Source organism: Lentzea pudingi, from assembly GCF_014646255.1.
GTDB classification, from domain to species: Bacteria; Actinomycetota; Actinomycetes; order Mycobacteriales; family Pseudonocardiaceae; genus Lentzea; species Lentzea pudingi.
This window is the reverse complement of record NZ_BMNC01000012.1, coordinates 113870-217799: the sequence shown is the minus strand read 5'-3', so window position 1 is coordinate 217799 and position 103930 is coordinate 113870. Positions and strand designations below refer to the sequence as shown.

The following is a 103930-nucleotide window of genomic DNA, read 5'->3' as shown; positions in this document are numbered from 1 at the left end:
GACACCAATTGATCATCTGTGTTGCGACGACCCCTGGAATCCACCTCTGATCAGGGGGCCCGCGCTGCCTGCGGGTAGATGGCACGCCTGTTGCTTCGAGCGGCTGCCGGTTGCGTAGTTTGGTGGCGTCGGCGGTGGGGTCCCATCACGAGCCGAGCCAAGAGCGGGCCACATGCCTGAAGGGGTGTCAAGCAGGCGAAAAGCGTGCCTGCTTGACACCCCTTCAGGCATGCAGCAAGTGCTGTGGCGCGACTCGTGATGGGACCCCACCGCCCCTCGGGTTTGGAAAGACGGCTCGCCTGCGGCATCGCGAGAGCGAAGGGCGGCTCGCCTTCGGCGTCGCGAGAGCGAAGGGCGGCTCGCCTGCGGCGTCGCGTGGGGAAGGGCGCCTCGCCTCCGGCATCGCGAGACCAAGGGCGGCTCGCCTTCGGCATCGCGTGGGGAAGGACGGCTCGCCTGCGGCGTCGCGGCGAGCTGGCGTGCCTCGTGCCTCGTGCCTCGTGCTCGTGCCCTCGTGCCTCGTGCTCTGGCTGGTCGCCTCTCGGGTCGCGCGGGTGGGGTGGCGCGGCTCGGGAGAGGCGTGGCTGGGGTGGTTCGGGGTGCGAACTAGGGTGTGGGCGTGCGCATTCGTCGTGTTGTCACCACCCGCGCCGGTGGTGTGTCCAAGGCGCCCTTCGACTCGTTCAACCTCGGCGATCACGTTGGGGACGAGCTTGAGGCCGTTGAGGCCAACCGTCGGAGACTGGCTGAAGGGGTTGGGCTTGCGCCCGACCGGTTGGTCTGGATGGAGCAGGTGCACGGGCGCACTGTTGCCACCGTTGACGGGCCGCAGGGTGAGCCGCTTGAGGCCACTGATGCCGTTGTGACGAAACGGGCTGGGCTCGGGCTTGTCGTGTTGACTGCCGACTGTGTGCCGGTGTTGCTCGGTGATCAAGAGGCTGGTGTTGTCGGGGCCGTGCACGCTGGGCGGGTCGGGGCTCGGGTTGGGGTGGTTGTCGAGGCGCTCAAGGCGATGATGGCGCTGGGGGCCGAGCTCGAGCGCATCGAGGTGTTGTTGGGGCCCTCGGTGTGTGGTGAGTGTTATGAGGTGCCTGTCGAGATGCAGAAGGACGTCGAGAAGCATCTGCCTGGTAGCGCCTCCAAGTCGCGGAAGGGTACGCCCGCGTTGGACCTTCGGGCCGGGCTGTGGAACCAGCTCGCCAGTGCCGGGGTGGGGAAGATCGGGGCTGATCCTCGGTGCACGTTCGAGGAGAAGGACCTGTTCAGTCACCGGCGGCAGGCGCCTACGGGGCGGCTTGCGTCGGTGGTCTGGATCGAGCCGTGAACCGTGCCGAGGAGTTGGAGGCGAACCTCGCCGAGGTCGAGGAGCGCATCGCCAAGGCCTGTGGGGTGGCGGGGCGTGAGCGCGGGGAAGTGATGTTGCTCGCGGTGACGAAAACCTGGCCCGCCAGCGATGTGGAGATCCTTTATGAGCTCGGACTCCGGCACTTCGCGGAGAACCGGGATCAGGAGGCGAGCGAGAAGGTCGGCCAATTGAGACATCTCGAAGAAGCGAGATGGCACATGGTCGGGCGGTTGCAGCGCAACAAAGCGAAGTCCGTCGTCGGGTGGGCCGATCAGGTCGACTCCGTGGACAGCGTGCGGCTGGCCGAGGCGTTGGCGAAGGCGGCGCGTTCGCGGGGTACGACTTTGGACGTCTTGTTGCAGGTCAGCATCGACGGGGACACGTCGCGCGGTGGGGTTGCTGTTGCGGATGTGGCGGAACTGGCTGGCGTGATCACTCGTTCGGGTGATCTTATTCTCCGAGGTGCGATGACTGTCGCGCCTCGGACGATGAATCCATCGCAGGCGTTTCAGGCGTTGGTTTCGGTGGTATCTCGCCTACGTGATGATCATCCCACTGCCACGCACGTGTCAGCGGGAATGAGCGGTGACCTGGAAGATGCCATCTCGCACGGATCGACCTGTGTGCGTGTCGGAACGGCGTTGCTCGGCAGCCGGCGACTAACCTCGCCGTAGGTTGTCGGGAACCTCGGGACCGTCCGCACCGTCCCTAAGAGTGGGGAACCGCCGAGGAGGGGCTGGAATGAGCGCTTTGCACAAGCTGAAGGCCTACTTCGGGATGGTCCCCGCCGAGTACGCAGACGACCCCGGCTACGACGACGACCGAGGTCGCTACGGCGACTACCGGTCCGAGTACGCGGCCGAGGCCGACGACTACGACCCGTACCCGCGGCGCAGCCGCGTGTTCACGCCGGGCCGGTCGGAGCTCCAGGGCTCCGGGTACCGGGCCGACATCGACGAGTCGGACGACTACGAGCCGGAGTCGCGGCGCGGGGGCAGCCCCTCGAGCACGCGACGCTGGAGTGCCGATGCCCCCGTGCACGGCGCACTCGCGGTCGAGCCGCAGCGCGAGCCCGTGAGCAGGCTGCGTCCCGTGGCAGAGCCGGCAGGCAACCCGTTGGCGCGCATCACCACGCTTCACCCCCGTACCTACAGCGAGGCGCGCACGATCGGGGAGCACTACCGGGACGGCACCCCGGTGATCTTGAACCTGACCGACATGGACGACGCGGACGCGAAGCGTCTCGTCGACTTCTCGGCCGGTCTCGCGTTCGCTCTGCGCGGGTCCATGGACAAGATCACGAGCAGGGTGTTCCTTCTCTCACCGCCGAACGTTGACGTCACGGCGGAGGACCGCAGGAAGCTGGCGGAGGGTGGCTTCGGGAACCACGGTTAGAGTTGACCCGTGGACCCGATCCGTCTCGTCATCTTCTACGTCCTGTTCGCGTTCTCCCTGTTCCTGACCGCGCGTGTCGTGGTCGAGATGGTGCGGACGTTCGCGAGGGAATGGCGCCCGGCCGGCGGCGTGGCCGTGACGCTGGAGACCGTGTACACGGTCACCGACCCACCGGTCCTACTGCTCCGTCGGGTGATCCCGACAGTGCGGATCGGGGGCGTCGGGCTGGACCTATCGATTATTGTGCTGTGGCTAGTCGTTATCATTCTGATGCGATTCGCAGATCCCAGGTGACGGGGAACCGTGGGATGACCGCAGCCCAGGAGTGCGAGAGGTGATCCGATGCCGTTGACCCCCGCTGATGTGCACAACGTTGCATTCAGCAAGCCGCCGATTGGCAAGCGGGGCTACAACGAGGACGAGGTGGACGCGTTCCTCGACCTGGTTGAGGGCGAGCTCGCCCGCTTGATCGAGGAGAACAACGACCTCCGTCAGCAAGTCGAGCAGCTCGACCAGCAGCTCGAGACTTCGCGCGCCGATCTCGACGACGCGCGAGCGAAGGCTTCTGCCAGCCCCATGACGAGCCGTATGCCGGTGGAGGAGCCGCGCCGCCTGGCGCCGGTCCCGCCGCCCTCGGTGATGGAGCAGACGTCCCCCGGTGGTGGCGGAGACCACCACGTGCAGGCCGCGAAGGTCCTGGGCCTCGCCCAGGAGATGGCGGACCGGCTGACGGGCGAGGCGAAGGCCGAGGCGGACGGCATGCTGTCCGAGGCCCGCACGAAGTCCGAGCAGCTGTTGTCCGAGGCTCGCGCCAAGGCCGACACGATGGTCAACGAGGCGCGCACGCGTGCCGAGACCATGCTCAACGACGCGCGGACGCGTTCCGAGACGCTGGAGCGGCAGGCCCGTGAGAAGGCCACCGCGCTGGACCGTGACGCGCAGCGCAAGCACGCTGAGGTGATGGGCAACATCACCCAGGAGAAGAACACGCTCGAGAAGCAGATCGACAAGCTGCAGACGTTCGAGCGCGAGTACCGCACGCGACTGAAGACCATGCTCGAGTCGTCCCTGCGCGACCTCCAGGACCGCGGCCCCGCCGCACCGTCCGAGGGTCGTTCCCAGGGCTACTCGTTCGGCGCACGCGCCGAAGCGGGCTGAACTACTGTTCGCTAGGTGCTCTTCGTAGTTCTGCTTCTGGTGCTGGCAGCCCTCGGGTTGCTCGTTCCCGCACTGGCCACGTCCAACACGATCTGGGCGTGGTCCTCCGTGGGCGCGAGCGTGCTCGCCGCCCTGGTCCTCGCTGGGGACTGGTGGCGGAGACGGCCGGGGGACCCCGCTGCCGACGCGCAGAGTGTAGATCAACAAGCTGTGGCTGATGATCAACGGGTGGTCGTCTCGGCAGAAGCCGACACGCCGCCCGCTGACGAGGAACCACCGGAAGAGGACACCGACGCGGCGGACATGCTCGTCGTGGCCGATCTGGTGGACGAGGTCCGGGTGCTGGACGAGCGGCCCCGGTACCACCTGAGCTCGTGTTCCTGGCTTGCCGGGAGGCCCACGCTGGGCCTCCCGGTGCAGGAAGCACGGCAACTGCAGTTCACGCCGTGCGCGCTGTGCACCCCTGACGCGGTGCTGGTGCGCAGGAGCCGCTCAGCACAGGTGGACTGAGCGGCCCGCTGGAGCCCTGGACGTGGGCGTGGTGTCAGCGCCGGTAGCTGATCTTCGCGCGGAACGCGTTGTCCGGTTTGTCGCTGCAGCGGTGCTCGACGGAGCCGTCGAGCGCGGTCACGAATCCCCGGTCGTCGAGCTCGAGACGGTCGATGGTGTAGTCGGCCTTGTCGTCGATGCAGCCGAGGCCCTTCTCGATGACGATCGCCCGCTCGTCGGTGTAGGTGCCCGGCGTGATCGGCAGCCCGTCGTGGCGCGAGAGGTCGACGACGTAGTAGGTCCGGGCCTGGCGGCTTTCGACGTCGATGTGCAGGGTGTTGTCGTCCCAGCCCCGCTGTCCCACGATGAACTCCGCGTCCGGCGTGGTCCACTCACCGCTGACGGCGGAGATCGGGAAGGCGCCGGCCTCGGCGTCGAACGTGAACGTCGACGGCTCGGCAGCGGACGCGACTCCCGCGCCCAGCAGTGTGAGAGCGCAGGTCAAAGCCAAGACACGCATCTGATCCCCCAGAGAGATGGTCTGTGGGGGCCAGTCTGGCGCAGGTGCGCAACCCGCGGCATGAGTGCTTCTACTCAGAGCACGACCGGGCGCGCGCCGTGGGCGGTGACGAGACCGGGCAGGCGTTCGCGGCTCGTCACGACGACCCGGCAGCGCGGGGTGCCCGGCAGCAGCGGCACGACCTGTGCGGTGTCCGCGGCGTTGTCGAGCACGATCAGCATTCGCCGATCGGCCAGCAACGTGCGGTAGAGCGCCGTCTGCGCGTGCGGCTCCGGCGGGATGCCGTCCGGGCTGGTGCCCAGCGCCGTGATGAACCCGCGGACGACGTCGGCGGGGTCGGAGTCGTCGAGAGCGACGAACAGCTGGCCGTCGGGGTAGTCGGCGGCGTGCTCGTGCGCCCAGTGCAACGCGAGCCGCGTCTTGCCGGAGCCGGCCGGTCCGGTGATCGTGACGATCGGCCCGGCCAGGTCGAGGGCCGCCAGCTCAGCCGCCATGCCGGCGAAATCCGTCGGCGCGGGCGGAAGCTGGCGCGGACTCCACTGTGGACGTTGGACCAGCGACGCGTGCAGGTCGCGCAACGCGGGACCGGGGTCGAGGCCCAGTTCGTCCGCGAGCCGATCACGCAGCCCCGAGTAGTAGGCGAGCGCATCAGCGCGTTGGCCGGCGCCGATCAACGCACGCATCAGCTGCCCGGCGAGCCGTTCGTCGAGCGGGCGTTCGGACGTGCGCGCAGTCAGTTCGGCAACGAGAGAGAGGTGCTCCCCGGCGGCCAGGCGCGCGTCGATGTGGTCCAACTCGGCAGCGGTGATCTCGCCCGCCAGCGTCTCGCGCAGACCGTCGAACCACGCGCCGTGCAGCCCCTCGAACGGTTCGCCACGCACGAGCGCCATCGCCTCATCAGGCCGTCCGAGCGCCACGAGAGAGCGGAAGTGGTGCAAGTCGATGGACGCGGGATCCGCCTCCAGCACGTACCCGCCGGAACGACGCACGATCGGGATGCCGTCCAACGCCGTCCGCAACCGCGACACGTAGCTGTAGAGCGCGGCCTTGGCCTGCCGCGGCGGCGCGTCACCCCACACCCGGGACAGCAGCTTGTCGACGCCGACGACCTGGTGGACGTCGACCAGCAACACCGCCAGCACGCTCAACTGGCGTGCGTGACCCACGTCGACGAGCTCTCCGTCGCGCCGGACCTCAGGTGTGCCGAGGAGGTGGAACTTCACCGGTCCAGGAACAGCAACGTGATCAGCAGACCCAGCAGCACCAGGTCCAGGACCACGCCCGACGGCTTCGAGTCGTAGCGCAGCCGCGTGATCGTGGCGCCGACCATCAGCAGCCCGAGCCCGACGGTGGCCGCGTGCGCCACCCCCTCCCACGTGACGAGGCCGACGACCAGGCCCGCGGCACCGGCCCACTCCAGCGCGCCGATGGTGCGCCACAGCGCCGGGTTCATCCGGAAGTGGTCGCGTGCCTCCAGTGACGCCTTCGCGCCGAACAGCTTGCCCGCGCCTGTTGCGACGAACAGCAGGGCCAGCACGATCGACAACGCGATGGTCAACGTCATCGGCCGAGCATACGGTTTGCGCCTCCGGTTACCCTGTAACCACAGGCACCGATCCGGCCATCACCGGGGAGCCTCCGGAAGAACAGGCGGCAGTGTTCGACTCTGCGGCCCCAGTAGAACCGGACGGGACCGGCCCGTCACAGCCGAAGAACGAGAGGCTCGTCCCCAGGGGGCGGGCAAGCGGGGTGGTACCGCGGCAGGCCGAGCCACATCGGCGTGTCGTCCTCGCGTGTCCAACGTGACCGCGAGGAGCAGTGGAGATGGCCTACCCCAGGGCCGGACAGAACGAGGTCCCGGCGCAGCCGTCCTTTCCGAACCTCGAGCAGGACGTGCTCGGGTACTGGAAGGACGACGAGACCTTCCAGGCGAGCATCGAGCGCAACGCGGCCGGCGAGAACGGCGACAACGAGTTCGTCTTCTACGACGGCCCGCCGTTCGCGAACGGCCTGCCGCACTACGGGCACCTGCTGACCGGGTACGTCAAGGACGTCGTGCCGCGCTACCAGACGATGCGCGGCAAGCACGTCGAGCGCCGGTTCGGCTGGGACACGCACGGCATGCCCGCCGAGTACGAGGCGGAGAAGCAGCTCGGCATCACGCAGAAGCACGAGATCGACGAGCTCGGCATCGAGAAGTTCAACGAGGCGTGCCGCACGTCCGTGTTGCAGTACACGGACCAGTGGCGCGACTACGTGACGCGGCAGGCTCGCTGGGTCGACTTCGACAACGACTACAAGACGCTCGACCTCGACTACATGGAAAGTGTCATGTGGGCGTTCAAGGCCTTGTGGGACAAGGGCTTGATCTACGAGGGCTTCCGGGTGCTCTGGTACTGCTGGCGTTGCCAGACGCCGCTGTCCAACACCGAGACCAAGATGGACGACGCGTACCGGGACCGGCAGGACCCGGCCGTCACGGTGGCGCTGCGCCTCGAGTCCGGTGAAAAGGCCCTGGTCTGGACGACGACGCCGTGGACGTTGCCGAGCAACCTGGCCGCTGCCGTGCACCCGGACGTCGACTACGTGACGGTCGTGGGTTCGGACGGCGACAAGTACCTGCTGGCGGAGGCCCGGGTCGCGGCGTACGCGCGTGAACTGGGCGAGGAGCCCGAAGTCGTCGCCCGCCACAAGGGCTCGGACCTGGTCGGCAAGAAGTACCTGCCGCCGTTCGACTTCTTCGTGGGGCGCGAGAACGCGCACCAGGTGCTCACGGCCGACTACGTGACCACCGACGACGGCACGGGCATCGTCCACATCGCACCGGCGTTCGGTGAGGACGACAAGGTCGTGACGGACGCGGCGGGCATCGAGGTCGTCGTGCCGGTCGGGCCGGACGGCAAGTTCACCGCGGAAGTGGCGCCGTACCAGGGCGTGCACGTCTTCGAGGCGAACAAGCTGATCATCCGCGACCTCAAGGACGCGGGCCTGCTGCTGCGCCACGAGACCTACGACCACCCGTACCCGCACTGCTGGCGCTGCCAGAACCCGCTGATCCAGCGCGCTCTGTCGGCGTGGTTCGTCGCGGTCACGCAGTTCAAGGACCGGATGGTCGAGCTCAACCAGCAGATCAACTGGGTGCCGGGTCACATCAAGGACGGCCAGTTCGGCAAGTGGCTCGAGAACGCGCGCGACTGGAACATCTCGCGCAACCGGTACTGGGGCTCGCCGCTGCCCGTGTGGACCTCGGACAACCCCGAGTTCCCGCGCACGGACGTGTACGGGTCGCTGGACGAGCTGGAGCGCGACTTCGGCGTGCGCCCGGACAACCTGCACCGGCCGTTCATCGACGAGCTGACGCGGCCGAACCCGGACGACCCGAGCGGCAAGTCGGTCATGCGCCGGATCCCGGACGTGCTCGACTGCTGGTTCGAGTCGGGCTCGATGTCGTTCGCGCAGGTGCACTACCCGTTCGAGAACGCGGAGTGGTTCGAGAACCACTTCCCGGGCGACTTCATCGTCGAGTACAACGGCCAGACGCGCGGGTGGTTCTACACCATGCACGTGCTGGCGACGGCGTTGTTCGACCGGCCCGCGTTCCGCGACTGCATGGCGCACGGCATCGTCCTCGGTGACGACGGCCAGAAGATGTCCAAGTCGCTGAAGAACTACCCGGACGTCACCGAGGTCTTCGACCGCGACGGCTCGGACGCGATGCGCTGGTTCCTGATGGCGTCGCCGATCCTGCGCGGTGGTGACCTGGTGGTGACCGAGCGCGGCATCCGCGACGCGGTGCGCCAGGCGGTGCTGCCGCTGTGGAACTCCTGGTACTTCCTGGCGTTGTACTCCAACGCCGCCGGGAAGGAGGGCACGTGGCGCGTCGACTCGAAGAACGTGCTCGACCGGTACGCGCTGGCGAAGACGCACGACCTGGTGCGCGACGTCCAGGCGGCGATGGACGTCTACGACATCTCCGGTGCGTGCCAGCTGGTGCGCGAGTACCTGGAGGTGCTGACGAACTGGTACGTGCGGCGGTCGCGGCAGCGGTTCTGGGACGGCGAGCAGGACGCGATCGACACCCTGCACACCGTGCTGGAGGTCGTCACGCGCGTGACGGCCCCGTTGCTGCCGTACACGGCCGAGGTCGTGTGGCGCGGGCTGACCGGTGGCCGTTCGGTGCACCTGACGGACTTCCCGTCGGTGTCGGAACTGCCGGCGGACGACGCGCTGGTGGCGGCGATGGACGAGGTGCGCGACGTCTGCTCGACGGCGTTGTCGCTGCGCAAGGCGAACAAGCTGCGCGTGCGGCTCCCGTTGGCGCGCTTGACGGTGGCGTCGCCGGTGGCGGGTTCGCTGGAGGACTTCGCCGGGATCGTGCGCGACGAGGTCAACGTCAAGGAGGTGTCGCTGTCCACGGACGTCGACGCCTTCGGGCAGTTCCAGCTGGTCGTCAACGCGCGTGCGGCCGGCCCGCGGCTCGGGCCGAACGTGCAGAAGGTCATCAAGGCCGTCAAGGCCGGTGACTGGTCCGAGGAGAACGGCAGGATCGTCGCCGCCGGCGTCGAGCTGTTCGAGGGCGAGTACGAACAGCGTTTGGTGGCAACGGATCCCGCCGCCACGGCCGCGCTGCCCGGTGGCGCCGGTGTCGTCGTGCTCGACACGGTGGTGTCGCCGGAGCTGGAGGCCGAGGGTGTCGCGCGTGACCTGGTGCGCGTGGTGCAGCAGGCGCGCAAGGACGCCCAGCTCGACGTGTCGGACCGGATCACGCTGACGCTGGAGCTGCCGGACGCGGTGAAGGCCGCGGTGGAGCCGCACCTGGCGTTCGTGCGGTCGGAGACGCTGACGTCGTCGGTGGTGTTCGGTGAGGGCACCGCCGAGGGCACGGTCGGTGACGGTGCCAAGGTGAAGGTCGCGGTCGCGAAGGCCTGACCTGGCTGGCGAGGAGGGGCCGCTGTCTTCGGACGGCGGCCCCTCGTCGTGTCCGCCAGGGCTTGCGCCACAAGCGCACCAGCAGCACCGAGCAGCCCATCGCGACGTAGCAGGTGATCAGGTACGAGAACGCTGTGAGTGCGATGATCGCGGGCGAGTACAGGTCTGGTGGGAGGAACGGTGCGTCGTCCTTCGCGCCGTGCGGAACAGCTGTTACCGCTCTCCTCGATTGGCCAGAAACTGGTCACGTCACGTGCGTTGCGGCTGACGCTTCCTCGGCGTGAACAACTGCCGCACCAGCTTGACCCAGGGCGACCAGCGGGCCGGGGACTTCGGTTCCCGGCCCGCCGCGCGTTCGCACGCGTCGAACAGGTCCTCGAGGCACGCGTCGTGCAGCCACCGGATCGCCAGCGCCCACCGGACCCGGTCCGCGAGGCCGAAGTTCCCGATCAGCTCGTGCCGCAGGACGTCCCCCGACGCCGAGAGCGTGTGGCTGCCCGACATCGCGGTGAACTCGAAGGTGATCGACTCGCCGGGCACGAACTCCGTGCAGCGGTACCGGATCGGGCCGTGCCCGCCGTCCGCGCCGACACCCAGCGGGCGGTCGACCTCCTGCTTGCCCCACGCGGGTGGCCAGAGCTCCTGAACGCGGTCGACGAACGGGCCGGCGGGCACGCCGAGGTCGCGGGTGTGGACGTTCCTGATCATGAGAACCCCTTCCATACGCTGCCGTATGTTCCTGGAACGTACGGTAGCGTATGGAAGTGTGGTGCGGCGGAATCGTGACGACTGGACTGAGATGGCGCTGAGAGCGCTGGCCGAGGGCGGACTGCCGGCGGTCGCGATCGAGCCGCTGGCGGCGCGGGCCGGAGCCACGAAGGGCAGCGTCTACCACCACTTCCCGAACCGCGACGCGTTGTTGCGGGCGACGGTCGAGCGGTGGGAACGGGAGCACACCGAGAGGGTCATCGAGCTCGTCGAGTCCGAGCGGACTCCGCGGGACAAGCTGCGGACGTTGTTCGCCATGGTGCTCGACACCACCCGCAAGGGGTCGGTGGAGATGGCGTTGCAGGCGGCCGCGCAGAACGAGGTGATCGCGCCGGTGCTCCAGCGCGTCACGGAGAAGCGGATCGGGTACCTGACCGAACTGTTCGTGCGGCTCGGGTTCGGCGAGGCCCAGGCGAGGAAGCGCGCGTTGATCGCGTTCAGCCTCTACCTGGGCCAGGCCCAGATGTGGCTGAGCCTGCCCGGCCTCGTCGAACCGGTGCTCGACGAGGCCGTGCAGGTGCTCACGGCCAGATGATCAGGCCGCGGTCGCCCAGAGCGCGCTGGCGATCACGTCCGCGTTGCGGTCGAGCGCCGTCGCGTTGACGTTGGACGTGGTGTCGCAGGAGCGGTGGTAGCAGCGGTCGTAGGCCTGACCGGCCGTGCCGCCCCACTTCTGCGCCTGTGCCGAGGTCTTGATGCCCTCGGCACCGGTGAAGGTGCCGCCGACCGGGATGCCCGCGCGGGCGAACGCCGCGTGGTCGGAACGGCCGCCGACGCTGGTGAGCTCCGTCTGGACGTTCAGCGCGGTGAAGCCCGCCTGCAGACGCTGCTGCAGCGCCAGCGAACCGCTGGGCTGACCGGACGCGCTGTAGACGAAGTAGCCGGGGTTCGGCGAGCCCGTCATGTCGAAGTTCAGGTACGCCTTGATCCTCGACCTGTCGGTCGTGGACAGGGAGTTCACGTAGAACGTCGAGCCGCGCAGACCGAGTTCCTCGGCGCCCCACCAGCCGAACCGCACGTGCTTGGTCGGCTGGAAGTTCGTCGCCTTCATCTGCAGGGCGACCTCGAGCAGGGACGCGGAGCCCGTGCCGTTGTCGTTGATGCCGGGGCCCGACGTGACGCTGTCGAGGTGCCCGCCCAGCATGACGACGTTGTTCAGGTCGCCACCGGGGTAGTCCGCGATCAGGTTGTAGCCGGTGGCGCCGTTGTAGGTGAACGACTGGACGCGGGTGGTGAAGCCGGCCGCGTCGAGCCTGCCCTTCACCCAGTTGATCGAGGCCAGGTACCCCGGTCGTCCGTGTGCGCGGTTGCCGCCGTTGGCGTTGGCGATGGACTGGAACTGGTTGAGGTGGGCTTGTACGTTCGCGACGTTGATGTTCGGCGCCGCCAATGCAGCCGGTGCGGCTGCTTGCGCTGCTGTGGTTCCGGTCACCATCAAGGCGGCCGCCAGCGCGATCAGGATCCTCATGGTTCAACTCCGTGCAGGGTAGGGATTGAGCCACTGATCAACATGCTCCGTCGTGCATGAGCCCGGTAGGGGCGAACGGCTGGAGTTCCGGCCTCGTCTGATTCGTCGGAATCGGTGGTGATCAACCAGAATGGTCCAGGTGGGTGACGTGACGGCTGTTCTGGGCATCGGCGCGGCCGTGCTGCTGATCTCCGTGATCGCGGTGCGGGTGTCGACCCGACTCGGGCTGCCCTCACTCCTGCTCTACCTCGGGATCGGTGTGCTCCTGGGCGAGTCCGTCGTCGGCATCAGGTTCGACGACGCCGACCTGACGCAGTCGCTCGGCATCGCGGCGCTGGTGCTGATCCTGACCGAGGGTGGCATCACGACCCGCTGGAACGCGGTGAAGTCGTCGCTGTGGCTGGGCGTCGCACTGTCCACAGTGGCCGTTGTGGTGAGCGTCGCGGTGACGGGGACGGCGCTGCACTTCCTGCTCGGCCTCGACTGGCGGATGGCGTTGCTGTGGGGAGCGGTGCTGTCGTCCACCGACGCGGCCGCCGTCTTCAGCGTCCTGCGCTCGTTGGGCGTCGGCGCGCGGCTCACGGGCGCGCTCGAACTGGAGTCCGGTCTCAACGACGCGCCGGTGTACATCGCCGTGGTGCTGCTGGCTTCGTCGGACCATATCTCCTGGACCGCACCGCTGCTGGTGCTCTACGAACTGGGCGCGGGCGCGCTCATCGGCGTGGCACTGGGATTCCTGGGCGGGGCCGGGCTCAGACGCGCGGCGCTGCCCTCCACCGGTCTGTACCCGCTCGCCACGGTGGCGGTGTGCGTGCTGGCCTACACGGCAGGCGATCTCGCGCACGCCTCCGGATTCCTCGCCACGTACGTCGCCGCGCTGGTCCTCGGCAACGCCCGCCTGCCGCACCGCGCCGACACCCTCTCGTTCGCCGAAGGCCTCGGCTGGCTGGCCCAGATCGGGCTCTTCGTGCTGCTCGGTCTCTACGCCTCGCCGTCGAGGTTGCTCGACGTGCTGTTCCCCGCGCTGGTCGCGGGCGTGGTGCTGACGTTCGTGGCCCGGCCGCTGTCGGTGGTCCTGGCGTCCCTGCCGTTCAAGGTGCCGTGGCGGGAGCAGGCGTTCCTCTCGTGGTCGGGGCTGCGGGGCGCGGTGCCGATCGTGTTCGCGCTGATCCCGCTGATCCAGGGCGTCGAGGGTGCGCGTGAACTGGTCGACGTCGTGTTCGTGCTGGTCATCGTGCTGACGGTGGTGCAGGGCACGACGCTGCCGCTCCTTGCGAGGCGGCTCGGGCTGGTGAAGACGGGCGAGGCGGTGGAGGTCCAGGTCGACTCCTCGCCGCTCGACGAGCTCGGTGCCGAGCTGCTGCAGGTCCACATCCAGCGCGGGTCGAAGCTGCACGGCGTCTACATGTCCGAGCTGCGGCTGCCGACCGGCGCCACGGTCTCGCTCGTGGTGCGCTCGGAAAAGAGTTTCACGCCACAACCGGCGACCCGGTTGCAGACCGACGACCAGTTGCTCATCGTCACCACCGAGGAGGCGCGCGACGCCGCTGAGCGGCGCGTTCGTGCCGTCGACAGGGCCGGTCGCTACGCCAGGTGGAAGGGCGAGACCGGCGATTAGTCGGTCTGCGAGCCTTCTCACCATGTGAATCGGGTGTCGACGGGAGGATCACGCTCCGCTAACGTCGTCGGCAGGTCATGAGAGCCAGCGTCAAGCCCAAGCTTGCTGGCCGGCAACCCTCCAACCGCGGTGGGGTGCCCTTGGTGAGGACCTGGTCCGGCGCGTGGGGCGCCGGTCAAGCGCGGGCCTTCGCACAAAGGGGCCCCTGGCCTCGGAGGCACCTCGATGACGCTCGCGATCACCCCTGGAACCACCACCGCCGTTCCGGCCGTCGTCGGCGCCGACCTGCGCGTTCCCCTGGTCACCGGAGAGCGCGTGACCTACGCCAACCTCGACCACGCGGCCTCGGCGCCCTGTCTTCAGGAAGTGCGCGACGCCGTCGACGAGCTGCTGCCCTGGTACGCCAGCGTGCACCGCGGCGCCGGGTTCGCCTCGCAGGTCTCGACCCGCGTCTACGAGCAGGCCCGCGACCGCGTCCGCAGGTTCGTCGGGGCGCACGCCTCCGACGCCGTCGTCTTCACCCGCAACACCACCGACTCGCTGAACCTGCTGGCGCGCAGCGTTCCCAAGAACACCGCCGTCGTCCTGTTCGACAGCGAGCACCACGCCGCGCTGTTGCCGTGGCGTGGTCCGAACGTTCAGCGCGTTCCCGCTCCTTCTTCGTCCGGCGCTGCAATCGTCGCGCTGGACCGGGCCCTCGCCGCCGCCCCGGTCGGCCCTCGGCTCGTGATCGTCACCGGGGCGTCCAACGTCACGGGGGAGCTGTGGCCGGTCGCCGAGCTCGCGAAGGTCGCCCGCCGCCACGGCGCGCGCATCGCGCTCGACGCCGCGCAGCTCGCCCCGCACCGCCCGATCAACGCCCGTGAGCTGGGCGTCGACTACATCGTGTTCTCCGGCCACAAGATCTACGCGCCGTTCGGCGCGGGTGTGCTGGTCGGCCGCGCGGACTGGTTGCAGCAGGCCCAGCCGTACCTCGTCGGCGGCGGTGCGACGTCGAAGGTGACCGACCACGGCGACCGCCTCGGCGTGGCCTGGTCCGCGGTGCCCGAGCGGCACGAGGCCGGCAGCCCGAACGTCGTCGGCGTGCACGCGCTGGCCGCGGCCTGCGAGATCCTGTCGCGGCACTGGGAGCAGACCATCGCGCACGAGCAGGAGCTGCTGGCCCGCCTGCAGGAGGGGCTGCGCACCATCCCCGGCTTCCGCGAGCTCGCGATCCTGACCGACGCGGACAAGGTCGGTGTCGTGAGCTTCACGATCTCCGGCTTCGACGCGGGCTTCCTCGCGGCGGCGCTGTCCGCCGAGTACGGCATCGGCGTGCGCGACGGGGCGTTCTGCGCGCACGTGATCGTGGGACGCCTGGTCAAGCAGGTCGGATCGCACGAGGAACGGGCCGTGCGCGCGTCCATCGGCCTTGGCACGACGGCCGAGCACGTGGACCGTCTGGTCGCGGCCCTGCGCGCTCTGGTCACGGAAGGTCCGAAGTGGACCTACGAGCAGCGCGACGGCCGCTGGGTCCCGCAGGACGACAACCGAACCCTGCCGCCGTTCCTCGCGTAGTCCCTGTAGTGGAGACTGACCTGGTGAGCGACGAGGCCGAGGCCCCGGAGAAGGCCGCTGCGAAGACCTCGAGGGAGGTCGCTGACAAACCTGCGGAAACGCAGGTCAGCGAGCCTGAGACGGTCGCGACCCCGGTGCTGTCGGGTGAGGTTCCCGAGCCGGAGATGGCGACGCCGGAGGAGAAGTCCGCCGACGCGCCGGTCGAGGCCGGGGACGCCGAGGAGGAGTTCTCGATCACCGGCTCGCTGCCGGAGCCGAAGACGACGATCCTCGCGGTGCTGGCCGCCGGCGTGCTGGTCCTCGACGTGCTCACCAAGGTCGTGTCCGTGGCGTTCCTGGAGGGCGCCGACCCGGTCAAGCTATTCGGTGGCGTGCTCTACCTGACGTTCGTCCGCAACCCCGGCGCCGCGTTCGGCCTGGCCGAGAGCATGACGTGGATCCTCGCGCTGATCGCGTTCGGCGTCGCCGGGTTCATCCTCTGGATCTCGCGCAACCTCCGCTCGCAGGGCTGGGCCGTCGGCCTCGGCCTGGTGCTGGGCGGTGCCGTCGGCAACCTGGCCGACCGGCTGTTCCGCGAGCCGGGCCCGATGCGCGGCCACGTGGTCGACTTCCTGTCGCTGTTCGACCCGTACGGCCAGGTGTGGCCGGTGTTCAACGTGGCGGACATGGCGATCGTCGGCGGGGGCGTGACGATCATCGTCCTGGCGCTCCTGCAGCACGACTACGACGGGACCGTCGTGAAGAAGGCCGAGCCCGTCGTGGAGTCCGGCGGTCTGCAGGAGTCGAAGTAGCTGCTCCTGGTAGTTTCAGCAGGTTCTGCAAGAAGAAGAAGGTCGAGGCCCCCGCGTGAGCGGTTACCGAACGCTGCCGATTCCCGACGGTCTGGACGGCATGCGCGTCGACGCCGGCCTCGCGAAGCTGCTCGGCTTGTCCCGCACCGTCGTCGCGTCCATCGCCGACGCCGACGAGGTGCTGGTGAACGGCCGGGTCGTCGGCAAGTCCGACCGGCTCACCGCCGGGTCGATGCTCGAGATCACGCTGCCGGCGCCGCCGCAGCCGATCACCGTCCAGGCGATCCCCGTCGAGGGCCTGGTCATCATCCACGAGGACGACGACATCATCGTCGTCGACAAGCCCGTCGGTGTCGCCGTGCACCCGTCACCGGGCTGGACCGGGCCGACCGTCGTCGGTGGCCTCGCCGCCGCCGGCCACCGCGTCGCCACGTCCGGGGCCGCCGAGCGCCAGGGCGTCGTGCACCGGCTCGACGTCGGCACGACCGGCGTGATGGTGGTCGCGAAGTCCGAGTCCGCGTACTCCGCTTTGAAGCACGCCTTCAAAGAGCGGACCGTCGACAAGGTCTACCACTCGATCGTGCAGGGCCACCCGGACCCGATCAAGGGCACCATCGACGCCCCGATCGACCGCCACCCCAAGCACGACTACAAGTTCGCCGTGATGCAGGACGGCAAGCCGTCCATCACGCACTACGAGGTCATCGAGGCGTTCCGCGCGGCGTCCTTCGTCGAGGTGCACCTGGAGACCGGGCGCACGCACCAGATCCGTGTGCACTTCTCGGCGCTGCACCACCCGTGCGTGGGCGACCTGACGTACGGCGCCGACCCGACGCTGGCCAAGCGGCTCGGCGTCACGCGGCAGTGGCTGCACGCGCGTCAGCTCGGTTTCCACCACCCGGCGGACGGCCAGTGGGTGTCCTACACCTCGGAGTACCCGGCTGACCTGGCCGCTTCGCTGGAGAAGCTGCGCGAAGAAGGCTGATTGCGTTCGGGTAAATCGCCGGTTAGCCAGGTTGCACTTGATGTTAACCGGCGTGCTCAATAGCGTTCTCGGCATGCACCTCACCATTCTCGCGGCCTCGGGTCGCACCGGTCTCGCCCTCACCCGCCAGGCGTTGGAGCGCGGCCACACCGTCACCGCGATCGCCCGCGACCCCCGGCGGATCGCGCTGGAACACCCGCTGCTGAGCAAGGTCGCGGGCGACGTGAGCGGTCCGTTGGAGATCGACGCCGACTCGGTCGTCCTGTCCGGTCTCGGCACCGACCGTCCGGGCGTGCTGCTCGACGGCGCCCAGGCCGTCGTCGCCGCCGGACCGCGCCGGATCATCTGGCTCGGCGCGTACGGGACGGGCGCGTCGGCCGAGGCGGCGGGGGAGGGCGCTCAGGTGCTCTGGAAGTTCTTCGGCGACCGGATCCCGGACAAGGTCGCGGCCGACGACGCCGTCCTCGCCGCCGGGGGCACGGTCTTCCACGCCGGGGTGCTCACCGACGAGCCGTTCGAGCCCGGTCGCACGGTCGGCCTGGACGCCGCGCCGCCGTTCGACCTCGGGGCGAAGGTGAGCCGCGAGACCGTGGCCGCCGCGATGCTCGACGAGGCCGAGAACCCCCGCTTCCCCGGTGCCGTCGCGTTGCCGCTAGCCGCCTAGGACTTGCCGCACGGTCGTCCGCACCTGGTCGCGCAGCCAGGCGTGGGCGAGGTCGGAGTCGTAGCGCTGGTGCCAGTTGCAGTTGATCGGCGCCTCCGGCGACTCGGCCGGCAACGGCAGGGTGACCAGCCCGAACGCCTCGATCAACGGCCGGCACAGCACCGTCGTGGTGGTGACCAGGGCGTCGCTCGCGGCCGCGATCTGCACCGCCGAGTGCACGGTCGCCACGGTCGCGATCACCCTGCGCCGCAAGCCTTCCGCGGCCAGGAGCTCGTCGATCGGGGCACTCAACCGCCCGCGCCGTGAGACCAGCACGTGCGGATAGGTCGCATAGGCCCGCAGGTCGAGTTCGGTGCACGGGTGGCCGGACCGCATGACCACGGCCAGCGGGTCGGTGCCGAGAGTCTCCGAACGGAACTCGGGCAGTTCGGGCGTGCCGCCGCCGAGTTCCAGGTCGACCCGTCCGTGCCGCAGGTCGTCGGTGTCGGCGGAGTGCTCGGCGAGCACCCGCAGGCGCACCCCGGGAGCCTGCTCCGCGATCCGTCCGATCAACGCCGGCACCACCGACGAGGCCAGGGCGTCGTGGCACTGGACCGTGAACGTGCGGTCCAGCTCGGCCAGGTCCAGCTCACGGCTCGGCGCCAGCACGGCGTTCGCCTGGCGCACCAGCCGGTGCACCTCCTCGGCGATCCCGAGCGCGTACGGCGTGGGCGTCATCGTGTGGCCGGTCCGCACGAGGATGTCGTCGCCGGTCACCTTCCTGATGCGCCCGAGCGTCCGGCTGACCGCGGGCGACGACAGGTGCAGCCGTTCCGCGGCCCCCATCACGCTGCCCTCCTCGAGGAGGGCGTCCAGCACGGTCAACAGGTTCAGATCCGCTTGCATGACAGTCAATCTTGGAGGAAGCCGTGCTCGCCCCCACCACCGCCGCCGTCCGCCGCGCCGGAGCCCGCCTGCTGAAGCGCTTCTCGACGGAGTCCCGCACCTCTGACCTAGCCGGACTCGTCGCGGCCATCCAGGCCAACGACGCCGCCGTGGCCGACCTGCTCAGGCCCGAGCTGGAGGCGATCCGCCCGGAGGCGCGGTGGCTCGACGACGAACACGGCTCCGGTCCGCTCGACTCCGGCGAGTGGTGGCTCGTCGACCCGGTCGGCGGCAACATGAACGCGGTCCAGGGCATGACCGACTGGAACATCGGCGTGAGCCTCGTCCGCGACGGCCGCCCGGTGCTCGCGGTCGTGTACTTCCCGCTGTTCGACGAGATGTTCACCGCGGTCGAGGGCGAGGGCGCGTTCCTCAACGGCGTGCGGTTGAGGGTGTCGGACAAGACCTCGCTCGACGGCGCGCTGGCCGGCACGGGCCAGGCCCAGCCGGGCCAGGGACCGGAGATGGCCGACCGGGTCGGCGCCTCCTACAGCGCGATGGCGAAGCACGCCCTCTACGTGCGGATCTCCGTGCCGGTCACGCACCAGCTCGCCCAGGTCGCGGCCGGACGGATGGACGTGCACTGGCAGCACGACAACGTGCGCGCGCACGCGTCAGGTGTGTTGCTCGTGCAGGAGGCAGGAGGTGTCGTCACCGATCTCGACGGCAAGCCGTGGGAGCTGACGAGCCGTGAGTACCTGGCGGCGGCGCCCGGAGTGCACGCGGCGGCGCTGGCGGTGCTCTAGTCCTCGACGGTCCAGACCAGGGTGTTCTGGTCGACCTCGGGACGCACGCTCCAGCGGACCTGGATGACCTGGGTCTCCTCCGGCAGCACGAACACGCTGTGCCCGCCCGCCGTCTCGCCCGGCTGCACGCCGAGCTTGTGCGCGGGCCGCGAGGACAGCGACACGGGCGCCTTCGTCACGGTCTCGCCGGTCTTCGTCACCAGAACCAGGTACATGTCCGGCAGCGAGGTGTACGGCACCTGCGAGGCGTTCGTCACCTCGGTGTGCACGACCACGGCCCGTTCGCCCTCGGCGAGCTTGTAGCCGGCCGCGGTGAACAGGAAGTCCGCCGGGTCGACGACCTCGACGAGCTGGATCGTGAGGCGCGCACCCTCGAGGCTGTCCGCCTCCAGGGCCGTGCCGATCTTGCCGGTGCGCGAGACGACGGCCCTGGGCTGCGGCTGGTCCGCCCGCACCCAGCCCGCGGACTGGGGCGGACCCCAGGTCTGCTGCGGCTGCTGGGCGGGGAACGGCTGGCTGATCGGGGCCTGGGGCGCGTACTGCTGCTGGACCGGGTGGGGGCCGCTCTGGTGCACCGCGTACGGGCCGGACGGCGGGCCGCCCATGTAGTTTCCGTAGGCGGCGGCGTTCGCCAGGGCCCTGCGCAGGCCGTTCGGGTCGCACTCCACCCCGACGAGCAACGGCAGGCCGCTGCCGGAGAGGGTGATCAGGCGCATGGCGGCCTCGCGGGGATCCATGCCCAGGCGTTGCGCGATCTCGTGCACGGCGGCGCGACCCGACTCGGCGAGGACGGCGAGCAGGCGGGCGTCTACGGGATCGGGGGGCACCACGAAACGAACGCTACCCGGCGGTCGTGATCACCGTGTCACCGCGTACCGGATCGAGATCACGGCGACAAACCACCGAGCCTCCGTGAGGTGATCTTCGAGGCGGGATAGGGTTGGCGGATCCGGAATTCGCGTCCTTCCCACGCGTCCGTTCGATCTCCTGGAGGCACCGTGGCGGACTCGTTTGTGCACCTGCACGTGCACACCGAGTACTCGATGCTCGACGGCGCGGCCAAGGTGGCCCCGCTGTTCGAGGAAGCCGAGCGGCTCGGCATGACGGCTGTCGGCATGAGCGACCACGGCAACATGTACGGGTCCGACGAGTTCTACCAAACGGCGATGAAGACCGGCATCAAGCCGATCATCGGCATCGAGGCCTACCTCGCCCCGCACAACCGCCTGCACAAGAAGCCGGTCGCCTGGGGCGACCCGAGCCAGCGCAGCGACGACATCTCCGGTGCCGGCGCCTACACCCACATGACGATGTGGGCGCGCAACGCGGACGGGCTGCGCAACCTCTTCCGGCTGCACACCGAGGCCAGCAAGACGGGCTACTACTACAAGCCCCGCATGGACCGCGAGCTCGTCTCGCAGCACGCCGACGGCATCATCGCGACGACCGGCTGCCCGTCCGGTGAGGTGCAGACCCGGCTGCGCCTCGGCCAGGTGCCCGAGGCGCTCCAGGCCGCAGCCGACTACCAGGACATCTTCGGCAAGGAGAACTTCTTCCTGGAGCTGATGGACCACGGCCTCGACATCGAGCGCCGGGTCCGCGACGGCCTGCTGGAGATCAGCAAGAAGCTCGGCATCCCGCCGCTCGCGACGAACGACAGCCACTACGTCACCAAGGACCAGGCGGACACGCACTCCGCGTTGCTCTGCGTGCAGTCCGGCAAGATGCTGACCGACCCGAACCGGTTCAAGTTCGACGGCGACGGCTACTACCTGAAGTCGTCCGAGGAGATGCGGCAGATCTGGAAGGACCTGCCGGAGGCGTGCGACAACACGCTGCTGGTCGCGTCGATGGTCGAGTCCTACGCGGACATCTGGTCCGTCAAGGACCGCATCCCGAACTTCGAGGTCCCCGAGGGCGAGGACCAGGCGTCCTGGTTCCGCAAGGAGATCCGGCGCGGGCTCGAGTGGCGGTTCCGGGGCCAGGAGGTCCCGGAGGAGTACGTCAAGCGCTGCGACTTCGAGGCCCAGGTCATCATCGACAAGGGCTTCCCGGCGTACTTCCTGATCGTCGCCGACCTGATCAACTACGCGCGCAGCGTGGGCATCCGCGTCGGTCCCGGCCGTGGTTCGGCCGCGGGCGCCGCCGTGTCGTGGGCGATGGGCATCACGAACATCGACCCGATCCCGCACGGCCTGCTGTTCGAGCGGTTCCTGAACCCCGAGCGCACCGCCATGCCCGACATCGACATCGACTTCGACGACCGCCGCCGCGGCGAGATGATCCGCTACGCCAGCGAGAAGTACGGCGCCGACAAGGTCGCCCAGGTGATCACGTTCGGCACGATCAAAACCAAGGCCGCGCTGAAGGACTCGGCGCGCGTCCACCACGGTCAGCCGGGCTTCGCGATCGCCGACAAGATCTCGAAGGCGCTGCCGCCGCCGATCATGGCGAAGGACATCCCGCTCAACGGCATCGTCAACAAGAGCCACCCGCGCTACGGCGAGGCCGCCGAGGTCCGGTCGCTGCTCGAGACCGACTCGCAGGTGAAGGAGATCTTCGACACCGCGCTCGGCCTCGAGGGCCTGATCCGCAACGCCGGTGTGCACGCCTGCGCGGTGATCATGTCGAAGGACCCGCTCACCGAGTCCATCCCGCTCTGGTACCGCGACGACGGCTCGTTCATCACCGGCTGGGACTACCCGTCGTGCGAGAACATCGGCCTGCTGAAGATGGACTTCCTCGGGCTGCGCAACCTCACGGTCATGGGCGACGCCATCGAGAACATCGAGGCGAACCGCGGCAAGGACGCGGTCCCGGACTTCGACACGCTCCCGATGGACGACCCGGAGACCTACGCGCTGCTCGGCCGCGGCGACACGCTCGGCGTGTTCCAGCTGGACGGCGGGCCGATGCGCGACCTGCTGCGCCGCATGCAGCCGACGACGTTCGAGGACATCGTCGCGGTCGGCGCGCTGTACCGCCCCGGTCCGATGGGTGTGAACGCGCACAACGACTACGCGGACCGCAAGAACGGCCGCCAGGAAGTCAAGCCGATCCACCCGCAGCTCGAGGAACCGCTCAAGGTGATCCTCGGCGAGACGCACGGTCTGATCGTCTACCAAGAGCAGATCATGTTCATCGCCCAGGAGGTCGCGGGCTACTCGATGGGCCGCGCGGACGTGCTCCGCAAGGCCATGGGCAAGAAGAAGGCCGAGGTCCTGGCCAAGGAGTTCGAGGGCTTCCAGGAGGGCATGCGCAACGACCCGCGCGGCTTCTCCGACGAGGCGATCAAGGCGCTGTGGGACACGATCCTCCCGTTCGCCGGCTACGCGTTCAACAAGTCGCACGCCGCCGCGTACGGCCTGATCTCGTACTGGACGGCGTACCTCAAGGCGAACTTCCGCGCCGAGTACATGGCCGCCCTGCTCACGTCGGTCGGTGACAACAAGGACAAGTCCGCGGTCTACCTGGCGGAGTGCCGCCGCCTGGGCATCAAGGTCCTCCCGCCGGACGTCAACGAGTCGGCGCTGCGCTTCGGTGCGGTCGGCACGGACATCCGCTTCGGCATGGGCGCGATCCGCAACGTCGGCGCGAACGTCGTCGAGTCGATCATCAAGTCCCGCAAGGAGAAGGGCGCCTACACGTCCTTCACGGACTTCATGGACAAGTCCGAACTCGTGGCCTGCAACAAGCGCGTGATCGAGTCGCTGATCAAGGCCGGCGCGTTCGACTCGTTCGGGCACCCGAGGCTGTCGCTGATCCAGGTGCACGAGGACGCGGTCGACGCCGTCGTCCCGATCAAGCGCAAGGAGGCCGAAGGCCAGTTCGACCTGTTCGGCGGCGACAGCGCAGACGACCAGGACGACAGCACGTCCCCGTTGGCGCACCTCAAGTTCGGCACCGACGAGTACCCGCGCAAGCAGATGCTCAGCCTGGAGAAGGAGATGCTGGGGCTGTACGTCTCCTCGCACCCCCTCGACGGCGCCGAGCGCATCCTGCGCAAGTTCGCACCGAGGCCGATCGCGGTCGTGCTCGACGACCCGCCCAAGGAGGGCGAGCTGATCGTCTCGGGCATGATCTCCTCGATCGAGCGCCGGGTGAACAAGAACGGCCTGCCGTGGGCGATCACGGTGATCGAGGACCTGGACGCGTCCATCGAGGTCCTGTTCTTCCCGAAGTCCTACGAGGTGCTGCGCGACGACCTGGAGCTCGACTCCGCCGTGTGCGTGAAGGGCCGGGTGAACTGGCGCGAGGACAAGATGGCGATCTTCGGTGACGGAGTCGTCCCGCTCGACATCAGCGACGCGGAGGCGAACCCCGGCGCGGACCCGCCCCTCGTCCTCGGGCTGCAGACCAAGACGCTGACCCCCGAGCTGATCGAGGAGCTCAAGATCGTGTTCAAGTCGCACGAGGGTCAGGTCGCCGTGCACCTGGAGGTGCAGAAGCGCGACAAGTCGAAGGAGATGCTGGTGGTGGACAACTTCCGGGTCAGCACGACGCCGTCGCTCTTCGGTGACCTCAAGACCATCCGCGGCATCACGATCCACCGCTAGAGAACGGCCGGATTCGAGTTCGATGTCGGCTATCGGCCCCATGACCAATTCCGCGTTCTCCGGCGATCGAAGATCGCCGGAGAAATAGTGGCGAGGGTTGAGTAAACGGGGTTAACTGGGTGAGGTGACGACACTCACCCGGTTGCCCGCCGACTACGTCCAGAACCCGCACGAGGCGCACGACCTGTTGCGCGCCGAGGGTCCGGTGCGGGAGGTGATCCTGCCGCACGGTCTCAAAGCCTGGCTCGTCACCCGCTACGACGAGGCGAAGATCGCTCTCACCGATCCCAGGATCAGCAAGAACATCCAGAACGGTGGCCACCTGATGGCCAAGCACGCCACCGAGACGCACGTGCGCCGCGAGGTCGAGCCCACGCTCGCCGTCCACATGCTCAACATGGACCCGCCCCACCACACGCGCCTGCGCAAGCTCGTGACCAAGGCGTTCACCGCCCGCCGCATCGAGCTGATGCGCCCGCGCGTGGAGGAGATCTCGGCCGGGCTGATCGCGAAGCTGAACGACGGCGACGAGGTCGACCTGCTGGAGGTGTTCGCGTTCCCACTGCCGATCACGGTGATCTGCGAGCTGCTCGGGATCCCGATCGACAACCGCGACGACTTCCGCGAGTGGTCCAACCAGCTGCTGTCGTTCGGCACGCCCGAGCAGGTCCAGGCCGCCGCGGGCGCGATGGCCGGTTTCCTGTACCAGCACGTCACGGCCATCGCCGAGGCCGAGCCGAACGACACGTTCTTCTCCGCCCTCGTGCACGCCGACGACTCCGGCGACCGGCTGAACACCGAAGAGCTGATCTCGATGGCGTTCCTGCTGCTCGTGGCGGGCCACGAGACGACGGTGAACCTCATCGGCAACGCGGTGCTGGCGTTGCTCAAGAACCCGGAACAGCTGCGGATCCTCAAGGACCGCCCGGAGCTGATCCCGGCGAGCACCGAGGAGTTCCTGCGGCTGGAGGGGCCGGTCAACGTCGCGACCTTCCGCTACACCACGGAACCCGTCGAACTCGGCGGCGTCACCGTGCCCGCGGACGAGATCCTCATGGTGTCGCTGATCGCCGCCAACCGCGACCCGCAGCGCTACGAGAACGCCGACCAGCTCGACGTGACGCGGTCCGCGCAGGGCCACGTGGCGTTCGGCCACGGCATCCACTTCTGCCTCGGCGCGCCGCTGGCCCGCCTGGAGTTCGACGTGGCGCTCACGCAGCTGCTGGCCCGGTTCCCGAACCTGACGCTCGCCGCCGAGCCGGAGACGCTGGGGTGGCGCGACAGCACGCTGATCCGCGGCCTGCACACCCTCCCGGTGCGCCTCGCCTAACCTCAGCCGGGTGGACGACCTGCTGAAGCTCGACCAGGCGCACGTCTGGCACCCGTACGGCCCCATGCCGGGCACCCAGGAACCGTTGCTCGTCTCCGAGGCCTCGGGTGTCCGGCTGAAGCTCGCGGACGGCCGTGAGCTGGTCGACGGCATGTCGTCGTGGTGGGCGGCCATCCACGGCTACCGCCACCCCGTGCTGGACGCGGCCGTCACCGGCCAGCTCGGCCGGATGAGCCACGTGATGTTCGGCGGGCTCACGCACGAGCCCGCCATCCGGCTCGCGACGAAGCTCGTCGAGATCACGCCCGCGGACCTGCAGCACGTGTTCCTGTGCGACTCCGGCTCGGTGTCGGTCGAGGTCGCGGTGAAGATGTGCCTGCAGTACTGGCGTTCGCGGAACCGGCCGGAGAAGCACCGCCTGCTGACGTGGCGCGGCGGCTACCACGGCGACACGTTCAACCCGATGTCCGTGTGCGATCCCGAGGGCGGGATGCACTCGCTGTGGCGTGGAATCCTGCCTCAGCAGGTGTTCGCGGACGCGCCACCGGCCGAGATGGACACCGCGTACGTCCAGCACCTGTCCGACCTGATCGAGGAGCACGCGGACGAGCTGGCCGCGATCATCGTCGAGCCGGTCGTGCAGGGCGCCGGGGGCATGCGCTTCCACGACCCGCGCTACCTGCACGTGCTGCGCGAACTGGCCTATACGCACGACGTGCTGCTGGTGTTCGACGAGATCGCCACGGGCTTCGGGCGCACGGGCGAGCTGTTCGGTGCTGATCACGCGAACGTCAGCCCGGACGTCATGTGCCTCGGCAAGTCGCTGACCGGCGGGTACATGACGATGGCCGCCACCCTGTGCACGTCCCGGGTCGCGGACGGGATCAGCAGGGGCGAGGTGCCGGTGCTCGCGCACGGGCCGACGTTCATGGGCAACCCGCTGGCGGCCGCGGTGTCGCTGGCGTCGATCGACCTGCTGCTGTCGCAGGACTGGAAGCGCGAGGTCGCCCGCATCGAGACGGGCTTGAAGAACGGACTCGCGCCAGCACGCGCGTTGCCCGGAGTGCGGGACGTGCGCGTGCTGGGCGCCATCGGTGTCGTGCAGCTGCATGAGCCCGTGGACATGGCACGAGCTACTCGCGCAGCCGTGGACGCCGGTGTGTGGCTGCGGCCGTTCCGCGACCTGATCTACACGATGCCGCCGTTCGTCAGCACGGACGACGACATCGCGGCGATCTGTCAGGGCGTGATCGCGGCCGCGAGCTGAGTGTCGGTCGGTTCGACCAGGAAGTCGCCGTTCGGGAGCACGACCACGGGGATGTTCTTGCGGCCGGCGATCTCGACCGCCCTGTCCCGCGCCTCGTCGTCGTGCTCGACGTCGACGTAGGTGAACGGCACGTTGTTGCGGGTCAGCCACGACTTCGCCCGGCGGCAGTCGCCACACCACTCGGCGCCGTACATCACGATCGGTTGTTCACCCATGCTGTCACCGTAGGTGACGTCCTAAGGTGAGTTCCCGTGAGCGTGCTGGTGATCACCGGAACCGGGACCGAGGTCGGCAAGACCGCCGTGACCGCGGGCATCGCGGCGTTGGCAAGGGCGGAAGGCAGACGGGTCGCGGTGCTGAAGCCCGCGCAGACCGGCCTGCTGCCCGGCGAGCCCGGCGACGTGGCGGAGGTGGCGCGGCTGGCGGGCGACGTGACGACCCGTGAGCTGGCCAGATACCCCGACCCGCTGGCGCCCGCGACGGCGGCGCGCAGGGCGGGAATGGCCACCGTGCACCCCAAGGACGTCGCCGCCGAGGTCACCGCCCTCGACGAGACCCACGACCTGGTGCTGGTCGAGGGCGCGGGCGGCCTGCTCGTCCGGTTCGACGAGGCCGGTTCCACGCTGGCCGACATCGCCTGGGCGGTGAACGCGCCGGTCCTGATCGTGGCCCAGGCCGGGCTCGGCACGTTGAACACGACCGCACTGACCGCAGAGGCGTTGCAGCGTCGCGGGCTCGAGTCGATCGGTGTCGTCGTCGGCAGCTGGCCGTCGCACCCGGACCTGGCGTCCCTGACCAACCTCGCGGACCTGCCGGAGGCGGCGGGTGCCCCGTTGCTCGGCGCGCTGCCCCAAGGTGTGACGAAGCTCGGTCCGGTGGACTTCCTCGGGGTCGCCAAGAGATCGTTTTCACCCTGGTTCGGGGGTGCGTTCGACCCGGACACGTTCGCGGCTCAGTTCGCGGTCCAGTGACCTACATCGCTCCACGATGAAGGATTCAGTGAGGCACACTGGCTCGCCAGGCCACCGAGGAGGAGAGACCGTGACCGCAGCGCCGGAACAGATCGACGTGCTCGACGAAGCTCGTGAGCAGGTGCTCGAACGAGGCGTCGGGCTCACCGAGGCTCAGGTGCTGAAGGTGCTGGAGCTCCCCGAGGAGCGCATCCCGGACCTGCTGGCGCTCGCGCACGAGGTCCGCGAGCGCTGGTGCGGCCCCGAGGTCGAGGTCGAGGGCATCGTCTCGCTCAAGACCGGCGGCTGCCCCGAGGACTGCCACTTCTGCTCGCAGTCGGGCCAGTTCCCGTCGCCGGTGCGGTCGGCGTGGCTCGACATCCCCGGCCTGGTGCGCGCGGCGCGGCAGACCCGCGACACCGGCGCGACCGAGTTCTGCATCGTCGCGGCCGTGCGCGGCCCGGACAAGCGGCTGCTCTCGCAGGTGCGCGACGGCATCAAGGCCATCCGCGCCGACGGCAACGACATCCAGATCGCCTGCTCGCTCGGCATGCTCACGCAGGAGCAGGTCGACGAGCTCGTGGCGATGGGCGTGCACCGCTACAACCACAACCTCGAAACGGCCCGCTCGCACTTCCCGGAGGTCGTCACCACGCACTCCTGGGAGGAGCGCTGGGACACGCTGCGGATGATCCGCGACGCCGGCATGGAGGTCTGCTGCGGCGGCATCATCGGCATGGGGGAGACGCTGGCGCAGCGCGCGGAGTTCGCCGTGCAGCTCGCGGAGCTGGAGCCCGACGAGGTGCCGTTGAACTTCCTCATCCCGAACCCCGGCACGCCGTACGAGAACTACCCGGTCGTCGAGGGCGCCGAGGCGCTGCGCACGGTCGGTGCGTTCCGGCTCGCGCTGCCGCGCACGATCCTGCGCTTCGCGGGCGGCCGTGAGCTGACGTTCGGCGACCTGGGCGCGAAGCAGGGCATGCTCGGCGGCATCAACGCGATCATCGTCGGCAACTACCTGACGAACCTCGGCCGCCCGGCGCAGCAGGACCTCGACATGCTCGAAGAGCTGTCGATGCCCATCAAGGCGCTGAGCCAGACCCTGTAATGATCACCACCATGTACTGCTCCTTCTGCGGCAAAGAGGAAGCTGGCGGCGACCACGAGTTCTGCCGTCAGCGCCTGTCGATGATCGACCCGCCGCGGTACTGCGCGGAGTGCGCGCGCCGCATGGTCGTCCAGGTGACCCCGGACGGCTGGACGGCGCGCTGCAGCCGCCATGGAGAGACCGCGTCGGCTCGGTAGTAACCTCTCGCGAATGGACGAGGAAGCAGCGCCGGTGCGCGTCGAACCCGTGCCGGAGCCGCCGTACGTCTACCACTACTACCCCCGGCCCCGGCCGAAGGTGGTGGTGAAGCGGGACCTGCTGCCGAGCCTCGTGGTGGCGCTGACGACGTTCGCGTTCGGGCTGCCCGCCGCGTACCTGTGGTCGTGGCTCGCGCCGGCCCAGCTCAAGATCGTCTCGGCGCAGGACAGCAAGTTCTACCCGATCGGTGTCGAGAGCTACCACCGGCTCGACGCGCTGATGGTGTTCGTGCTGATCGGTCTCGGCGCCGGTGTGATCACCGGGATCGCGACGTGGCTGCTGCGGCAGCGGCGCGGGCCGGTCGTGATGCTGGGGATGACCGCGGGCTCGTTCGCGGCGGGGTGGTTCGCGCAGTTCCTCGGCGGAACGCTGGCCGCGGGCGCCTACCCGATGCCGTCGACGATCAAGGCGAACGACACGTTGCTCGTCGCGCCCGCCCTGGAGACGTGGTGGGGAATCATGGCGTGGCCGCTGGGCGCCGCGCTGGCGTACGGCTGCTGCGCGGCGTGGAACGGTCTGGACGACCTGGGACGACGCCTCGGCTGAGTGCTCGGGGCGCCGTCCTCGTGGCTGCCTAGCCGACCCGGTAGGCGAAGTCCGGCATGTCCGTGACGAACATCTGGCCCGGTGCGTGCGTGATCGCGAACGGCGGCTTCGACTGCATCAGCACGGCCTGGGGAGTCACCCCGCACGCCCAGAACACCGGCACGTCACCGGGTTCGTGCTCGACCGCGTCCCCGAAGTCCGGCACGTCGACGTTGTTGATGCCGAGCATCCTCGGGTCGCCCGCACCGACCGGAGCCCCGTGCACCGACGGCATGAGCGCGGTGACCTTGTGCGCCATGTCCACAAGGGACTCCGGGATCCAGCGCATCGACACGACCATCGGGCCGTGCAGCCGTCCCGCGGGCCGGCACTGGATGTCGGTGACGAACATGGACACGTTCTTGCCCTGGTCGACGTGCCTCAGCGGCACACCCGCGTTGGTGAGTGCCGTCTCGAACGTGAAGCTGCAGCCGATCAGGAACGTCACCAGGTCGTCGCGCCAGTGCTCGGTGGCGTTCTCGGGTTCGGCCACGAGCTCACCGTTCTCCCAGATGCGGTACCGCGGCGCGTGGGTGCGCACGTCGGCGTCCTGCTTGAGCGCACTGACCGTCTCGCCCGCGTCCAGCACGTCGAGCACCGGGCACGGCTTGGGGTTGCGGTGGGTGAAGAGCAGGAAGTCGTACGCCCAGTCCTTGGGAATGGCGATCAGGTTGGCCTGCGCCTGCCCCGGCGCTTGTCCCGCGGTCGTCATTCGAGCTCCTTGTTGACCGTCTCCGGCAGCCAGATCAGCGCGAGGACACCGACCCCGTACGCGGCCGCCCCGAACAGCATCGCACCGCCGATGCCCATCCGGTCGGCCATGAACCCGACCAGACCGGGGAACACCGCGCCGAACGCGCGCCCCAGGTTGTAGGTGAAGCCCTGCCCGGTACCGCGCAGCCGCGTCGGGTAGAGCTCGGACAGGTAGCTGCCGAACCCGCTGAAGATGGCGCTCATGCAGAACCCCAGAGGGAAGCCCAGGAACATGACCAACGTGTTGGCGCCGTTGGGGATCTGCGTGTACGCGACGATCAGCAACGCGCTGGCGATCGCGAACAGCGTGAAGGTCTTCTTGCGCCCCAGGTAGTCCGTGAGATAACCGCCGGACACGTAGCCGATCCACGCGCCCGTGATGAGGAACGCGAGGTAGGCGCCCGTGCCGATGATCGTCAGGCCGCGCCCGGTCTGCAGGAACGCCGGGAGCCACAGCGCGAGCGTGTAGTACCCGCCCTGCACGCCGGTCGCGAGCAGGGACGCGAACACCGTCGTCTTGAGGATCGGACCCTGGAAGATCTTGGCGAACGTGCCGCCCTCCCGGGGCTGCGCCTTGGTCTCCGGCGCGTCCTCGACGTTGCGGCGCACGTAGAAGATGAGCAGCGCGGGCAGCGCACCCGTCCAGAACATGATCCGCCAGCTGATGGCCGGATCGGCCAGCGTGGCGACCAGCGTGTTGACGAGGACCGCGAGCCCCCAGCCGACGGCCCAGGCGCTCTGGATGAACGCGACCGTCCGCCCGCGGTACTTCGGCTTGCAGTACTCGGCCACGAGGATCGCGCCGGCCGCCCACTCGCCACCGAAACCCAGGCCCTGCAGCGCGCGGAAGACCAGCAGGGTCTCGTAGTTGGTCGCGAAACCGCACAGCACCGTGAAGAACGCGTACGCCGCCACCGTGATGACGAGCGTTTTCGACCGGCCGAACCGGCCGGCCATGACGCCCGCCACCGCGCCGCCGATGGCGCTCATCAGCAGCGTGCTGGTGCCCAGCAGACCGGCCTCTGCCTTGGTGAGGCCGAAGTAGCCGGTGATCGCGACCAGGCTCAGGGGCAGGACCCAGTAGTCGTACGAGTCCAGTCCGTAGCCGCCGAAGGCGCCGACGAACGCGCGCCTGCCCTTCTGGCCGAGACTGCGGAACCAGGCGAAACGGCCTGTGTCCTCGGTCGTGGACGTGCTCATGGGACACCTCGCAGCGTGGTGGAGGAGTGGTCGAGTGTGATGTGGAACTCAGGGTAAGGATTGTTCAACAATCCCACAAGGCCACAATTCAACGATCCGACGATCGGCGGGTGCGGGGTGGGCTGGGTGGTGCCTGCGGGTGGGGGCTCAACGGGCTGGCGCTTCGGCTCACCGCGGCGGCTCGGCGGGCACGGCGCGATCAGCTCGGGGAGGTTGGCGCTGCGGCTTGAGGAGCTGGGGCGGGGCAGCTCGAGGCGGACGCGGGCGGCTCGACGAGCTGACGCCAGGCGGTTCGACGAGCTGGGGCGCTGTGGCTGGAGGGGATGGGGCGGTGGCTCGCGGGGCTGAGCACGGCGGCTGGAAGGAGACGGCGCGGTGGCTGGAGGGGGACGGCGCGGTGGCTGGAGACGCAGGCGCGTGCGCTGACCCGACCTGCTCCGCGGTGCGCCGCGCTCGTTCCTCACCCGCTCAGCGCTGGCGTCCGGCCGCCCAGGCCTCCGCCCTTCGGCGTGCGCCCCCGAAACCCCGCCGCCGAACCCGAGCACCCTGATGCTCTCGCCCGACCGCTGCTTGATGCTCTCGCCCGACCGCTGCCTGACGCTTCCGCCCGGCCGCCACCCGATGCTCTCGCCCGACCGCAGCCCGATGCACCCGCCCGACCGCCACCCTGAAGCTCTCGCCCGACCGCAGCCCGAAGCTTTCGCCCGACCGCCACCCTGAAGCTCTCGCCCGACCGCAGCCCGAAGCTCTCGCCCGACCGCCACCCCGAAGCTCTCGCCCGACCGCAGCCCGAAGCTCCCGCCCGACCGCAGCCCAAAGCCACACCCGGCCCCCGACCCCGGCAGCTAGTTGGGACTGGGCACGTGCCCGAACTCCGTCAACGGCACCGGAACAGCCTTCAACGCGGACAAGATCCCGGTCTCCCGATGCAACATCCGCCGCACCAACCGCAACCGCCGAGCCGGCGACCTCTCCTCCAGCAACCGCTGCCGATCCTCCACCGGCAACAGGCAGTCAGCGGCCAGCAGGTACGACAGATCCCCCAAGGACACGTCGTCCTCGGGCGCCGACCAGTCCTCCCGATGCCAGGCGGCCCCGCAGTACCGCTCATGAGCAGCCCGCGCCCCGCGCTCCAAAATCGGCACGACCTCCAGAGCCGCCTCCGGCACGGGAGCGTCGTCCACGTAGTCGACGTGGGCCAGCAGGTACGGCGCCGTGGTCGTGTCGACGTCGAGCAGCCGGAACCGGCGCACCCCGCGCGTCACGATGTCGAAGCGGCCCTCCGGCAGGGGGCGGGCGTCCAGCAGGTCCGCCGAGCAGCCGATGTCCTGCAGTGAGCGGACGTTGTCGGCGCCCATTTCCCAGCCCTGCTTGATGCACACGACGCCGAACGTCCTGCCGAACAGCGAGCCGGTCATCAGGTCGACGACGAGCTGGCGGTAGCGGGGTTCGAAGATGTGCAACGGCAGAGAAGCCCCTGGCAGCAGCACTGTGCCCAGGGGGAACAACGGAAGCGTCTCTGCCACGCGTGCAACGTTACGTGGTGCCACCTCCGCCTGCTGGACGGCCGGATCCCGGCGGCCTCAGCACGGCGAACGGATCAGTCACCTTGATTCCCTTGGCGCTGAACCGGAACAGGGCGGCGGGGCGGCCGCCGGACGGGCCGGGGGGGGCGGTGCCCCCCGTGGGCTCCAGCAACAACCGGCGGGAGAGCACGCGCTGCAGGTTCGTCGCGGACACGCGGTAGCCCAGGGCCGCGGAGTAGTGGTCACGCAGCAGGGAGATCGTGAACTCCGGTGGTGCGAGGGCGAAACCGACGTTCGTGTACGACAGCTTCGAGCCCAGCCTGTGCCGCGCTCGCACGACGATCGAGGCGTGGTCGAACGCCATCGCGGGCAGCTTCTCGACGCAGTGCCAGGCCGTGTCCGACGGGACCTCCGGGTCGACGTCCGAAGGGACCAGTCCCAGGAACGCGGTCGCCACGACGCGGGGACCGGGAACGCGGTCCGGTGCGCTGAACACGGCGAGCTGTTCGACGTGTGACAACTGTCGCACGTCGACTTTTTCGGCCAGCTGACGGCGGATGGAGGACTCGACGTCCTCGTCCACCCGCAGCTCGCCACCCGGCAACGACCAGCGGTGAGCGTGCGGTTCCCGAGCGCGCTCCCACAGCATGACCTGGAGTGACGCACCTCTCACCCGCAACACAGCGGCCAGAACTTCGTGCCCCACACCTGCCACCCGGCTGATACTATCGGCCACGTTTTCGACCAGTAGGCGAAAACCCCGGATCGAGGAGGCAGTGATGGTCGCTACCGCAATCGTGGAGCGAACCGCGTCGGGTGTGTACGGCGGAGTCGAGCCGAACGCCGCGTGGCGAGACGAGGTGCTGCGTCTCGCGGAGGAACGCGACGCCGTCATCCTGGCGCACAACTACCAGCTGCCCGAGATCCAGGACATCGCCCACCACACCGGCGACTCCCTCGCGCTGAGCCGGATCGCCGCGCAGTCCGACGCGCAGACCATCATCTTCTGCGGCGTGCACTTCATGGCCGAGACCGCGAAGATCCTGGCCCCGCAGAAGACGGTGCTGATCCCGGACGAGCGCGCGGGCTGCTCGCTCGCCGACTCGATCACCGGCGCGCAGCTGCGCGAGTGGAAGGCACAGCACCCCGGTGCCGTCGTCGTGTCGTACGTGAACACCACGGCCGAGGTGAAGGCGGAGACGGACATCTGCTGCACGTCCTCGAACGCCGTCGACGTGGTGCGCTCGATCCCGGCCGGCCGCGAGGTGCTGTTCTGCCCGGACCAGTTCCTGGGCGCGCACGTCAAGCGCGAGACCGGCCGCGAGAACCTGCACATCTGGGCCGGCGAGTGCCACGTCCACGCCGGCATCAACGGCCCGGAGCTGGCCGAGCGCGCCGCTGCGAACCCGGACGCGGACCTGTTCATCCACCCGGAGTGCGGCTGCGCCACGTCAGCGCTCTACCTGAGCGGCGAGGGCATCGTCCCGGCGGAGAAGGTCAAGATCCTCTCGACCGGCGACATGATCACCGCGGCCCGCAGCACCAACGCGAAGAAGGTGCTCGTCGCGACCGAGGTCGGCATGCTGCACCAGCTGCGCAAGGCCGCCCCGGAGATCGACTTCCGCGCCGTCAACGACCGCGCGTCCTGCACCTACATGAAGATGATCACGCCGGCCGCGCTGCTGCGGTGCGTGCGCGATGGCCTGGACGAGGTGCACGTCGACCTGGAGACCGCCAAGCGCGCCCAGGGTGCCGTGCAGCGCATGATCGAGATCGGCAAGCCCGGCGGCGGTGAGTGATGGCCGCGCGCTGGGAAGCGCGAGCCGACCTGATCGTGGTCGGCACGGGCGTGGCGGGTCTGACCGCCGCGCTGCGGGCTCGTGAGCTGGGACTTCGTGTCCTGGTCGTCACGAAGGCCGCGGGGGACGACGGCAACACCCGCTGGGCGCAGGGCGGCGTCGCCGTCGTCATGGAGGACCAGCACGACCCCGGTGACTCGGTCGCGAAGCACATCGGCGACACGCTGACGGCGGGCGCGGGTCTCTGCGACGACGCGGCCGTCGCGGCGATCATCACCGACGGTCCCGCGGCCGTGGCCCGGCTGCGCGAGCGCGGTGCCGTGTTCGACGCGAAGCCGGACGGCCTGCTCGAACGCACCCGCGAAGGCGGCCACAGCGCGTTCCGCGTCGTGCACGCCGGTGGTGACGCGACGGGTGCCGAGGTCGAGCGCGCGCTACTAAAGGCCACTGTGGACGGACGGGTTCCCCTGCTGGAGAACCACATCGCGGTCGACGCGGTGAAGACGCCGCTCGGCGCCGTCGCCGGACTCCTGGTGCTGGACGGCAACGGCGTGCCCGGTGTGCTCACCGCGCCCGCCGTGCTGCTCGCGACCGGCGGCCTCGGCCAGATGTACCAGGCGACCTCGAACCCTTCCGTGGCAACGGGTGACGGCCTCGCGCTCGCACTGCGGGCCGGCGCGCTGGCCGCGGACGTCGAGTTCATCCAGTTCCACCCGACCGTCCTCTACACGGGTCGCGGCGCGCGTGGCCGCTGCCCGCTCGTCACGGAAGCGGTGCGCGGCGAAGGCGCCGTGCTGATCGACGCGACGGGCGCCCGCGTGATGAAAGGCGTGCACCCGCTCGAAGACCTGGCCCCGCGCGACGTCGTGGCGGCCGCGATCACCCGGCACATGGCGACGGGACCGGGCGGCGTCGACGACCACGTCTTCCTGGACGCGACGGCGTTGCACGACATGGCGACGCGCTTCCCGACCGTGTTCTCGGCCTGCAACTCGGTGGGCATCGACCCGGCCGTGGACCCGATTCCCGTCGCCCCGGCGGCGCACTTCGCCTGCGGCGGAGTGGTCTCGACCGTCGACGGCCGCACCGGCGTGACCGGTCTGTACGCGGTCGGCGAGGTCGCCCGCACGGGCCTGCACGGCGCGAACCGCCTGGCCTCCAACAGCCTGCTCGAAGGCCTGGTCTGCGGCACCCGTGCCGCCGAGACCGTCGCCGCCGACCTCGCGATCGGCCTGATCGCGCCCGCACGTACCGCGGAGGTCTCGCTGCCCACCGCTCCGGTGGCGGACCGCGACCTGCTGCAGCGCGTGATGTCCCGCTACGCCGCCATCGGCCGCGACGCCGAGGGCCTGGCAGTCGTCGGCTCGGTGCTCGACGTGTCCACTGTGGACAAGCAGCTGGAGTCGCGCGAACTGGTCGAGGACGCGGCGCTCACCATGGCCGCCCGCGCCCTGATCGCGGCGGCACAGCAACGCACCGAGTCACGCGGTTGCCACGTCCGCACGGACTTCACCGAGCGTTCCGAGTCGTGGCAACGCAGTCAGCTCGTCCGGCTCACCCCGACCGGTCAGCCCGTGCTGGCCGATCCTGTTCTCGCGGAGGGTGTCGCATGACCTTCGACCCGAACATCGACTGGGATGACGCGAACCGGGTCATCCAGCTCGCGCTGGAGGAGGACCTCCGCTACGGCCTCGACGCCACCACCTTGGCGACGGTGCCGGAGAAGGCCGTCGCCACGGCCGAGATCACCCCTCGCGCGGCGGGCGTGCTGTGCGGTGTTTCCGTTGCCCGCACGGCTTTCCAGCGCTACCTGCCGCAGATCGAGGTGCTCTCCGAAGCGCAGGACGGCGGCAAGGCAGTGCCGGGCGAGCCGGCACTCGTGCTGACCGGCCCGACCCGAGGCCTGCTCACCGTCGAGCGCACGGCGCTGAACCTGATCTGCCACCTGTCCGGCATCGCCACGCAGACCGCCCGCTGGGTCAGCGCGATCGAGGGCACCGGCGCGGCCGTCCGCGACTCGCGCAAGACGTTGCCGGGCCTGCGTTTGCTGCAGAAGTACGCGGTGCGCGCCGGCGGCGGGGTGAACCACCGCATGGGCCTCGGCGACGCGATCCTCATCAAGGACAACCACGTCGCCGCGGCCGGTTCGGTCGGCGCCGCGATCCGCGCGGCTCGCGCCCACGCCCCCGAGTTGCTGATGGAGGTCGAGGTCGACAGCCTCGACCAGCTCGACGAGGCACTGGCCGAGGGCGCGGAACTGGTGTTGCTGGACAACTTCACGCCCGAGCAGTGCGCTCAGGCAGTCCAGCGGCGTCCGGACGGCGTGAAGCTGGAGGCGTCCGGCGGGCTCACGCTGGACGTGGCCCGCGCGTACGCCGAGACCGGCGTGGACTACCTCGCGGTGGGCGGCCTCACGCACTCGTCGCCGGCGTTGGACCTCGGCCTGGACCTGAAGTAGCGCCCGGCCGCCGTCACCCGACCTCGGCGGCGGCCTTCACCCGCGGTGCGCACCGCTCGACGCTGAAGTGCTGGACGCCAGCAAAGCCAGAGCACTCGGGCAGGGACATGCGTCCGCGGAGGCTCAACCTAACTGGAGGTCAAGCGCCGGTTCGCCAGCACCGGCAGAACCTCGCGAGCCCGCGTCACCACGTCGAAGTCCAGGTCCACGATCGTGTCGGAGGGCTGGTCCGACAGCTGCACGACGACGTTCCCGAACGGGTCGGCCACGGTCGAGTAGCCGATCCCGGTGGGCGCCACGACCCCGAGATCGCCGGGATGGGCCTGCCCGCAGGCCACCACAAAGGACGTGCAGTCCAGCGCTCGCGCTCGGACCAGCAACTCCCACTGCTCCTTCTTGCCCGCACCGGCACCCCACGACGCCCCGACCAGCACTGCGGACGCACCCTTGTCGGCCAGCGCGCGGAACAGCTCGGGGAAGCGGATGTCGTAACAGGTGGCGACGCCCAGGGTGACGCCGTCCAGCTCGAAGACGACCGGTGCGGCCCCGTGCTCGACGGTCCGCGACTCCTGGAACCCGAACGCGTCGAACAGGTGGATCTTGTCGTAACCCACGTGCAGATCCGGCCCGGTCACGAGCAGGGTGTTCCTCACCCGGTCACCGGCGGGCGTGAACATGCCCGCCACCACCACGACGTCGTGCTGGACGGCGATCTCGTGCACCGCCGAGGCCCACGGCCCGTCCAGCGGCTCCGCGACGGGCCCGAGCGGCACGCCGAAGCGGCACATCGTCGCCTCGGGCAGCACCACGACCCGGGCTCCCTCCGCCCGGCGCACCGCGTCGCGCACCAGCTCCAGGTTGGAGCGGGGGTCGGTGGTCGAGCTGATCTGACTCACGGCGATCCGCATGGGGATCACTGTAGGGTCCGAACGTGCGTTCCCCACTGCTCCTAGTCGTGTTGCTGGCCGTCGCGGGCTGCACCGAAACCGCCCCGCCCCGCCCGGACGGTGGGTCGAACGGCACGTCGATCGTGCTGGCCGACCGCGACGAGCCGGCGACGCTGAACCCGCTGCTCGGCTACGGCGCGCAGGGCGTCTCGAAGATCTACGACGGGCTGGTCGAGCACCGCCAGGACGGGTCGCTGACCCCGCAGCTCGCGGCCGACCTGCCGCAGCCGTCGGCGGACGGGCTGAGCTGGACGGTCGAGCTGCGCGGCGACGTGAAGTTCACCGACGGCAGCACGTTCGGCGCGGAGGACGTCGTCGCCACCTACACCGCGGCGCTGCGGAACCCGGTCAAGGACCGGTTCAGCACCCTCGCGGGCGTCGAGCAGACCGGCCCGTCGACGGTCCGCTTCACCCTCACGCAGACGCAGGCCGCGTTCCCGCACCTGCTCGTGCTCGGCGTCCTGCCGAGCGAGCAGGCGAACCCGGACGGCAAGCCCGTCGGCACCGGCCCGTACAGGGTCACCGAGTGGAAGAAGGGCGACCGGCTGCTGCTGGAGTCCAACGAGGGCTACTTCGACGGCGTGCCGAAGATCAAGAAGGTGACGGTCGTCTTCGTCACCGACGACAACCAGCGCGCCCGCCGCATGCAGGACGGCGAGTTCGACGGCACGGTGCTGCCGCCCAAGATCGCCACGCAGTTCGCCGGGAAGTCCGGACTGCAGGTGAACCACCACCGCAGCGCCGACTACCGCGCCGTGCGGCTGCCCGCGGCCAACCCGGTCACCGGCAACGCCTCCGTGCGCCTCGCGCTGAACTTCGCCGCGAACCGCCAGGCCATGATCGACAGCCTGCTGGAGGGCAAGGGCACCATCGCGTACACGCCGGTGCCGGACGCGCTCGCCGAGGAGTTCGACCCAACCGCGAGGTTCCGCTTCGACAAGGCCGAGGCGGCGCGGCTGCTCGACGTGGGCGGCTGGGTGCCCGGCGCGGACGGCATCCGGGTCCGCGAGGGTGTCGCGGCCCGCTTCACGCTGATGTACCCGCTGGGCGACGACCTGCGCGCGGACCTGGCCACGGCGTTCGCCGCCGACGCCAAGGCCGTGGGCGTCGACGTGCAGCTCGCGGGCCTGTCGTGGGAGGCGATCCGCCCGCGGATGACCCAGGACGCGCTGCTGTACGGCGAGGGCTCGCCGTTCGACCCGGACCTGATGCTCTACGACCTGCGCGGCCAGGGCAGTCCCGCCGCCGACGCCGCGCTCGAGAACGGCCGCAGGCTGATCGACCCGGCCCAGCGTGCGGTGGCGTACAAGCTCTTCCAGCAGGCGTTCGTCGCGGCGCCGTCGATGGCGGTGCTGGTCTTCCCCGAGCACGCGTACGTGATGCGCGACTCGTGGAACGGCTACCAGCCCGTGGTCGACCCGAACTCCTACGGCGCGCTGACCTGGGGCCCGTGGTGGAACCTGGAGAAGTGGGAGCCTAAGTAGTACGGGCGTTGATCTCGCGGACGGCGCGCTCCGGGTCGTCCGCCCAGAACTCGACGCGCTCGACCTGCCGCGCTCCGGTCTTGCCGAGGTCGACGAGCTGCGGCTCGTGGAACGGCACGGACACGTTCGTCCTGGTCAGCGACTGGATGACGAGCGCGTCACCGATCACCTCGACGCTGCGCTGGCCCTTGTGGGTGCGTTCGGCGACCTGGGCGTGCCCGAGGTCCTCGGTCGGGATGCGCCAGTCGAAGAACCCCAGCTGCCGCAGCCGCAACTCGTCGGCGGACACGGTGTGCGGCTGCTTCGTCAACACGTAGAGAGCGCCCACGCACACGACGGTGTTCAGCACGCCCAGGACGATCAGCGTGATGAGCAGCCACGGGATGTCCAGGCCGAACGCGACCAGCGCGATCCCGACCGCCGTGATGATCAGGAACCGCACGTACCGCGGCTTCATGCGCTTGCCGTAGGGGATCTCCACCATGGCGCTGAGCCTATTTTCGCAGCGCCCGGACCACGCCGCCGGGGTCGTCCGCCCAGAACTCGACCTTCGTCACGTCGTGCGCGCCACGTCGGCCCAGGTCGACCTCCTGCGGTTCGTTCAGGCGCAGCGACACGTTGGTGGAGCCGGAGATCTCCAGGACGAGCGTGCCGTCCACAACGGACCGGGTCCGGTGCAGCGACCGGCTGGTCGTGCCCTGCGTCACGCTTTCGATGGCCGCCAACGGAATCCCGTACTCGAACTCACGCGCGTACCGCAGCCACAGGTGTTCGTCGTCCACGGAGTGCTTGAACTTCTGGAGCATCCAGATCTGCCACCCCAGCAGCACCGCCCCCAGCACACCGAACACGAGCAGCACGGCCCGCAGCCAGAACCACGGCACGATCAGCTCCACGAGCAGGACTTCCAGCGGTGTCAAGACGACGAACACCCACAGGAACGGCCGCACCTGTGCGCTGTAACCGAAAGTTCGATCCCCCATGACCTCGATGGTGGCACAGTGGGGCGGGTGAGCGACCTGATCTTCCTGGACAGCGCCGGTTCCTCGATCCCGCCCACCGAGGTGGTGGACGAGGTGGTCGGGCACCTGCGCCGGGAGACCGAGATCGGCGGGTACCGGGCCGCCGCGGAACGCGGTGACGACGTCGAGGCGGGCTACGGCGTGCTGGCCGGGCTCTTCGGCTGCGAGCCGTCCGAGGTCGCGTTCACCGACAGCGCGACCAGGTCGTGGCTCACGGCCTTCGACGCCGTCCCGCTCGCGAAGGGCGACCGGATCCTCGTCACCGAGGTCGAGTACGGCGGCAACGCGGTGCCGATGCTGCGCCGCGCCGAGGAGACCGGCGCGACGATCGAGGTGATGGCGTCCGACCGGCACGGGCAGGTCGACGTCGGCGCGCTGGAGCTGGACGAACGGGTCAAGCTGATCTCGCTCGTGCACGTCCCCACCAACGGGGGCCTGGTCAACCCGGTCGACGAGGTCACCGCGAAGGCCCACGAGGTCGGCGCCCTGGTGCTGCTGGACGCCTGCCAGTCGACCGGCCAGCTCGACCTGAGCGGCCTCGACTACGACATGCTCGTCTGCACCGGCCGCAAGTGGCTGCGCGGCCCTCGCGGCACGGGCGCGCTGGTCGTGCGGAACGACGTGCGGCGACGGTTGCGGCCCCGTCTGATGGACCACAGCGCGGCGGAGTGGGTCGCGCCCGACCGCTACGAGCCGCGCGACGACGCGCGGGTGTTCGAGCTGTGGGAGTACAGCGTCGCGGACCGGCTGGGGTTGATCGCCGCCGCGAAGTACGCGCTGGCCAAGGGCCTGGACGTGATCGAGGCCGAGGTCGCGGACCGTGCCAGGCGCTTGCGCGAGGGCCTCGCGAACATCGACGGGATCACCGTGCGGGACCTGGGTGAACGGCAGGCGGGCATCGTCACGTTCACGAGCGACCGGGTGCCGGCGACGGAGCTCAAGGACCGGCTCTGGCGGGAGAACGTCGCCGTGACGGTGTCGCAGCGCGCGTCGACGATGTTCGACATGACCAGGAGGGGCCTGGACGAAGTAGTGCGGGCCTCCCCGCACTACTTCGTCACCCACGAAGAGATCGATCAGGCGCTGGAACGGATCAGCAGGTCTGGTTGATGACCCGCTTCACGCAGTCCGAGTAGCTCATGAACAGGTCGACGGCGCGGTCGTTGCGCGACGTCTGCGCCGCGATGACCGTGTCACGCGGGTAGAAGCCGTTGAGGCCGCCGCTGCTCGGGTACATCTCGAAGGTGTAGGCCCAGATCTTGTGCTGGCCCCACATCCAGTCGTCGCTGCTGCCGTCGGTGATGTACAGGTCGCTCGCCTGTTCCGGCGTGTAGCCGTTGGTGGCGGCCATCTGCCGGCCGAGCGTCTGGAACGCGCGCGCCTCGTCCGCGTTGAGACCGGGGTCGGTGTCGTTGCGGGTGTAGCCGTACGGCCACAGCACGAGCTCCGAGAACGAGTGGAAGTCGATGAACGTCTTGATCTGCTGGGTGCCGCCGACCACGCGCGAGTTCACGAAGTCGCGGATGCGGGCGGTCTCCGGCGCGGAGAACGCCGACGGGCCGCGGTAGGTGTCGGACGTCGTGCTACCGCTGGAACCGCCGCAGCAGCCCCACTTGTAGCCCCAGTTGCGGTTGAGGTCGGTGCCGTTGCCCTGGCGGTTCTTGCGCCAGCCGCGGAACGAACCCGTGGCGATGTCGTACTCGGCGCCGTCCGGGTTCATCATCGGGACGATCCAGACCTCGCGGCTGTCGACGAGGTTCTTGATCGCCGAGTTGGCGTAGTTGTCGGTGTAGCGCTTGATGATCTGCAGGCACTGCTCGACGGTCAGGTGCTCGCGGGCGTGCTGGCCGCAGACGAGCAGCACCTCCGGCTCGTTCTCGTCCGAGGCCACGTTGTCGCTGACCTTGAGCGCCCAGATGTCCCGGTTCTGGAAGCTCTTGCCGATGCTGCGCAGGCTCGCCAGGGTCGGGTGGTCGCGGACCGTCTGCTGCAGCTCCGCGGTCGTCTCCGCGAAGTTGTGGTAGCCGGTGTAGCCCGCCGGGAAGTCCAGCGTGCCGATCTGGCCGGGCTGCGGGTCGGCGAACTGGACCTTGCCGAGCTTCTTGAGCTCCTGCTCGAAGTCGCCCAGGTACTTGATCGGAAGTCCCGTCGCCTGCAGGGCGCGGTACTGGGACTTGTCCGCGACGACCGAGACCGTGGTGAGCTTCGTCGCGCCGAGCACGTCGACGCCGATCTGGGCGACCTGGGTGCGTTCGGCGGACGTGTTGGCGGTGACCTCCAGCAGATAGCGGCCGGAGTCGGCCGTGCTGGGCGTCGCCATGCCCGCGACCAGCACGGGCAGGCATATCGCGAGCACTGCGGCGATCTTGCCGCGGCTCTTGGTGAACATGGGTCCTCCATCATCAGCAGGGGTTTGCGACGGAGTGGTGCTCGACCGAGCGTGGCCGGGGCGTCACAGGCTGAGTAGCGCCGATAGCGGGCTGACCGTTGACAGATTTCCGCAGGAACTAGGCTGTGGGACATGCTGAACCGCATCGACCTGCGAGGTCGCACCACGACTCCCGCACAGCTGCGCGCCATCGTGCCGCGCGCCGAGGTGGACGTGGACGCGGTTCTGCATCACGTGCGGCCGATGGTGGACGCGATCGCGGCCCGTGGCGTCGAGGCGGCGCTGGAGTACACCGAGAAGTTCGACGGCGTTCGTCCGGTTTCAGTCCGTGTGCCCGCTTCGGAGATCTCGTCCGCTTTGACCTCGCTGGACCCTGCCGTGCGCGAGGCCCTGGAAGAGGTCATCGCACGCACCCGGCGCGTGCACGCCGACCAGAAGCGCGTCGACACGACGACCCAGGTGGTCCCCGGCGGCACCGTCACGGAGAAGTGGGTGCCGGTCGCGCGCGTCGGCCTCTACGCGCCCGGCGGCCTCGCCGTCTACCCGTCGACGGTCGTCATGAACGTCGTGCCCGCCCAGATCGCCGGCGTCGAGTCGCTGGTCGTGGCCTCGCCGCCGCAGGCGGAGTTCGGTGGCCTGCCGCACCCGACGATCCTGGCCGCCGCCGCGTTGCTCGGCGTCGACGAGGTGTGGGCCGTCGGTGGCGCCCAGGCCATCGCGCTGCTGGCGCACGGCGGCGTGGACACCGACGGTGCCGAACTGGCGCCCGTCGACGTCATCACCGGTCCCGGCAACATCTACGTGACGGCGGCGAAGCGGCTGCTGCGCGGCCTGATCGGCATCGACTCCGAGGCGGGACCGACGGAGATCGCGATCCTCGCCGACTCGTCCGCCGACGCCGTGCACGTGGCCGCGGACCTGATCAGCCAGGCCGAGCACGACCCCCTCGCCGCCTCGGTGCTCGTGACGGACTCGGACGAGCTGGCGGACGCCGTGGACGCCGAGCTGGAGCGCCAGATCGGCGCGACCAAGCACGTCGAGCGGATCCGCACCGCGTTGAGCGGCAAGCAGTCCGGCACCGTCCTGGTGTCCTCTGTGGACGAGGGCGTGCGGGTCGTCGACGCGTACGCCGCCGAGCACCTGGAGATCCAGACGCGCGACGCGCGTGTGGTGGCGAACCGGATCCGGTCCGCCGGCGCGATCTTCGTCGGTGCCTACGCGCCGGTGTCGCTGGGCGACTACTGCGCGGGCTCGAACCACGTGCTGCCGACCGGTGGCTGCGCACGGCACTCGTCCGGACTGTCCGTGCAGACCTTCCTGCGCGGCATCCACGTGATCGACTACTCCGAGGAAGCACTGCGCGAGGTGGCGGACAAGGTCGTCGCGCTGGCGAACGCGGAGGACCTGCCCGCCCACGGGCAGGCCGTCACGGCGAGGTTCCCCCGATGAAGCCGGTGATCGGCGCACGGGTGGAGCTCTCCGACCTGCCCCTGCGCGAGGACCTGCGCGGCCGCACGCCCTACGGCGCGCCGCAGCTCGACGTCCCGTACCGCCTGAACACCAACGAGAACCCGTACGCGCCGACGGACGCGCTGGCCGCCGACGTCGTCGCCGCGGTCGCCGAGATCGCCGGCGAGCTGCACCGCTACCCGGACCGGGACGCGGTGGCGTTGCGCGAGGACCTGGCGGCGTACCTCTCGGAGGCCACGTCGATCCCGCTGACGTCGGAGAACCTCTGGGCCGCCAACGGTTCCAACGAGATCCTCCAGCAGGTCATGCAGGCGTTCGGCGGGCCGGGCCGCGTGGCGCTGGGCTTCGAGCCGTCGTACTCGATGCACCCGATCATCGCGGCCGGCACCCGCACCGAGTGGTCGCCGACGCCGCGCCGTCCCGACTTCTCGCTCGACGTGGAGAAGGCCGTCTCGGTGATCTCCGAGACGCGTCCGGACATCGTCTTCGTGACGTCGCCGAACAACCCGACGGGCCAGTCGATCCCGCTGGACGACCTGAGGCTGCTGATCGCGTCGACCACGGGCATGATCGTGGTCGACGAGGCGTACGCGGAGTTCTCCCCGCAGGAGAGCGCGATCAAGCTGCTCGACGAGTTCGGCTCGCGCCTGATCGTCTCGCGCACGATGTCGAAGGCCTTCGCGTTCGCCGGTGGCCGCCTGGGCTACCTGGCCGCCGCGCCGGCCGTGGTCGACGCCTTGCAGCTGGTGCGCCTGCCGTACCACCTGTCCGCGCTCACGCAGGCCGCCGCGCGAGCTTCGTTGCGGCACGCCTCGGAGACGCTGGGCTCGGTGGCGCTGCTGGCCGCGGAACGTGACCGGGTGGTCTCCGAGCTCGCGGCGCTGGGTTTCCAGGTCGTGCCCTCGGACGCGAACTTCGTGCTGTTCGGCTGGTTCGAGAACGCGCGGGAGATCTGGAAGTCCTATTTGGACCACGGCGTGCTCATCAGGGACGTCGGAATCGCGGGTCACCTGCGGGTGACCATCGGAACGCCCGAGGAGAACGACGCTTTCCTCGCGGCCAGCAAGGAGGTCAGCCGGTGAGTCGTGTCGGCAAGGTGGAGCGCACCACCAGGGAGTCGTCGGTCTACGTGGAGATCGACCTGGACGGCACCGGCCAGGTCGAGATCAGCACGGGTGTGCCGTTCTACGACCACATGCTCACCGCGTTCGGTGTGCACGGCAGCTTCGACCTGATCGTCCGAGCGACCGGCGACGTGGAGATCGACGCCCACCACTCGGTCGAGGACATCGCGATCGTGCTGGGCCAGGCGCTGCGGGAAGCGTTGGGGGACAAGAAGGGCATCCGCCGCTTCGGCGACTGCTGGATCCCCATGGACGAGACGCTCGCGCACGCCGCGGTCGACGTCTCGGGCCGCCCGTACACCGTGCACAAGGGCGAGCCGGAGCAGTTCAACAGCTTCGTGATCGGCGGCAACTACCCGTTCGTGCTCAACAGGCACGTCTTCGAGTCGCTCGCCTTCCACGCCCAGATCGCACTGCACGTGCGCGTCGAGTATGGCCGCGACCCGCACCACATCGCGGAGGCCGAGTACAAGGCCATCGCCCGCGCCCTGCGCGTCGCGACGGAGCCCGACCCGCGCGTCGGCGGCATCCCGTCGACCAAGGGCGTTCTCTGATGCCGAAGGAAGTCGTCGTCATCGGCCTGCTGGCCCTCGCGGGCTTCCTGGCCGGTGGCGTCTACACCACGTGGAAGACCGCCAAGGTCCTGGCGATCATCCTGCTGGTGCTGCTCCTGGTCGCGGTGGGCGGCGCCGTTCTCTGGCTGCTCTAGCCCTTGCGGGCGAGGACCCAGTGGAACGTCGCCGGGTCCGGCTCGTGCATGGTGACGAGGTCGTCGACGACGATCTCCAGGTTTTCGGTGAGCAGCGCGCGGTTCACGTCGGGACTGTTGCTGCCGAAGAACATCTCGACGCCGAGCCAGGTCTCGGTGACGTCGGGCGTGCCGACGCCGAGCGAGGCGAGGAACAGCCCACCGGGCCGGAGCCACCGCGCGATCTTCGCGAGGAGCGCGGGCTGCTCGGCGCGCGGCACGTGCAGGATCGAGTAGAACGCGGCGATGCCGTCGAACTCGCCTTCCGGGAAGTCGAGCGCAGTCATGTCGGCTTTCTCGAACCGCGCACCCGGCACGTTCGCGCGAGCCAGGTCGATCTGCCTCTGCGACAGATCGACGCCAAGCACGTCGTGCCGTTCGGCGAGCTTCCGGCCGCACGGCACGCCGGCACCGCAGCCGAGTTCGAGCACCTTCGCCCCGTCGGGCAGCCGTTCGTCGAAGGTTGCGAGGTAGCGCAGCCGAGGATCGTCGGTGATCTGCGCGGACCAGTCGAGGTACCGCTGCGCGATGATGTCGTAGCCGTCCTCGACGGTGCGCTTCACGTCGTGCTCAGGTAACGCGCCGGCACGTGCTGTGCGAGCCACACCCCGTTGGCGCTCATCCGGAACTCGTGCCCGTCCGCGTGCATCCGCTGGGCGTCGACGACCAAGATCAACGGCCGCCCACGCCGCGCGCCAACCCGCCGCGCGGTCTCGCGGTCGGGCGAGAGGTGCACGTCGTGGCGCGACATGGGCCTGAGCCCGTCACGCATGATGTCGTCGAGGTGCTGCGCGACCGTGCCGTGGAACAACTGGTCCGGCGGAACCGCGGTGGGCAGCCCGAGCTCGACCTCGACGCTGTGCCCCTGGTTCGCCCGGATGCGGTCGCCCACGACCGAGAACCGGTTCTTGTCGTTGCGTGCCACGACCTCGTGCATGTCGGCCTCGGAGATGCCGAGCGCGGTCAGGAGGTCGGCCACCGGCACCCAGCCCGCGGGGTCGAGGGTGAGGCCGACGCGCTCGGGCTTGTGCCGGAGCGCCTTGGACATCCGCTTCGAGAGGCGGATCATTCTTTCGTCTTCCATTTCGTTCCCAGGAAACCACAGCGCGTCCACCGGTTTTCACGGTGACCCCGAGGGCTACGCACGCGCCGTGCGGGAGTTCCTAGAGGGTGCCGCCCTCGAGGACGGGCTTGAGCTGGGGAGCCCCCGGCCCGTGTGAGGCCTGCTCGTCGTCGATGTTCTGCAGCGCGCAGCTGCGCAGCGACAGGCAGCCGCACCCGATGCAGCCGGTGAGCCGGTCGCGCAGGCGGTACAGGGCGTCGATGCGGGCGTCGAGCTCCGTCTTCCACGAGCGGGAGAGGCGTTCCCAGTCGGACTTCGTCGGCGTGCGGTTGTCCGGGAGTTGGGCGAGGGCGTCGCGGACGTCCTCCAGGGTGAGGCCCACGCGTTGCGCGGTGCGGATGAAGGCCAGCCGGCGCAGCACCGAGCGCAGGTAGCGCCGTTGGTTGCCCGTGGTGCGGACCGACGTGATGAGACCCCTGTCCTCGTAGAAGCGCAGCGCGGTGTGGGGAACGCCGCTGCGCTCGGCGACCTGGCCGATGGTCAGCATTTCCGGCAACTTGCTCACCGGATCATGGTAACCGCTTGACCTCCAGCTTGGTCGAGGTTGAACAGTTGGTGAGGTGCAACGGATACCAGAGCTCTTCGCGAGGATGTCCGGGGACGAGAAGCACGAGTGGGCGGCGGCCTCCACCCTCGACGTGCTCTGGGTCCTCTACGACAAGGTCCTCAACGTCACGCCCGCTACGGCCGACGACCCCGACCGCGACCGGTTCCTGCTCTCCAAGGGACACGGGCCGATGGCCTACTACGCCGTGCTGGCGGAGAAGGGCTTCATCGACGAGTCCACTTTGGACGACTGGACGTCGTGGGACAGCCCGCTCGGTCAGCATCCCGACCGAGTGCTCGTCAGAGGCGCGGAGATCAGCAGCGGCTCGCTCGGCCACGGGCTGCCCATCGCGGTCGGCACGGCCATCGGGCAGCGGATCGCCGGAAGCCGCGGCCGCACGTTCGTGCTGGTCGGCGACGGTGAGCTGGACGAGGGCAGCAACCACGAGGCGATCGCGGTGGCGGCCAGGCTCGAGGTCGCGAACCTCACCACGATCGTGATCGACAACCAGTCCGCGATGTACGGCTGGCCCGGTGGCATCGCGCGGCGGTTCGCCGTCGAGGGGTGGCAGACCGCCGAGATCGACGGCCGTGACCACGAAGCCGTCTTCGCCGCACTCACCGCGCCGCACGACCGCCCGTACGCGGTGGTCGCCAAGATCGAGAGGAGCTACTGATGACCACCATGCGCCAAGCCTTCGTCGAGACGGTCAACGACGAGATCGCCGCCGACCCGCGGATCGCCGTCGTGACGGCCGTGATCTCCAGCAACGAGTTCCCGCAGGCGAACGAACGCGTCGTGGACGTCGGGATCCGCGAGCAGACCATGGTGGGCGTGGCGAGCGGCCTGGCGTTGGCGGGCCTGCGGCCGGTCGTGCACAGCTATGCTCCGTTCCTGGTCGAACGGCCGTACGAGCAGATCAAGCTCGACATCGGGCATCAGGACGTGGGCGCGGTGTTCGTGAGCATCGGAGCGTCCTATGACGACCCGGCGTGGGGCCGCACGCACCAGTCGCCGGGTGACGTCGCGTTGTTCGACACGCTTCCGGGCTGGACCGTTCACGTGCCTGGGCACCCGGACGAGGTCACGCCGCTGCTCCGGCAGGCGCTCAAGGAGGACAACCGCGTCTACGTGAGACTTTCGTTGCACGAGAACGCCCAGGCGCATCCGGTGGGCGAGGGGTTCACGACCATCCGGCACGGGAAGCGCGGTGTGGTGCTCGCCGTGGGGCCGATGCTCGACCGCGTGGTCAAGGCCGTCGAGTCGGAGAACGCGGACGTCACGGTGCTGTACGCGGCCACGGTCCGTCCGTTCGACTCGGACGGGCTGCGCAAGGCCGTGCGGGACACGGACCACGCCGACGTGATGCTGGTCGAGCCGTACCTGGAGGGAACTTCCTCCCATCTCGTGTCCGAGACACTGCAACAAATCCCGCACCGCGTTCGTTCTACAGGTGTCAAACGGCACGCAGAGCTCCGCAACTACGGCACGGCCGAAGACCATGACGCGGCTCATGATCTCGACGTGGTGGGGCTGGGGAGTGCTGTGCGGAGTTTCTTCAGGGGGTGAAGGAACATGTTCGCGGTCATGGGGGATGACTGGACCGGCGCGCCTTCTCGCGCGCTCTAGGGGTGAGGGGTGTCTCGTGCCGTCGGATCGGTATGGTGTGGACGGAGCCGACGGCACGGACACGACGTGAACTGCATTGGTGTCCGCTGAATTCTCCGGGCGCTGCGGTGACGTCACTTGGCATGTCTGCACGAGCGTGCGAGACGGACCAGGAATGATGTTGGGCGTGAGAATGCTGATCTGGACCCCGTTGAACGCCGCCGAGCTGCAGAAGTCCATGCACAGCGGCAACGTGGGCCCCGCGGCGCTCGTCCCGGTGCAGTCCGGCACGGTGCTGCTGCCTCCGCCGGGCACCAAGCTCAACGAGGCCGCGTACATGGCGAACCGGGTGCGCAAGATCGGGAACGGCGCCGCGCTGGCCGTCTGGAACGACGAGGCCGCGCTGCTCTACCTGTTCACGTCGACGATCGGGCGGGCCTCGATGTGGGGTTCGCGCGAGGCGGTGCTGCGCTTGTCGGCGCAGGCGAAGCAGTCGGGGCCGGTCGGACTGTCCTTCGACCGCGTGACCGCGGGCATGGTCGACCTGCGGGAGAAGGAGAAGTGGCAGCTCGACGCCATCGACAAGCTCACCGCGCTGTACCCGGCAGCAGGCCGCAAGGGCCCGCTCGAACGCATCCGCGACTTCGCGAACGGCCGTGACGCGATCCCGGACTTCTTCCGCTCGGCGGGACTGCCGGAGGTCGCGCAGGTGGCCGAGCTCGCGGAACAGGGCCGCGGGGACTTCGTGCTGCGGACGCTGGAAGCACCGCACGCGAAGCTGTGGCCGCTCGCGTTGATCTTCCCGTTGCTCGTGCTGACCGCGTTGGTGACGGTGCTGCTCCACATCCCGGCGGTGGTCTACTACCTCGTCGGCGGCGTGCTCCTGGTGCTGATGTGCGCGCTGCTCGTCATGCTCAGGCGCCGGCTCGTGCGCACGAAACCGATCAACACCGTCCTGCCGGTCATCCCTGTCACGCAGGGCGCGGTCCCGACCGACTAACCTGGAGGGCGTGGCACGTGTCGTCGTACTTGACTATGGATCCGGCAACCTCCGCTCGGCCGAACGCGCACTCCAGCGGGTCGGCGCCGATGTCGAGGTGACGTCGGACCATCGGGCCGCCCGGGACGCGGACGGTCTGGTCGTGCCCGGCGTCGGTGCGTACGCGGCGTGCATGGAAGGCCTCAACTCGGTGCGCGGCGCCCGGATCATCGGCGAGCGCCTCGCCGGCGGCCGTCCGGTGCTCGGCATCTGCGTGGGCATGCAGATCCTCTTCGACCGCGGCATCGAGCACGGCGTGCTGACGGAGGGCTGCGGCGAGTGGCCCGGCACCGTCGAGCGGCTCGAAGCGCCGATCGTGCCGCACATGGGCTGGAACACCGTGCGCACGCCCGAGGGTTCGAAGCTCTTCGCGGGCCTCGACAAGGACACGCGGTTCTACTTCGTGCACTCCTACGGCGTGCGCCGCTGGGAGCTGGAGCGGGCCGAGCACCTCAGGCCGCCGCTGGTGACGTGGGCGGACCACGCGGGCGACGAGTTCGTGGCGGCCGTCGAGAACGGGCCGTTGTGGGCGACGCAGTTCCACCCGGAGAAGTCCGGTGACGCCGGTGCGCACCTCCTGCGGAACTGGTTGAACACCTTGTCGTGAGCGGAGTGCGCCTCCCGTTCTGGTTGACTACCTATTCGTGATCACACGACTGCTGGCGGTAGCCGCCCTGGTGGCTGCCGCCGTTGCCGTGCCTGGGGGCGCGCACGCCGCATCGGCACCGTTCCACGACACCTTCGACAACGCCGTGGACGCCGACCCGGCCTACGGCCTCAACGACAACCTCAAGCAGCGCCAGGGGACCGGCGCCGTCACGTACAGCCGGGTGTCGGGCAGGTGGAACACCGGTGACGTGCCGCGCCCGTGGTTCGCGCAGGTCGGTCACCCGAACCACCGAGGCGCGCTGTCGATGCACCTCGGCACGACGGCCGTGCGGCTCGACGCGCCGTCCACGGGGTCGTCGATCTCGGCGAAGCTGACACCGGTGGCGGGCAGTCGCACGTCCGGTGACTGGTCGTCGATCGCTCTGGGACGTTCGGCGAACAGCTGGGGTTATGTGTCCAACCAGGACATCGACCTCGGCTTCCTGTTGCGCGCCAACGGAGGCGTGCAGCTGTTCCAGCCGGGCAAGCCCGTGGTGAACCTGCCGTCGTTCGCCGTGGCCCACGACGACGGCTCGTTCGACGTGACCTTGACGCTCGCTGGATCGCAGCTCGACCTGTCGGTCAACGGCACGCGCAGGACGATCACGCTGGGCACCGCGGTCCCGACCGAGCGGTTGTGGATCTACCTCGGGCGTTACTCGGACGACGACAGGACCGTGAGCCTCGTCGACGACTTGCGCGTCGAGCGGATGAACTCCGACGACCTGCGCAAACGTCCCGGGTCGCAGCTGCGCCACTACGGCTACTTCGGCGCGCGGCTGAACGCCGCCGGCGGCAACCACCTGCCCGAGGTGCGCGGCCGCAGCAACCTCAACTGGGTGCAGATCAGCGACGTCGACGCCTACCGTCCCGAGGTGCTGCGCGACTGCGCTCCTGCGGGCTGCGTCGTCCACACGGGCAACGAGTTCTTCGACTGCGACGCGGCCGGCTGCCCCCTGTACCCGAACGCCGCTGCCCGCTGGCAGGTGCTCGCGGAGAAGGTGCGGCCGTACCTCGACCGGGTGGCCGGGTTCGCGTTGCAGGACGAACCGTTCCACCACGGCGCGCTTCGCGGACGTCGAGTTCTCCGCCCAGCAGATCGAGAACACGTTCCCGGACAAGAAGGTCATGCTGATCGAGGCGGGCATCCGGGTCGACGACTCCTTCCGCGTGCCCGCCGCCGTCGACTGGGTCGGCTTCGACGAGTACTGCGTGGGCTACGAGGCACTGGACGCGCGCATGACGAAGCTGGAGGAGCGTGCGCCGGGCAAGGAACTGTTCCTGCTGTCCGAGGCCGCGCCGCAGTCGTGGTGCGCGGACAGGACCGACGCGGACCTCGCGGGTACCCAGTACCTGCACTTGGCGTTGGCGCAGGAGCACCCCGCGTTCGTCGGCATCATGGTCTTCGGGCCGTGGACGGGCGTCGGACCTGCCGCGACGGGCCCCGGCACGCCGGTCCCGTCGAAGTTCCCGCGCACCACCGAGGCCCAGGAGCGCGTGGCCGCCCTCGTGCTGGGGGACGCTAGGCTGCTCGGGTGACGTTCACACTCCTCCCCGCTGTTGACGTGGCCGACGGTCGTGCCGTCCGGCTCGTGCAGGGCGAAGCCGGTACCGAGACGAACTACGGCGAGCCGCTCGACGCGGCCCTGCAGTGGCAGCGCGACGGGGCGGAGTGGATCCATCTCGTCGACCTCGACGCCGCGTTCGGCCGCGGCTCCAACCGCGAGCTGATCGCCCGTGTCGTCGGCGAGCTCGACGTGAAGGTGGAGCTGTCCGGTGGCATCCGCGACGACGCGTCGCTGGAGGCAGCCCTGGCCACCGGCTGCGCCCGCGTGAACCTCGGCACGGCCGCGCTGGAAGACCCGGAGTGGTGCGCGAAGGCGCTCGCCGCGTACGGCGAGAAGATCGCGGTGGGCCTCGACGTCCGCATCACCGAGCAGGGCCACCGGGTCAAGGGCCGCGGCTGGACGTCCGACGGCGGCGACCTCTGGGAGGTCCTCGACCGGCTCGACCGCGACGGCTGCACCCGTTACGTGGTCACCGACGTGTCGAAGGACGGCACGCTGACGGGCCCGAACCTGGACCTGCTGAGCGAGGTCTGCGCCCGCACCGACGCCCCGGTGATCGCGTCCGGAGGCGTGTCCACTGTGGACGACCTGGTGGCGCTCTCGAAGCTGTCGCGCGACGGCGTCGAGGGCTCGATCATCGGCAAGGCCCTGTACGCCGGCGCCTTCACGCTCCCGGAAGCACTCGCTGCGGTCCGTTGACCACGGCCTCGATGTGAGTGGCCGCGGCCGCGTGCGTCACACCCGTGTTGTGCAGCACGTCGGCCGCGGTCCCTTCGGCTTCCAGCAGCACGCCGAGCAGGATGTGCTCGGTGCCGATGAACATGTGACCCATCCGAAGCGCCTCGCGCACGGCCAGTTCGAGGGCCTTCTTGCAGTGCGTCGTGTACGGCTGCTTCTCCGGCCGTTGCTGGGCCTCTGAGTCGAGCCTGTTGAGGGTCGCGATGCGCGTGCTGCCGTCGCCCGACTCGAGCTTCGCGATGGTCTTGGCCGCGAGCCCCGCGGACTCGTCGAGCAACCCGAGCAGCAGGTGCTCGGTGCCGATCCGCTCGCTGAACCGCGCGTGGTGCCTGGCCAGCGCGATGACCCGCCTCGACCGCTGGGTGTAGCGCTCCATGCTCGGCTTGCCCAGTTCCGGCGACTCCTTGGGCACGAACCGCTTCTGCGCGGCCTGCTTCGTGACGCCGAGGCTCTCGCCGATCTCGGCCCAGCTCGCCCCGCCCCGCCGCGCCTCATCCACGAAGTGACCGATCAGGTGGTCGCCCAGTTCGCTGAGCTGACCGCTCAGTTCGACGGCTTTCGTCAGGCGTATGAGGGCGTCGTCGGCTTCTTGAGCGACCGTGACGATGAGGTCGGCCAACTGGATCATCCGTCAACTTTAGGTTGACGCTGAGGTGCGGGTCAACCTCGGGTTGACGATCGGTGTGGATTCAACGTTGACGCATCCGGTCCACGTGGACTCGACATTGATGCCCGTGGTCAACATGGACGCGGGCCATTGATGTGCCCATGTGACAACGTTGTCATCGCCAGGGGTGGGGTCGACCTTGCATTGATTTGGCGTGCGTCGATGTTGATCCGGGTGGCAATCAATGTCGAGTCAATGTGGGATCAACGTGGACTGATGTCGTCGATATGGACCGGGGATCTCGACGTGGACAGGCGACCTCGACGTGGACGCGGCGGCATCGATGTGGACCGGCAGCATCAACGTCGACTCCATGTCGACGGGTCTCGACAGCGACGGGTCCCGACGTCGGCGAGTCAGTTCGCCGGCGTGATCTCGATGCCGACCGTCCCGGTCCGTCCCCGCCGCAGCCTGCTGCCGGTCATCGTCAGCCAGCCCATGAACCCGTACTTCTTGACGATGCGCGAACGGACGTCGTCGCTGGCGAAGTCGTCCAGCAGCCGTGCCCGTGCCTTGACCGACGGGCCCTGGGGGTTGCCGCGGAGGTCGCACGGCCCGATCTCCACGTCCCCGCTGCGCCGGATCCGCTTGACCTTGCCGGTCTCCTTGGCGCTCCAGGCGTAGATCACGTCGTCGGAGGGGCCGGGTGCGACCCAGACCGGGGTGGGCACCGGGGTGCCGTCCTTGCGGAACGTCGTCAGCAGCAGGTACTGGCCGCGGCCCAGTTCGGTGATCATGGCGCCGCAGCGTAGTCCTCGGGCCTGCCTTGTAGGCTTTCCCGCATGTCAGTCGCGGTCCGTGTCATTCCCTGTCTCGACGTCGACCGCGGCCGGGTGGTGAAAGGCGTCAACTTCACCAACCTCGTCGACGCGGGTGATCCCGTCGAGCTCGCGAGGGCCTACGACGCCGAGGGCGCGGACGAGCTGACCTTCCTCGACGTGACCGCCAGCAGCGGTGACAGGGAGACGACGTTCGACGTCGTGCGGCGCACGGCCGAGCAGGTGTTCATCCCCCTCACGGTCGGCGGCGGCGTGCGCAGCCCCGAGGACGTCAACAAGCTGCTGCGCGCGGGCGCGGACAAGGTCAGCCTCAACACCGCCGCCATCGCGCGTCCCGAGCTGCTCAAGGAGTGCTCCGAGCGGTACGGCGCGCAGTGCATCGTGCTGTCGGTCGACGCACGACGCGTCCCGGGCGGCACTGGCTTCGAGGTCACCACGCACGGTGGCCGCACCGGCACCGGCATCGACGCCATCGCCTGGGCCGCGAAGGGCCAGGAACTGGGCGTCGGCGAGATCCTGCTGAACTCGATGGACGCCGACGGCACCAAGGCCGGCTTCGACATCGAACTGCTCGAACTGGTGCGCCGCGAGGTCGACGTCCCGCTGATCGCGAGCGGTGGTGCCGGCGCGGTCGACCACTTCCCGCCGGCCGTCGCCGCGGGCGCGGACGCCGTGCTCGCCGCGAGCGTCTTCCACTTCGGCCAGCTCCGCATCAGCGAGGTCAAGGACGGCCTGCGCCAGGCGGGCGTCGTGGTGCGGTGAAACCCGTCGAGGTGCGGGTCGCCTCGGCGGTCGCGTTCGGTGGCGCGCTCGTGTTCTTCGTGGTCGGCCTGGTCCTGTGGCGCTCCACCGGCGACCCCGACGTGCTGAAGCTGCCGTCGTTCCTCGCGATCGTCGAACTGCCGATCGCGGCCGCGCTGCTCATCAGACTCCGGTTCATGCACTACCCGGCGATGGTCGTGTTCGTCCTCGTCGCGCTGCTGCACCTGGTCATCGTGCTGGCCGACGGGCCGGCGTGGGCGCGCGTCGCGTCCGGAGTGCTGTCCGCCGTGCACATCTACGGGGTGGTCCTGCTCAACACCGGACCGGCTCGTGAACACCTGGGAGGTCCCCGTTGAGCGCTTCGCTCGATCCCGCTGTGTCCCAGCGCCTCAAGCGCACGCCGGACGGTCTCGTCTGCGCCGTCGCCCAGCAGCGGGGCACCGGCGAGGTGCTCATGGTCGCGTGGATGGACGACGAGGCGCTGCACCGCACCCTCACCACCCGCCGCGCGACGTACTACTCGCGCAGCCGCCAGCAGCTGTGGGTGAAGGGCGAGACCTCGGGGCACACCCAGTACGTGCACGAGGTCAGGCTCGACTGCGACGGTGACACGCTGCTGCTGACCGTCGACCAGGTCGGCGCCGCCTGCCACACGGGCGACCGCACGTGCTTCGACGCCACGGTGCTGCTCGCCGACGTGTGAGGCCCTAGTCGAGGTCGCCGGTGAGGTAGCGCTGCATGTTCGGCGCGATGGCCTTGACCACCGTCTCGACGTCGGTCGACGCCAGCGGTTCGAAGCGCACGACGTAGCGGACGATGCCGAGCCCGACCATCTGCGTCGCGCACAGCGTCGCCCTGAGCTCGTGCTGCTCGGCGCCGATCTCGGCGAGCACGTTCTTGAAGATCGCGTTGACGAGGAACGACTTCAGCGCGCCCGCCACCTCCGGCTGGCTGGTGACGCTGCGGATCAGCGCCGCGAACGTGCCGCCGCCGGTCGCGTCCCAGACCGTCACGAACGTGCGGACGATGCGTTCGCCGGCCTGCTCGACGGGGCCGTCGAGCAGGCGTTTGAGGATCTCGGCCGGGTCGAACGGGAGCTGCAGCACGGACTGGGCGAACAGGCCCTCCTTGCCGCCGAACCAGTGGTTGACCATCGCGGCGTCCACGCCCGCCTTGGCGGCGATCGCGCGTACCGTGGCGCCGTCGTAGCCCTTCTCGACGAACACCTCGCGGGCCGCTGCGACGAGCGCGGCCTTGGTGTCCTCGCCCGCGGCGCGGCGGCCTCGGCGTTTCTGGTTCACTTGCTCCACGTGGGTCATAGTTCAACAGTTGTTGAATTTATGCAACAATGACGCCATGGTGAGCGTCATCGGGGCTGTGGCCGCCGCTGGTCTGGGGGCCGTGAGCCCCACGCGTGAGGAGTTCCGCGAGCTGGCGGTCAACCGCCGGGTCATCCCGGTGGTCCGCAAGCTGCTCGCGGACGCGGAGACCCCGGTCGGCCTGTACCGCAAGCTCGGGGCGAACCAGCCGGGCACGTTCCTCTTCGAGTCGGCGGAGAACGGCCGCTCCTGGTCGCGCTGGTCGTTCATCGGCGTGCGGTCCACGGCGGCGCTCACGGCGACCGGCGGTGAGGCGTTCTGGACGGGCACGCGGCCCGTCGGCCTGCCCGACGGCGGCGACCCGCTGCAGGCCCTGCGCGAGACCATCGAGGTGCTGCGCACCGACCCGCTGCCCGGCATGCCCCCGCTGACCGGCGGCATGGTCGGCTACATCGGCTACGACGCGGTGCGGCGCCTGGAGCGGCTGCCCGTCATCGCCGAGGACGACCTGAAGATCCCCGAGCTGGTCATGCTGCTGGCGACCGACCTCGCCGCGCTGGACCACCACGAGGGCACCGTCACGCTCATCGCGAACGCCATCAACTGGGACGACTCGACCGAACGGGTCGACGCCGCCTACGACGACGCCGTGCGCCGCCTCGACGAGATGACGACGGCGCTGCACACGCCCGCGCCGCCCACGGCCGCCGTGTTCTCGCGGCCCAAGCCCGAGTTCCGGCGCCGGCGCTCGCAGGCCGAGCACTTCGCGGCCGTCGAGAAGGCCAAGGAGGCCATCCGCGCGGGCGAGGCGTTCCAGGTTGTCGTGTCGCAGCGCTTCGAGATCGAGACGGACGCCGACGCGCTCGACATCTACCGGGTGCTGCGCGCGACGAACCCCAGCCCGTACATGTACCTGCTGCGCCTCGACGGGTTCGACATCGTCGGGTCCAGCCCGGAGTCGCTGGTCACGGTGCGCGACGGCAAGGCGACCACCCACCCGATCGCGGGCACCCGCTGGCGCAGCGAGGACCCCGAGGAGGACGCCCTGCTCGAGAAGGACCTCCTCGCGGACCACAAGGAACGCGCCGAGCACCTGATGCTCGTCGACCTCGGCCGCAACGACCTGGGCCGCGTCTGCAAGCCCGGCTCGGTGCACGTCGTCGACTTCTTCAAGGTCGAGCGGTACAGCCACGTCATGCACATCGTGTCGACCGTGACCGGGGAGCTGGCCGAGGGCAAGACGGCCTACGACGCGGTCGCGGCCTGCTTCCCGGCCGGCACGCTGTCCGGTGCGCCCAAGCCGCGCGCGATGGAGCTCATCGAGGAACTGGAGCCCACCCGCCGCGGCCTCTACGGCGGCGTCGTCGGCTACTTCGACTTCGCCGGGGACGCGGACACCGCCATCGCCATCCGCACCGCCCTGGTGCGCGAGGGGGTGGCGTACGTGCAGGCCGGTGGCGGCATCGTGGCCGACTCCGACCCGCTGGCCGAGGACAACGAGTGCCTCAACAAGGCGGGCGCGGTGCTGGCCGCGATCGCGACCGCCCAGACGATGGCGCCGGCAGTTGAGGGCTAGCTCGCCGCTGTGGATCGCCGCGCTCCTGCTCGTGAGCGCGGCGGGTGCCTTCTGGGGTGCCGGCTCGGTGCCGATCGCGTTGCTGTGCCTCGCGGCCGTCGCGGCGGCTGTCGCGCTCAGCGGGGTGGCGCGCCGGGTCCTCGGCGCGCTGCTGGTCGTCGTCGGCGTCGCGGGTGCGTTCTCGGGCCACTGGCTGGCCATCGCGGGCGGCGTGCTCGTGGTGGCCGTCGGTGTGCTCCTGGTGGCTCTCGGGGCCCGGATGCCGAAGATCGGGATGGGCGGGCAGAAGGCCCGCGCGCACGACCCCGAGACCGACATGTGGCGCGCGTTGGAGCGTGGGGACGATCCGACCGACGACAAGAGCCCCGGCGGGACGATCTCGAACGAGTGAAGATCATTATCCGCGTTCCCGCATGTGACACGTGCACGGCCTCGGTTAGCTGCGGGGACACATGAACCCCGGTGGCTGGGGCGTTACTCCGCCGGGGTTAGCATCCCCGTAGCGGGAAGGGGAACAACACTGTGACGGTTCTCGAGTCGATCCTCGAAGGTGTGCGTGAGGATCTCGCCGCTCGCGAGGCCCAGTTGCCCTTCGACGTCGTGAAGGAGCGCGCGGCCAAGTCCGCGCCGCCGCTCGACGTGCTGTCGGTGCTGCGCGGGCCGAACGTGGGCGTCATCGCCGAGGTCAAGCGCCGCAGCCCTTCAAAGGGCGCGCTGGCGGAGATCCCGGAGCCGGCCGAGCTCGCGTCCGCGTACGAGGCGGGCGGCGCGTCGGTGATCAGCGTGCTGACCGAGCAGCGCCGCTTCGGCGGGTCGCTGGCGGACTTCGACGCGGTGCGCAGGGCGGTGAAGATCCCGCTGCTGCGCAAGGACTTCATCGTGTCGCCGTACCAGGTGCACGAGGCCCGGATGCACGGCGCGGACCTGGTGCTGCTGATCGTGGCCGCGCTGGAGCAGAACGCGCTGGTGTCGCTGCTCGACCGGGTCGAGTCGCTCGGCATGACGGCGCTCGTCGAGGTGCACACGGCCGAGGAGGCCGACCGTGCGCTGGAGGCGGGTTCGTCGGTCATCGGGGTGAACGCGCGCAACCTCCACACGCTGGAGGTCGACAAAGACGTTTTCGGCAGGATCGCTCCGGGACTACCCTCGGAGACGATCAAGATCGCCGAGTCGGGCGTGACCGGGCCCGGCGACCTGATGTCGTACGCCGGCGCGGGTGCCGACGCGGTGCTCGTCGGCGAAAGCCTGGTGACCAGCGGAGACCCCAAGGCCGCCGTGAACAAGCTCGTGACCGCGGGCTCACACCCCGCGTGCCCCCGGCCCAGCCGGTAGGGCACGGTTGATCCAAGCGCTAGAGGAGCTACCCGATGGGCCAGTTCACGCCCACCCCGCATGATCCCGACGCACGTGGCCATTTCGGTCCGTGGGGCGGCCGGTTCGTCCCGGAGGCCCTGATCGCCGCGGTGGACGAGCTGGCCACCGAGTACGACAAGGCGCGGCTCGACCCGGAGTTCGTGAACGAGTTCAAGCGCCTCCTGCGCGACTTCGCGGGCCGTCCGTCCCTGCTGACCGAGGCCCCGAAGTTCGCGGAGCACGCCGGCACACGGGTGTGGCTCAAGCGCGAGGACCTCAACCACACGGGTTCACACAAGATCAACAACGTGCTCGGCCAGGCGTTGCTGACCAAGCGCATGGGCAAGCAGCGCGTGATCGCGGAGACCGGCGCCGGCCAGCACGGCGTGGCGACGGCGACCGCGTGCGCGCTCCTCGGCCTCGACTGCGTCGTCTACATGGGCGAGGTCGACACCGAGCGCCAGGCGCTCAACGTCGCCCGCATGCGCCTGCTGGGTGCCGAGGTCATCCCGGTGAAGTCCGGGTCGCGCACCCTGAAGGACGCGATCAACGACGCGTTGCGCGACTGGGTCGCCAACGTCGACGAGACGCACTACCTGCTCGGCACGGCAGCCGGCCCGCACCCGTTCCCGCTGATGGTCCGCGACTTCCACCGGGTCATCGGCATCGAGGCGCGCGAGCAGATCCTCGAGAAGGCGGGCCGCCTGCCCGACGCCGTCGTCGCCTGTGTCGGTGGCGGCTCGAACGCGATCGGCATCTTCCACGGCTTCATCGACGACGCGGACGTCCGCCTGGTCGGTGTCGAGCCCGGCGGTTCCGGCCTCGACAGCGGCAGCCACGGCGCGACGCTGACGGCCGGCACGCCCGGCTCGCTGCACGGCGCGATGTCGTACGTCATGCAGGACGACGACGGCCAGATCACCGAGGCGCACTCGATCTCCGCCGGTCTCGACTACCCCGGCGTGGGTCCGGAGCACTCGCACCTGAAGGACATCGGCCGCGCTGAGTACTTCCCGGTCACCGACGCCGAGGCCATGGAGGCGTTCGCGCTGCTCTCGCGCACCGAGGGCATCATCCCGGCGATCGAGTCCTCGCACGCGCTCGCGGGCGCGCTGAAGCTCGGACCATCGCTCGGACCGGACGGACTCCTGGTCGTGAACCTCTCCGGCCGCGGTGACAAGGACATGGACACGGCCGTGAAGTACTTCGGCCTCGCTGACGGGGGACAGGCCTGATGTCGACGTTGTCCGACGTGTTCGCCGCCGCGAAGGCCGAGTCGCGCGCCGCGCTGATCGGCTACCTGCCCGCGGGTTTCCCCACGATCGAGGGATCGAAGGACCACCTCCGTTCGATGGTCGAGTCCGGGTGTGACCTGGTCGAGGTCGGCCTGCCGTTCTCCGACCCGGTGATGGACGGCCCGACGATCCAGGCCGCCGCCGAGCAGGCGCTGTCCGCGGGCTTCCGCGTGCGCGACCTGTTCGACGTGGTGGCTGCTGTCTCCGACGCCGGTGGGCGTGCGGTCGTCATGACGTACTGGAACCCGGTGCTGCGCTACGGCGTGGACGCGTTCGCGCGTGACCTGGCCGCGGCCGGTGGGCTCGGCATCATCACGCCCGACCTCGTCCCGGACGAGGCCGAGGACTGGATGGCCGCGTCCGAGGCGCACGGCCTCGACCGGACCTTCCTGGTGGCGCCGTCGTCGACCGAGGAGCGCATCGCGATGACCGCGCGTGCCTCGTCCGGCTTCCTCTACGCCACCGCGGTCATGGGCGTCACGGGCGCCCGTGACGTCGTGTCGTCCGCCGCTCCCGCGCTCGTCGCGCGGGTTCGGGAGCACACCACGCTGCCGATCGGCGTCGGGCTGGGTGTGCGCTCCGGTGCGCAGGCCGCCGAGATCGCCGGGTTCGCGGACGGCGTCATCGTCGGGTCGGCGTTCGTGTCGGCCGCGGGCGAGAGCGACGCCGCGGTGCGCGCGCTGGCCGCGGACCTCGCCAAGGGCGTGCGATCGGCTCCTGCGACGGTCTGAACCTCCCTTCGTTCGGTGAAGCCGCTCGGCCTGCTGGCCGGGCGGTTTTGGTTTGTGCTCGACGAAGCCGCCTCTGCAGCGACGGCCCCGACTTTGGTTGTCGGGTGGCGCGGAATTGCTTTCACGAGGTCGAACACCGTGCTCGCCATTGAGTGGTTGTCGGGATGGCGAGTATGAAGTTGTGGTGAGCCTCTGCCTCCGATCGGAGTCGTTGACTTTCCTCCAAGAGCATGACATGGATTCGAACACCTGATCGAGTGAATCCTGGTTCGGTTGGGTCAAAACCCCCTTTGACCGTCGTTCTGACCTGCGATCGTGGACTCATGCACAACCCAGCCATTCGCCTGGCGTGCCACACTGGTGGTGCGCAGGCGGTCAACGGAGGTGATGCCCAGTGGCGGCGCCAGCCGAAGCTCGACCCGACGTCCTGCTGCCCGCTCATGAAGGGCCGTGGACGATCGAGGATGTCCTCGCCTTGCCGGAGGACAACAGCCAACGCATCGAACTCCTCGACGGGATGCTGCACGTGAGCCCGATGGGGAACGCCTTGCACCAGCGCTTGGTGTTCGAGGCGTCCTACTCGTTGCGCGGTGCGTGCCCGAAGGAGCTCGAGACCACGATCGAGCTGAACGTCCAGTTCGACGGCGATCGGCTCTTCATCCCGGACTTCACGGTGCTGAAGAAGCGAGGCGCGAAGGGCCTGACCGTGCCGGCGGCGGACGTGCTCCTCATCGGCGAGGTGCTCTCCCGGAGCACCAAGGTGAACGACCTGGTGCTCAAGCGCCAGGTGTACGCGGAAGCCGGTATCTCCTACTACCTGATCATCGATCCGGCCCAGCAAGTTCCCAAGGCGACGTTGTTCGAGCTCGAAGAAGGGGAGTACGTCGAGCTCGCGCGCAGCGAGGCAGGCGTGCTGACCTTCGAACGGCCGTTCCCGGTCACGCTCGAGCTGGCCTCCTAGCCGTAGAGCCACTCCAGCCGTTCGTGCAGGTCGGCCGCGGTCCACGAGGCGAACATCGCGTCACGGGCCGCAGCGGCCTCCCCGGCAGGGTGGTAGACCTCCCGGCCCATCAACCGTGAGACGTGGTGGACGCGCGCGGTCCGCTCCGAGCGGAGCGCCACATACCGCGCGAAAGAGCCGCCCACGTCCTGGGGGTCGAAGACGGACGAGAGGCACACGGCGTCCTCCAACGCCTGGCAGGCGCCCTGCGCGGCGTACTGCAGCACGGGGTGGGCGGCGTCGCCGAGCAGCACCACGCGGGAGTCCTGCCAGGTCGTGATCGGCGGGCGGTCGCACAGCACCCACGCCCGCCACTCGCGAGCGAGCGACATGATCCGAGCCGCGTCCTCGCACAACGGCGTGAAGTGCCGCAGCACCTCGGCGGTCTCGACGGGCTTGCCGGTCATGGGTTCCGTCGCGCCGTTGTCGGTGGTGGCCACGAGGTTCACGAACCGTCCACCGGCGATCACGTACCAGACGACGTGGTAGCGCGGCCCCGCCCAGAGCGTGACGACGTTGTCCTTCAACGACCGCGGCACGGTGTGAGCCGGGATGACCGCGCGGAAGGTCGTGTGTCCGGACACCGGCGGTTCCCCGTCGCCCACGAGTTGCCGCCGCACCACCGACCGCAACCCGTCCGCACCGACGAGGGCCGTCCCGCGCACGAGGTCACCTGACCGCAGCACCGCCGTGACACCGTCGGCGTCCTGCGCGTACGACTCCACGCCGCTGTCCACCCGGAGGTCGACCCGCTCCTCACCGCGACAGGCGTCGAGCAACGGCGCGAGCACGTCGTTGCGGTGCACCACCGCATAGGTGCCGAACCGGCGCTGGAAGCCCTCGTCGAACGGCAGCGCGGCGATCAGCCGCCCGGAGACCCCGCAGCGCAGGCGTCCCTCGTCCACGTGCACGGCCCGGGCGCGCACAGCGGCACCCACGCCCAGCGCGTCGAGCATGCGGAACCCGTTGGGCCCGACCTGGATTCCGGCGCCGATCTCCTCGAACGCCACCGCGGACTCGAGCACCGTGACGTGCTGCCCGGCTCGGGCGAGCCCGACCGCCGCCGCCAGTCCGCCGATGCCGCCGCCGACCACCAGGACCGTCATGTACGCCCTTTCCCGAGTCCGCCGAGCCGCGTTCGAGTATCTCGGCTCGGGGCCGCCGAGCCGAGGATCGGATAACGATCGAGCGTCCCCACGAGGCGCTCACAGGGCGACCGGTACGGTGGGCGCCGTGTTGGACGCCCTTCTGGCCACGATCCCGAGTCCCGACCAAGGTGTGTGGCACCTCGGTCCGCTCCCCATCAGGGCCTATGCGCTGTGCATCATCGCCGGCATCATCGTCGCCATCTGGTGGGGTGAGCGCCGCTGGGTCGCTCGCGGCGGCATCAAGGGCGAGGTCACCGACATCGCCGTGTGGGCCGTTCCGTTCGGCCTCGTCGGCGGTCGGCTGTACCACGTCATCACCGATAACCAGAAGTACTTCGGGCCGGGCAAGGACCCGCTCGCGGCGCTGGAGATCTGGAACGGCGGCCTCGGCATCTGGGGTGCGATCGCGCTCGGTGCCGTCGGTGCGTGGATCGGGTGCCGGCGCCGGGGCATCCCGCTGCCCGCGATGGCCGACGCGCTCGCGCCCGGCATCGTCGTGGCGCAGGCCATCGGGCGGCTCGGCAACTACTTCAACCAGGAGCTCTACGGTGGCGACACGACGCTGCCGTGGGGGCTCGAGATCTACCGCCGGGTCACGCCCGAGGGTCGTGAGGACGCGCTGGCCGGTGTCGCCATCGACCACACGCCGATCCAGGTCGTGCACCCGACGTTCCTCTACGAACTGCTGTGGAACGTCGGTGTCGCTCTGCTGATCGTGTGGGCGGACCGGAAGTTCCGGCTCGGCCACGGGCGCGTGTTCGCGCTGTACGTCGCGGGTTACACGGCCGGCCGGTTCTGGATCGAGCTCATGCGCACCGACGAGGCGACGCTGGTCTTCGGCACGCGCGTCAACGTGTTCGTGTCGGCGATCGTGTTCTTCGGGGCGGTCGCGTACTTCGTCATCGCCAGGTCGCGAGGTGACCGTGAGGACGTCGCCGCGTTGCGACGCACCGACGCGACCTCGGAATCGCCGTTGCCCGAGTCATCGACATCGTCGCTCAGGCCGCTGACCGACGAGACCACCACCGACGACACCACCACCGACGAGACCACCGAGGCCGCGGAAGAAGTGCCTGCCGCGGACGTCGCCGAGAAGGACAAGAAGGGCTCCCCGGAGTCCGTCAAACCGGAGTGAACCTTGCGCGTGCTCGTCGTCGAGGATGACGACCGGGTGGCCCGAGGCCTGCTGACCGCGCTGCGGCACGCGGGCTACGAGGTGCATCGGGTGGCCACGGCCGCCGACGCGCTGCGTGCCGCACCCGCCGACGTGGTGTTGCTCGACCTCGGTCTGCCCGACGGTGACGGCCTGGACGTGCTGCGCGAGTTGCGGCACCGTCCGGGCACCGCCGTCATCACGGTGACCGCACGCGGCGAGGAACGTGAACGCGTGCTGGGCCTGCGCGCGGGGGCCGACGACTACGTGGTGAAGCCGTTCGGCACGTCCGAGCTCCTCGCCCGGATCGAGGCCGTCCTCAGGAGGACGCGCGCGCACCGCGCCGAGCCGGAGGCCGAGGGGCCGCTCCAGATCGGTCCACTGCGGATCACCGCCTCGACGCGTGCCGCCACTTTGGACGGTGAGCCGCTGTCGTTGACCCGCAAGGAGTTCGATCTGCTCGCTCTCCTCGCGGCCCGCAAGGGCGAGGTGGTGAGCCGCGACTTCATCGTGGACCAGGTGTGGCAGGCGCACTGGGAGGCGCCGTCACGGACGCTGGACACGCACATCGCGGCGCTCAGGAGCAAGCTCGGCGGCCACGTCAGGATCGAGACGGTCAGGGGAGTGGGCTACCGGCTCGCCACGTGACGAGTGTCCGGAAGACAACCCGCAGGTGGTTGCGGAACAATCGGCACCGATGCTCCGCCGACTCCTCGCCATCACCGTTCCGCTGCTCGTCGCCCTGGTCGCGGCGCTCGGCATCCCTCTGGCGTCCGCGGTCGTGCAGCGCGAGACCCAGACGACGTACCTCGACCGCCTCGGTGACGCGAGCAGGTTCGCCGCGCTCGGGGAGAGCGCGTTGCAGTCGGACCGGCTGGAAGCCCTCAGCCAGGAGATCCAGCGCTACGACAACCTCTACGACGTCCCCGTCGCCCTCGTCAGCGCCGACAAGCGGATCCTGCTGGCGTCCCGGCAGGGGTTCGACCCCAGCAACGACCCCGAGGTCACCAAGGCCCTCAACACGGCGCTGAACGGTGGCGTGCGGCCCGAACCCGAGTACACGGGCTGGCCGTGGCGCACCGGGCCGATGGTCGTCGTCGAGCCGGTCGGGCGGGACAGCGAGGTCGTGGCCGCGGTCGTCACCATCTCGCAGACGCGCGGGCTGCGGCACGAGGTCCTGAGGCAGTGGGGCCTGATGGCGCTGGCCGGGCTCGCGCCGATGCTCGCCGTGGTCGCCGCCGCCTGGCCGATGTCGCGGTGGGTGCTCAGACCGGTCGGCCGCCTCGACGAGGCCACCGCCGCCGTCGCCGCGGGCAACCTCGACGTGCGGGCGGACGAGGTCGGCGGTCCCCAGGAGCTCCGAAGGCTCGCGCGCAGTTTCAACACCATGGTCGACGTCGTCGGCAAGGCCCTGAACAGGCAGAAGGCGTTCGTCGCCGACGCCTCGCACCAGCTGCGGAACCCGCTGGCGAGTCTGCGGCTGGCCGTCGACAACCTCGAACCGCACGTCGAGGGCGAGCTCGCGAGGGAAGCGCACCAGATCGCGGTCGAGGAGGCCGAGGAGATGGGGCGCGTGCTCGACACCCTGCTCGCCGCGACCCGGCTCGACAGCGCGCGGCAAACCGAGCCCGTCGAGATCGACCAGCTGCTCGCGACGCACCGTGCGGCCTGGCAGGCGCTCGCCGCCAAGTCCGGTGTCACGCTGAGGGTCGACGTGCCGGCGGGCCTGACGATGCAGGAACCGCCCGGTGGTCTCGGCAGCGTGCTCGACGAGCTCGTCAGCAACGCCATCCGGCTGGCCAACGCCACCGAGGTCACGATCACCGGTAAGCACGGCGAGCTGCACGTCGCCGACAACGGCGACGGCCTCACCCCGGAGGAACGCGAGCTCGCGCTGCAACGGTTCTGGCGCGCCACCAAGCACCAGAACATCGCGGGCACCGGCATGGGACTCGCGATCTGCGCCGAGCTGATCGAGTCGGCCGGCGGCACGCTCACCCTGCACGACGCGGACCCCGGACTGGACGTGAAGGTCGCCCTCAGCGCTTCACGGAGCGGAACCACCGCATAGCGCCGTCGTGCAGCGGCACGAGCCCGGTCGCGATGCCGGTGCGGACGTTGATGCGCGACGCCTCCGGGTGCCCCTCCACGATCCGCGCGGTCTCGGTGAACACCGTGCGCGTCACGACCTCCACGACGTCCGCGCTCAGCGACTCGCGCGCCAGCAGCAGGTTCGGCACCGCGAACGTCTGGTTCGCCGGCACGTCCGCGTAGGTGGTGCTGGGGATCGTCGCGGGGATGTACGGGCCCTTGTACTTCTCGGCGAGCTTGATCGCCTCGTCCGGGATGTTGACGAGCCGCACGTTGCCCTGCAGGTCGGTGATCGCGGGTGTCGGGATGCCGGTCAGCGCCAGCATCGCGTCCAGCGACCCCTCCGCGACCCGGCGGGACGCCACGACGTGCGCCATGCGTTCGTCCATTGCGGACAGACCGAAGAACTCCAGCATCCGCTTGGCGGTGAACTCCGTGCCGGAACCGATGGGCCCCAGGGAGATCCGCTTGCCCCTCAGATCACCGAAGGTGTGGATCGGAGACGCCGCCGGGACCGCGATCTGCATGAAGCTGTCGTAGAGCCGGCCGACCGCGCGGACGCTCTGCGGGTCGTCGATGGGGTCCAAAGAGGACAGCGCGAGCTGCGCCTCACCGGACCGCAGCAGCTGGAGGTTCTCGACCGACGCGGCGGTGGGGATCGCGGTGACCCTGGTACCGGGCAGCTGTTCGGCCAGCGCGGCCGCCAGCGCCCCACCCACCTCGCGGAACACCGCGCCTTCCGGCCCGGTGGCGAGCACCAGCTCAGCGGGGGCCTCGACCCTGCGAGGGGTGCACCCCGCGAGAGCCAGACCGGCCCCTAGCAGAAGTGTGCGACGGCTGAGCGACACCAGCGAAGCCTAGCTGTTACGTCAGGGCTGTCTGAAGTTTCCTCAGGTCGGCTTGTCGGGTGTGGTGGCGCGGCTCACTCTCTCCCCAACGCGTAGTTCAAGGAGGAACAGTGGCCACCACGACCACAGGGCGCAAACCGATCTACAAGCACCTCTACTTCTGGGTGCTCGTCTCCATCGTTCTGGGCGCTGCCGTCGGCTTCCTGTTCCCCAAACAGGCGTCCGAGATGAAGTGGCTCGCCGACCTGTTCGTGAACCTCGTGAAGGTCGTCATCGCGCCGACCATCTTCGCGACGATCATCGTCGGCATCGCGGGCCTCGGGAACCTCGCCAAGGCGGGTGGCCTCGCACTCCGCACGATCCTCTACTTCACCGCGATGACCACGGTGGCGCTCGCCATCGGCCTCATCGTCGTGAACCTCGTCCAGCCGGGTCACCACGGCGGCGACATCACGCTCAACGCGAGCCAGGCCGACGCGACGCTGAAGTCCGCCTCGACCGCGGAGACCGGTGTCACCGGCTTCATCCTGAGCCTGGTGCCGAAGTCGTTCGTCAGCGCCTTCACCGACGGTCAGCTGATCCAGGTGCTCGTGGTCGCCATCCTCGTGGCCGTCGCGGTCGCCGGCATGGGTGAGCGCGGCGCCAAGGTCGTCTCCGCGATGGAGACGCTCTCCAAGGTGATGTTCGGCATCATCAAGATCGTCATGTACGTCGCCCCGATCGGCGCCTTCGGCGGCATCGCCTACACCGTCGGCAAGTTCGGCGGCAGCGTCCTGGGCAAGCTGCTCTGGCTGATGGGTTCCTTCTACGCCACGTGCATCCTGTTCGTGATCGTGGTGCTCGGCCTCGTGGCGAAGTTCGCGGGCTTCAGCCTCTTCAAGTTCCTGCGCTACATCAAGGACGAGATCCTGATCGTGCTCGGCACCTCGTCGTCGGAGTCGGTGCTGCCGCGCATGATGGTCAAGCTGGAGGCGGCGGGCGCGCAGAAGTCGGTCGTCGGTCTCACCATCCCGACCGGCTACTCGTTCAACCTCGACGGCACCTGCATCTACCTGACCATGGGCGCGATCTTCATCGCCCAGGCCACGGGCCACGACGTGTCGATCGGCGTCCAGATCGGCCTGCTGCTGTTCATGCTGATCGCGTCGAAGGGCGCGGCGGGCGTCACCGGCGCCGGCCTCGTCACCCTGGCCGCCTCGCTGCAGGCCTTCGAGGCCCACTCGGCCATCCCCGCGGTCGGCATCGCGCTGATCGTCGGCATCGACCGCTTCATGTCCGAGGCCCGCGCCATCACCAACGTGATCGGCAACGGTGTCGGGTCGCTCGTGGTCGCCGCCTGGCAGAAGGGCCTCGACAAGGAGCGCCTGACGCACGTCCTCAACAACCCGGACAGCGTCGACGTCGACGACCTGCTCGCCAAGGCGACCGGCGAGAACGACGACAAGAAGGAGCCGGTCGCGGCTCACTGAGGACGTCCGTGGCCGGAGGCGGCTCTTCCCCGCCTCCGGCCACGAGACCTCAGACCTCCCTGTATGCCGAGGTCCCGCTCTCCCCACATGCGGCGTGGGGTGAACGGGGCCTCGGTCTCGTTTGGTGGGGAACAACCGTTGATCTGCCCGTATGGACGGTGGGGCGGTACGATCGATTCCGGCGGGGTGAGCGTCCGCTAACTGGGACGACAGGCCGCTGATCAGCTAAAATGTCCGAGCGCCTGGCTCAACCAGTGGCAAGACGGGAATGTCGCGCAACTCTCATCGGGCTGGCCCCAGTTGAACGTTCGGTTACGCTTACCCGGCTGTAACGAACGCCGACGTTGGACGCAATGTCGTTCCGCAGCCGGGAATCGTTACACATCCATGACCTAGATCACCCATTGGTGGGTGTCCCTGGGTTTCGCGGCTGTTAAAGTCGCGTCAACACGCGGGCCATCGTCGTCCCGTGCTCCCACCTGTTGGTTCGAGGTCTGAGCACGAGGACTTTGTTCTTTAGCGAGGACGACGAAGGAGGTCTGCGAAGTGATCTTCTCCGCCATCCCCGGCCCCCAGGGTCTTTACGACCCGGCTGATGAGCGCGACGCCTGCGGTGTCGCCATGGTGGCCGACATCCAGGGCAGGCGCTCGCACGGCATCGTTGTCGATGCCCTGACGGCGCTGGCGAACCTGGAGCACCGGGGCGCCGCCGGCGCCGAGCCCACGTCGGGCGACGGTGCTGGCATCCTTCTGCAGCTGCCGGACGAGTTCCTGCGCGCTGTCGTCGAGTTCGACCTGCCCGAGCGCGGGCAGTACGCGGCGGGAATCGCTTTCCTTCCGTTCGAGGCCGAAGAACGCGCCACCGCGATGCAGGAGATCGAGCGCATCGCCGAGCAGGAGGGCCTCGTCGTCCTCGGCTGGCGCGACGTCCCGGTCGACCCCGAGAAGGCCGACGTCGGCCCGACCGCGATGTCGGTGGCGCCGCACTTCGCGCAGCTCTTCGTGAAGGGCACGCGCGAGGAGTCCGGGATCGCCCTGGACCGCCTGGCCTTCTGCCTGCGCAAGCGGGTGGAGCACGAGGGCAGCGTCTACTTCCCGTCGCTGTCGGCGCGCACGATCGTCTACAAGGGAATGCTGACGACCGAGCAGCTGCCGGCGTTCTTCCCCGACCTGCACGACGAGCGCCTCTACACGGCGATCGCGTTGGTGCACAGTCGTTTCTCCACGAACACCTTCCCCTCGTGGCCGCTCGCGCACCCGTTCCGGTTCGTCGCGCACAACGGTGAGATCAACACCGTCCGCGGCAACCGCAACCGCATGCGCGCCCGCGAGGCGTTGCTGGACAGCGAACTCATCCCGGGCGACCTCGCCCGGCTGTTCCCGATCTGCAACCCGGACGGCTCGGACTCGGCGTCGTTCGACGAGGTGCTGGAACTGCTGCACCTCGGCGGCCGCAGCCTTCCGCACGCGGTGCTGATGATGATCCCGGAGGCGTGGGAGAACCACGCCACGATGGACCCGAAGCGCCGCGCGTTCTACCAGTTCCACGCGTCGCTGATGGAGCCGTGGGACGGCCCGGCCTGTGTCACGTTCACCGACGGCACGCTCGTCGGCGCGGTCCTCGACCGCAACGGCCTGCGTCCGGCCCGCTGGTGGCAGACCGCCGACGGCCGTGTCGTGCTGGCGTCCGAGACCGGTGTGCTCGACGTGCCGTCCGACCAGGTGGTCGCGAAGGGCCGCCTGCAGCCCGGCCGTATGTTCCTGGTGGACACCGAGCAGGGTCGCATCGTCGACGACGAGGAGTTCAAGTCGGGGCTCGCCTCGGAGTCGCCCTACGACGAGTGGCTGCACGCCGGTCTGCTCGACCTGGCCGACCTGCAGGACCGCGAGCACGTCGTGCAGAGCCACGAGTCCGTCGTGCGCCGCCAGCTCACCTTCGGCTACACGGAGGAGGAGCTGCGGATCCTGCTCACGCCCATGTCGATCATGGGCATGGAGCCGCTGGCGTCGATGGGCACGGACACGCCGGTCGCCGCGCTCAGCCAGCGCTCCCGGCTGCTCTACGACTACTTCGTGCAGAACTTCGCCCAGGTCACGAACCCGCCGCTGGACGCGATCCGCGAAGAGATCGTCACATCCGTCAAGCGCGTGATGGGTCCCGAGCAGAACCTGCTCGACCCGGGCCCGGTGTCGTGCCGCCACGTGACGCTCGACTACCCGGTCATCGACAACGACGAGCTCGCCAAGCTCATCCACATCAACGACGACGGCGACCTGCCGGGCTTCGCCTGCACCGTCCTGTCCGGACTGTACGAAGTGGACGGCGGCGGCGAGGCGCTGACGGCCGCGATCGAGCGCGTGCGTCGCGAGGCGTCGGAGGCCATCGCGAACGGTGCCCGGACGCTGGTCCTGTCCGACCGCGACTCGGACCACCGCATGGCACCGATCCCGTCGCTGCTGCTCGTCTCCGCGGTGCACCACCACCTGGTGCGCACCAAGGAACGCCTGCGCGTCGCGCTCGTCGTCGAGTCCGGTGACTGCCGCGAGGTCCACCACGTCGCCGCGCTGCTGAGCTACGGCGCCGCCGCGGTGAACCCGTACCTCGCGTTCGAGACGATCGAGGACCTGATCAGCCAGGGTGCCATCACGGGCGTGCCCGCGCACAAGGCCGTGCGCAACTACGTCAAGGCGCTCGTCAAGGGCGTCCTGAAGATCATGTCGAAGATGGGCATCTCGACCGTCGGCGCCTACACCGCGGCGCAGATCTTCGAGGCGGTCGGCCTGTCGAACGACCTGCTGGACGAGTACTTCACCGGTACGCAGTCGAAGCTCGGCGGCGCCGGCCTGGAGGTGCTCGCCGAGGAGGTGGCGGTGCGCCACCGCCGCGCGTACCCGGACAACCCCACCGACCGGGCGCACCGCAGGCTCGAAGTGGGTGGCGAGTACTCGTACCGCCGCGAGGGCGAGCTGCACCTGTTCACGCCGGAGACGGTGTTCCTGCTGCAGCACGCCACGAAGACGCGCAAGGAAGAGGTCTTCCGCCAGTACACGGCGGAGGTCGAGCGCATCTCGCGGCAGGGCGGCACGTTGCGCGGGCTGTTCAAGTTCCGCAGCGAGGGCCGCACGCCCATCCCGATCGACGAGGTCGAGCCGGTCAGCTCGATCGTCAAGCGCTTCAACACCGGCGCCATGTCGTACGGCTCGATCTCGGCCGAGGCGCACGAGACCCTTGCCATCGCGATGAACCGGCTCGGCGGCCGGTCGAACAGCGGTGAGGGCGGCGAGGACCGCGAGCGCCTGTACGACCCGGAACGGCGTTCCGCGGTCAAGCAGGTCGCGAGTGGACGGTTCGGCGTCACGAGCGAGTACCTCGTGAACTCCACGGACATCCAGATCAAGATGGCGCAGGGTGCCAAGCCCGGCGAGGGCGGTCAGCTGCCCGGCTTCAAGGTCTACCCGTGGGTCGCGCGCACCCGGCACTCCACGCCGGGCGTCGGTCTCATCTCGCCGCCGCCGCACCACGACATCTACTCGATCGAGGACCTGGCGCAACTCATCCACGATCTGAAGAACGCGAACGAGCGGGCGCGGGTTCACGTGAAGCTCGTCTCGTCCATCGGCGTCGGCACCGTCGCCGCCGGTGTGGCGAAGGCGCACGCGGACGTCGTGCTGATCTCGGGCTACGACGGTGGCACCGGCGCCTCGCCGATGAACTCGTTGAAGCACGCGGGAACGCCGTGGGAGATCGGCCTCGCCGAGACCCAGCAGACGTTGCTGCTCAACGGTTTGCGCGACCGCATCACCGTCCAGGTCGACGGCGCGATGCGCACCGGCCGCGACGTGGTGGTCGCCGCGCTGCTCGGTGCCGAGGAGTTCGGCTTCGCGACGGCGCCGCTGATCGTCGCGGGCTGCGTGATGATGCGCGTCTGTCACCTGGACACGTGCCCGGTCGGCGTCGCCACGCAGAACCCGGACCTGCGCGCCCGCTACACCGGGCAGGCCGACCACGTCGTGAACTTCTTCGAGTTCATCGCGCAGGAGGCCCGCGAGATCCTGGCCGAGCTCGGTTTCCGCACGATCGACGAGGCCGTCGGACACGCGGAGCTGCTCGACAAGGACGACGCGATCGAGCACTGGAAGACCGCGGGCCTGAACCTGGACCCGGTCTTCGAGGTGCCGGAGACGCCGTACCCGACGGCGAAGCGCAAGGTCCGCGACCAGGACCACGGCCTCGACAAGGCCCTGGACCGCACGCTGATCCAGCTCGCCGAGGCGGCGCTGGAGGACGCGCACAAAGTCACCCTCGAACTGCCGGTCCGCAACGTCAACCGCACGGTCGGCACGTTGCTCGGCGCCGAGGTCACCCGTCGTTTCGGCGGCGAGGGCCTGGAGGACGACACGATCCACGTGAAGCTGACCGGTTCGGCCGGTCAGTCGCTCGGCGCGTTCCTGCCGCGCGGCATCACGCTGGAGATGGTCGGCGACGCGAACGACTACGTCGGCAAGGGCCTGTCCGGCGGCCGGATCATCGTCCGGCCGCACGACGACGCGCCGTTCCGCGCCGAGCAGCAGGTGATCGCGGGCAACGTGATCGGCTACGGCGCCACGTCCGGTGAGATCTTCCTGCGCGGCCGGGTCGGCGAACGCTTCTGCGTGCGCAACTCCGGCGCGCTGCTGGTGGCCGAGGGCGTGGGCGACCACGCGTTCGAGTACATGACCGGTGGCCGGGCCGTGGTGCTCGGGCCGACCGGGCGCAACGTCGCGGCCGGCATGTCCGGCGGTATCGCGTACGTGCTCGACCTGGATCCCCTGTCGGTGAACCAGGAGATGGTGAATCTGCAGCGCCTCAGCGCCGAGGACCTGCGTTGGCTCAAGGACGCGGTCACCAAGCACCACGACGCGACCGGTTCCGCCGTCGCCGCGTCGCTGCTCGGTGACTGGACCCGTCGGGCCGGTGCGTTCACGAAGGTCATGCCCGGCGACTACCAGCGCGTTCTCGAGGCCATGCGCCTCGCCCGCGCCGAGGGCCGGGACGTTGACGCGGCTGTCATGGAGGCGTCTCGTGGCTGATCCACAGGGTTTCATGAAGTTCTCCCGCTCCGACGCGCCGAAGCGTCCGAAGCCGGACCGCTTGCAGGACTGGAACGAGGTCTACCTCCGCGAGGAGCCGGCCGAGCGCAACGCCGCCGTGCGCACGCAGGCGACGCGGTGCATGGACTGCGGCATTCCCTTCTGCCACAGCGGAACCGCGGGCTGTCCACTCGGGAACCTCATCCCCGAGTGGAACGACCTGGTGCGCCGCGGCGACTGGGAGCTGGCCTCGGACCGCCTGCACGCCACCAACAACTTCCCGGAGTTCACGGGCCGGTTGTGCCCGGCGCCGTGTGAGGCCGCCTGCGTGCTGGCGATCTCGCACGACGCCGGTGGTGCCGTCGCGATCAAGCGCGTCGAGGAGACCATCGCGGACGTGTCGTGGGAGAACGGCTACGTGCAGCCGTCCCAGGCGACGGTGTCCTCCGGCAAGCGGGTCGCGATCGTCGGTTCCGGTCCCGCCGGACTCGCCGCCGCGCAGCAGCTGACCCGCGCGGGCCACGAAGTCGTCGTCTACGAACGCGACGACCGTCTCGGCGGGCTGCTGCGGTACGGCATCCCCGAGTTCAAGATGGAGAAGAAGGTCCTCGACCGCAGGCTGTCGCAGCTGCGCAAGGAGGGCACGAGGTTCGTGACCGGCTGCGAGGTCGGCGTCGACATCACCGTCGAGCAGCTGCGAGCCGAGTTCGACTCGGTCGTGCTCGCCGTGGGCGCGCTGCGCGGCCGTGACGACAAGACGACCCCGGGACGTGAGCTCGAGGGCGTGCACCTCGCGATGGACCACCTGGTCCCCGCGAACCGCGCGGTCGAGGGCGACGGCCCGTCGTCGTTCTCCGCCGAGGGCAAGCACGTCATCGTCATCGGTGGTGGCGACACGGGCGCCGACTGCTACGGCACCGCGACCCGCGAGGGCGCGCTGTCCGTGACGCAGCTCGACCAGTACCCGATGCCGCCGTCGGTGCGCGACGACGACCGCTCACCGTGGCCGGTGTGGCCGCACATCCTGCGCACGTACCCCGCGCACGAGGAGGCCGGCGAACGCCGCTTCACCGTGGCGGTCAAGCGTTTCGTCGGTGACGACGAGGGCCACGTGCGGTTCATCGAGCTGCAGCAGGTGCGCGTCGAGAAGGACTCGTCCGGCCGCCGCTCGGTCGTGCCGCTGTCCGACGAGGTCGAGCTCCTGCCCGCGGACATGGTGCTGCTGGCGATCGGCTTCGAGGGCGTCGAGCACATGCGGCTCCTGGACGACCTCGGCATCTCGCTCACGCAGCGCGGCACGATCTCGTGCGGCTCCGACTGGCAGACGACCGCGCCCGGCGTGTTCGTCTGCGGGGACGCCCACCGCGGCGCCTCCCTGGTGGTGTGGGCGATCGCGGAGGGGCGGTCCGTGGCGAACGCCGTGGACAGGTTCCTCACGGGTTCCTCGAACCTGCCTTCGCCCGTCATCCCGAACCAGCTTCCGCTCGCTGTGGTCTGACAACGGCGTTCGACCTGCGGAGAGCAGCATGACGCCCCGCGTGACAACGACGTCGCGCGGGCGTTCGCCTTTGTGGCGGGCGAGAAAACCGCTGCGCCGCGACCGCGGTGGTTCGTTAGCCTGTGCGGATGGACGAAGGCGACTGGGTGGGCCTGTACCGCAACATCGGCGGACCGTCCGGGTGCTGGAGCTGGGACGAGGTCGGCACGACGTGGCGAGGCCGGTATGCCGGTTCCCAGGAGCTCAGGTCGTCGATCGAGATCGTCGACAGCGTGCTGGCGAGCGGGGTCGCTGATCGGCTGCTCGCGCTCACGGCGATGGACGACCTGGCGGTCGCGTCAGCTCAGGCGCCCGGGCGCGGGACGATCACGGTGATCTCGCCGGCGAACTTTCCGGTGGTGCCGGGGCACATGGGGCTTTCGTTCTACAGCGAGGACGGGCGGCGCGAGTTCCGCCAGTACCTGGCCGAAGACGCCGTCGAGGCGTTCTGGGACGTGGTCGGCGAGAAGTTCGGCATCACCCGCGTGAGGGCCGGAGGCTGAACTTGGGGGAGTTCTTCCTGCCGTTCGCGTCGATCGGGGGACGGTTCACGGGCGACAGCTGGGAGGCCGTCGCCCGGAAGGCAGGCCGATGGACGACGGCTGCATCGCCATCGGCTTTCGCGGTCTGAAGAAGCGCAAGGCGGGGCGCAAGGAGATCCGGCAGTTCCCGGTCTCGGAGGCGGTGCCCGGGTTCTGGTTGATGGTGGAGGAGAAGTTCGGCATCACGCGCTAGCGTCTTTCCCACACTTCGCGACTTGAATCCTGTCGCCGGGGTGAACTTCAGGAAAAATCACGCGCCCACCCAGCGTCGCGAATAGATATGTGTTGCGAATGCCACATTTCGCACACTGCGGCTGACGAACTCACTCGCCAAGAGAGCCTCATTGGGCATTCCGTCACGGATCGTATCGGTCGGCTATGGATCGCCGATCTGGATGTCCACTGATGGCATAACCCGACCGCGCGGCGATCACTCTGTGCATGGTTGTCGTTCCGTGAGACCAGAAACCCTTTCGGGTGAAATTTGTGTGTGGTGCGGGCGAATCCAGTCTCGTATATCGCGCAAGTTGTCCATTTCGGGCGAAACTGATAGCTGTAGATCGACTCGGTTGGGGGTGTGAGCATGCGCAGCGTTCTTCTCGCTGTCATCGTCGCCCTGTGCGCCGTGCTCACCCCGGCGGTGTCGACGGCGTCGATCGGTGCACCGCCACCGAAGTCGAAAACGTCGGCTCCCAAGGAGGAGGCGCCCCGCGAGGAGCGCGAGACGACGCGGCTGCGCCTGCTGGTCACCTCTGTCGACCGCACTTCCAGGGTGGCAGCTCCGTCCTTCGTCACGGTGCTCCTGCCGCGTGCCGTTCCGCCCGCTCTCGGTCTCGTGTCCAACGCCGAACCGATACTGGTCTGGCGAACACCTCCTGCGTTGCAGGTGTTCCGCAACTGATCGGTCCTCTCTCCCCGATCGAAACCGAACACCTTTTTCTCCAGCAGTGAGGGATTCCCATGGACTTCCATCGCTTTGTTCAGCATGCCCGCGCACACGCCGCGTCGCGTTCCCGCGCGCTCGGCCGCAAGCTCGCCGCGGGCCAGCAACCCACGACGATGTTCATCACGTGCGCGGATTCGCGCATCGTGACGGCCGCGATCACGGGCGCCGAGCCCGGTTCGTTGTTCGAACTCCGCACCGCGGGCAACGTGATCCCGCCCTATTCGCTGGCCGCGCCGTCCAGCGAGATGGCCACGATCGAGTTCGCCGTGCTGCAACTCGGTGTCAGCGAGATCGTCGTCTGCGGCCACTCGCACTGCGGTGCGGTCGGCGCGCTGAACGGCGGCGGCATCGACCACCTGCCCGCGATGCGCGGCTGGTTGCGTCCCGGGCAACCGCGCGAGGCGTCCGGTCCCGCGATGCGCCCGGAAGGTCAGGAGCACGTGCGCGCCCAGCTGGAGATCCTGCTGGCGTACCCGTTCGTGGCCGAGAAGGTCGCCTCGGGTTCGTTGCGCGTCCACGGCTGGTTCTACGACATCGAGACCGGCGAGGTCTCCGCGTGTGCCGAGCACGCCTTCCTTCCGCTGTAGGGGTTCCGACGTGATGAAGAAGTACTGGACCGATCTCGGCGCATCGGTCGTCGTGTTCCTCGTGGCGCTGCCGCTGTGCGTGGGCGTGGCGGTGGCGTCCGGGGTGCCGGCCGAACTCGGCATCGTGACCGGCGTGGTCGGCGGCATCGTCGTCGGCCTGCTGCCGGGCAGCACGATGCAGGTGAGCGGACCGGCCGCCGGGCTGACGGTGCTGGTGGCGGATGCCGTCGGCAGGCATGGGATCCAGGCGCTGGGCGTGATCGTGCTCGGCGCGGGCCTGTTGCAGGTGGCATTGGGCTTGGCGAGGTGCGGGCGGTGGTTCCGCGCGATCTCGCCGTCCGTGGTGCAGGGCATGCTCGCGGGCATCGGCCTCGTGCTGATCTTCGGTCAGCTCAGGCACCTGCTGGTCTCGCCGATCGCGTTGGCGCTCGGCCTGCTCACCGTGCTGATCATGTTGCTCTGGCAGCGCACGCCGATGCGCGTGGTGCCCGGCATCCTCGTCGGCGTGGTCGTCTGCACCGGGTTCGCGGCGGTGTTCGCGTCCTCGGTCGACCGCATCACGGTCGGCACGTTGTCGGCGGACGTGCACCTGCCCGACTTCTCGTTGCTGAACACGGGGGTCATCGGCACCGCGGTGGTGTTCGCCCTCGTCGCCTCCGCGGAGTCGATGTTCAGCGCCGCCGCCGTGGACCGAATGCACTCCGGCCCGCGCACGCAGTACAACAAGGAGCTGGTCGCGCAGGGCGTGGGCAACACGATCTGCGGTCTGCTCGGCGCGTTGCCGATGACGGCGGTGATCGTGCGCAGCTCGGCCAACGTGTCCGCCGGCGCCCGGACGAAGGCGTCCAGGGTGCTGCACGGCGTGTGGCTGCTGCTGTTCGTGGTGCTGCTGCCCGGGCTGCTGACACTCATCCCGGTCGCCGTGCTCGCGGCGGTCCTGGTGCACGCGGGGTGGAAGCTGCTGGGCCTGCGCGAGGTCGTCACGTTGTGGCGCACCGACAGGGCCGAGAGCTTCGTCTTCGTCCTCACGGCCGGTCTCATCGTGGCGACCGACCTCCTGACCGGCACCGTGGCCGGTCTGCTGGCCGCGGTCGTCAAGACGGCCTGGGACGTGTCGAGGCTGCAGGTCACCGTGACGCCGGAGGGCGTGGCGTTGCGCGGCAACGCGACCTTCCTGCGGCTGCCCGTGCTGCTGGAGGAACTCGACCGCGTCGACCGCGAGCACGTCCGGATGGACCTGAGCGGGGTCCGGCACCTCGACCAGGCCTGCGGGCAGGCGATCGACCAGTGGGTGGACGAGTCGCGCAAGGCGGGCAAGACCGTCGATCTCGTCGGCCGATAGGGGACGGCGCCGCGGCCTTGGGGGTCGCGGCGCTTTCCCGTCCGGCCGGTGAACACTGGGCTGTTCGGGTGTGTGCGGCTAACGGCCCAGTGGAAGATGTCGACCCTGCAGGTGAACCAGTAGGGGGCGACACCATGACCAGTGCGGGATTCGACGCGAAGTTCCTCGGCACCGCTGCCGGGATGCCCGTCCTGACCGAGTCGGGAGCGGCCGACGCGGTCGAGCTCGACGGTTCGGCCACGATCGACTACACGCACTTCTCGCTCGCGATGAGCAAGTCGCGCAAGTTCGCGAGCTGGGTCGCGTGGAACATCGACGGCGGCGAGATGAAGGCGCTGAGCCGCACCGGCATCCCGTTCGTCAAGGACGAGCGCATCCCGGCCGAGTTCCAGACCGGCGACGAGCTCTACCGCGACAACCGGCTCGACCGCGGCCACCTCGCCCGCCGCGCCGACCTGTGCTGGGGCCCGAAGGCCGAGGCGCAGAAGGCGAACAAAGACTCGTTCTTCTTCACGAACATCACGCCGCAGATGGACGACTTCAACCAGAGCACCAAGGAAGGTCTCTGGGGCCGGCTCGAGGACGCGGTGCTCGCGGACGTCGACGTCGACAACCTCAAGGTCAGCGTCTACGGCGGTCCGGTCTTCAACGTCGACGACAGGGTGTTCCGCGGCGTCGCGATCCCGCGCGAGTTCTACAAGGCGATCGCGTTCGTGGTGGACGGCGAACTGCGCTGCAGCGCGTTCCTGCTCACCCAGAACATCGTCCTGGCCGAGGCCCTCGACCTGGACGAGTTCCGCGTGTTCCAGGTGTCGCTGACCGAGATCGAGAAGCGGGTGAGCTTCACCTTCCCCGCCGAGCTGCACGCCGCGGACACGGCGTCGGTGCAGCTGCTGGAGGAGACGGAGCGCAGGCCGCTCGACAGCCTCGACGACATCAACTGGTGACGGTCAGCCCAGGCAGGGCCTGACGCAGTTCTTCCAGCCGGGCGAGCGATTCCGGTTGGTGCACCACGAGGTGTTCGAGTGAGGGCAGCGGGCGCAGGTCGTCCGCGGCCGGCACCCCGAACACCTCCAGCGTCGTGATGGTCGGCCACCGCGCAAGCCCCGCCAGCGGGTAGGGCGGGCGGTGATCGATCGCCAGCTCCCGCAGTGCGGGCAACGAGGGCAGCGCGTCGAGTCCCACGTCGGTGGCCGAGTCGCGGAGCTGCAAGCGCCGCACCGAGCCGCCCTCCAGGGACGCGAGGTCGACCCGGCTGAAGTGCAGGTGCAGCTCGTCCAGGTCCTTCACCGGCGCCAGGTCGATCCGCCCGAGCGGACGGCACCTGCTCAGGTGCAGCTCTTTCAGCGAACGTGACAGCGTCAGCGGCGAGAGGTCGCGCATCACCTCGTTCTGCCACAGTTCCAGCCGGTGCAACGACGGCATGGCGCCCAACGGGTCGAGCGGGTTGATGTTGCCGATGCACCGCACGTACCGCAGCTTCTCCAGGTGCATGATGAACTGGATCCGGTGCCACCCGCGGACGTCCACCCGCCGATCACCGAAATCCACTTTGGACAGCACGGAACGCGCGTACTTCTCCGCGTCCGGCGTGTTCCGCCACGCCCGCAGCAGTTCGTCGATGACCATCGCGTGGTCCACGGCCACGAACTCCGCGATCCGTTCCCACGCGCCCTCGCCGCCGATGTTCGCCAGCGTCCGCACGATGTACGCGGCCTCCGCCGACGCCTCCGGGCCGGGCAGCAGGTCGACCACGAACGACCCGGCCTCGGACAGCGCGTCGGCGTGCGCGAAGCTCGTCGGCGGGATCAACGACGCGGCCGCCGCCGTCACCTGGGCGCGTGCGGCCTCCGGTTCGATCACGTCGGCCTGGTCGAGGCACGCCAGCGCGAGCAGCCGCAGCCTGTCCCGTCCGCGCTCGTCCTTGCGGGTGTCGTCGTTGCCCGCCAGCAGGTCCATCAGCACGCGGGCCCGTTCGCGCGGCCGGGCGTGGGCGACCGCCATCACCACGACGTCGTGCCACTCGTCCAGATGTGCCCTGTCCACCAACAGGTTCAGGTCGCCCGCGTCCACGACCTCCTTGGCCGCCAGGTAGTCGCGGAACGTCCGGTGCACGAACTGCACGCGCTCGTTGCCTGCTTCCCGCAGCAGCCCGGCCCGTTCCAGCAACCGCTGCATCGCCTCGTCGGGGTCGATGTCGTGCGACCGCAGCCCGCGCATCGCGTTCCCGAGCCGGTGCACGGCCTCCTCACGCGGCACCATCAGCTCGCGGTTGCGCACCAGCGAGTACGCGAACCGTTGCAGCAGAACGAGTTGTTCCTCCTTGGAGAACGACGGCAGCGCGAGCCCGCGGTCCTCGTCCCAGCGCACCAGCAGCAGGTCCAGCGCTGCCTCGTACAACGAGCGCCGGTCACGCGGCAGGTGCATGTTCCGGTCCTGGTGCAACGCGCACAACAGCCCTGCCAGCAACGGACTCGACGCCAGCCGCCGCAGGTCGGGTCGCTTCGCGAGCGTCGTCACCAGCCGTGCCTCGCAGTCGGTGAGCCACACCCGCGCGTCCCGCGTGAGCCCCGGCTCGTCGAGGGCGGCGGTGTGCCAGGCCTCCACGAAGTCGCGCACGCCCTTGTCGCTCAACGGCAACAGGTCGAACGCGGCGAAGTCCAGGTCCTCCAGCCAGTCCTCCGGCACCGCCGCAGGCCTGGTCGTGATCGCGTACCGGGCCTCGGGATAGGCGTTGACCAGCTGCTCGAGCCACAGCCGGGCCTCGGCCCGCCGTTCCTGCACCAGCTCGTCCACGCCGTCGACGAGCACGAGCGCGCGCCCTTCCCGCAGTCGCGCGGTGACCCACCCGGCAGGCTTCTCCTCCTCGATCATCGACGCCGTCGGTGAGATGAACTCCTCCGGCTTCGGCAGCGTCGAGTACTGCCGCAACGGCACGAAGAACGGCACCAGCCCGAGCCATTCGTTGCCCGAGGTCCGCGTCTGGCCCAGCGAGTTCATCGCGAGCCAGCGCAGGAACGTCGTCTTGCCCGCGCCCGCGCCGCCCCTGATCAGCACCCGGTGCGTGTCCGCGAGCGCCGCCGCCACCGGCAGCCCGGCCCCGGTCAGCTCGTCGGTGTCACCGACCCGCGCCACCGCCAGCGACACGTACGACGTGTCGAACGACTGCCGCCGCGGTGCCCGGCCGCGCGAGACCCCGAACAGCTCCAGCCCGCCCAGCGCGTGCGCGACCTGGTCCGCGTACCGGTCCTCGAAGTCCCGGTGCGACGCCGTCAGCGCCAGCTGCTGCTGGTCCGCGAGCCGCGCCACGGCGTCGGCGGTCGCCCGGCCCATCCGGAACGTCTCGACGGCGAGCCGCCGCGCGTACTCCGGCTGCGACCACACCAGTTCCACGACCGCGACGCACACCCTCAGCAACAACGCGTCGTAGACCGCCGTCGCCTGGTCGGACAGCCCCGCCGCCCGCCGGATCGCCACCGACCTGGACAGCACGTGGGCGCGCAACGACTCAGGCGTCAGCATGATCCGCAGCGCCTCGTCCGGACGCAACGGCAGCGCGGCCTCGATGGACTCGCGCACCGCGTCCACGGCGGCCTGCCACTCGTGCTCCTCGACGGTGCTCAGCTCACCGCGCGCGAGCTCCGCGCTGACCCGCTCCACCAGCGGTCCCGGTCTGGTCAGCTCGCGCTGGCGCTTCTTGTCCCTGGCACCCTTGTGCACCACGTCGAAGAGACCGAGCAGCACGCGCTCCAGCACGGTCTCCAGCACCATCAGCAGTCCGGCGGAAAACGGGTCGGCCACACCTCCAGTATCAGCACGTGATCACCGGCCGCCGCGGTACTTCACCAGCTGTTCATCCGGGCCGTGCCACTCGGGCAGCGTCATTCGGGCAGGGCGACCTTGCGGACGTGCCCGATGTCGAACTCCCTGCCCGTGCCGTCCTCGCAGTCCGCGCTCAGCACCCCTTCGAGGTGCTTGGTCGGCACGATCAGGTGCGTCTCGGTCCGGCGCGGCCCGCTCGCGTACTTGATCTCGACGCGGCTCCCGTCGACCAGCGCCGACGACAGCAGCACCACCTCCTCGTCGCGCAGGAAGACGTTCTGGTCGCGCAACATCCGCGCCGCGTTGGCCCGCGGGGTGCCGCGGCCGGCGCTCGGCCGTTCCTGCTCCACCAGCCGGACGGCGAGCTGCGTCAGCTCCAGGTCGTCCATCTCGGTCCGCCACCAGCGTTCGGAGCGCCGCTCACCCCGGGCGGACGCCCGCAGTCGGCCGACAGTCTCCACAATGGACTTGTCACCGCCGTCCAGGCCGGTCGGCGCGTACCCGCACCGGCGCAACGCCGTGAGCGTCTCGGCCATCGGCTGGGCCGACGCGAGCACGGTCGGCGCGAGGAACCTCAGCTTCAGCGAACCGAGCCGCTTCGACTTCGCGATCTCCTGCAGCAGCAACGGATCCGTGGCCCGCACGCAGCTCGCCACGTCCGTCACCGTCAGCTGCCCGTGCCGCCGCGCCACGTCCCGCACCTGGTACTCGATCACCTGCGGCAGCGCGGCCTCCGACACGGCGTCCAGCTTCGCGAGCACCTCGTCGGCGGACAGCCCCGAGTCCAGGGCTCGCCGCACCGACCCGGCGGACAGCCGCCACACCCGTGCCGCGTCGTTGTCCTCCAGGTCCGCCACCAGGTTCAGCGTCGCGCTCAGCTCCGGCGACGGCAGCCCGTTCACCACCGCGGTCATGTCCGTCTGGAACGCGGCCTTCTCCGTCGCCGGCGGCATCAGCTCGTCCGCGGCGGCGTCGACGTCACCGTCGTGCCGCACCGCCACCCCTAACGGCGTGAGCGCGCCGCCGGCCACCAGGCCCAGCGACTCCATCTCGCCGATCACCGCCGCCGTCGCCCGCACGTCGTGCACGCCGGGACGTTCCCAGGCGAGGTCCTCGACCAGTTCGGCGGTGCTGGTGAAGGCCTCCTCCGCGGAGAACCGCTCCAGCGCGCTCCGCCGCAGCACCAGCCCGGCCGCGCCCGTGTAGTCGCGCAACGCGGCCCGCGCCAGGTCCGGCTCCGGCCGCCAGTCCATCCGCCGCCACGCCGCGAGCAGCGCGGACAGCCGCTGACCCGGCTGCGAGTCGAGCCACGCGTCGGCCTGCCTGGTCGGCAGCAGCCGGGACCGTTCCACGCCGAGCAGCTGGGCCTCGGCAGCGAGCTCCAGCCAGAGCCGCAGCACCCCGTCCGCGACCCGCAACGCCCGTGCGACCCGCCGGATCTCCACGGTCGCCACGCCACCGGTGTAGCGGGCGTCGAAGTTGTCCTGCTCGCAGTGCGCCAGCAGCCGCGCCACACCGTCCACAGTGGACATGGCGGCCACGATCGGCGAGATCGCGGACGCCCGCCGCCGTCCGGGCGTCTTCGGCCGCAACGTCAGCTGCCCCTGCGTCGCCCCGGTCGCCCGCACCGAGTTCACCGCGACGAGCCGCGGGCCCTCCGGCCAGGCCAGCGCCCGTTGCTTCAGCTCACCGAAAGCCCGTTCGAAGTCGCCGACGGAGCACCGCAGTTCGGCGCACACCGTGTCGATCGTGCCGGTGTTGCCCTGCGCGACGATCGTCCCGAGCACGTCGAGCGCGCCCTGGTCCAGCGAGTCCTCGGCGGCGTGCACCGAGTCGGAGTCGGTCAGCTGTGTCGCGAGGTCCTTCAGCGTGCGGATGTAGCGGTCCGCGACGTCGCGGCGGTGCAGGAGGATCGCGGCCACCTCGTCCGGCCCGAGTTGGAGGAGCCAGGTCGCGAGCGCGTTGATACGGCGTGGCATTCGTCGGATTATGGCCCTGGTTGTGTGCACTCAAACGAATTTTCACGCACATGGGCGATCGGCCTAGGCTGACTCGGTGACGTTCAGCGGTTTCGGCGAGTACGCCATCGACTTCTACGACGGCCTGGTTCTGGACAACTCGAAGGCGTACTGGGACGACAACAAGGAGACCTACCTGCGCGACGTGCGGGCCCCGATGGAGGCCCTCCTGCTCGCGCTGGAGAAGGAGTTCGGCGAGGGCAAGGTGTTCCGCCCGTACCGCGACGTGCGGTTCGCCAAGGACAAGACGCCGTACAAGGACCACTGCGGCGGCGTGATCGAGAAGGGTCGCGGCGGCGGCGCGTACTACGTGCAGCTCAGCCCCGAGGGCCTGATGACCGGCGGCGGCTCGTTCCACATGCAGTCCGACCAGCTGGCGCGCTACCGGGCCTCGGTCGACGCGCACGGGATCCTGCTGCGCAAGATCGTGGACAAGCTGCTCGGGCAGGGCTGGGCGCTCGCGGGCGACGTGATGAAGTCGAAGCCGCGCGGGTTCGCCGACGACCACCCGCACCTCGACCTGCTCAGGCACCGGTCGATCTACGTGCGCAAGGTCTGGGAGCCGGACGACGTGCTGCACGAGCCGGGCTGCCTCGACCGGGTGCGCAAGTCTTGGAGGCAGCTCAAGGATTTCAACGCGTGGTGCGAGGACCACGTCGGCGTGAGCGAACAGCCGAGGCGATAGCCCAGCCCAGGCCGATCCCGAGCACGTCCACCAGCGCGTCCAGCACGTCGCCGCTGCGGTGCAGTGGCGTGATCAGCTGCTGGAGCACCTCCGAAATGCCTGCGTAGGCCACCAGCACGAGCAGAATGTGAGGAATCTTCGCGTACAGGCCGGTGAACGCGAGCAACGCGAACAGCAGCGTGTGGACCACCTTGTCCGTACCAGGAGGCGAGCTCGGCACACCTGACTCGGGGGTGAACAGCACGACGACGCTGAGCGACACCGCGATCACGAACGGAAGTACTCGACCCATTGTCAGAACATTACCGAGGAGTAGTTCGGGATCGGTCCAGGAACGGGTCTACTCTCTCTACACGTGAGTCGACGCGCAAAGATCGTCTGTACCCTCGGTCCCGCCACTGGCACGCCGGAGAAGGTCCGTGACCTGGTAGCGGCCGGTATGGACGTGGCCAGGATGAACTTCAGCCACGGCAGCCATGCCGACCACAAGCAGGTTTACGACATGGTCCGCGCGGCAGCCGACGAGTCCGGCCGCGCCGTGGGCATCCTCGCCGACCTCCAGGGCCCCAAGATCCGCCTCGGCCGTTTCGCCGCGGGTCCGGTGGACTGGAACAACGGCGACGTCGTCCGCATCACCGTCGAGGACGTCGAGGGCACGCACGACCGCGTGTCGACGACGTACAAGGAGCTCGCGAAGGACGCCAAGGTCGGCGACCGCCTGCTCGTGGACGACGGCAAGGTCGGCCTCGTGGTCGTCGACGTCGAAGGTTCCGACGTCGTGTGCGAGGTCACCGAGGGCGGACCCGTCAGCAACAACAAGGGCCTCTCGCTGCCCGGCATGGACGTCTCCGTGCCGGCGCTGTCGGAGAAGGACATCGAGGACCTCGAGTTCGCGCTCTCGCTGGGCGTGGACTTCATCGCCCTGTCGTTCGTGCGCTCGCCCGCGGACATCGACCTGGTCCACCAGATCATGGACCGCTCGGGCGGCAAGCGGCTGCCGGTGATCGCGAAGATCGAGAAGCCGGAGGCCGTCGACAACCTCGAGGCCATCGTCCTCGCCTTCGACGGCGTCATGGTCGCCCGCGGCGACCTGGGCGTCGAGCTGCCGCTGGAGCACGTGCCGCTGGTGCAGAAGCGGGCGATCCAGATCGCCCGCGAGAACGCGAAGCCGGTCATCGTCGCGACCCAGATGCTCGACTCGATGATCACCAACTCCCGCCCGACCCGCGCCGAGACGTCCGACGTCGCGAACGCGGTGCTCGACGGCGCGGACGCCCTGATGCTGTCCGGCGAGACCTCGGTCGGCCGCTACGCCATCGAGTCCGTGCAGACCATGGGCCGCATCATCGAGGCCGTCGAGACCGAGTCGGTCGTCGTGCCGCCGCTGACGCACGTCCCGCGCACCAAGCGCGGCGTGATCTCGTACGCGGCCCGCGACATCGGCGAGCGCCTCAACGCCAAGGCCCTGGTCGCGTTCACGCAGTCCGGTGACACGGTCCGTCGTTTGGCGAGGCTGCACACGCACCTGCCGCTGCTCGCGTTCACGCCGGAGCCCTCGGTCCGCTCGCAGCTGTCGCTGACGTGGGGCACCGAGACGTTCCTGGTCCCGAAGGTGGAGTCCACCGACGAGATGGTCCGCCAGGTCGACGTGGCCATGATCGAGATCGGCCGCTACTCCGCCGGTGACCTCATGGTCGTCGTCGCCGGCTCGCCTCCCGGCACCATCGGCTCGACCAACCTCATCCGGGTGCACCGCCTGGGCGAGGACGACCACGCGTAAGTGCGCTGACTCTCAGTCAGGGCAGTCGTGATGCCGGCCCTGCTCCCGCATACTGGGGGAGCAGGGCCGGTGCCTTGCTGTGACTTCGAGGAGTGTTCTGCCGTGACTGAGGCCGCCCGTGCCGCCGCTTCGAGCCCGTCGGGCCTGAGTGGACAATCCGCAGTGGACGACCTGGTCGCGTTGCTCGACCTGGAACGCATCGAGGAGAACATCTTCCGTGGCGTGTCGCCTGCGGAGTCACCCGTGCGCGTCTTCGGCGGGCAGGTGGCCGGCCAGGCCCTCGTCGCCGCCGGCCGCACGGTCCCGGCGGAACGGCGGGTGCACTCGCTGCACTCGTACTTCATCCGCCCCGGCGACCCGCGCGTGCCGATCGTCTACGAGGTGGACCGCATCCGCGACGGCCGCTCATTCACCACCCGCCGCGTCGTCGCCGTGCAGCACGGCAAAGCGATCTTCTCGCTGTCCGCGTCCTTCCAACTGGAGGAGCAGGGCGTCGAGCACTCCTCGGAGATGCCCGAGGTGCCCGACCCGGAGTCGCTGCCGACGTGGACCGAGTCGGCCCAGAGCTACCCGCTGGTGAACCTGAAGTTCCCGCGCCCCATCGACGTCCGCTACGTGACGGAGCCGCCGTGGGAGTCGCGTGAGGACGGTCCCGGCGCGGCCGCGTCCCAGGTGTGGATGAAGGCCGACGGCAAGCTGCCGGACGACCCGATGCTGCAGCTCTGCGTGATGACCTACGCGTCGGACATGACGCTGCTGGACGGCGTTCTGGCGCGGCACGGCGTTTATTGGGGACTGGACAAGGTTCTCGGCGCTTCGCTCGACCACGCGATGTGGTTCCACCGGCCGTTCCGGGCCGACGAGTGGTTGCTGTACGACACGACTTCGCCGTCCGCCTCCGGGAACCGTGGGCTGGCGACCGGGCGGTTCTTCACGCGGGACGGGCAGCTGGTGGCGACGGTGGTGCAGGAGGGGCTGATCCGGGTGATCAAGTCCTCCGACGACGGTGAATGAGTTCGATCCACGCTTGTGAGTGATGGCATGGAGGATCTCCAATCGGGAGGCTGGTGGGAGCTGGTGGCGGAAGAGACTCCAATGAGGCCGGAGAAAGGTGATCACATGACCGCTGAAGCGTGGCCGGATCACCTGATCAGCCTCGACGAGTGGGACGCGATGCCAGAGGACAAGAACCTCGAGCTCGTGGATGGAGTCCTGCACGTGGTGGCCGCAGCCATACCTTCGCACCAGATGGCACAGAACAGGTTGGCCTACTGGCTCGACGAGCAGTTGCCGCCGAGTCTGGTCGCTTATGGCGACGTCGACGTGACGATCGACCGCTCGAACCGGCCAACCGTGCGCAAGCCCGACATCACCGTGGTGACGGCAGAAGCGGCGGACCGCTACCCCAAACGGTTCGACGTCGAGGACGTGGTTCTCGCAGTGGAGATCGTGTCCCCTGGTTCCGAGCGCGTCGACCGCGTCACCAAGCCCACCCTGTACGCCAAAGCCGGGATCGCGCACTACTGGCTCGTCGAGCTCGGTACTCCGATCAGCTTGACCGCGTTCGAACTCGTGGACGGCGTCTACAAGCTCGTGGAGGACGTTGTGGGTGAGGTCCGGCTGACTCGACCCGCACCGCTCGTGTTCGACCTCGATGCGCTGGTCCGTCGCCGATAGCCACCGAACGGGATGTGGTGGTTCGGCCGGTCACGCTGGGAGTGACGCTCAGACCTTCCGCCGCCGATGGGTCGGCCGCAGGTTCGCCGGCGGCGTCAACGCACGCGTCTCCACCCGCTCCAGCACCACCGACGACGTCAGGTTCCGCACCTCCGTCCGCGACGCGATCTTGTCCATCAGGAACGCCTGCAGGTGCGTGGAATCCGCGACGGCGATGTGGATCAGGAAGTCCGCCTGCCCGGACACGTGGAAGATCGACCGGGTCTCCGGCTGCGCCATCACGAACGCGCGGAACGACGCCACGACGGATCGGGTGTGCGGCCGCACGTTCACCGAGATCACGGCTTCCAGCGGCAGCCCGGTAGTAGCCGGATCGACGACGGCGTGGCACCCCGTGATCACGCCCAGGTCGCGCAGCCGCCGCACCCGCTGCAAGCACGACGAGGGCGCCAGCCCGACGATCTCCGCCAAAGCCCGGTTCGGCAGGGTGGCGTCGTTCTGCAACTCCTCCAGGATGTGCCAGTCGACCGAATCCAGTTCGGCTTGTTCGCGCATAACCGAACATCGTACTGACCTGCTGGAACGCACACGAACGAAGCGCAGATGATCTGCGCCATGCACATCGCGTGGACGTCGTTCCTGCTGGCACTCGTGGTGATCACGGTCGTGCCCGGTCCCGACTTCGTACTGGTCATGGGGAACGCGGTCCGCAGCCTCCGCAAGGGCGTCGAGGCGGCGCTCGGCGTGCTCACCGGGCTGCTGATCCACGCGACGCTCGCGACGCTCGGGTTGTCCGCGCTCGTGGCGGCGGCGCCGGCGGCGTTGTTCGTCGTCAAGGCGATCGGTGCGGTCTACCTCGCCTACGTCGGCTTCATGACGTTGAGGTCGGCGAGCAAGCCCGTCGAGGAGCAGCCGCAGCAGAAGAACGTGTTCCTGCGCGGCATGTTGTGCGACCTGTTGAACCCCAAGGTGATGCTCACGTTCCTGAGCCTCATCCCGCAGGCGATGGACCCGAACGCCGCGCCGCTGCCCCAGGCGGCGATGTTGAGTGCCGTCACGGTCGGCGTGTTCGCGGTGTTCTGGGTCATCGTGGTGCCGTCCGCGCGTCAGCTGGGCCGGCTGCTGAGCAGGCCCAAGACCCGCGCGGTGTTCGAGCGGGTCTGTGGGACCGCTCTCATCGGGCTGGCGGCGTCAGTTCTCGCTACCTGAGTCCCACGTGACGGACAGTTCGTCGCGCGTTCCGAAGCGGACGAGGTGCCGTTCCACGACGTCGCGCAACCGAGCCACGTCCTCCTCCGACGTGCACACCACGCGCATGATCAACGCGTCGTCGGCGGCCTCGAACTCCGCCAGGCCCGCGGAGAAGCGGACGAAGCCGCGGGTGTCCTCCCAGGACCCTTCGAGGTCCTTGGCCGTGAAGTGCTTCACCAGCTGCGATCCGTACCTCGGGGCACGGTCGGTCGCCGAGCGTCCCACGCTCGTGAATTCCGTCATGAAGCCAACTTACGCCTAGCAATACGTACCGGCACGTGACGCGGTTCACCTGGCAAAACGGAGTCTGAGAACACCCTGTGACGTCTCGCGCAAACGTGGAGAACACGGCAGGCTATGGCGCATGACGGAAGGCAAAGCACGTATCGCGGTCACCGGTCTTGCCACCATGGGCAGCAACCTCGCGCGCAACCTCGCGCGTCACGGGTTCAAGGTCGCCGTGCACAACCGGACGCCCGCGAAGATGAAGGCCCTGCTCGACGAGCACGGCCACGAGGGTGACTTCGTCGGCGCCGAGACGCTGCAGGACCTGGTGGACAGCCTGCAGACGCCGCGCCAGATCATCATCATGGTCAAGGCGGGTGGCCCGACCGACGCCGTCATCGACGAGCTGAGCGGGATCCTCGAGCCGGGCGACATGGTCATCGACGGCGGCAACGCCCACTTCAACGACACGCGCCGCCGTGAGGCCGCGCTGAAGGAGAAGGGGCTGCTCTTCGTCGGTGCCGGCATCTCCGGTGGTGAGGAGGGCGCGCTCAACGGCCCCAGCATCATGCCGGGCGGGCCCGCGGAGTCCTACCAGCACGTCGGGCCCGTCTTCGAGGAGATCGCGGCCAAGGTGGACGGTCAGCCGTGCTGCGTGCACGTCGGGCCGGACGGCGCCGGGCACTTCGTGAAGATGGTCCACAACGGCATCGAGTACGCCGACATGCAGCTGATCGCCGAGGCGTACGACCTCCTCAGCAGGATCGGGGGCCAGTCGCCGGCGGAGATCTCCGAGGTCTTCACGCAGTGGAACTCGGGCGACCTGGAGTCGTACCTGGTCGAGATCACCGCCGAGGTGCTCAAGCACGTCGACGCCGACGGCACCCCGCTCGTGCAGGTCATCGAGGACGCGGCCGAGCAGAAGGGCACCGGCCGCTGGACCGTGCAGGAGGCGCTCGAACTGGGTGTGCCGGTCACCGGCATCGCCGAGGCCGTGTTCGCCCGCAGCCTGAGCGGCCACACCGACCAGCGCAAGGCCGTGCGCGCCGCGTTCGGTGCCAGCGAGGTCGTCGCGAAGCCGGACGCCGAACTGGTCGACGACGTGCGCCAGGCGCTCTACGCGTCGAAGGTCGTCGCGTACGCGCAGGGCTTCGACATGATGCGTGAGGCGTCGAAGACGTTCGACTGGAACATCGACCTCGGCGCGATGGCGACGATCTGGCGCGGCGGCTGCATCATCCGCGCGCAGTTCCTCAACCGCATCCGCGAGGCCTACGACAAGAACGCCGACATCGCGTCTCTGCTGGTGGACGACTACTTCCGCGACGCGGTGCGGAACGCCGAGGCCGCTTGGCGCAGGGTCGTGGTCCGCGCGGTCGAGTCCGGGGTGCCGACTCCTGGCTTCGTGTCCGCTCTGGCCTACTACGACGGACTCCGCTCGGAGCGTCTGCCGGCCGCGCTCGTCCAGGGACAGCGCGACTTCTTCGGTGCGCACACGTACAGGCGCACGGACAGGCCCGGTAGCTTCCACACGTTGTGGTCGGGTGATCGATCAGAGGTGGAAGCGTGAAATTTCGGATTCTGGGGGCGGTCGTCGCTGTGGCGGCAGGGGTTTCCCTGACGTCCAGCGGCGGCGCCGTGGCGGTCGGGAACGAGGCCCTCACGGCTGATCTCGACACGATCCTCGCCGACAACGCGCTCAAGGGCGCGGACGTCGGCGTGGTCGTGCGGGACGCCGGCTCCGGCGAGGTGATCTACACCAGGCAGAGCAGCAGGCGTTCCCAGGTGGCGTCGAACCTGAAGCTGCTCACCACGGCGACGGCGCTGGACCTGCTGGGCCCGGACTTCCGCTGGAAGACCGAGCTCGCCTCGGCCGGGACGAAGACCGGGACGGCGCTCGACGGCGACCTGGTGTTGCGTGGCGGCGGCGACCCGACGATGTCGCGGTTGCGCTACCAGCAGCTCGCGGACACGTTGAAGGCCAGCGGTGTCACGACGGTCAACGGCGCGTTGGTCGTCGACGACACCAAGTTCGACTCGCAGCCGTACGGCTCGGGTTGGGCGTGGGACGACGAGCCGTACTCCTACAGCGCGGAGACGTCGGCCCTCACGCTCTCGCCGGACGCGAAGTTCAGCGCGGGCACGGTCGTCGTGCGCGTCAAGCCGGGCGCCGCGGCGGGTGCCCCGGCTGTCGTCACGACCGAACCGGCGAACGACCACGTGCAGATCGTGTCCTCGGCGACGACCGGCAACGCCGGCATCACCGTGGAACGCGAGCACGGCACGAACCGCATCGTCGTCAGCGGGTCCACGTCCGTCGAGACCACCAGGCTCTCGACGGTCAAGGACCCGGCCGGCCTCGTCACGTCGGTGTTCCAGAAGGCCTTGCAGGCCAGCGGGATCACCGTCACCGGCGGGGTGAAGCGGCAGAAGGCCCCGGCCGGTGCCGCCGTCCTCGCGACCGACACGTCGCAGAAGCTCAGCGAGCTGATCGTGCCGTTGCTCAAGGACAGCAACAACATGCTGGCCGAGGTGCTGGTCAAGACCGCGGGTGGCTCGTTCACCAACGGCGTCAACCAGCTCAGCACCAAGTGGGCCGGTCTGGGCGTCGACCCGAACGCGGTCGAGGTCTTCGACGGCTCCGGCATGTCGCGGCTCGGCCAGTTCTCGCCGGACGACCTCACGTCGGTGCTGATCAAGGCGAAGACGAAGCCGTGGTTCTCCGCGTGGCAGGCGTCGCTGCCGGTCGCCGGTGTCGACGGCACGCTGGTCAACCGCATGAAGAACACCCCGGCGGCGGGCAACGTGAAGGCCAAGACCGGGTCGCTCTCCGGCGTCTCCGGCCTGTCCGGCTACGTGCGGACGGCCGCCGGCAGGGATCTCGTGTTCTCGGTGGTGCAGAACAACGTCCTGCTGTTCAACAGCCCGAAGAACGTCGAGGACAGGATCGCCGTGCGCCTGGCCTCGGAAGGCGGCTCGGTGTCGCCGCAGGTCCAGTCGGTGCCGCAGCAGCGCAAGGCCCCGGCGCAGGACCGCACCGAGGTTCCCGCGAAGGAGCGCTTCGACGTGGAGTGCTCCTGGATCGGCACCTGCTAGGGACAGTCGCAAGTGGAGCCGCCCCGGGAGTTCCCGGGGCGGCTCCTCGTTTTTCTACGCCGGTGACGGCACGGGCTCCAGCCCGTTGCGGTCCGGGTCGACCAGGTACACGCGGGCGTTCGAGATGTCGAAGTACAAGCCCTTCAACGTCAGCGTGCCTGCGGCGATCGCCTCCCGCACGCTCGGGTACCCGAGCAGGTTGTCGAGCTGCTGCGCGACGTTCGCGACGGCGAGCCGGTCGGCGACCGGCAGGTCCGCGCAACCGGGTGCGGTCGGCGCGTGGAACCGGATCAGCGACGGTTCGGCGTTGCGCAGCCACGAGTGCAGGTGCGACCCGCGTGCCGCGGACCCCTTCACCAGTGCCTTCATCGCGCCGCAGTCGGAGTGTCCGCACACGACGATCGTGCTGACGCCGAGGATCTCCACCGCGTACTCGATCGCCGCCCCGACCGACCTGTCGCCGGTGGACGACATCGGCACCAGGTTGCCGATGTTGCGCACGCAGAACAGGTCGCCCGGCCCGGACGTGGTGATCAGGTTCGGCACCACGCGGGAGTCCGCGCAGGTGATGAACAACTGCTGGGGCCGCTGCCCGTGCACCGCGAGCTCGTGCAGGAACGGCCGCACCAACGGCGCGGAACGGCTTTCGAACTCGTGCATGCCGCGCAGCATCGGGTCGCCCTCGACCGAGGCGCGTTGAGCCGGCAACGTCACGGCGTCCGGCGTGCCCTGCCAGTGCGACCACGGCGCGAACCAGCGCGGCAACGGGCCGGGCAACGTCTTGCGCCGTCCCGGTTTGCCCTGGTTCGCCCGGTCGTACCAGGTGTCGTGCACCTCGTCGACCCGCACCCGGCCACCGAGCCGTTCGTAGCCCTCGCGCCAGTCGTCGATCGCCTCGTAGGACGCGTGGTCCAGGTAGTCGACGTGCAGCTCCAGCACGACGGTCTCGCCCGCGGGCATCCTGCGCAGCTCGCGCACGAGCCGACCTACCCCCAGGAACACCAGCGATCCCCGCACGCACACCCGGTTGCCCTCGACACGCACCGAACAGTGCGTCAACCGGTACAACGCGCGCAGCAACGCGATCGCCAGGCCCACGACCACGCCCTCCAGCAGTCCGAAGAGGACAACGCCGAGAGCGGTCGCGGCGTAGACCATGAACTCCCCGTGCCGCAACAGGTTCCGCATTCGCTCAACAGACACGAGTTTGAGCCCGACGACGAACAGCACGCCAGCCAGCGCGGCCAGCGGGATCAGCTCCAGGGCGGGCGCGAACGCCAGCACCGCCACCGCGATCCACACGCCCTGGAAGATCGCGGCGTACCGGGTCTTCGCGCCCGCCGCGACGTTGGTGGAGCTGCGCGCGAGCCCACCGCTGATCGGGAACCCGCCGAGCGCGCCGGTGAGCACGTTGCCGGTGCCCTGCGCGATCAGCTCCTTGTCCAGCCGGGCGCGCGGCCCGTCGTGCAGCCGGTCCGTGGCGACGGCCGACAGCAACGACTCCATGCTCGCCACCAGCGCGACGGTGACGACAGCCGTGAGGACGGTGCCGACGCTGCCCTGCGGCATCTCGGGGAACGTCAGCGCGTGGCTGTCCGGCAGGTCGACGTGCGCGACGTCGAGGCGCAGCACGAACGCCAGCGCGGTCGCCGCGGCCACCGCGACCAGTGGCGCGGGGATCAGCGAGACACGCGGAACCCGGGGCCAGAGCAGGAGAACCGCGATCGCCACCGCACCGGCGAGCACCGAGCCCGGCGAGGCGTCGACCAGGGTGCCGGGCAGCTGCACGAGGTTCGCGGGCACGGTCGACGACGCCGTGCCGCCCAGCAGCACGACGAGCTGCCCGACGGCGATCGAGAAGCCGATGCCGGCGAGCATGCCGTGCACGACGGCGGGGGACAGCGACATCACCAGGCGGCTGATGCCGGTGAGCCCCAGCGCGAGCTGCACCACGCCCGCGGCCACCGTGATCGCCGCCGTGGCCGCCCAGCCGAACTGCGCCACCAGACCGGCGACGATGACGACGAGCCCGGTACCGGGCCCGCTGATCTGCAAGGGTGCTCCGCTGATCGCGCCGACGACCACGCCGCCGATGATCGCGGAGATGATGCCCGCCATCAGCGGCGCGCCCGTGGCGTGCGCGATGCCGAGCGACATCGGGATCGAGATGAGGAACAGCACGAAGCTCGCGGGCAGGTCGTGCTTCAAGACCAGCGGAGGACCGTGCGGGGTGTGCTCGCCGGTGGTGGTCCTGGGTTGGTGGTTCACGTGTTTTCCCTTTGCTGGACAGCGCTATGGCCCTGTGCGACGGATGCACAGGGCAGGGCACGGCGGGGAAGGGAGCGAGCTGGAGAGGGCGCTTTACCCGTGGCGTGGCTCGGAACGTTGCCGGGCGGATTCGCGGTCAGACGGGTGCATCGTGGTGTCGCCCCCAGGCCCTCGTACTGGTTGTACGGGGGCGTGGGGGCGGCGCCGCGAGGTGCCCTGCTGAGCGTGAATCACCCAGCCAACGTTCCGAGGCACGCCACTGGCGCTCTAAGGGCAGCAGACGGCGCGGCCGGACGGCTGCGAGCTCGTCGGCGCGGTCATGCGGGGTCGGCACGGGAACACCTCCGTGTCGGCACAGGCATCGAGGGGGTCGGGATCAGGCCGCGTCGCCCTCAATCATGAGGCCGGAATCGGCGCTGTGACAGATCTTTCAACCAACCGTGTTGATCTTCGCGGAGGCCGTCACGCGAGGTGATGACGTAGAAGGGCCGGCTCCGGTCGGGGGGTGCGGAGCCGGCCCAGGTCACGAAGGAACCGAAGAACTATCGGGTTCCGAAATTCAGCCTACCGAGCGCAGGTGCTTGCCGTGTGAAGTCTCCTGGCCGACGACGGTCAGGATCAGCTGCGCGGACAGGTAAGCACGGCACGGTGCGGGCATCCGCCTCGAGAACCAGCCGCGCTTGCAGGTCGCGCACCGGCCGTGCTCGTCGGGCTGGTGCTCGTCGAGCAACGCCTTCACCACCGCGACCACCCTCGGCAACTCAACCCTGGCGAGTACGAGAGCGGTCTGGTCGTCGCCGCGTTCGGCGAGGTCGGTGAGCGTGGCCAGGTGGGAGTGCAGCGACTTGTCCAGTTGGCTGAACACCGTGACGGCCATCAGGCTCAGAGCTCCAGTCCTTGCGTAAGCAGCCCCAGCAGACTGGCGCGCCGAACCTGCGATCTGCAAGTTGCAGTACACGAATGGATGACGTCTCTTTGCGACGCGCTCCTTTGCTCTCAAACTGAGAAGGACCAGGAGGTGTGGGATGTCCAGGGGCAGCAGCCCGACCCTGCGCAAGCGCCGGCTCGTGAGTGAGCTCCGGAGGCTGCGTGAGGTGGCCGGGCTGACGATCGAGGAGGTGGGCGAGCGCCTCGAGTGCTCGGCTTCCAAGATCAGCCGCATCGAGACGGGGCGTGTGGGGGTGAGCCCGCGCGACGTGCGGGACATGCTCACCGCTTACGACGCGGACGTCGCCACCCTCGAGGAACTGGTCCAGCTGGCGCGGGAAGCCCGCCGCAAGGCGTGGTGGGACGAGTTCGGCGACATCGTGCCCGGTCGTTACGTGGGGTACGAGGCCGACGCGGACTCGATCAGGACCTACCAGGGGCTGATGATCCCGGGCCTGCTGCAGTGCGAGGCGTACACGAGGGCGTTGATCTCACAGGTGCTGCCCGACGCGAGCACGCCGGAGATCGACCGCCGCGTCCGGTTGCGCAAGGCCCGGCAGGCCTTGCTGAGCGAGGACGACCCGTTGCGCCTGCACGTCGTGATCGACGAAGCCGCCCTTCGCAGGCTCGTCGGCGGCGCCGGGGTGATGCGCGTGCAGATGGCGCGTCTCCTCGAAGTCGGTGCGTTGCCGAACGTCACGATGCAGGTCGTGCCGTTCAGCGCCGGTGGTCATGCTGCGATGGACGGCCCGTTCGTCATCCTGAGCTTTCCGGAGCAGCTCGACCCCGACGTGGTGTACATCGAAAGCACCAGAAGCGGCGTCTACCTGGAACAACAGTCGGACGTCAGTTCCTACGCCGAGATGTTCGAGCGGCTGGTGAGTTCCGCTCTCACCCAGCGGGAATCGGTATCCCTGATCACTGAGATCGCTCGCACTCTCGCGTGACCGCGATCGGGAGTGAACAGACAGTGGAAAGCTTGCGTTGGCGCAAGAGCAGCCGATCCTCGGCTGGTGGGCCCGACTGCGTGGAGATCGCGCTCGTCCCATCAGGAGCCGCGGTCCGTGACAGCAAGAACGCGGACGGAGCGCGGCTGGCGTTCGGCGGGGCGGGGTGGGACACCTTCCTCACCGCCGCGAAGACCGGTTCTTTTGTCAGCTGATCGACAGACAGCAGAAGGCCCGGCTGGATTCGTCCAGCCGGGCCTTCTCGCGCAAGGGGACGTGGGCCGGCCGGCGTTCCGCCGCCGCGGGCTGGATGCCCCTTGCACGCCGGCCGACCCACGTCGATCATGGGGAGCAGCGGGTGTTCCGCTGTCCGGTCCAACCTGTTCCGACTGCGTGATCCCGGGTTTCCGTTGATCTCGCGGTCTGTGGTTGGTTGGACACGCTAAGCGTAAGAATGCCTTCTACAGCACGACTGGAGCCCGACTGAAGTGATCTTCAAGCTCCAGGTGGCCCACAGGCGAAGGACAGATCGGTGACGCACGGCGAGGAACCCCTTCGGTTCGAGGTTCTCGGCCTTCTCCGAGTCGTTCGCGCAGGTCAAGAGGTCGATCTCGGTGCGGCGAAGCAACGCGCCGTGCTCGCGGTCCTGCTGCTGGCGCGCAACACGCCGGTCAGCCGCGGGCAGATCATCGAGGCCGTGTGGGGCGACAACGTGCCCTCGAGTGCCGTCAACCTGGTGCAGACCTACGTCGCCGGCCTGCGCCGGGCGCTCGAACCGACCCGCGCGCGGAGGGCTCCCGCCGAGCTGCTCACCTCGGTCGGCGACGGGTACCTGATGCGCGTCGAGTCCGGGGCCCTGGACCTCGACGTCTTCGAACGTCAGGTGCTGCTCGCTAACCGCATGCGCGCTGCCGGTGACCTGGCCGGAGCCGCGGTCGAGCTGGACGACGCGCTGGCGTTGTCCCGCGCCGAGCCGCTGGGCGGTGTGTCCGGTCTCTTCTTCGACGTCGAACGCGGCCGGCTCGTCGAACGGCGGCTCGCGGTGCTGGAGGAACGCGCCGAGCTCGGGCTCGCGATCGGGCAGGGCCCGGAACTGCTCTCGCACCTGGGTTCGATGGTCGCCGAGCACCCGTTGCGCGAACGCGGCCACGGGCTGCTCATGCGCGCGCTGGTCCAGGCGGGCCGGCAGGCCGAGGCGCTCGCCGCGTACCGCGAGGCCCGCGCGGTGCTGATCGAGGAACTCGGCGTCGAGCCGGGTCCCGAACTGCGCCGCGTGCACCAGGCCGTCCTCGCGGGGGACAGTCCCGAACCGGAACGCGCGCCGGTCCGCGTGCCGCACCAGCAGGCCACGCCCGAACCCGCGCCGGTGACGATCCCCGCGCAGCTGCCGCGCGCGCCCGTCGCGTTGATCGGCCGGGACGCCGAGCTGGGGTACATGGACGCGTTGCTGCGCGGCCACGACGGCCCGGTGGTGCTCGTGACCGGTCCGGCGGGGGTGGGCAAGACCGCGCTGGCGCTGCACTGGGCGCACCGGGTGCGCGAGGAGTTCCCCGACGGCCAGCTCTACGTCGACGTGCACGGGTACGACCCGAACCGCGAGCCGCTGGAGATCGGCGAGGTGCTCAACCGGTTCCTGCGCGCGCTCGGCGTCCCGGCCAGTGACACGCCCGTCTCGGTGGACGAACGCTCCGCCCTGCTGCGCACGCTGCTGGCCGACCGCCGGATGCTCGTGATGCTCGACAACGTCCGCAGCTCCGCCGACCTCTTACCGCTGCTGCCGGGCGCGCCCTCGTGCGTCGTCGTGACGTCCCGGCGCCGGCTCGTCGGGCTCGTCGCGCAGGTCGAGGCCAAGCTGATCGAGCTGGACATGCTCGACCCGGAGGCCGCCGTCGACGTGCTGGGCCGCATCGCCGGACGGTCGGACATCGAGGCCGGTGCCCTGCGCGAACTGGCCCTGCTGTGCGATGGGCTGCCTTTGGCGTTGCGGATCGCCGCCGCCCGTCTCGCCGTGTCCCCTCGTCTGCGCGTGGCCGAACTGGTCGAGGAGCTCCAGGACGAGCAGGGCCGGTTGGCCGCCCTCGGCCTGGAGGACGGCGAGGGCACCGTACGAGCCGCATTGGACGCCTCGCGCCGGGCGTTGCCCGCGGAGCCGTCGCGGTTGCTCGCGATCGTCGGCCTGCATCCCGGCGCGGACCTGACCCCGCACGTCGTCGCGGCGATGGGCGACGTGGCGTTGCTGGAGGCCCAACGCGCGCTGGACGCGCTGACGGCCGCGAACCTGCTGTCCGTCAGCGAACCCGGCCGGCACTTCGCGCACGACATCGTCCGCGTCTACACCAAGACGCTGGCGGGGGAGCTGTCCGAACCGGAGCGCCGGGCCGCCACCGGCCGGATGCTCGACTACTACCTGCACTGCGCGGACCTCGCCGACGGCCTGCTGCCGATCAACCGCGGCAGCGTCCTCGTGGCACCGGAACACCGGCCCGCCCACGTGCCCGCGATCTCCGGTCCCGCGGAGGCGACGGCGTGGTTCGACGCCGAACGCGCCAACCTGATCGCCGCCGCCGAGCTCGCCTCGGGTTCGGGCTGGCACGTCCACGCGTGGCAGCTGCCGTACACCCTGTCGCGCTACCTGTGGCTGCGGACCGAGCGCGAGACGTCGTTGCGCCTCACCGAGGCCGCCCTGCAGGCCGCCATCGCCCTGAACGACGACGACGCCCGGTTCGTCATGCAGTTCAACCTGGGCGTCGCGCTGCTCCAGTTCGAACGCTTCGAGGAAGCCCTGCAGGCCCAGCAGGGCGCGCTGGAAACGGCCCGCCGCAAGGAGGACGTGCACCAGCAGGCCCGCGCCCTCACGACAGTCGCCGGCACGTTGCAGGACCTGGGCCGCGCCGCCGAGGCCGAGGAGCACTACCGCGAGGCGATGGAGATCTCCCGGATCGCGGGGTCGAAGTGGGCCGAGGCCAACGCCCACCACCACCTCGGCCTGCTGTACCTGAGCACCCAGCGCTTCGACGACGCGATGCCGTGGCTGCGGGTGGCGTTGCGGATGTACCACGAGGTCGGCGAGCAGTGCGGCGAAGCGGCCTGCCACACGGACATCTCCACGGCGTTGCTGGAGACCGGCGACACGGACGGTGCGCTGTCGGCGGCGCGCACGGCGTTGGCCGTGGCGTGTGATGCCGTCTCGCCGTACCACCAGGCGTTGGCGCACGACCGGCTCGCGGCGGTGTTCGAGAAGCTCAACGCGGCGGGGGCGGCGGCGCACTGGCAGCGGGCGCTGGCGTTGTTCACGGAGCTGGGGGCGCCGGAAGCGGACGGGGTGCGGGCCCGGCTGGCTCGGGCCCGTGCGGTGACGGTCGGGTGAGGAGTCCGCCCGCAGGCGCCGGGTAAGGGTTTCGGCGCGCGGGACTGCGTGATCGCCCGATGCCTTACCCCGCCCCTCAGCGGCAATCTCCTCACCATGAACGAATGGACCCCTGAGGCGATCAAGGCGGAAATCGACTACCGGCGTGGCAACGCGGTGTGCAACTGGCGCCGGGCCAACCGCGACATGCCGTCGTGGATCAGCCGGGTGATGCACCGCACGTCGGGAAAACACAGCAGCACCAGCTCATGACGTGTGACAGCATGCCACTTGTGGCGCGCCTTGGTTCCGGAATCCCGTTGGTCGCGCGCGATCGGGAACTGGACCGGTTGCGTGCCGCATTGACCCAGGCAGGAGAGGGCGTCGCGGGGGCGGTGCTCCTCGCGGGCGACGCCGGGGTGGGCAAGACCCGGCTGATCGACGAGCTGGCCGCCAGCGCCGGTGACACCCTCGTCCTCATGGGACGGTGTCTCGACGCCGGCGAGACCGGCCTGCCGTACCTGCCCTTCGCCGAGGCGCTGGGCAAGCTCAAGACCGACGTGCTGAACCGGCCCGCGCTCGGGATGTTGCTGCCGCAGCTGGCGTTGCCCGCCGAACGCGAGCCCGGCACCGAGGGCATGGTCGCGCCGAGCCTGATCCCGGGGCGCCGGCCCGAGCAGGACGTCGGCCAGCTCCAGCTGTTCGACGCCGTGCTCGGGCTGCTGGGCGACCTCTCCGAACGGCAGCGCGTGCTGTTCGTGGTCGAGGACCTGCACTGGGCGGACGCGTCCACCCGGTACCTGCTGTCGTTCCTGTTGTCCCGCCTGCGTTCCCAGCGGCTGCTGGTCGTCGCCACCTACCGCGCCGACGACCTGCACCGCAGCCATCCGTTGCGCCCCTTGCTGTCCGAGCTGGTCCGGCTGCCCGCCGTCGACCGCCTGGACCTCACGCCGTTCAACGCCGCCGACGCCCGCCGGTTCGTCGAGGCGCTGTCCGACGACCTGCCGCAGGACGTCCTCCAGCAGGTCGCGGAACGCTCGGAGGGCAACGCCTTCTTCGCCGAGGAACTCATCGCGGTGGCCACCTGTGACGACGCCAGGTCGCTGCCGTCCGCGCTCGCCGACGTGCTGCTGAGCCGCGTCGAGAGCCTGAGTCCCGAGGCGCAGCACGTCGTCCGCGTCGCGTCGGTCCGCGGCCGCCGGGTCCGGCACTACCGGCTGCACGAGGTCTCGGGCATGACGGACATCGCGTTCGACACGGCGTTGCGCGAACTGGTCCAGCACCACCTGCTCGTCGTGCACGACGACGAGGTCTACGCCTTCCGCCACGCTCTCGTCCGCGAGGCCGTCTACGGCGACCTGCTGCCGGGCGAACGCGTCCGGCTACACGCCGCCTACGCCCACCACCTGGCGCAGCACCTGGACGAACGCGGTGCCTCGGCGGCGCTGGCCCACCACGCCTTCGAGAGCCACGACCTGCCGCTCGCGCTGAACGCCTCGATCAACGCGTCCAAGGAGGCCGAACGCGCGGGTGCGCCTGCGGAGTCGTTGCGGTACCTGGAGAAGGCGCTCAACCTGTGGAACGCGGTGCCGAAGGAGGACCGTCCGTCCGATGTGGACGAGTCGGTGCTGCTGCGGCGCGCGTCCTGGGTCGCGGGCACGGCCGGGCAGCCGGAACGCGCGGTCGCGTTCGCCCGCAGTGCCACCAAGGCCATCAGTGCCGACCAGACGCCGGAGGAGGCCGCGGAGATCTGGCTGCGGCTCTCGCAGGCGTTGTCGATCCTCGACGGCAACGAGGAGGAGCACTACCTGGTCCTGGCGAAGGCCCTCCAGCTCGTGCGGGATCGCGAACCCAGCCCGACGCGCGCCAGGGTGTTCGCGGGCAAGGCCTCCTCCCTGCGCCAGCAACGCAAGGACGCCGAAGCGCGTGAGGCGGCGGAGCTGGCGATCGCGGACGGCCAGACGGCGAACGCGCCGGGCGCGATCGCGGACGGTCTGGGAACCATGGCGATCCTCGACGACCACGCGAACCGGCCGGAGGACGCGAAGGCCAGCTTCGAGCGCGCGATCCA

100 protein-coding genes and 1 riboswitch (1 of these 101 only partly in view) are annotated in these 103930 nt (G+C 69.5%); of the genes, 69 read left to right on the top strand and 31 right to left on the bottom strand.

Going from position 1 to position 103930, the window contains the following annotated elements:
• Positions 1–619 precede the first annotated feature (619 nt).
• From pgeF to IEY88_RS32480, 6 genes are all read left to right on the top strand, one after another.
• On the top strand, positions 620–1324 hold the full coding sequence (gene pgeF / locus IEY88_RS32505; RefSeq protein WP_189158711.1) for a peptidoglycan editing factor PgeF: 705 nt from the start codon (positions 620–622) through the stop codon (positions 1322–1324).
• A complete protein-coding gene (locus IEY88_RS32500; RefSeq protein WP_189158710.1) occupies positions 1321–2019 on the top strand; it encodes a YggS family pyridoxal phosphate-dependent enzyme in 699 nt (232 codons plus the stop codon). Before pgeF ends, IEY88_RS32500 begins: the two co-directional genes overlap by 4 nt.
• Positions 2020–2086: 67 nt before the next feature.
• Positions 2087–2740 (top strand): cell division protein SepF, encoded by a 654-nt coding sequence (locus tag IEY88_RS32495; RefSeq protein ID WP_189158709.1) that lies wholly within the window; start codon positions 2087–2089, stop codon positions 2738–2740.
• A gap of 18 nt (positions 2741–2758) precedes the next feature.
• Positions 2759–3034 carry a YggT family protein gene (locus IEY88_RS32490; protein WP_189158733.1) on the top strand — a complete coding sequence of 92 codons (276 nt, stop codon included), beginning with the start codon at positions 2759–2761 and terminating at the stop codon, positions 3032–3034.
• A gap of 48 nt (positions 3035–3082) precedes the next feature.
• The gene (gene wag31 / locus IEY88_RS32485; protein ID WP_189158708.1) at positions 3083–3898 is read left to right on the top strand and encodes a DivIVA-like cell division protein Wag31; all 816 of its coding nucleotides are present in this window, start codon (positions 3083–3085) and stop codon (positions 3896–3898) included.
• A 15-nt stretch (positions 3899–3913) separates the two neighbouring features.
• A complete protein-coding gene (locus tag IEY88_RS32480) occupies positions 3914–4408 on the top strand; it encodes a hypothetical protein (RefSeq protein ID WP_189158707.1) in 495 nt (164 codons plus the stop codon).
• 34 nt (positions 4409–4442) lie between these two features.
• Here IEY88_RS32480 and IEY88_RS32475 read toward each other — a convergent pair whose 3' ends face one another.
• The 3 genes from IEY88_RS32475 to IEY88_RS32465 form a co-directional block, all read right to left on the bottom strand.
• A complete protein-coding gene (locus tag IEY88_RS32475) occupies positions 4443–4907 on the bottom strand; it encodes a hypothetical protein (protein WP_189158706.1) in 465 nt (154 codons plus the stop codon).
• 74 nt (positions 4908–4981) lie between these two features.
• Positions 4982–6130: an AfsR/SARP family transcriptional regulator gene (locus IEY88_RS32470; protein WP_189158705.1), complete on the bottom strand. Its 1149-nt coding sequence runs from the start codon at positions 6128–6130 to the stop codon at positions 4982–4984.
• The gene (locus tag IEY88_RS32465) at positions 6127–6471 is read right to left on the bottom strand and encodes a DoxX family protein (protein ID WP_189158704.1); all 345 of its coding nucleotides are present in this window, start codon (positions 6469–6471) and stop codon (positions 6127–6129) included. Before IEY88_RS32465 ends, IEY88_RS32470 begins: the two co-directional genes overlap by 4 nt.
• Positions 6472–6731: 260 nt before the next feature.
• Between IEY88_RS32465 and ileS the strand changes: the two genes are divergently transcribed.
• A complete protein-coding gene (gene ileS / locus IEY88_RS32460) occupies positions 6732–9836 on the top strand; it encodes an isoleucine--tRNA ligase (protein WP_189158703.1) in 3105 nt (1034 codons plus the stop codon).
• 249 nt (positions 9837–10085) lie between these two features.
• Here ileS and IEY88_RS32455 read toward each other — a convergent pair whose 3' ends face one another.
• Complete coding sequence (locus tag IEY88_RS32455; RefSeq protein ID WP_189158702.1) at positions 10086–10544, bottom strand: SRPBCC family protein; 459 nt, start codon at positions 10542–10544, stop codon at positions 10086–10088.
• A 61-nt stretch (positions 10545–10605) separates the two neighbouring features.
• On the opposite strand from IEY88_RS32455, the gene IEY88_RS32450 reads away from it, so the two are divergent.
• Positions 10606–11139 (top strand): TetR/AcrR family transcriptional regulator, encoded by a 534-nt coding sequence (locus IEY88_RS32450; protein ID WP_229693976.1) that lies wholly within the window; start codon positions 10606–10608, stop codon positions 11137–11139.
• Here IEY88_RS32450 and IEY88_RS32445 read toward each other — a convergent pair whose 3' ends face one another.
• Positions 11140–12072, bottom strand: a complete 933-nt coding sequence (locus IEY88_RS32445; RefSeq protein WP_229693975.1) for a M28 family metallopeptidase — start codon at positions 12070–12072, stop codon at positions 11140–11142. It abuts the gene before it with no gap.
• Positions 12073–12202: 130 nt separating this feature from the next.
• On the opposite strand from IEY88_RS32445, the gene IEY88_RS32440 reads away from it, so the two are divergent.
• From IEY88_RS32440 to IEY88_RS32420, 5 genes are all read left to right on the top strand, one after another.
• On the top strand, positions 12203–13690 hold the full coding sequence (locus tag IEY88_RS32440; RefSeq protein ID WP_189158700.1) for a potassium/proton antiporter: 1488 nt from the start codon (positions 12203–12205) through the stop codon (positions 13688–13690).
• 73 nt (positions 13691–13763) lie between these two features.
• Positions 13764–13878: riboswitch (SAM riboswitch) on the top strand.
• Between the two features lie 37 nt (positions 13879–13915).
• Entirely contained in the window at positions 13916–15247 is a 1332-nt protein-coding gene (locus IEY88_RS32435; RefSeq protein ID WP_189158699.1) for an aminotransferase class V-fold PLP-dependent enzyme, read from the top strand.
• Positions 15248–15270: 23 nt separating this feature from the next.
• Entirely contained in the window at positions 15271–16038 is a 768-nt protein-coding gene (lspA, locus tag IEY88_RS32430; RefSeq protein ID WP_229693974.1) for a signal peptidase II, read from the top strand.
• A gap of 100 nt (positions 16039–16138) precedes the next feature.
• Positions 16139–17023 carry an RluA family pseudouridine synthase gene (locus tag IEY88_RS32425; RefSeq protein WP_189158730.1) on the top strand — a complete coding sequence of 295 codons (885 nt, stop codon included), beginning with the start codon at positions 16139–16141 and terminating at the stop codon, positions 17021–17023.
• A gap of 73 nt (positions 17024–17096) precedes the next feature.
• Positions 17097–17687, top strand: coding sequence for an NAD(P)-dependent oxidoreductase (locus IEY88_RS32420; RefSeq protein ID WP_189158698.1), 591 nt, complete (start codon positions 17097–17099; stop codon positions 17685–17687).
• Here IEY88_RS32420 and IEY88_RS32415 read toward each other — a convergent pair.
• Positions 17676–18572, bottom strand: a complete 897-nt coding sequence (locus IEY88_RS32415) for a LysR family transcriptional regulator (RefSeq protein ID WP_189158697.1) — start codon at positions 18570–18572, stop codon at positions 17676–17678. The genes IEY88_RS32420 and IEY88_RS32415 overlap by 12 nt on opposite strands.
• A 23-nt stretch (positions 18573–18595) precedes the next feature.
• Between IEY88_RS32415 and IEY88_RS32410 the strand changes: the two genes are divergently transcribed.
• A complete protein-coding gene (locus tag IEY88_RS32410; RefSeq protein ID WP_229693973.1) occupies positions 18596–19357 on the top strand; it encodes an inositol monophosphatase family protein in 762 nt (253 codons plus the stop codon).
• Here the strand turns inward: IEY88_RS32410 and IEY88_RS32405 are convergent.
• The gene (locus IEY88_RS32405; protein WP_189158695.1) at positions 19354–20187 is read right to left on the bottom strand and encodes an Lrp/AsnC family transcriptional regulator; all 834 of its coding nucleotides are present in this window, start codon (positions 20185–20187) and stop codon (positions 19354–19356) included. The genes IEY88_RS32410 and IEY88_RS32405 overlap by 4 nt on opposite strands.
• A gap of 213 nt (positions 20188–20400) precedes the next feature.
• On the opposite strand from IEY88_RS32405, the gene dnaE reads away from it, so the two are divergent.
• From dnaE to IEY88_RS32390, 3 genes are all read left to right on the top strand, one after another.
• Positions 20401–23913, top strand: a complete 3513-nt coding sequence (gene dnaE, locus IEY88_RS32400) for a DNA polymerase III subunit alpha (protein ID WP_189158729.1) — start codon at positions 20401–20403, stop codon at positions 23911–23913.
• Positions 23914–24037: 124 nt separating this feature from the next.
• A complete protein-coding gene (locus IEY88_RS32395) occupies positions 24038–25243 on the top strand; it encodes a cytochrome P450 family protein (protein WP_229693972.1) in 1206 nt (401 codons plus the stop codon).
• Positions 25244–25307: 64 nt separating this feature from the next.
• On the top strand, positions 25308–26510 hold the full coding sequence (locus IEY88_RS32390) for an adenosylmethionine--8-amino-7-oxononanoate transaminase (protein ID WP_229693983.1): 1203 nt from the start codon (positions 25308–25310) through the stop codon (positions 26508–26510).
• On the opposite strand, the gene IEY88_RS32385 is transcribed toward IEY88_RS32390, so the two are convergent.
• Complete coding sequence (locus IEY88_RS32385; RefSeq protein WP_189158693.1) at positions 26483–26725, bottom strand: glutaredoxin family protein; 243 nt, start codon at positions 26723–26725, stop codon at positions 26483–26485. The two genes, IEY88_RS32390 and IEY88_RS32385, sit on opposite strands and share 28 nt — an antisense overlap.
• A gap of 36 nt (positions 26726–26761) precedes the next feature.
• Here IEY88_RS32385 and bioD point away from each other — a divergent pair, with 36 nt between their 5' ends.
• The 4 genes from bioD to IEY88_RS32365 all read left to right on the top strand — a co-directional run bounded on the left by bioD (position 26762) and on the right by IEY88_RS32365 (position 29372).
• A complete protein-coding gene (gene bioD / locus IEY88_RS32380) occupies positions 26762–27481 on the top strand; it encodes a dethiobiotin synthase (protein WP_189158692.1) in 720 nt (239 codons plus the stop codon).
• Positions 27482–27551: 70 nt separating this feature from the next.
• Positions 27552–28568: a biotin synthase BioB gene (gene bioB, locus IEY88_RS32375; RefSeq protein ID WP_189158691.1), complete on the top strand. Its 1017-nt coding sequence runs from the start codon at positions 27552–27554 to the stop codon at positions 28566–28568.
• 11 nt (positions 28569–28579) lie between these two features.
• A complete protein-coding gene (gene bsaP, locus IEY88_RS32370) occupies positions 28580–28765 on the top strand; it encodes a biotin synthase auxiliary protein BsaP (RefSeq protein ID WP_189158690.1) in 186 nt (61 codons plus the stop codon).
• A gap of 13 nt (positions 28766–28778) precedes the next feature.
• Complete coding sequence (locus tag IEY88_RS32365; protein ID WP_189158689.1) at positions 28779–29372, top strand: DUF2567 domain-containing protein; 594 nt, start codon at positions 28779–28781, stop codon at positions 29370–29372.
• A gap of 28 nt (positions 29373–29400) precedes the next feature.
• On the opposite strand, the gene IEY88_RS32360 is transcribed toward IEY88_RS32365, so the two are convergent.
• The 4 genes from IEY88_RS32360 to IEY88_RS32345 all read right to left on the bottom strand — a co-directional run bounded on the left by IEY88_RS32360 (position 29401) and on the right by IEY88_RS32345 (position 33596).
• A complete protein-coding gene (locus IEY88_RS32360; protein WP_189158688.1) occupies positions 29401–30123 on the bottom strand; it encodes a putative hydro-lyase in 723 nt (240 codons plus the stop codon).
• Positions 30120–31364, bottom strand: a complete 1245-nt coding sequence (locus IEY88_RS32355; protein WP_189158687.1) for an MFS transporter — start codon at positions 31362–31364, stop codon at positions 30120–30122. The genes IEY88_RS32360 and IEY88_RS32355 overlap by 4 nt, the downstream gene beginning before the upstream one ends.
• An 845-nt stretch (positions 31365–32209) precedes the next feature.
• Positions 32210–32890, bottom strand: coding sequence for an LON peptidase substrate-binding domain-containing protein (locus tag IEY88_RS32350; RefSeq protein WP_189158686.1), 681 nt, complete (start codon positions 32888–32890; stop codon positions 32210–32212).
• A 10-nt stretch (positions 32891–32900) separates the two neighbouring features.
• Complete coding sequence (locus tag IEY88_RS32345) at positions 32901–33596, bottom strand: NUDIX hydrolase (RefSeq protein WP_268241274.1); 696 nt, start codon at positions 33594–33596, stop codon at positions 32901–32903.
• Positions 33597–33669: 73 nt separating this feature from the next.
• On the opposite strand from IEY88_RS32345, the gene nadA reads away from it, so the two are divergent.
• From nadA to nadC, 3 genes are read left to right on the top strand one after another with little or no spacing between them, the layout of a single operon-like run.
• Positions 33670–34689 (top strand): quinolinate synthase NadA, encoded by a 1020-nt coding sequence (gene nadA / locus IEY88_RS32340; RefSeq protein WP_189158685.1) that lies wholly within the window; start codon positions 33670–33672, stop codon positions 34687–34689.
• Entirely contained in the window at positions 34689–36302 is a 1614-nt protein-coding gene (locus IEY88_RS32335; protein WP_189158684.1) for an L-aspartate oxidase, read from the top strand. The genes nadA and IEY88_RS32335 overlap by 1 nt, the downstream gene beginning before the upstream one ends.
• Positions 36299–37147 carry a carboxylating nicotinate-nucleotide diphosphorylase gene (gene nadC, locus IEY88_RS32330; protein ID WP_189158683.1) on the top strand — a complete coding sequence of 283 codons (849 nt, stop codon included), beginning with the start codon at positions 36299–36301 and terminating at the stop codon, positions 37145–37147. Before IEY88_RS32335 ends, nadC begins: the two co-directional genes overlap by 4 nt.
• Positions 37148–37275: 128 nt before the next feature.
• Here nadC and IEY88_RS32325 read toward each other — a convergent pair whose 3' ends face one another.
• Positions 37276–38055 carry a carbon-nitrogen hydrolase family protein gene (locus tag IEY88_RS32325; protein WP_189158682.1) on the bottom strand — a complete coding sequence of 260 codons (780 nt, stop codon included), beginning with the start codon at positions 38053–38055 and terminating at the stop codon, positions 37276–37278.
• A 23-nt stretch (positions 38056–38078) separates the two neighbouring features.
• Between IEY88_RS32325 and IEY88_RS32320 the strand changes: the two genes are divergently transcribed.
• Positions 38079–39578 (top strand): ABC transporter substrate-binding protein, encoded by a 1500-nt coding sequence (locus IEY88_RS32320; RefSeq protein WP_229693971.1) that lies wholly within the window; start codon positions 38079–38081, stop codon positions 39576–39578.
• Here IEY88_RS32320 and IEY88_RS32315 read toward each other — a convergent pair.
• Complete coding sequence (locus tag IEY88_RS32315; RefSeq protein WP_189158681.1) at positions 39571–40062, bottom strand: hypothetical protein; 492 nt, start codon at positions 40060–40062, stop codon at positions 39571–39573. The genes IEY88_RS32320 and IEY88_RS32315 overlap by 8 nt on opposite strands.
• 10 nt (positions 40063–40072) lie before the next feature.
• The gene (locus IEY88_RS44540) at positions 40073–40561 is read right to left on the bottom strand and encodes a hypothetical protein (RefSeq protein ID WP_229693970.1); all 489 of its coding nucleotides are present in this window, start codon (positions 40559–40561) and stop codon (positions 40073–40075) included.
• A 27-nt stretch (positions 40562–40588) separates the two neighbouring features.
• Between IEY88_RS44540 and IEY88_RS32310 the strand changes: the two genes are divergently transcribed.
• On the top strand, positions 40589–41710 hold the full coding sequence (locus tag IEY88_RS32310) for an aminotransferase class V-fold PLP-dependent enzyme (RefSeq protein WP_229693969.1): 1122 nt from the start codon (positions 40589–40591) through the stop codon (positions 41708–41710).
• On the opposite strand, the gene IEY88_RS32305 is transcribed toward IEY88_RS32310, so the two are convergent.
• Positions 41694–42989: a M14 family metallopeptidase gene (locus IEY88_RS32305; RefSeq protein WP_189158679.1), complete on the bottom strand. Its 1296-nt coding sequence runs from the start codon at positions 42987–42989 to the stop codon at positions 41694–41696. The two genes, IEY88_RS32310 and IEY88_RS32305, sit on opposite strands and share 17 nt — an antisense overlap.
• Before the next feature lie 132 nt (positions 42990–43121).
• On the opposite strand from IEY88_RS32305, the gene hisD reads away from it, so the two are divergent.
• Genes hisD through IEY88_RS32285 form a run of 4 tightly spaced genes read left to right on the top strand, consistent with a single transcriptional unit; the run spans position 43122 to position 46292 of the window.
• On the top strand, positions 43122–44438 hold the full coding sequence (gene hisD / locus IEY88_RS32300) for a histidinol dehydrogenase (protein ID WP_189158678.1): 1317 nt from the start codon (positions 43122–43124) through the stop codon (positions 44436–44438).
• On the top strand, positions 44435–45541 hold the full coding sequence (locus tag IEY88_RS32295) for a histidinol-phosphate transaminase (RefSeq protein ID WP_189158677.1): 1107 nt from the start codon (positions 44435–44437) through the stop codon (positions 45539–45541). Before hisD ends, IEY88_RS32295 begins: the two co-directional genes overlap by 4 nt.
• Positions 45538–46137 carry an imidazoleglycerol-phosphate dehydratase HisB gene (gene hisB / locus IEY88_RS32290; protein WP_189158676.1) on the top strand — a complete coding sequence of 200 codons (600 nt, stop codon included), beginning with the start codon at positions 45538–45540 and terminating at the stop codon, positions 46135–46137. Before IEY88_RS32295 ends, hisB begins: the two co-directional genes overlap by 4 nt.
• Positions 46137–46292, top strand: coding sequence for a CG2302 family histidine operon protein (locus tag IEY88_RS32285; RefSeq protein ID WP_170176337.1), 156 nt, complete (start codon positions 46137–46139; stop codon positions 46290–46292). The genes hisB and IEY88_RS32285 overlap by 1 nt, the downstream gene beginning before the upstream one ends.
• Here IEY88_RS32285 and IEY88_RS32280 read toward each other — a convergent pair.
• The 3 genes from IEY88_RS32280 to soxR all read right to left on the bottom strand — a co-directional run bounded on the left by IEY88_RS32280 (position 46289) and on the right by soxR (position 47941).
• Positions 46289–46894 (bottom strand): class I SAM-dependent methyltransferase, encoded by a 606-nt coding sequence (locus IEY88_RS32280; protein WP_229693968.1) that lies wholly within the window; start codon positions 46892–46894, stop codon positions 46289–46291. The genes IEY88_RS32285 and IEY88_RS32280 overlap by 4 nt on opposite strands.
• Positions 46891–47415 (bottom strand): RNA 2'-phosphotransferase, encoded by a 525-nt coding sequence (locus tag IEY88_RS32275; protein ID WP_189158674.1) that lies wholly within the window; start codon positions 47413–47415, stop codon positions 46891–46893. Before IEY88_RS32275 ends, IEY88_RS32280 begins: the two co-directional genes overlap by 4 nt.
• A gap of 79 nt (positions 47416–47494) precedes the next feature.
• Positions 47495–47941 (bottom strand): redox-sensitive transcriptional activator SoxR, encoded by a 447-nt coding sequence (soxR, locus tag IEY88_RS32270; protein WP_189158726.1) that lies wholly within the window; start codon positions 47939–47941, stop codon positions 47495–47497.
• Between the two features lie 103 nt (positions 47942–48044).
• On the opposite strand from soxR, the gene IEY88_RS32265 reads away from it, so the two are divergent.
• The 6 genes from IEY88_RS32265 to priA all read left to right on the top strand — a co-directional run bounded on the left by IEY88_RS32265 (position 48045) and on the right by priA (position 53563).
• Positions 48045–48677 carry a thiamine pyrophosphate-binding protein gene (locus tag IEY88_RS32265; RefSeq protein ID WP_189158725.1) on the top strand — a complete coding sequence of 211 codons (633 nt, stop codon included), beginning with the start codon at positions 48045–48047 and terminating at the stop codon, positions 48675–48677.
• A complete protein-coding gene (locus tag IEY88_RS32260) occupies positions 48677–49570 on the top strand; it encodes a transketolase family protein (RefSeq protein WP_189158673.1) in 894 nt (297 codons plus the stop codon). Before IEY88_RS32265 ends, IEY88_RS32260 begins: the two co-directional genes overlap by 1 nt.
• Positions 49571–49796: 226 nt before the next feature.
• Positions 49797–50609, top strand: a complete 813-nt coding sequence (locus IEY88_RS32255) for a hypothetical protein (RefSeq protein ID WP_189158672.1) — start codon at positions 49797–49799, stop codon at positions 50607–50609.
• Between the two features lie 10 nt (positions 50610–50619).
• Positions 50620–51255 (top strand): imidazole glycerol phosphate synthase subunit HisH, encoded by a 636-nt coding sequence (gene hisH / locus IEY88_RS32250; protein ID WP_189158671.1) that lies wholly within the window; start codon positions 50620–50622, stop codon positions 51253–51255.
• Between the two features lie 37 nt (positions 51256–51292).
• Positions 51293–52822, top strand: coding sequence for a hypothetical protein (locus IEY88_RS32245; RefSeq protein WP_189158670.1), 1530 nt, complete (start codon positions 51293–51295; stop codon positions 52820–52822).
• A 9-nt stretch (positions 52823–52831) separates the two neighbouring features.
• Positions 52832–53563, top strand: coding sequence for a bifunctional 1-(5-phosphoribosyl)-5-((5-phosphoribosylamino)methylideneamino)imidazole-4-carboxamide isomerase/phosphoribosylanthranilate isomerase PriA (priA, locus tag IEY88_RS32240; protein ID WP_189158669.1), 732 nt, complete (start codon positions 52832–52834; stop codon positions 53561–53563).
• Here priA and IEY88_RS32235 read toward each other — a convergent pair.
• Together IEY88_RS32235 and IEY88_RS32230 are read right to left on the bottom strand one after the other, a co-directional pair.
• On the bottom strand, positions 53529–54230 hold the full coding sequence (locus IEY88_RS32235) for a Clp protease N-terminal domain-containing protein (protein WP_189158668.1): 702 nt from the start codon (positions 54228–54230) through the stop codon (positions 53529–53531). The two genes, priA and IEY88_RS32235, sit on opposite strands and share 35 nt — an antisense overlap.
• Positions 54231–54625: 395 nt before the next feature.
• Complete coding sequence (locus IEY88_RS32230) at positions 54626–55006, bottom strand: PPOX class F420-dependent oxidoreductase (protein WP_189158667.1); 381 nt, start codon at positions 55004–55006, stop codon at positions 54626–54628.
• A gap of 45 nt (positions 55007–55051) precedes the next feature.
• Between IEY88_RS32230 and hisF the strand changes: the two genes are divergently transcribed.
• From hisF to hisI, 3 genes are read left to right on the top strand one after another with little or no spacing between them, the layout of a single operon-like run.
• Positions 55052–55810, top strand: a complete 759-nt coding sequence (gene hisF / locus IEY88_RS32225) for an imidazole glycerol phosphate synthase subunit HisF (RefSeq protein WP_189158666.1) — start codon at positions 55052–55054, stop codon at positions 55808–55810.
• Positions 55807–56166: a hypothetical protein gene (locus IEY88_RS32220; protein ID WP_189158665.1), complete on the top strand. Its 360-nt coding sequence runs from the start codon at positions 55807–55809 to the stop codon at positions 56164–56166. The genes hisF and IEY88_RS32220 overlap by 4 nt, the downstream gene beginning before the upstream one ends.
• The gene (gene hisI, locus IEY88_RS32215) at positions 56163–56513 is read left to right on the top strand and encodes a phosphoribosyl-AMP cyclohydrolase (protein ID WP_189158664.1); all 351 of its coding nucleotides are present in this window, start codon (positions 56163–56165) and stop codon (positions 56511–56513) included. The genes IEY88_RS32220 and hisI overlap by 4 nt, the downstream gene beginning before the upstream one ends.
• 4 nt (positions 56514–56517) lie before the next feature.
• Here the strand turns inward: hisI and IEY88_RS32210 are convergent, their stop codons facing one another.
• Entirely contained in the window at positions 56518–57120 is a 603-nt protein-coding gene (locus IEY88_RS32210) for a TetR/AcrR family transcriptional regulator (RefSeq protein ID WP_268241273.1), read from the bottom strand.
• A 46-nt stretch (positions 57121–57166) separates the two neighbouring features.
• Between IEY88_RS32210 and IEY88_RS32205 the strand changes: the two genes are divergently transcribed.
• The 6 genes from IEY88_RS32205 (at position 57167) to IEY88_RS32180 (ending at position 63045) form a co-directional block, all read left to right on the top strand.
• Positions 57167–58705 (top strand): anthranilate synthase component I, encoded by a 1539-nt coding sequence (locus tag IEY88_RS32205; RefSeq protein ID WP_189158662.1) that lies wholly within the window; start codon positions 57167–57169, stop codon positions 58703–58705.
• A complete protein-coding gene (locus tag IEY88_RS32200) occupies positions 58695–59096 on the top strand; it encodes a Trp biosynthesis-associated membrane protein (RefSeq protein ID WP_189158661.1) in 402 nt (133 codons plus the stop codon). Before IEY88_RS32205 ends, IEY88_RS32200 begins: the two co-directional genes overlap by 11 nt.
• Before the next feature lie 131 nt (positions 59097–59227).
• A complete protein-coding gene (gene trpC, locus IEY88_RS32195; protein ID WP_189158660.1) occupies positions 59228–60037 on the top strand; it encodes an indole-3-glycerol phosphate synthase TrpC in 810 nt (269 codons plus the stop codon).
• 35 nt (positions 60038–60072) lie between these two features.
• On the top strand, positions 60073–61293 hold the full coding sequence (gene trpB, locus IEY88_RS32190) for a tryptophan synthase subunit beta (RefSeq protein WP_189158659.1): 1221 nt from the start codon (positions 60073–60075) through the stop codon (positions 61291–61293).
• The gene (gene trpA / locus IEY88_RS32185; protein ID WP_189158658.1) at positions 61293–62084 is read left to right on the top strand and encodes a tryptophan synthase subunit alpha; all 792 of its coding nucleotides are present in this window, start codon (positions 61293–61295) and stop codon (positions 62082–62084) included. The genes trpB and trpA overlap by 1 nt, the downstream gene beginning before the upstream one ends.
• Positions 62085–62478: 394 nt before the next feature.
• A complete protein-coding gene (locus IEY88_RS32180; RefSeq protein ID WP_229693967.1) occupies positions 62479–63045 on the top strand; it encodes a Uma2 family endonuclease in 567 nt (188 codons plus the stop codon).
• Here the strand turns inward: IEY88_RS32180 and IEY88_RS32175 are convergent.
• Positions 63042–64190 (bottom strand): FAD-dependent monooxygenase, encoded by a 1149-nt coding sequence (locus IEY88_RS32175; RefSeq protein ID WP_189158657.1) that lies wholly within the window; start codon positions 64188–64190, stop codon positions 63042–63044. The two genes, IEY88_RS32180 and IEY88_RS32175, sit on opposite strands and share 4 nt — an antisense overlap.
• Positions 64191–64320: 130 nt before the next feature.
• Between IEY88_RS32175 and lgt the strand changes: the two genes are divergently transcribed.
• The 3 genes from lgt to IEY88_RS32160 are packed head-to-tail and all read left to right on the top strand — an operon-like array spanning position 64321 to position 67456.
• The gene (gene lgt, locus IEY88_RS32170) at positions 64321–65367 is read left to right on the top strand and encodes a prolipoprotein diacylglyceryl transferase (RefSeq protein WP_229693980.1); all 1047 of its coding nucleotides are present in this window, start codon (positions 64321–64323) and stop codon (positions 65365–65367) included.
• A 3-nt stretch (positions 65368–65370) separates the two neighbouring features.
• Positions 65371–66033, top strand: a complete 663-nt coding sequence (locus tag IEY88_RS32165; protein ID WP_189158655.1) for a response regulator transcription factor — start codon at positions 65371–65373, stop codon at positions 66031–66033.
• A 49-nt stretch (positions 66034–66082) separates the two neighbouring features.
• A complete protein-coding gene (locus tag IEY88_RS32160; protein WP_189158654.1) occupies positions 66083–67456 on the top strand; it encodes a sensor histidine kinase in 1374 nt (457 codons plus the stop codon).
• Here the strand turns inward: IEY88_RS32160 and IEY88_RS32155 are convergent.
• Positions 67425–68324 (bottom strand): TAXI family TRAP transporter solute-binding subunit, encoded by a 900-nt coding sequence (locus IEY88_RS32155; protein WP_189158653.1) that lies wholly within the window; start codon positions 68322–68324, stop codon positions 67425–67427. The genes IEY88_RS32160 and IEY88_RS32155 overlap by 32 nt on opposite strands.
• A 110-nt stretch (positions 68325–68434) precedes the next feature.
• On the opposite strand from IEY88_RS32155, the gene dctA reads away from it, so the two are divergent.
• The 9 genes from dctA to IEY88_RS32110 all read left to right on the top strand — a co-directional run bounded on the left by dctA (position 68435) and on the right by IEY88_RS32110 (position 80764).
• Entirely contained in the window at positions 68435–69793 is a 1359-nt protein-coding gene (gene dctA / locus IEY88_RS32150) for a C4-dicarboxylate transporter DctA (protein WP_189158652.1), read from the top strand.
• A 546-nt stretch (positions 69794–70339) separates the two neighbouring features.
• Entirely contained in the window at positions 70340–74863 is a 4524-nt protein-coding gene (gltB, locus tag IEY88_RS32145) for a glutamate synthase large subunit (RefSeq protein WP_189158651.1), read from the top strand.
• Positions 74856–76361, top strand: a complete 1506-nt coding sequence (locus IEY88_RS32140; RefSeq protein WP_189158650.1) for a glutamate synthase subunit beta — start codon at positions 74856–74858, stop codon at positions 76359–76361. The genes gltB and IEY88_RS32140 overlap by 8 nt, the downstream gene beginning before the upstream one ends.
• Positions 76362–76489: 128 nt before the next feature.
• Complete coding sequence (locus IEY88_RS32135; protein ID WP_189158649.1) at positions 76490–76903, top strand: hypothetical protein; 414 nt, start codon at positions 76490–76492, stop codon at positions 76901–76903.
• Positions 76904–76991: 88 nt separating this feature from the next.
• Entirely contained in the window at positions 76992–77135 is a 144-nt protein-coding gene (locus tag IEY88_RS32130) for a hypothetical protein (RefSeq protein WP_189158648.1), read from the top strand.
• A gap of 390 nt (positions 77136–77525) precedes the next feature.
• Positions 77526–77843, top strand: a complete 318-nt coding sequence (locus IEY88_RS32125; RefSeq protein ID WP_189158647.1) for a hypothetical protein — start codon at positions 77526–77528, stop codon at positions 77841–77843.
• Between the two features lie 59 nt (positions 77844–77902).
• Entirely contained in the window at positions 77903–78475 is a 573-nt protein-coding gene (locus IEY88_RS32120) for a carbonic anhydrase (protein ID WP_189158646.1), read from the top strand.
• A gap of 13 nt (positions 78476–78488) precedes the next feature.
• Positions 78489–79817, top strand: a complete 1329-nt coding sequence (locus tag IEY88_RS32115; RefSeq protein ID WP_189158645.1) for a SulP family inorganic anion transporter — start codon at positions 78489–78491, stop codon at positions 79815–79817.
• A gap of 134 nt (positions 79818–79951) precedes the next feature.
• Positions 79952–80764, top strand: coding sequence for a DNA/RNA non-specific endonuclease (locus IEY88_RS32110; protein ID WP_189158644.1), 813 nt, complete (start codon positions 79952–79954; stop codon positions 80762–80764).
• On the opposite strand, the gene IEY88_RS32105 is transcribed toward IEY88_RS32110, so the two are convergent.
• Together IEY88_RS32105 and IEY88_RS32100 are read right to left on the bottom strand one after the other, a co-directional pair.
• Positions 80754–83618 carry an NACHT domain-containing protein gene (locus IEY88_RS32105; RefSeq protein WP_189158643.1) on the bottom strand — a complete coding sequence of 955 codons (2865 nt, stop codon included), beginning with the start codon at positions 83616–83618 and terminating at the stop codon, positions 80754–80756. The genes IEY88_RS32110 and IEY88_RS32105 overlap by 11 nt on opposite strands.
• Positions 83619–83698: 80 nt before the next feature.
• Positions 83699–85618: a helicase-associated domain-containing protein gene (locus IEY88_RS32100; protein WP_189158642.1), complete on the bottom strand. Its 1920-nt coding sequence runs from the start codon at positions 85616–85618 to the stop codon at positions 83699–83701.
• Positions 85619–85694: 76 nt separating this feature from the next.
• On the opposite strand from IEY88_RS32100, the gene IEY88_RS32095 reads away from it, so the two are divergent.
• Complete coding sequence (locus IEY88_RS32095) at positions 85695–86342, top strand: DUF2461 domain-containing protein (protein ID WP_189158641.1); 648 nt, start codon at positions 85695–85697, stop codon at positions 86340–86342.
• Here the strand turns inward: IEY88_RS32095 and IEY88_RS32090 are convergent.
• A complete protein-coding gene (locus IEY88_RS32090; protein ID WP_189158640.1) occupies positions 86290–86634 on the bottom strand; it encodes a VanZ family protein in 345 nt (114 codons plus the stop codon). The two genes, IEY88_RS32095 and IEY88_RS32090, sit on opposite strands and share 53 nt — an antisense overlap.
• A gap of 63 nt (positions 86635–86697) precedes the next feature.
• On the opposite strand from IEY88_RS32090, the gene pyk reads away from it, so the two are divergent.
• From pyk to IEY88_RS32075, 3 genes are all read left to right on the top strand, one after another.
• The gene (pyk, locus tag IEY88_RS32085; RefSeq protein ID WP_189158639.1) at positions 86698–88122 is read left to right on the top strand and encodes a pyruvate kinase; all 1425 of its coding nucleotides are present in this window, start codon (positions 86698–86700) and stop codon (positions 88120–88122) included.
• Between the two features lie 102 nt (positions 88123–88224).
• Complete coding sequence (gene tesB, locus IEY88_RS32080; RefSeq protein WP_189158638.1) at positions 88225–89136, top strand: acyl-CoA thioesterase II; 912 nt, start codon at positions 88225–88227, stop codon at positions 89134–89136.
• A 105-nt stretch (positions 89137–89241) separates the two neighbouring features.
• A complete protein-coding gene (locus IEY88_RS32075) occupies positions 89242–89799 on the top strand; it encodes a Uma2 family endonuclease (RefSeq protein WP_189158637.1) in 558 nt (185 codons plus the stop codon).
• 48 nt (positions 89800–89847) lie between these two features.
• On the opposite strand, the gene IEY88_RS32070 is transcribed toward IEY88_RS32075, so the two are convergent.
• Positions 89848–90354 carry an Lrp/AsnC family transcriptional regulator gene (locus IEY88_RS32070; protein ID WP_189158636.1) on the bottom strand — a complete coding sequence of 169 codons (507 nt, stop codon included), beginning with the start codon at positions 90352–90354 and terminating at the stop codon, positions 89848–89850.
• Between the two features lie 60 nt (positions 90355–90414).
• Here IEY88_RS32070 and IEY88_RS32065 point away from each other — a divergent pair, with 60 nt between their 5' ends.
• Positions 90415–91008 carry a LysE family translocator gene (locus IEY88_RS32065; protein ID WP_189158635.1) on the top strand — a complete coding sequence of 198 codons (594 nt, stop codon included), beginning with the start codon at positions 90415–90417 and terminating at the stop codon, positions 91006–91008.
• Here the strand turns inward: IEY88_RS32065 and IEY88_RS32060 are convergent.
• The gene (locus tag IEY88_RS32060; protein ID WP_189158634.1) at positions 90991–91293 is read right to left on the bottom strand and encodes a DUF2218 domain-containing protein; all 303 of its coding nucleotides are present in this window, start codon (positions 91291–91293) and stop codon (positions 90991–90993) included. The genes IEY88_RS32065 and IEY88_RS32060 overlap by 18 nt on opposite strands.
• Positions 91294–91414: 121 nt before the next feature.
• Between IEY88_RS32060 and gnd the strand changes: the two genes are divergently transcribed.
• Together gnd and dacB are read left to right on the top strand one after the other, a co-directional pair.
• Complete coding sequence (gene gnd, locus IEY88_RS32055) at positions 91415–92845, top strand: NADP-dependent phosphogluconate dehydrogenase (protein ID WP_189158633.1); 1431 nt, start codon at positions 91415–91417, stop codon at positions 92843–92845.
• On the top strand, positions 92842–94371 hold the full coding sequence (gene dacB / locus IEY88_RS32050) for a D-alanyl-D-alanine carboxypeptidase/D-alanyl-D-alanine endopeptidase (RefSeq protein WP_189158632.1): 1530 nt from the start codon (positions 92842–92844) through the stop codon (positions 94369–94371). Before gnd ends, dacB begins: the two co-directional genes overlap by 4 nt.
• A 54-nt stretch (positions 94372–94425) precedes the next feature.
• Here the strand turns inward: dacB and IEY88_RS32045 are convergent, their stop codons facing one another.
• Together IEY88_RS32045 and IEY88_RS32040 are read right to left on the bottom strand one after the other, a co-directional pair.
• Positions 94426–96639, bottom strand: coding sequence for a SulP family inorganic anion transporter (locus IEY88_RS32045; RefSeq protein WP_189158631.1), 2214 nt, complete (start codon positions 96637–96639; stop codon positions 94426–94428).
• A 559-nt stretch (positions 96640–97198) separates the two neighbouring features.
• Positions 97199–97516, bottom strand: a complete 318-nt coding sequence (locus IEY88_RS32040) for a hypothetical protein (RefSeq protein WP_089917134.1) — start codon at positions 97514–97516, stop codon at positions 97199–97201.
• Between the two features lie 148 nt (positions 97517–97664).
• On the opposite strand from IEY88_RS32040, the gene IEY88_RS32035 reads away from it, so the two are divergent.
• From IEY88_RS32035 to IEY88_RS32015, 5 genes are all read left to right on the top strand, one after another.
• Positions 97665–98513, top strand: a complete 849-nt coding sequence (locus tag IEY88_RS32035) for a helix-turn-helix domain-containing protein (RefSeq protein ID WP_189158630.1) — start codon at positions 97665–97667, stop codon at positions 98511–98513.
• 80 nt (positions 98514–98593) lie between these two features.
• Positions 98594–98728 carry a DUF397 domain-containing protein gene (locus IEY88_RS32030; protein WP_373294227.1) on the top strand — a complete coding sequence of 45 codons (135 nt, stop codon included), beginning with the start codon at positions 98594–98596 and terminating at the stop codon, positions 98726–98728.
• A gap of 317 nt (positions 98729–99045) precedes the next feature.
• Entirely contained in the window at positions 99046–101880 is a 2835-nt protein-coding gene (locus IEY88_RS32025; protein ID WP_189158628.1) for an AfsR/SARP family transcriptional regulator, read from the top strand.
• 96 nt (positions 101881–101976) lie between these two features.
• Entirely contained in the window at positions 101977–102132 is a 156-nt protein-coding gene (locus tag IEY88_RS32020; RefSeq protein ID WP_189158627.1) for a hypothetical protein, read from the top strand.
• A gap of 11 nt (positions 102133–102143) precedes the next feature.
• Positions 102144–103930, top strand: the 5' portion of a protein-coding gene (locus IEY88_RS32015) for a helix-turn-helix transcriptional regulator (RefSeq protein WP_189158626.1). It continues 1186 nt past the right edge of the window; the window shows 1787 of its 2973 coding nt (coding positions 1–1787); its start codon is at positions 102144–102146; the stop codon falls past the right edge of the window.

Coding starts and splice junctions, on each gene's coding strand:
- IEY88_RS32495 (WP_189158709.1), top strand. CDS start 2,087: ATGAGCGCTTTGCACAAGCTGAAGGCCTACTTCGGGATGGTCCCCGCC.
- wag31 (WP_189158708.1), top strand. CDS start 3,083: ATGCCGTTGACCCCCGCTGATGTGCACAACGTTGCATTCAGCAAGCCG.
- IEY88_RS32475 (WP_189158706.1), bottom strand. CDS start 4,907: ATGCGTGTCTTGGCTTTGACCTGCGCTCTCACACTGCTGGGCGCGGGA.
- IEY88_RS32465 (WP_189158704.1), bottom strand. CDS start 6,471: ATGACGTTGACCATCGCGTTGTCGATCGTGCTGGCCCTGCTGTTCGTC.
- ileS (WP_189158703.1), top strand. CDS start 6,732: ATGGCCTACCCCAGGGCCGGACAGAACGAGGTCCCGGCGCAGCCGTCC.
- IEY88_RS32455 (WP_189158702.1), bottom strand. CDS start 10,544: ATGATCAGGAACGTCCACACCCGCGACCTCGGCGTGCCCGCCGGCCCG.
- IEY88_RS32445 (WP_229693975.1), bottom strand. CDS start 12,072: ATGAGGATCCTGATCGCGCTGGCGGCCGCCTTGATGGTGACCGGAACC.
- IEY88_RS32440 (WP_189158700.1), top strand. CDS start 12,203: ATGGTCCAGGTGGGTGACGTGACGGCTGTTCTGGGCATCGGCGCGGCC.
- IEY88_RS32435 (WP_189158699.1), top strand. CDS start 13,916: ATGACGCTCGCGATCACCCCTGGAACCACCACCGCCGTTCCGGCCGTC.
- IEY88_RS32425 (WP_189158730.1), top strand. CDS start 16,139: ATGCGCGTCGACGCCGGCCTCGCGAAGCTGCTCGGCTTGTCCCGCACC.
- IEY88_RS32420 (WP_189158698.1), top strand. CDS start 17,097: ATGCACCTCACCATTCTCGCGGCCTCGGGTCGCACCGGTCTCGCCCTC.
- IEY88_RS32415 (WP_189158697.1), bottom strand. CDS start 18,572: ATGCAAGCGGATCTGAACCTGTTGACCGTGCTGGACGCCCTCCTCGAG.
- dnaE (WP_189158729.1), top strand. CDS start 20,401: ATGCTCGACGGCGCGGCCAAGGTGGCCCCGCTGTTCGAGGAAGCCGAG.
- IEY88_RS32390 (WP_229693983.1), top strand. CDS start 25,308: ATGCCGGGCACCCAGGAACCGTTGCTCGTCTCCGAGGCCTCGGGTGTC.
- IEY88_RS32385 (WP_189158693.1), bottom strand. CDS start 26,725: ATGGGTGAACAACCGATCGTGATGTACGGCGCCGAGTGGTGTGGCGAC.
- bsaP (WP_189158690.1), top strand. CDS start 28,580: ATGTACTGCTCCTTCTGCGGCAAAGAGGAAGCTGGCGGCGACCACGAG.
- IEY88_RS32365 (WP_189158689.1), top strand. CDS start 28,779: ATGGACGAGGAAGCAGCGCCGGTGCGCGTCGAACCCGTGCCGGAGCCG.
- IEY88_RS32360 (WP_189158688.1), bottom strand. CDS start 30,123: ATGACGACCGCGGGACAAGCGCCGGGGCAGGCGCAGGCCAACCTGATC.
- IEY88_RS32355 (WP_189158687.1), bottom strand. CDS start 31,364: ATGAGCACGTCCACGACCGAGGACACAGGCCGTTTCGCCTGGTTCCGC.
- nadA (WP_189158685.1), top strand. CDS start 33,670: ATGGTCGCTACCGCAATCGTGGAGCGAACCGCGTCGGGTGTGTACGGC.
- IEY88_RS32335 (WP_189158684.1), top strand. CDS start 34,689: ATGGCCGCGCGCTGGGAAGCGCGAGCCGACCTGATCGTGGTCGGCACG.
- nadC (WP_189158683.1), top strand. CDS start 36,299: ATGACCTTCGACCCGAACATCGACTGGGATGACGCGAACCGGGTCATC.
- IEY88_RS32325 (WP_189158682.1), bottom strand. CDS start 38,055: ATGCGGATCGCCGTGAGTCAGATCAGCTCGACCACCGACCCCCGCTCC.
- IEY88_RS32315 (WP_189158681.1), bottom strand. CDS start 40,062: ATGGTGGAGATCCCCTACGGCAAGCGCATGAAGCCGCGGTACGTGCGG.
- IEY88_RS44540 (WP_229693970.1), bottom strand. CDS start 40,561: ATGGGGGATCGAACTTTCGGTTACAGCGCACAGGTGCGGCCGTTCCTG.
- IEY88_RS32305 (WP_189158679.1), bottom strand. CDS start 42,989: ATGTTCACCAAGAGCCGCGGCAAGATCGCCGCAGTGCTCGCGATATGC.
- hisD (WP_189158678.1), top strand. CDS start 43,122: ATGCTGAACCGCATCGACCTGCGAGGTCGCACCACGACTCCCGCACAG.
- IEY88_RS32295 (WP_189158677.1), top strand. CDS start 44,435: ATGAAGCCGGTGATCGGCGCACGGGTGGAGCTCTCCGACCTGCCCCTG.
- IEY88_RS32285 (WP_170176337.1), top strand. CDS start 46,137: ATGCCGAAGGAAGTCGTCGTCATCGGCCTGCTGGCCCTCGCGGGCTTC.
- IEY88_RS32275 (WP_189158674.1), bottom strand. CDS start 47,415: ATGGAAGACGAAAGAATGATCCGCCTCTCGAAGCGGATGTCCAAGGCG.
- soxR (WP_189158726.1), bottom strand. CDS start 47,941: ATGCTGACCATCGGCCAGGTCGCCGAGCGCAGCGGCGTTCCCCACACC.
- IEY88_RS32265 (WP_189158725.1), top strand. CDS start 48,045: ATGTCCGGGGACGAGAAGCACGAGTGGGCGGCGGCCTCCACCCTCGAC.
- IEY88_RS32260 (WP_189158673.1), top strand. CDS start 48,677: ATGACCACCATGCGCCAAGCCTTCGTCGAGACGGTCAACGACGAGATC.
- IEY88_RS32235 (WP_189158668.1), bottom strand. CDS start 54,230: ATGATCCAGTTGGCCGACCTCATCGTCACGGTCGCTCAAGAAGCCGAC.
- IEY88_RS32230 (WP_189158667.1), bottom strand. CDS start 55,006: ATGATCACCGAACTGGGCCGCGGCCAGTACCTGCTGCTGACGACGTTC.
- hisF (WP_189158666.1), top strand. CDS start 55,052: ATGTCAGTCGCGGTCCGTGTCATTCCCTGTCTCGACGTCGACCGCGGC.
- IEY88_RS32205 (WP_189158662.1), top strand. CDS start 57,167: ATGGTGAGCGTCATCGGGGCTGTGGCCGCCGCTGGTCTGGGGGCCGTG.
- trpB (WP_189158659.1), top strand. CDS start 60,073: ATGGGCCAGTTCACGCCCACCCCGCATGATCCCGACGCACGTGGCCAT.
- trpA (WP_189158658.1), top strand. CDS start 61,293: ATGTCGACGTTGTCCGACGTGTTCGCCGCCGCGAAGGCCGAGTCGCGC.
- IEY88_RS32175 (WP_189158657.1), bottom strand. CDS start 64,190: ATGACGGTCCTGGTGGTCGGCGGCGGCATCGGCGGACTGGCGGCGGCG.
- IEY88_RS32160 (WP_189158654.1), top strand. CDS start 66,083: ATGCTCCGCCGACTCCTCGCCATCACCGTTCCGCTGCTCGTCGCCCTG.
- IEY88_RS32135 (WP_189158649.1), top strand. CDS start 76,490: ATGGACGAAGGCGACTGGGTGGGCCTGTACCGCAACATCGGCGGACCG.
- IEY88_RS32130 (WP_189158648.1), top strand. CDS start 76,992: ATGGACGACGGCTGCATCGCCATCGGCTTTCGCGGTCTGAAGAAGCGC.
- IEY88_RS32125 (WP_189158647.1), top strand. CDS start 77,526: ATGCGCAGCGTTCTTCTCGCTGTCATCGTCGCCCTGTGCGCCGTGCTC.
- IEY88_RS32120 (WP_189158646.1), top strand. CDS start 77,903: ATGGACTTCCATCGCTTTGTTCAGCATGCCCGCGCACACGCCGCGTCG.
- IEY88_RS32115 (WP_189158645.1), top strand. CDS start 78,489: ATGAAGAAGTACTGGACCGATCTCGGCGCATCGGTCGTCGTGTTCCTC.
- IEY88_RS32110 (WP_189158644.1), top strand. CDS start 79,952: ATGACCAGTGCGGGATTCGACGCGAAGTTCCTCGGCACCGCTGCCGGG.
- IEY88_RS32100 (WP_189158642.1), bottom strand. CDS start 85,618: ATGCCACGCCGTATCAACGCGCTCGCGACCTGGCTCCTCCAACTCGGG.
- IEY88_RS32090 (WP_189158640.1), bottom strand. CDS start 86,634: ATGGGTCGAGTACTTCCGTTCGTGATCGCGGTGTCGCTCAGCGTCGTC.
- IEY88_RS32075 (WP_189158637.1), top strand. CDS start 89,242: ATGACCGCTGAAGCGTGGCCGGATCACCTGATCAGCCTCGACGAGTGG.
- IEY88_RS32070 (WP_189158636.1), bottom strand. CDS start 90,354: ATGCGCGAACAAGCCGAACTGGATTCGGTCGACTGGCACATCCTGGAG.
- IEY88_RS32065 (WP_189158635.1), top strand. CDS start 90,415: ATGCACATCGCGTGGACGTCGTTCCTGCTGGCACTCGTGGTGATCACG.
- IEY88_RS32060 (WP_189158634.1), bottom strand. CDS start 91,293: ATGACGGAATTCACGAGCGTGGGACGCTCGGCGACCGACCGTGCCCCG.
- gnd (WP_189158633.1), top strand. CDS start 91,415: ATGACGGAAGGCAAAGCACGTATCGCGGTCACCGGTCTTGCCACCATG.
- IEY88_RS32040 (WP_089917134.1), bottom strand. CDS start 97,516: ATGGCCGTCACGGTGTTCAGCCAACTGGACAAGTCGCTGCACTCCCAC.
- IEY88_RS32035 (WP_189158630.1), top strand. CDS start 97,665: ATGTCCAGGGGCAGCAGCCCGACCCTGCGCAAGCGCCGGCTCGTGAGT.
- IEY88_RS32020 (WP_189158627.1), top strand. CDS start 101,977: ATGAACGAATGGACCCCTGAGGCGATCAAGGCGGAAATCGACTACCGG.